Consider the following 89,725-nt stretch of genomic DNA (forward strand, 5'->3'; position numbering starts at 1 on the left):
CTGCAGACCCTGATGCAGGGCAGCGCTACCCAGAACGGCTACCGGCTGGCCTCGATGACGATCAGCGACGTCGGCAGCCGCGCCAACGCGTTGGTCGAGCTGTCCGATCCTGACGGCAACCGCGTTGCCGAGACGGCGCAGGGCGATGGTCCGGTCGATGCGCTGTTCGGCGCATTGTCGGCCGCCACCGGCGTGCAGTTGATGCTGGACAGCTACCACGTGCACAGTGTGGGCATCGGCGCCGATGCGCGCGGCGAAGCCAACCTGAGCGTGCGCCATGAGGGCGTGGAGTACGAAGGCACCGGCACCAGCCGCGACATCATCGAAGCCTCCGCACTGGCGTGGCTGGAGGTCGCCAACCGTCTGCTGCGCCAGCGCAACGCGACGGCCGAGCAGCCCGCGGCCACCGCCGCGGCCTGAGCACCCCCACTACGTACCCCGAACCGCAGCAAGGCCAGTCCATGACCCCAGCTCCCCGCACCCTGTACGACAAACTGTGGGATGCCCACGTCGTCGTTCCCGAGACCGACAGCGCGCCCGCCGTGCTGTACATCGACCTGCACCTGATCCACGAAGTGACCTCGCCGCAGGCCTTCACCGAACTGCGCGAGCGCGGCCTCTCCCCGCGCCGGCCGGACCGGACCAAGGCGACGATGGACCACTCCACCCCCACCCTGCCGGCCGCTGCCGACGGCAAGCTGCCGTATGCAAGCGCCGCCTCCGAAGCCCAGGTGGCGATGCTGGCCGACAACTGCGCCACGCACGGCATCGAGCTGTTCGACCTGCAATCGGCCAGCCGCGGCATCGTGCACGTGATCGCCCCCGAACAGGGCTTTACCCAGCCGGGGATGACCATCGTCTGCGGTGACAGCCACACCTCCACCCACGGCGCGTTCGGCGCGCTGGCCTTCGGCATCGGCACCAGCGAGGTCGGCCACGTGCTGGCCACCCAGTGCCTGCTGCAGCGCAAGGCGAAAACGATGGCGATCACCGTGGATGGCACGCTGGCGCAGGGCGTCGGCGCCAAGGACGTGGTGCTGCATATCATCGGCGTGATCGGCGTCAACGGTGGCACCGGCCATGTGCTGGAGTTCCGCGGCAGCGCGATCGAAGCGATGGACATGGAGCAGCGCATGACCTTGTGCAACATGTCCATCGAAGCCGGGGCACGTGCCGGCATGGTCGCCCCCGACCAGGTCACCTTCGACTGGGTGGCCGCCACCCCGCGTGGCCCCAAGGGCGCCGACTTCGATACCGCGGTCAGCGCGTGGTCGCAGCTGCGCAGCGATCCCGGTGCGCGCTTCGACGTGGAGGTCCACATCGACGCCGCCGACATCCGGCCCACCCTGACCTGGGGCACCCACCCCGGCACCGCCATCGCCGTGGACCAGCCGATTCCGGCGGCCAACGATGCGGCCGACCAGAAGGGCCTGGATTACATGCACTTCCACGCCGGGCAGACGCTGGCCGGCACCCCGGTGGATGTGGTCTTCGTCGGCTCCTGCACCAACGGCCGGCTGAGCGACATGCGCGAAGTGGCGCAGGTACTCCAGGGCCGCCGCGTCGCCCCGAGCGTGCGCATGCTGGTGGTGCCGGGCTCGGAAATCGTCAAGCGCCAGGCCGAAGCCGAAGGCATCGATGTGGTGGTGCGCGCTGCCGGTGCCGAATGGCGCGAGCCCGGCTGTTCGATGTGCATCGCCATGAACGGCGACCTGGTCGCCCCGGGGCAGCTGGCCGTCAGCACCAGCAACCGCAATTTTGAAGGCCGCCAGGGCCCCGGCTCGCGCACCCTGCTGGCCTCGCCGATGACGGCCGCCTGGGCCGCAGTGAACGGCCGCGTCGCCGACCCACGTGAACTGTATGCCACGCTGGAGGTGGCCTGATGAGCGGCTTCCGTACCCTGACCTCGACCAGCGTGGTGCTGCGCGAGACCAACATCGATACCGACCAGATCATCCCCGCGCGCTTCCTGTCCACCACCGAGCGCGTCGGCCTGGGCAAGCATGCGTTCAATGATTGGCGCTGGCAGAGCGAAGGCGTGCCGAACCCGGCGTTCGCCTTCAACCAGCCGCACAACGCCGGCCGCAGCATCCTGCTGGCCGGCCGCAACTTCGGCTGCGGCTCCTCACGTGAGCATGCGCCGTGGGCCCTGACCGACCTGGGCCTCCGCGCCATCGTCAGCAGCGAGATCGCCGATATCTTCCGCGGCAATTCGCTGAAGAACGGCCTGCTGCCGATCGTGCTGGACGAAGCCGACGTGCAGACGCTGATGCAGCGCCCGGATGACGCACTGACCATCGACGTGGCCGCGCGCGAACTGCGCACCCCCGATGGACGCGTGTATGCCTTCCCGCTGGACGGCTTCTCGCAGACCTGCCTGCTGGAAGGCGTGGACCAATTGGGGTATCTGTTGGGCCGTACCCCTGACATTGAACGTTACGAGAGTGAACATGCACGCTGAGATTGTCGTATTGCCGGGTGACGGCATCGGTCCGGAAGTCGCCGCCGCCGCCGTGGCGGTGCTGGAGGCCGTCGCCACCCGTTTCGGTCACACCTTCGGGTTCCAGGAACACGATATCGGGGGCATCGCCATCGATCGCCACGGCGAGCCGCTGCCGGCCACCACGCTGGAGGCGTGCCGCAAGGCAGACGCCATCCTGCTCGGCGCGGTCGGCGGCCCGAAGTGGTCCGATCCGAATGCCAAGGTCCGCCCGGAGCAGGGTCTGTTGGCAATCCGCAAGGCGCTGGGTCTGTACGCCAACCTGCGCCCGGTGCGCACGCACGCGGCCGCGCTTGGCGCCTCGCCGATCAAGGCCGAACTGCTGGAGGGTGTGGACTTCGTGGTCGTGCGTGAGCTGACCGGCGGCATCTACTTCGGTGAGAAGACCCGCACCGCCGACACCGCCAGCGACCTGTGCAGCTACAGCGTGGGCGAGATCGAGCGCGTGCTGCGCACCGCGTTCCGCCTGGCCCAGACCCGCCGCGGCAAGGTCACCTCGGTGGACAAGGCCAACGTGCTGGAAACCTCGCGCCTGTGGCGCGATGTCGCCGCGCGGATCGGCCGCGAGGAATTCCCGGAGATCGCGTTGGAGCACCAGCTGGTCGATTCGATGGCCATGCATCTGCTGGCCAAGCCGCGCGAGTACGACGTGATCGTGACCGAGAACATGTTCGGCGACATCCTCACCGACGAAGCCTCGATGTTGGCCGGCTCGCTCGGCCTGCTGCCCTCGGCATCGCTGGGCGAGCCCGGCGCAGTGGGCATCTACGAGCCGATCCACGGCTCGGCGCCGGACATCGCCGGCAAGGGCATTGCAAATCCGTACGCGACGATCTTCAGTGCCGCGATGCTGCTGCGGCATTCACTGGGGCTGGACGACGAGGCTGCTACGGTCGAGGCCGCGGTGTATGCCGTGCTGGATGACGGCGTGTTCACCGCCGATCTCGCCGCCAAGGGTTTTGCGGTGAGTACCGCCGCAGCAACCGACGCGGTCCTTGCCAAGCTGCAATGATCGTCACGAACGCGGCCTGAGGGCCGCGTTCGTGTGTCCACATCCCGCACGGCCTCCCTGTCCCGTCGGCCACGTCGCAGCCAGCGGCCGGCCCCCAACAAGGAAAGCCTTTGAACCCTCGTTCCTCTGCCGACTTTCTCAACCACGTGGCCCAGCGCGATCCGCATCAGCCGGAATTCCTGCAGGCCGTCAAAGAAGTGATCCAGAGCCTGTGGCCGTTCCTGGAGCGAAACCCCCGCTACCTGGAACAAGGCCTGCTGGAGCGGCTGGTGGAGCCGGAGCGGGTGATCCAGTTCCGCGTGGCCTGGGCCGATGACGCCGGCAAGACCCATGTGAATCGCGGCTGGCGCGTGCAGCACAGTTCGGCGATCGGCCCGTTCAAGGGCGGCATGCGCTTCCATCCGTCGGTCAACCAGTCAATCCTGAAGTTCCTTGCCTTCGAGCAGACGCTGAAGAACGCGCTGACGACCCTGCCGATGGGCGGTGGCAAGGGCGGCTCGGACTTCAATCCCAAGGGCCGCAGCGACACCGAAGTGATGCGCTTCTGCCAGGCCTTGATGCTGGAACTGCACCGTCACCTCGGTGCCGATACTGACGTGCCGGCCGGCGACATCGGCGTCGGCGCGCGCGAGGTCGGCTACATGACCGGCATGATGAAGAAGCTCACCAACAATGCCGCCTGCGTGTTCACCGGCAAGGGCCTCTCCTACGGTGGCAGCCTGATGCGTCCGGAAGCGACCGGCTTCGGCACCGTCTACTTCGTCGAGCAGATGCTGCACCATGCCCGTCGCGATACCGATGGCGCGAAGGTGTTGATTTCCGGCGCCGGCAACGTCGCCCAGCATGCCGCGATCAAGGCCATCGAGCTTGGCGCGACAGTGCTCACGCTCTCCGATTCCGGCGGCACGCTGTACGCCCGCGATGGCTTCGATGACGCGGCGCTGCAGGAGGTGGTGGAACTGCGCAACGAGCGCCGTGGTTGCTTGTCCGAGCTGGCCGACGACAAACGCTTCGAGTACCTGGAGGGCAAGCGTCCCTGGCACATCCCGGCCGAGATCGCCCTGCCCTGCGCCACCCAGAATGAACTGGACGAAGATGATGCCCGCGCCCTGGTCGACAACGGTGTGCTGTGCGTGGCCGAAGGCGCCAACATGCCCGCCACGCTGGAGGCGGTGGACGTCTTCCTCGCGTCCGGCACCCTGTACGCACCGGGCAAAGCCAGCAATGCCGGCGGCGTGGCCACCTCGGGGCTGGAAATGAGCCAGAACGCGCAGCGCCTGACCTGGCATCACGCCGATGTCGACGAGCGCCTGCACGGGATCATGAAGGACATCCACGCCAACTGCGTGCGCCACGGCAGGCGCGCCGACGGCAGCGTGAACTACGTGGACGGCGCCAATATCGCCGGTTTCGTGAAGGTGGCCGACGCGATGCTGGCGCAGGGTGTTTACTGAGGGCAGACCGATGAACGGGCGCAGCGATCAGTCCGCCGAGCGGACCTCGCTCGTCATGCAGCCGGCCAGCACGGCACCGCTGTCGGTGGGTATCACGCTGAATGCCCGCACGCGCGTGTATCCGGAGGACGCCTCCCGCGTTGCTTCGCGCATCCAGTACCCCTCTACCTGTCGATCCGCCACCCCCAGGCGCGTGGCATCGAGCACCGCCTTCAGCGGCGCATCGCCCATGTCCGCTGCGAAATAGCCCCCTTGGGCGATGCCGAGCGACTGTACGGGCAGCCCCTGCAGCATCACAGGGTGGTCCAGCGTGACGGCGAGGAGGGACATCGTCTGTCCGCCGACACCGTACTCACGCTCGGCCACCGCGCTGACATTGTCCGGCCACGCCAGCGGCGACAGTTCCGAAACACGCTCCCACGTGTTCGCGATGCGCTGCATGGCAGCATCGTCCGCCCGACACTCGAGCGCCGCGCCAATATCACTGGCCGTGGCCGTCTCGAGCAATCGCGATGGAACACGCGCCTCGCGCATCGGACCGGGGTAGTCACATCCCACCCGATAGCCCTCCCCATCGCTGCGCACCACGAGTGCGGCAGGCAATGACGCATCGCCCGATGCCTCTGATGCCGACCAGACCTGGAACGGCTCACGCAGGTTGCTCGACCGCAGCCGCAGCCCGTTCCCGCTGACGATGCGCGCACGCTGCCCGGCGTCGACGGGAATCGAGAAGCCCGTGTCATCGGCCACCACGCGGTGCGTTGTGATGCCGTGCACCGTCAACGCGTCCGGCATGTCGATGAAAGTCGTCGTGTCGTCCCCGTCACCGCTGCGCGTGAAGTCCCAGCCCTGCAGATGGGCCGGACGCTCCCGCGGCGTTCCGTACAGTGCGCCACGCAGCGCCGTCGTCACCGCCTGCATTGCCGCCGGTGAGGCGCGGCATTCGAGCAGCTCGATGAGATCGCGCTGGAAGCTGGCAGCGGTGTTCGCCTGCGCTGGCGGCGCACCGGCCATCGACACGGCGACGGCCACGGCCACGGCAGCAGTGATTGGGTAGGAAAAACGTAGAGACATCATTCGCGACCGAAAAATACCACGCAGACATTGTGCACCGACTGATACCGCGAGGCGACGCCCCCTCGCGTCGAGTCCGATCCGTGGCGGCTGCGCTGACCCGCACCATCTCCGCGCACTGCAACGCGGTTGGCCGGAGTATCGGCGACCAAGACATTGCCGCCTCAGTCGCCAGAGCTTCAGCTGCATTGCTATTTTCGGATTTCTTTCATTCAAATCATGACTGCACTCATCTAGGATCTATGAATGCCACAGGAGCCGGACAAGCGCATTCCAAGCCTTCGCTGCCAGAACCAGGTGTTCCCGCCATGCCCTACGAGCTCTTTATGACATCCGATGATTGCAAGTCATCCACTACCTACGGCCTTGCTTCACTCCCTCGCAGCGGGATGGCCCATTTCTTTGCCTGGTGCTGTGCCGCCCCATTGCTTCTGCTCTTCGTCCAACTGTCGTACCTCTTCACAAAGACAGGCATGGATGACAAGCTCGCAGCGGTTCTCGTATTTGCTGTCGGCTGCATTGCGCTAGTCTTGACAGCCCTCATTATGGGCGCCGCACGAAAGAGGCTCGGCGCATCGCTAGCGGGCGTGCTGATTGGGATCTTCTTCGCCGTACTTGGATACCTTGTAGCACTGGACGTGTACGACTACCTGGTCCGCTGGACGTGATGGTGGGCTGCGGCACCAAATCTCCGGCTGGAGCCATGCGACCGCCGCTGTTTGTCAACGAATGGCCAGCATTCGTTCCCGCGGAGCACACAATGCTGGCGAAGCAGGCGAATTCCCTACCTGCACCACCCTTCCTGCATGCGCGCAGCACCGTCGTGGCCCTTGAAGCCGCATGGGTGCCGACGTTACGTCGGCACCGAGGCCCTCAGCCTTCGCTGGTCTTCGCCTCGTCCGGCTTCACCCGGAACCACGCGGCATACAGCGCCGGCAGGAACACCAGGGTCAGCACGGTGCCGACGATCAGACCGCCCATGATCGAGATCGCCATCGAGCCGTAGAACGCGCTGCGCGACAGCGGGATCATCGCCAGCACCGCGGCGAGCGCGGTCAGTACGATCGGGCGGAAGCGGCGCACGGTGGCATCGATGATTGCGTGCCAGCGGTCATGCCCGGCATCGATGTCCTGCTGGATCTGATCGATCAGGATCACCGAGTTGCGCATGATCATGCCGGCCAGCGCGATCGTCCCCAGCAGCGCCACAAAGCCGAACGGCGCGCGGAACAGCAGCAGGAACAGGGTCGCGCCGATGATGCCCAGCGGCGCGGTGACCAGCACCATCGCCGCACGCGAGAAGCTGCGCAGCTGCAGCATCAGCAACGTCGCCACCACGATCAGGAACAGCGGCATGCCGGCCTTGATCGAATCCTGGCCACGGGTGGAATCCTCCACCGTGCCGCCGGTTTCAAGCAGGTAGCCGGACGGCAGCTCGGCACGGATGCCCTCCAGTGTCGGCAGGATCTGCTGCACCACGTCCAGCGGCTGCTTCGCGTCGGCAATGTCGGCGCGCACGGTCACCGTCGGCAGGCGGTTGCGGTGCCAGATGATGCCGTCCTCGAACACGTACTCCAGGCGCGCCACCTGCGACAGCGTCACCGAGGTGCCGCTGGCGGTCGGAATGGCCAGGCTGCCCAGCATGTCCAGCCGCACACGCTCGTTGTCCGGGCCACGCAGCAGCATCTCGATCAGGCGGTTGCCCTCCCGGTAGGTGCTCACGCTCATGCCCGACAACGAGGTGCCCAGCAACTGGCTCACCTGCGCGCTGCTCACACCCAGTGCGCGTGCACGGTCCTGGTCGATAACCAGCCGTACCACTTTGCTCGGCTCGCTCCAGTCCAGGTTGACGTTCATCACGTGCGGGTTTGCGCGCACCTTGGCTTCCACCTGCCGGGCAATGGCCTGCACCTGCGCGATATGCTCGCCGGAGATGCGCATCTGCACCGGGTAGCCGACCGGAGGGCCGTTCTCCAGGCGGGTCACGCGCATCTGCACGTCCGGGAACTGCGGAATCACGTCCTTGAGCAGCCAGTCGCGGGTCGCTTCGCGGGCTTTGGCATCTTCAGTCAGCACCACGAACTGCGAGAAGTTGGTGGCCGGCAGCTGCTGGTCCAACGGCAGGTAGAAGCGCGGCGAGCCGGTGCCGACGTAGGCCACATAGTTGCTGATGCCCTCGCGGTCCTTGAGCAGCTTTTCCAGCTTGGCCGCCTGGGCCTGGGTCGCCTGCAACGAGGCACCCTCGGCCAGTTCGATGTCCACCATCAGTTCCGGGCGGGTCGAATCCGGGAAGAACTGCTGGGGCACGAAGCGGAAGATCAGCAACGAGAACACGAACAGGGCGGCCGTGGCAGCGATCACCCACCAGCGATGGCGCAGGCAGACATCGAGGAAACGGCGGAAGCGCACGTAGAACGGACGCTGGTACGGATCGTGGTCGTGCGCATGCACCTTCGGCGCGATCCAGCGCGCGAACGCGGGATGGCGGTCGGCCCACCGCAGGCGACGGGCGTGCCAGCGCCCCGCCAGGCTGTCCGGCTTGGGCGGCTGCGGGTTGAACAGGTCAGGCAACATCTTGTCGCCCAGATACGGGATGAACAGCACCGCGGCGATCCACGACACCACCAGCGCGATGGTCACCACCTGGAACAGCGAGCGGGTGTATTCGCCCGTGCTGGAGGCGGCCGTGGCGATCGGCAGGAAGCCGGCCGCGGTGATCAGCGTGCCGGTCAGCATCGGGAAGGCGGTTGACTCCCACGCGAAGCTGGCCGCGCGCAGGCGGTCGTAGCCCTGCTCCATCTTGGTGGCCATCATCTCCACCGCGATGATCGCATCGTCCACCAGCAGGCCCAGCGCCAGCACCAGCGCGCCCAGGGAAATCTTGTGCAGGCCGATGCCGAAGTAATGCATGACGAAGAAGGTCATCGCCAGCACCAGCGGAATCGTCACGCCCACCACCAGGCCGGTGCGCAGGCCGAGCGAGAAGAAGCTCACCAGCAGCACGATCACCACCGCTTCGGTCAGCACCTGCACGAACTCGCCGACGGACTCTTCCACCGCATGCGGCTGGTCGGAGACCTTGCGCAGCTGCATGCCGGCCGGCAGCGTCTTCTGCAGTCGCTCGAACTCGGCATCCAGCGTACTGCCCAGCTTGAGGATGTCGCCGCCGTCTTTCATTGCCACCGCGATGCCGATGGCGTCTTCGCCCATGAAGCGCATCTTCGGCGACGCCGGATCGGCAAAACCACGTTTGATCTCGGCGATATCGCCCAGGTGCACGGTACGGTCGCCAGCCTGGATCGGGAAGCTGCGGATGTCCTCCACGCGCTTGAACTGGCCGGTGACGCGAAGCTGCACCCGGTCGGTCGGGGTTTCAAAGAAGCTGGTCGCGGCAATGGCATTCTGGTCGGCCAATGCCTGCTGCACCTGCTGCAGCGACACGCCCAGCGTGGCCAGCTTGGTGTTGGACAGCTCGATCCAGACCTTCTCGTCCTGCAGGCCTTCCAGCTCGATCTTGCCCACATCCGGCACGCGCTGCAGTTCCAGCTGGATGCGGTCGGCGTAGTCGCGCATCACCGCGTAGTCGAAGCCCTGCCCGGTCAACGCGTAGATGTTGCCGAAGGTGTCGCCGAATTCGTCGTTGAAGAACGGGCCGACGATTTCGCGCGGCAGCGTCGGCTTGATGTCGCCCACGCGCTTGCGCACCTGGTACCACAGGTCGGGAATCGCCTTGGAGCGCAGGCTGTCGCGCGCCACGAAGATCACCTGCGATTCGCCCGGGCGTGAGTAGGAGCGGATGAACTCGTACTGCCCGGTGTTCAGCAGTGCCTTCTCGATCGGCTCGGTGACCTGGCGTGAGACCTGTTCGGCGGTCGCGCCGGGCCAGTTCGTGCGCACCACCATCACCTTGAAGGTGAACGGTGGATCTTCGGACTGGCCCAGGTGCTTGTACGACCACGCGCCGATGATCGCGAAGGCGAGCATCGCAAACAGCACCAGTGGCCGGTTGCCCAGCGCCCATTCGGAGAGGTTGAAGCGGCGCACGGGATCAGTTCCCCTTGCCAACAGCAGGCGCGGCAGGCTTGGCGGCCGGTGCCTGCACCGGGCGGTTCTGACGATCCACCGCGGTCACCGGCTGGCCCTCGCGCAGCAGATGGCCGCCGGCAGCCACCACCCAGTCGTTCGCGCTCACCCCGCTCAGCACCGGAACGGAGTCGACGCCATACGCCCCGACCGTCACCGGCGTGGCTTTCAACGTGCGCTTGGCCGGATCGACCACCCACACGCTGCTGCGCCCATCGGCACCGCGCTGCACCGCCGCCAGCGGCAACTGCAGCGTGCCCTGGCGACCGGCCGCGGCGAACACGCGCGCGCTCTGGCCCAGCTCGACCTCGGTCAAGGCTTCCGGTGCGAGGCTGACGCGGGTGGCATAGGTACGCCCTTGGGCATCGGCGGCCGGGGCGATCTCACGGATCGTGCCGGCCAGCAGCTGGCCCGGGCGGTTCCACAGTTCCACCTGCACCGGCTGGCCCACCTGGTAATCACGGATGTTGCTTTCCGGCAGGGCGATCACGACTTCGCGGCCGCCATCGGCGGCCAGGGTGAACACGGTCTGCCCGGCGCTGACCACCTGCCCGGCTTCGGCCTGGCGGCTGGCGATCACGCCATCGGCGGGCGCACGCAACTGGGCGTACTCGGCCTGGTTGCGGGCCACGGCCAGATTGGCGCGGGCGGCATTGGCCTGGCCCTGCGCCGCCTTGAAGGCAGCGGTCTGGCTGTCGAGTGCGGACTGGCTGACCAGTTGCTGCTCGGCCAGCGTGGCGTAGCGCTTCTGGTCATCGCGGGCGCGGATCAGATCGGCTTCGGCGGCCGCGAGCTGCGCCTGCGAGGCACTGGCCTGGGAGGCGTAGTCGGCGGCGTCCAGCTCGGCCAGCAGCTGGCCCTTGCGCACGCGCTGGCCGGCATCGACATGGCGCTTGATCAGGTTGCCCCCGACGCGGAACGACAGCGGGCTTTCCTCGCGGGCGCGGATCTCACCGGGATAGGCAGCCACTTCCTGGCCGGTCACGGTGCCCGGGTGGACCACCAGCACCGGCATCGGCGCGACCGGCTCGGCGTCCTGCTTGCCACATGCTGCCAGCGCGATCGCCAGCAACCCACCACCCATCCATCGCATGTTTTTCATGAGGTCCTGGACCTGAAAAGTAACCCGGGAAAAGCCGCTGGAGACACACTGTTCCAGCCACTTCAATATTGAACCAGTCGGTATAGTATAAATATCGAACCGATTGGTCTAGTATTGATTGGATGACTGATCCGACCTCCTCCACATCGCCCTCCAAGCCGGCCGCCAAGGCCGCCGGGCCGGGGCGCCCGAAGGATCTGGGCAAGCGCGCGGCCATTCTGGAAGCCGCCAAATCGCTGTTTGTCGACCAGGGCTACAACGGGGTGAGCATGGACAGCATCGCCGCCCAGGCTGGCGTATCGAAGCTGACCGTTTACAGCCATTTCGGCGATAAAGAGACCCTTTTCACCGAAGCTGTGCAGTCCAAGTGCGTCGAGATGCTGCCTGACGAACTGTTCGTCACCGACATCGAAGGCCCGCTGCGCGACCAGCTGATGGGCATCGGCCACGCCTTCTTCAGCCTGATCACCTCCGATGCGGCCGTCGCGGTGCAGCGGGTGATGATGTCCCCGGATACCGATGACCGGATCCGCGAGATGTTCTGGCTGGCCGGCCCGCAGCGGACCACCGACGCGCTCGCTGACTTCCTGCGCGCCCGCACCGCCCGCGGCGAACTGGAGATCACCGACTGCCAGACCGCCGCCCTCCAGTTCCTGACCTTGATCAAGGGCGAGCTGCATACGCATATGATGTGCGGGTTGCGGCCGGCCCCGGCCGAGTGCGATGCCGACGCCCACGTGTGCGCCAGCGTCGACTTTTTCCTGCGGGCGTATGCCCGGCGGCACTAAACTGAATGGACCGGAGGTCGCGGTGACTTCCGGCACTGCGACCCCGGCGCGACGGCAGCGATGCTTTCAGCGCGCCGCCGGCTCCCGGCACCGGTAAAATGGCCGGCCCACTGCGCTGGATATAGAACCTCATGACGATCGATTACTCCCACGCCCGCGAACTGATGGTTGAACAGCAGATCCGCCCCTGGGATGTGCTGGAAATCCGCGTGCTCGATGTACTGGCACGCTTGCCGCGGGAGGCGTTCGTCGCTGAATCGCACCGGGCCCTGGCTTACGCCGATATCGAGCTGCCGCTGGGCAACGGCCAGAAGATGATGAAGCCGGTCATCGAAGGCCGCACGCTGCAGGCGCTGGATCTGCAGCCGGGCGATGAAGTCCTGGAAATCGGCACCGGCAGCGGCTACCTGAGCGCCTGCATGGGCGAACTGGCCCGCGAAGTCCTGAGCCTGGAAATCGATGCCGACCTGGCCACCACCGCGCGCGCGCGTCTGGACGCTGCCGGCCTGGGCAACAACGTCCGCATCGAAACCGCCGACGCCCTGACCTGGGACACCGAGCGCCGCTTCGATGCGATCTGCGTCACCGGCGCGGTGGATGTCATCCCGTCACGTTTCGCCCAGTGGCTCCGTCCCGGCGGTCGACTGTTCGTGATCCGTGGCCGGTCGCCGGTCATGGAAGCGGTGCTGGTCAAGGCGGACGGCACCACTGAATCGCTGTTCGAAACCGATATCGACTACCTGCGCGGTGCCGCCCCGGCACCCCAGTTCCAACTCTGAGTCCAAGGAAGCCGCAATGATCCGCCGATCCCTCGCCTTTGCGCTGGCCGCCGCCCTGCTGCCGATGACCGCCTCTGCCGCCGACCTGCTGCAGGTCTACGAAATGGCGCGCAACGGCGATCCGCAGCTGTCGGCTGCCGAGTCGACCCGTCTGTACGACAAGGAAGGCGCTGTGCAGGCGCGTGCCGCCCTGCTGCCGCAGCTCAACGGCGAGGCCTCGCTCAACCGCAGCCGCACCAACCCGAACCATGATCTGACCTCCAGCTCGTTCACCACCAAGAGCCGGAACTACACGATCAACGGCAGCCAGACCGTCTTCAACTTCACCCAGTTCGCCAACCTGCGTTCGCAGCGCGAACTGAGCCGCGCAGCGGATTTCACCCTGGATTCGGCCAACGACGACCTGATCGTGCGCACCTCGGCGGCGTACTTCAACGTGCTGGTGGGCATTGAATCGCTGTCGGCCGCGCAGACCAACGAAGCCGCTGCCAAGAAGCAGTTCGACTTCGCCGACAAGCGCCTGGAAGTGGGCCTGGCGCCGATCACCGACGTGCACGAAGCCCGCGCCCAGTACGACCAGGCGCGCGCCAACACGATCATCGCGCAGAACACCTTGGCCGACGCATACCAGGCGCTGACCGAACTGACCGGCCAGCCGGTCACCGACCTGCGCGCCCTGCCGGCCGATTTCCGTCCGGAGCTGCCGGCCAAGTACGCCACCATCGATACGCTGGTGAACGAGGCCGTTGCGCAGAACCCGGCGCTGAAGGCGCAGGAACTGAAGGTCAACGCTGCCGAATCCGGCGTCTCGGCCGCCCGCGGCGCGCACTACCCGACTCTGTCGCTGGGTGCCACCGCGGGCAAGTCGGCCAGCTGGGGTGATGTGGTCGGCGACGGCGGCAGCAGCTTCAGCCCGGACCGCCGCACCAACAGCGTCGGCCTGACCTTGAACGTGCCGATCTTCTCCGGCGGCGCCACCCAGTCCGGCGTGCGCCAGGCCCTGGCCCAGCGTGATATCGCCCAGGACGGCTACGAGCAGCAGAAGCGCGCGCTGGATCGCAACACGCGCAATGCCTACCAGACCCTGGTGGCCGGCATCAGCGAAGTGGAAGCGCGTCGCCTGGCCGTCGTGTCGGCACAGAGCGCCTATGACGCCTCGCAGGTCGGCCTGGAAGTCGGTACGCGTACCGTGCTGGATGTGATCCAGAACCAGCGCATCCTGTTCTCCGCGCAGCTGGACTACGCCAACGCCCGCTACACCTTCCTGCAGAACCGTCTGCAGCTGGGCCAGGCGGTCGGCACGCTGGACATCGCCGAACTGCAGGACATCAACCGCCTGCTGACCCAGAAAGCGGCCACGCCGAGCACCACCGTCAACTGATCGACGGCGCAGCGCGTGACAAAAAACCACCCGCATGCGGGTGGTTTTTTTATGCGTGCACGGGGTTGATTCCGACACCTCGCGCGCGTCACACACGCGATCACTGCCGTGGCGATTTCATCGCGTAATGCCTACCCGCGCACAGTCTCCACCGTGAACCGGTCCACAGTCCGGTACGTGTCGTTGAAAATGGCTTGACCCCTCGGCATGGGCCGACTATGGTCCGCCCCGCACCACCTTCCCTTTCCCTCCAGAGGCCCCCTCCTTGGACAGTCATAGTCGATCTCGTTGCTGCTCCTGAGCCGACGGACCCACTGACCCCAAGGTCGGTTCCGTCCGCACAGGACGGGGCCCACCGGCGCAGCTGACACGCTCGCCCGCCTCGCATCATCCGTATCGCCGTTCCACCGACCCCAAGAAGGGTGCCGCTGGCGTTTCCGTTTGCCTGGAGATTGCCCATGCACGTTTCCCGTGTGTTCGCCCTGCCGCTCGTGGCCGTGGCGATGCTTCCGTTCGACACCCGCGCCGCCGCCAGCCTGATGGTGGATGACGCCTCAATCACCGATGCCGGTCGCTGCCAGCTGGAAAGCTGGGGCCGCCATACCGATGCCGGGGCGGAGTGGACCGCCGTGCCGGCCTGCACCTTCGCCGATACCGAGTGGTCGCTCGGCGTGAGCCATCAACATGCTGCTTCGTCCACGCAATGGGCGCTGGGTGCCAAGCGCGTGCTGCGCGACATCGACCAGCGCCGTTGGGGCCTGGCGCTCAGTGCGGGCGTCGGCAGCGACTGGCGTCACCTGCGTGGCGATGACTGGGGCATCAACGCGCCCCTGACCCTCGCCCTTGGCGCAAGCGATCGCACGCTGCTGCACCTCAACCTGGGCTGGGCCCGCACGGCCGGCGCACGCGGCCGCACCGAGGGCATCGGCCTGGAAATCGTCACCGCCCCACACTGGTCGCTGCTGGCCGAAACCGCGCGTGACACCACACGCCAGCGCAGCAGTCAATTCGGCGTCCGCCACGAACTCTGGCGCGGCGCCAGCGTGGATCTGCTGGCCGGTCGTGTGCATCACCAGCGCGATGGCCACTGGATCACGCTCGGCTTCAATCTGGCCTCTGCACCGTAACGCCCTGCGTGCCGACTGACGGCACCGACCGACCGGACCGCGTGCACCTCCGCACACGGCCCATGCACCCACCGATACCTGCCCCGCTCGAGCCCTGCCCGCGCGTCGGCCTTGTGTACCTCAGCGCACTGCGCTGCTTTTTGCTGGAGAACCACCATGAACCGCGAAGACCTCCTGTTCTCGATCCGCACCCTCTCGCTTTCCCTCGACACGGCCGGCTTTGTCAGCATCGCCGCGACCACGCATCCCTCCGACCTGGTCGATGCGCTCGATGCGCTGAGCGTGGACAAGACACTCCCCTTGCTGATGATGCTCGACCCGCAGGCACGCGCCGAGCTGTTCGCGCACTTCACCGAGATACGCCAGGATCAGCTGCTGGCCGCGATGCCGCGCGAGGCGGTGGTGCAGCTGTTCGAACACATGCCCTCGGATGACCGCGCCGATCTGTACAACCGGCTCGGCGATGATGCCAAGCAGAAACTGCTGCCGGCACTGACCAAAGTCGAGCGCGACGACATCCTCAAGATGGCGTCCTATCCCGAAGGCACGGTCGGCTCGGCGACGACGTCCGATTATGTGTGGGTGTCACCGGAGATGACCGTTGCGCAGGCGCTGGCCCATATCCGCGCCACTGCGCTGCACAGCGAGACGGTGAACATCCTGTTCGTGCTCGACCACACGCTGCGGCTGCGCGGCACGGTGGCCCTGCGTGATCTGGTGTTGGCCAACGAGAACCGCACGGTCGCCTCGATCATGCGTGAGCAGCCGGTCGCCGCAAAAGCGCACTGGCCCAGGCTGCAGGCCGCCGAACTGATCCGTCGCTACGATCTGCTCGCGCTGCCGGTGACCAATGGAGGGGACCGCATGATCGGCATCGTCACCGTGGACGATGCGATGGACATCGAGAAGGAACAGGATGCCTCGCAGCTGGCCCGCTTTGGCGGCACGGCCAGCGGAAACGGGAACGATCTTGATGTGCGCAGCACGCCGCTGAAGCAGATGTTCCGGGTGCGTGTGTTCTGGCTGGCGATCCTGACCTGCTTCGGCATCGTCACCAGCACGTTTGTCGCCGCGCAGGAGGAGCTGCTGTCGCAGGTGATCGTGCTGGCCGCCTTCATCGCCCCGATCGTGGACATGGGCGGCAACACCGGCAGCCAGTCAGCCACGCTGGTGATCCGCAGCATGGCGCTGGGGGAACTGAAACTGAGCTGGCGCGATGTGTGGTTCGTGATCCAGCGCGAACTGCCGGTCGCGGCGGGGCTGGGCATCACCATCGCCGTACTCGAAGCGATCCTGGCCTACTTCAGCAAAGGCGTGGGCATGGACGTGCTGATGGTGGTGGGCTCGAGCATGCTGGTGTGCACCGCGTTGGGCGGCATCATCGGCGCACTGCTGCCCTTCGCCGCACGCCGCATCGGGGCGGATCCGGCCACGCTGTCGGCCCCGTTGATCACCTCGGTCATGGACCTGATCGGCGTGTTCATCTACTTCGGGTTCGCGTATGCCTTCCTGGGTGACCTGCTGGTCTCCGCGGGCTGATGGGATCGGCAGGCCTGGTCGCCGCGCATCGCGGCCAGGCCGGTCTCGATCACGCCACCGGCGGCGGCAACTGCGGGGCGATCAGGGCCACGGTGCGCTTGAGCGCACCGCGGCCGTTGCTCACCAGCGCACACCCCGCGCGCGCCATGTCTTCGCGTGCCTGCGGATCGCGCAGCAGGGTCAGCAGTGCATCGCCGACACCGTTGGCATCCTCGGCGATCACCACCGCACCGGCTTCGCGCATGCGCCGGGAAATCTCGGCGAAGTTGTGCAGGTGCGGGCCGGTGACGGCGGCCGTGCCCATCGCCGCCGGCTCCAGCAGGTTGTGCCCGCCGATGGCCTGCAGGCTGCCGCCGACGAAGGCCACCTGCGCACAGCCGTAGAACGACATCAGCTCGCCGAGCGTGTCGATGACGAAGACATCCGTATCGGCCTGCGGCCACTGCTGCTGGCGGCGTGTCGCGACCTTCCAGCCCTGCTCGCGGGCCAGCGCTTCCACCCGCGGGAACCGCTCGGGATGCCGCGGCGCCCACAACAGCAGCAGCCCCGGCATCGCCTCGCGCAGGCGGCGGTGCAGATCGAGGGTGGCCTGCTCTTCGCCCTCGTGCGTGCTGGCGGCGATCCAGACCGGGCGCGTGGCGGGCACCAGATCATGGAAGCGCGCGATGAAGTCCTGCACGTTCGGCGTGGCGATGTCGAATTTCAGATTGCCCAGCGGCTGCACCTGGTCCGGGCGCGCCCCGAGCTGGATGAAGCGCTCGGCATCATCGGCCGACTGTGCGGCCACGCAGGTGACGGTGCGCAGTGCACGGCCGATCAGCGGCCGCAGCAGCCGATAGCCACGCAGCGAGCGCGCCGACAGTCGGGCATTGAGAATGTAGACCGGAATCCGGCGGTCGCGGCAGCCGAACAGCAGGTTCGGCCACAGCTCGGTTTCCAGGATCAGCGCCAGGCTGGGCTTGAAGTGACCCAGGAAGCGGCCGACGCTGCCCGGCACGTCGTAGGGCAGGTACACGTGGTCGACCGCATCCCCCCATAGCGCGCGGACCCGTTCGGAGCCGGTCGGGGTGATGGTGGTGATCACCCAGCGGATGTCCGGGCGCAGCGTGCGCAGGGCATTCACCAGCGGCGCGGCGGCATTCACCTCGCCCACCGAGACCGCGTGCAGCCAGACCCGCGGCTGGCCGCTGGAGTGCGGATAGGAGGCATAGCGCTCATCCCAGCGCTGGAAGTACTCGCGCACCCGGAAGCCCCGCCAGACCAGGTGGTACACGGTGATCGGCAACAGCAGGTACAGCACGGCCGAGTACAGGCCGCGCAGGATCCATTCGACAGGGCTTTTACGCATGCGCAAAGGATACGGGAGCGGCGCGGGGAAGACACGCCGCGCCGCCGTGATGGCCGCGCCGGGACGCATCCGGGCGCATCCATTAGAATCGAGGCATGTCCGATAACGCTTCCACCGCCACCCGGCCGTCCCTGCGCAATCCGCGCCACTGGCCGACCTTCGCTTTCATGCTGGTCGCCTTCGCGATCGCCCGCCTGCCCTGGATGCTGCAGCGCGCGCTCGGCCGCGGCGTCGGCACGGTCGCCTACCGGCTGGCCAGCAGCCGTCGGCGTGCCGCCGAGGTCAACCTGAAGCTGTGCTTCCCCGAGAAGGACGACGCCTGGCGCCAGCGCCTGCTGCGCGACAGCTTCGACGCGCTGGGCGTGGGCATCTTTGAATTCGCCCGGGCCTGGTGGGGCAGCATCGACAGCATCCGCCCGCAGGTGCAGATCGAAGGGCTGGAGCACCTGCACCGCATGCAGGCGCAGGGCCGTGGCGTGCTGCTGGTCTCCGGCCACTTCATGACCCTGGAGATGTGCGGCCGCCTGTTGTGCGACCACGTGGAGCTGTCCGGCATGTACCGCAAGCACCGCAACCCGGTCTACGAATGGGCAGTGAAGTTCGGCCGCCTGCGCTACGCCAAGGCGATGTACGCCAACGAGGATATCCGCGCCACCGTGCGGCACCTGAAGAAGGGCGGCTTCCTCTGGTATGCCCCGGACCAGGACATGCGCGGCAAGGACACGGTGTTCGTGCCGTTCTTCGGCCACACCGCCTCGACCATCACCGCCACCCATCAGCTGGCCCGGATGACCGGCTGTGCGGTGATCCCGTATTTCCACCGTCGCGAAGGCGGGAAGTATTTCCTGAAGATCGGCGCACCGCTGGAGAATTTCCCCAGCGAGGATGTCGAGGCCGATACCGCCCGCGTCAACCAGGCCATCGAAGCGATGGTGCGCGAGGCGCCGGACCAGTACCTGTGGATCCACCGCCGCTTCAAGCGCCAGCCCGGTGGGCGGAGCGATTACTACCGGTAGAGCCACCCCATGGGTGGCTGCATGGTGCCAGACCGCGGGCAGCCACCCATGAGGCGGCTCTACGCTTCCATGGGCCACCGCGACCACGCGTGCGGGTACTCCCCCAGCGCACTGGCCAATCCCGCACGTATCGGGTTGGCGAGGATGTACAGCGCCTGACGGCGCAAGGATTCCTCATTTCTCACGGCGTGGTCGAAGTACCCGTGCTGCCAGAGCTTTCCCGTTCGCTGCAGACGCTCATTCAACAATCGGCTGCTGCGTGATTTGAACAGCAGCATGCAGCGAGCCAAGGTGGCTTGCCGCAGTTGGATCAACCAATGCACGTGGTCCGGCATTACCACCCAAGCTAACGTGCAACTGACCCCGCAACGATCCATGTAACGCAGCGTGTCGATGATTACTTCTGCATTGAGGGGATCCTCGAACCACTTGCGCCTGTCGTGCGTGGTGGTGGTGAGCGCGTAGCAATACCCTGGATGCGAGTATCGGCCGCGTTGGAGGCGTGGGCTGGCCATCGCACGAGGGTGCGTTGACCGGGGCGTGGAGCCCATCGGTGGATGGCGCGCGTGTGCGTCGGTATGTCCCCATGCCCGGGCCACAAGCAGCCACGCATGGCGTGGCTCTACCCGTCGTCGCGTGCCAACAGACTGCCCGCATACAGCGCGGCCAGCAGCAGCGTGAGGCCGCCCCAGAAGGTCGAGTAGAACGCCAGATGGGTATTGAGCGGGAACACCGTCACCGCCAGCGCGAGCATCGCCGGGCGCGCGCGCTCGCGGGCCTCGGGGGGTGCAAAACGCCACGCGCGCCACGCCTGGGCCACGGCCGCCAACCACAGCAGCAGGCCGAGGAGGCCGGTTTCGGCGAGGATCTCGAGCACGATCTGGTGCGCGTGCAGTGCTGGGCCGGCGCCCCACACTTCCTGGGCGGCCGGGTCCGGATTGCACGCGGGGTAAGCGTCGCGGAAACCACGCGCACCGACGCCGTTGATCGGATGCGCCTCGATCATGCAGGTTGCTGCGGCCCATATCTGGGCGCGGCCGGACAATGCCTGATTGACGCCGTCGTTCTCACCTTCCCACGCCATGGCGGTGCGCGCGACCCGGTCACCGACCTGGGGCACGCTCACGGTGAGGACGATCGCCGCCACCGCGCCGACCGCAACGCAGGCCAGCAGCCCGCGCACGCCGATCAGCCGCCAGCCGGAGAGCACCAGCACCAGGGCATAGGTCAGCCACGCCGCGCGCGAACCGGCCAAGACCAGCACGACTCCCACTGCGGCGGCCACCAGTGACCAGCCGAGAATGCCGGCACGCCGTGAGGCGGCGAACAACAGGAACGGCGAGAGGCTGGCCAGCACCTGGCCGAATTTGAGGTTGCACGGGCCGAGCACGCCGCTGAGGCGATCCACCGCCGCCATCTCCTGCGGTGAACATAACCCATGGCCGCTGACCGCCCACTTGAGCTGATCCATTGACCAGAACAGCGGGCTGCTGCCGACGATCGCCTGTGCCAGCGCATCCACCGTCCACAGCCCGGTGATCACCGCCAGCCCGCCCAGCGTCAGCGCGCGCCGCTGCGGAGTCGCCACGGCGATCGCCACCAGCCACATGAACGGCAGATAGCGCAGGCCGGCGGCCGCCTTGCGCCACGCAGTGCCGGGGTCGATCGCATCGAAGGCGGAGAATGCCTGCGGCAGCCAGTAACCCAGGAACAGGATGCTGGTCAGTGCCCACGCAGGACTGCTCAGCAGACGTTGCTTGCCCTGCAGGCGCAGCTGCACCATGCGCACCGCCGCGTACAGCGCGCCCAGCACCAGCACGCCCTCGGCGATGCCGGGCAGCGGCCACAACGCGACAAACGCAATCACCCACCACGGCGCCCAGCGGCCCGCACGGGAGCCCGGCGAACCGGGAAGGACGGTGGGCTCAGCCGATGAGGGAGGTATAGAGCTGGAGCGTGTCACGCTGCATGGCCTGCAAGGTAAACGGGATCCGCGTCGGCAGTGAGGGCGGCTGCAGCAGCAACTGCTGCGCGCGCGCCAGCAGTGCATCGGCGTCGCCCAAGGGTACCGCGCCGGAGGGTTGCAGCTGAGTCAACAACTCGCCGACGCCGCCATGGTTCCAGCCCAGCACGGGGCGGCCCACCGACAGCGCTTCGACCACGGTGCGGCCAAACGCTTCGGCCTTGTCCGAGAGCTGCAGCACCAGATCACTGGCCGCATAGGCCTGCGCGATGCGCGAGGTCGGCGCGGTCATCAGCACGGCATCGAACACACCCAGGCTGCGCGCCTGGGCGTCCAGTTCGGCGACATAGGATTCGCGGCCCGGCTCGCGCGTGCCCGGCATCCACAGCTTGGCCGGCACGCCGGCGGCATGTAGTCCTGCCAGCAGGCTCAGCGCGTGGCGATGCCCTTTCAGGCGGGTGCCACGGCCAGGCAGCAACAGCAACGGTGCCTCGCCGGCCAGCGCGGGGTGCTGCTCGGCCACGGCCAGGCGCGCACGCCGATCCTGCCGGCCCACGCGCGGGAACTGCGCGACATCGACACCACGGGGTATCACCTGCAGGCGCTCGGCCGGCACGCTGGGGTAGTGCGCGCGCACGAACTCACGCACGCTGTTGGACACGCAGATCACGCGCTCGCCGCTGGTCATCACCGCGCTGTAGCGACCAGGCGAGTTGAGCCCGTGCACGGTGGTGACCCAATGTGGGCGTGTCGCCGCCGGCAGATTGCGCACGGCGTACAGGCCCAGCCAGGCCGGCAGCCGCGAGCGCGCATGCACGATGTCCGCGCCCACCTCGTTGAACAGGTTGCGCAGGGTCAGCACATGGCGCAGCGTCAGCAGCGATTTGCGGCCGATATCCAGGGTCAGGTGTTCGGCGCCACTGGCGAGCAACGGCTCGACCAGGCGCCCACCGGCGGACACGACGATGGCCCGGTGGCCGGCGGCAACCAGGGCGGAGGCGATCTCAAGGGTGGAGCGTTCGACCCCGCCGGAGTGCAGCGCCGGCAGCAGCTGCACCACGGTCAGTCGGCGCACAGTGTGGTCCGCGGATCAGTCGGCGAGCACGAACACGGCGCCGCAGTACGGGCACGCGGCCTCGCAGTTGGGCTCGTCTTCGATCGGCAGGTACACGCGCGGGTGCGAGTTCCACAGCGCCATTTCCGGCGTCGGGCAGCTCAGCGGCAGGTCGCTGCGGTGCACGGTGTAACGCTTCTCGGCATTGGCGGGCGCGGTGGCGGTATGGCTCATGGCGTGGACACACAAAGGGGGTTGCGAGACCGCCGATTCTAGCATCTGGCGGCCGCCGAAGGCCGCTGCACCCCGCCGGGCACGGCGCGGCGCCGATCACGGCATCCTAGCGGCCACCGGTGTTTTTAAATCGATCCAAATTCATTGTCAATAATGGGCGTTGAAACGAATTTGCCGGATTTAGATCGAACTAATTTCACTTGTCAGGGCCAGTTGTCGTGATGCAGGATCGTCCGGGTACCGATCATCGACCCGATCGCCTGCCCGCCCCCACCGGACATGCATCGCCTCTTTCCTGCCGTCTGCCGACGGCTGGGGCGACGCCGTCCGCCGTGGCCATCGATGCGGGTCCTGCCTGCCGCCTGCCCTTCCCGGGAGACCCTTGCATGACCCTGTCCGACCTGCGCCCCGCCCGCCGCGCCCTTCCCCTCGCCCTGGCCCTGGCCTGCGCCTCGATCGCCCTGCCGGCTGCCGCGCAGGGCCTGCAGACCTCGTTCGAGCCGGGTCAGCCCGCCCCGGCCGCCGGCGACGGCGCGCTGCAGGTGCGGATCGGCACCGGGCCGGTGGCGCCCTATGCCGCCAAACCCGGCGTCGGCTACAGCGGCCTGCATGCGCTGCAGTACGCCAGCGCCGGCGGCCACGCGCGCCGCCAGCTGTTCACGACCGACCTGGCCATCGACGCCGATACCACCCTGTCCTGGCTGGTGCTGCCCGAGATCGTCGGCAAGGACACCGTCGCCTCGACCTACGTCTCGCTCGATCTGGTGCTCGACGACGGTAGCCGCGTCTCGGCCAGCACCGCACGTGATCACCACGGCGTGGCGCTGGGTGCGCGTGCGCAGGGCGAATCGAAGACGCTGTACCCGCAGCAGTGGGCGCGCAAAGCCGTTCACCTGGGCGACACCCCGGCCCTGCGCGGGCGTCGCGTGGTCGCGCTCGAGTTGGAGGTGGCCAGCGCCGACGGCGCACCGGTGGCCGGCTGGATCGACGATGTCCGCCTGGACGCGCAACCGCGCAGCACGCCGCAGCGTCCCTCCGACTGGGTGCTGACCACCCGCGGCACGCAGGCCAATGGCACCTTCTCGCGCGGCAACAATTTCCCGGCCACCGCCGTGCCGCACGGCTTCAATTTCTGGACGCCGGTGACCGACGCCGGCTCACTGACCTGGCTGTATCGCTGGAACGAGCAGAACGATGCGGCCAACCGGCCCCGCCTGCAGGCGCTGGCGCTGAGCCACCAGCCCAGCCCGTGGATGGGCGACCGCCAGACCTTCCAGGTGATGCCGTCGGCGACCCGTGGCGTGCCCGAGGCCGACCGCAGCAAGCGTGCGCTGAGCTTCTCGCGCGACAATGAGCAGGCCCGCCCGTACCGCTATGACGTGCGCTTCGACAACGGCATCGCCGCCTCGATCGCACCGACCGACCACGCCGCGGTGTTCCGCTTCGCGTTCCCCGAAGGCGGTGATGCCAACCTGCTGTTCGACAACGTCGACGCGCGCGGCGGGCTGACGCTGGATGCCGCCACGCAGACACTCTCCGGCTATACCGACACGCGCAGCGGCCTGTCCACCGGCGCCACCCGCATGTACGTGGTGGCCAGCTTCGACCGCCCGTGGCGCAGCAGCGGCACGGTGAAGACCGGACGCCCGACCGGCTACATCAAGTTCGATGCGGGTCCCGACCGTCGCGTCTCCATGCGCATCGCCACCTCGTTGATCTCTGTCGAGCAGGCCCGTCATAACCTCGCCCTGGAAGTGGCTGCTGCCGACGATGTGGATCGCGTGGCCGCGCGTGCGCAGGAGGCGTGGGACCAGCGCCTGGCCCGCTTCGATGTGGGCGATGCCAGTGACGACCAGAAGACCACCTTGTACTCCAACCTGTACCGCCTCTACCTCTACCCCAATTCCGGCCATGAAAACGCCGGCACCGCGGCGGCACCGGACTGGCGTTATGCCAGCCAGGCCAGCGCCTCGGATGAGAACACCGATGGCAGCGCCACGCGCAGCTTCGCGCCGGTGCGCGACGGCAAGGTGTACGTCAACAACGGCTTCTGGGATACCTTCCGCACCACCTGGCCGGCCTATGCGCTGTTCACCAAGGACGATGCCGGCGCGCTGGTGCAGGGTTTCCTGGAGCAGTACCGCGCCGGTGGGTGGGTCGCGCGCTGGTCCTCGCCCGGCTACGCCGACCTGATGGTGGGCACCAGTTCGGACGTGGCCTTCGCCGATGCGTGGCTGAAGGGCATCGGTGGCTTCGACCCGCAGGAGGCCTACGCTGCCGCACTGAAGAACGCGACCGTGGTGCCACCGGACCGACACGTCGGGCGCAAGGGCATGGACCGTTCCACGTTCCGTGGCTATGCCACCGCCGATGTGCACGAGGGCATGTCGTGGACGATGGAAGGCGCACTCAACGATTTCGGCGTGGCCAACATGGCCGAGGTCCTGGCCAAGCAGGCCGATACGCCGGCCGCGCGCGAACGCTATGCCACCGAGGCCGACTACTTCCGCCACCGTGCCGGCACCTACGCCACGTTGTTCGATCCCGCCGCAGGCTTCTTCCAGGGTCGCAAACCAGATGGTAGCTGGCGCCTGGACGCCAAGGACTATGACCCGCGCGTGTGGGGCCATGACTACACCGAATCCAACGGCTGGACGTTCGCTTTCACCGCCGCGCACGACGGCGAAGGCCTGGCGGCGCTGTACGGCGGGCGCGCGCAGCTGGCGGCCAAGCTGGACACGTTCTTCGCCACGCCGGAGACCGCCGACGCAGCGTTCTCCGGCTCCTACGGCGGCACCATCCATGAAATGACCGAAGCGCGCGATGTGCGCATGGGCATGTACGCGCACAGCAACCAGCCGGCGCACCACATTCCGTGGATGTACCTGTATGCCGGGCAGCCGTGGAAGACCCAGCAGCATGTGCGCGAAATCCTGTCGCGCCTGTACCTGGGCAGCGAGATCGGCCAGGGCTACCCGGGCGATGAGGACAACGGCGAGACCTCGGCGTGGTATCTGTTCGCCTCGCTGGGCATCTACCCGCTGCGCATGGGTGCACCGGAGTACGTGATCGGCTCGCCGCTGTTCCGCCATGCCCGCGTCGAGCTGCAGGGCGGCGCGGTACTGACCGTCAACGCACCGGAAAACTCGGAACGCAACATCTACGTGCAGTCGCTGAAGGTCAACGGCACGCCGTGGACCAAGACCTGGCTGCCGCACGAGTTGCTGGCCAAGGGCGCCACGCTGGACTTCGTCATGGGCCCGGAACCCTCGCGCTGGGGCACCGGCCCGGATGATGCACCGCGCTCGCTCACCGCGCGCGGCCAGCAGCCGGCCCTGCTGCATGATCTGCTGGGCGGTGGGGCCACCGCCCAGCTCGGCGATGGCCGCGCGGCGGAGGCCCTGATCGATGACGATGCGGCCACGGCACTGCCGTTGGGCGGCTCGAGCATGATCACCTTCAGCAACGTCGCCGCGGGCACGCCGTCGATGTACACGCTGACCAGCGGCAATGGCCCCATCCGCGGCGGTGAATGGACCCTGGAAGCGCGCACCACCGGTGGTCGCTGGGTGCAGGTCGACCAGCGCCGCGGCGAAGCCTTCGCCTGGGCGATGCAGACCCGACCGTTCCGCATCGCCCAGCCGGGCCGCTACGCCGAGTACCGGCTGCGCATCGGTGCACCGGGTCGCCTGCAACTGGCGGAAGTCGAACTGCTCGCACCGGCGGCGGCGCGATGAGCACTGCCCTGCCGATCACCCGCTGCCTGCTGACCGCCCTGCTCGTCAGCGCCGGGCTCGCCGATGCGCACGCATTCGAGACCACGCAGACCCGCGAGGACGTGACCCTGCACTACCGCGACGCCAGCGATGCGCTGGCCGCGCCGGTCCGGGAGCGCATCATCGAGACCTTCTTCGGCGCGTATCTGCGCGAGCGCGCCGATTTCCATCCGGCCGCACCGACGCAGGTCGGCATCGTGATCGACCCGGCTTACGACGGCATCGCCTTTGTCGGCGAGAAGGCGCAGGCGGCGACGATCACGATCAATCCGGCCTGGCTGGCCAAGCACCCGGGTGACATCGATCTGGTCACGCATGAGGCGATGCACATCGTGCAGGACTACCCGGAGTACGCCAATGCGCGTGTGCCGGGCTGGCTGGTGGAAGGCATCGCCGATTACGCGCGCAACCGCTACGGCAAGGACAACGCCGGGGCGGGCTGGGCATTGCCGACGCAGGTCAAACCGGAGCAGAACTTCGATACCGGCTACCGGGTCACCGGTGCGTTCCTGGCGTGGAGCGAGGCGCAGCACCCCGGGCTGGTGAAGGCGCTGGATGGCGCCCTGCGTGAGGGCCGTTATACGCCGGCGCTGTGGGAAACGCTCAGCGGTACATCGCTGCCGCGGTTGTGGGCGCAGTACGTGCGGACACGCTGATTGCTCCGCGGGCTGATTGCTCCGCGGGCCTGATCGGCGTCTGCGAGGAGCCGGCCAGCGGCCGGCACTACCGGTGCCATCGGTGCCCACGGTGCCATCGGTCCCATCGGTCCCATCGGTCCCATCGGTCCCATCGGTCCCATCGGTCCCATCGGTGCCCATCGGTGCCCACGGTGCCCACAGGGCCATCGGTGCCCACGGGGCGATGGCAGGTAACGACGGTGGGTCGGTAGGCTTTCGTGGGTCAGCGCGCGCCGACCAAGCCGGCGTACAACGCGAACAACTGCTGGAAATACCGCTTCGTGCGTGGATCGCGCATGACACTGTTCCCGTGGCTGATCGTGGAGGAGCTGGTCGGGCCCAGGGTGGCGACGCCCCCACCGGAGCGCCACCACGGCCGGGCCGCGTGGGGGTATTGGGCGCTTGGGAGGTTGCAGAGCCATGACGTCTGTGCGGCGCGTGTGTGGCAGATGCACGTGCCACAGCGACCGCACGGCGAAGGCAAAAAGGGACCGTCGCGTCGGTTCCTTTCACTGAGGCCTGCCGACCCACGGTCGGCAGCTACCCGTTTCGCAGCGCGAAACCAAAACGCGCCCCGAAGGGCGCGTTTTGGCAACTTGAGGTGGAAAGAACGCCTTAGGCGTTCTTCTCCGCCTCAAGCTGCTTGCGGATCTGCGCATCCACGGCCGCGATGGCGGTCATGTTGAGCACGCGGCGCGAGGTCGCGCTGGTGGTGAGGATGTGCACCGGCTTGGCCACGCCCATCAGGATCGGGCCGATCGCCACGCCGTCGGTGAACACGCGCACCAGGTTGTAGGCGATGTTGGCCGCTTCCAGGTTGGGCAGCACGAACAGGTTGGCACGGCCCTTGAGCGTGCTGTTGGGCAGCAGCTTCTGGCGCAGGGCTTCATCCCATGCGGTATCGCCCTGCATTTCGCCATCCACGTTCAAGCGCGGGTTGCGCTTGAGCAGCATCTCGCGGACCGCCCGCATCTTCAGCGCGTCCTTGGAGTCGTGGCTGCCGAAGTTGGAGTGCGACAGCAGCGCCACCTTCGGTTCGATGCCGAACAGCTTCATGCGATACGCCGCCTGCAGCGTCGCTTCGGTGATCTGCTCGGCGGTCGGGTCTTCCTGCACGTGGGTATCCACGAAGAAGAACACGCCCTGCTGGTTGATCACGCCGGTCATCGCCGAGGTGGAGGTCACCTTGGCTTCCAGCGGCAGCACGCTGCGCACGTAGCCAAGCTTCTTGTGGAAGCGGCCGACCACGCCGGTCAGCATCGCATCGGCTTCGCCACGCGCCACCATCACCGCCGCGATCAGGGTCGGGCGCGAGCGCATCAGGTTCTTGGCGGCGGCCACGGTCACACCGCGACGGCCGGTGAGGTTGTGGTAGTACTGCCAGTACTCGTTGAAGCGCGGATCGTCGTTGATGTTGGTGATGTCGAAATCGACACCGGCCTTCATGCGCAGGCCGAGGCGCTCGACCCGGGCCTCGATCACGTCCGGGCGGCCGATCAGGATCGGCTGCGCCAGGCCTTCATCGACCACGTTCTGCACCGCGCGCAGCACCACTTCTTCCTCGCCTTCGGCGTACACCACGCGCTGCTTGTCCGAGCGGGCGCGGTCGTAGACCGGCTTCATCATCAGGCTGGTGCGGTAGACGAACTGGGCCAGCTTCTCGCGGTAGGCGCCCATGTCGGCGACCGGACGGGTGGCTACGCCGGAATCCATCGCGGCCTGCGCCACGGCAGCCGACAGCTCCACCAGCAGGCGGCGATCGAACGGACGCGGAATCAGGTAGTCACGGCCGAAGCTCGGGGTCTCGTCGCCATAGGCCGAGCCCAGGTCGCTGGCCTCGCGGCGTGCCATCGCGGCGATCGCGTGCACGCAGGCGATCTTCATTTCTTCGTTGATCGCGGTCGCACCGACGTCCAGCGCACCGCGGAACAGGTACGGGAAGCACAGCACATTGTTGATCTGGTTCGGGTAGTCCGAACGACCGGTACCGATCAGTGCGTCCGGGCGGACCGAACGGGCCACTTCCGGCATGATTTCCGGGGTCGGGTTGGCCAGGGCGAAGATCACCGGATCCTTGGCCATGGTCTTGACCATGTCCGCGGTCAGGATGCCCGGGGCCGACAGGCCCAGGAAGATGTCCGCACCATCGACGATCTCGGCCAGCGTGCGCTTGTCGGTATCACGCGCGTAACGCGCCTTCTCCGGGTCCAGATCGGTGCGGCCGGTGTGGATCACGCCGTCGCGGTCGAAGGCCAGGATGTTCTCTTTCTTCAGGCCCAGCGAGACCAGCATGTTGACGCAGGAGATACCCGCTGCGCCCATGCCGGTGGTGGCCAGCTTCACGTCTTCGATCTTCTTGCCGGTGACGAGCATGGCGTTGAGCACGGCCGCGCCGACGATGATCGCGGTGCCGTGCTGGTCGTCATGGAACACCGGGATGTTCATGCGCTCGCGCAGCTTGCGCTCCACGATGAAGCACTCCGGCGCCTTGATGTCTTCCAGGTTGATGCCGCCGAAGGTCGGTTCCAGCGAGGCGATGATGTCGACCAGCTTGTCCGGGTCGTTCTCATCGATCTCGATGTCGAACACATCGATGCCGGCGAACTTCTGGAACAGCACGCCCTTGCCTTCCATCACCGGCTTGCCGGCCAGCGGGCCGATGTTGCCCAGGCCCAGCACGGCGGTGCCATTGGAGATCACGGCGACAAGATTGCCGCGGGCGGTCAGTTCACTGGCCTGCTGCGGGTCGGCCATGATCGCCTCGCAGGCGTGTGCCACGCCCGGGGAGTACGCCAACGACAGATCGCGCTGGGTCAACATCGGCTTGGTCGCGGTGACCTTGATCTTGCCGGGCGGCGAGAGCCGGTGATAGTCGAGGGCTGCCTGTTTGAAATCTTCGTTGGACATCGCTTTCTGCAGATGAATGGGCGAGAGGAACAGGGGATCATACCCCCGTTGGCGTGGACGGACCTGTCGCTACGCTGTCGCGGTCATGCTGCAACCGCACATATTCCAGCGCCGCGCACCGGGCCTTCAAAATAAAACATGGCCGCGACGCCCCGGCAGGAACGGCACGACCATGCACCACACAATCAGGTCATCGGGCTCAGTGCGCCGGGGCCGGCAGCGTGTCCGGCAGGTCGGCGACGACCAGCGGCGGCAGCTCGGCTTCGCGGCCGTCCAGCACCATCGCCAGGCGGTCGCGATCCAGCGCGTTCTCCCAGCGCGAGACCACCACAGTGGCCACCGCATTGCCGATGAAGTTGGTCAGCGAGCGGCATTCGCTCATGAAGCGGTCCACCCCCAGGATCAGCGCCATGCCGGCCACCGGCACTTCCGGCACCACGGCCAGGGTGGCGGCCAGGGTGATGAAGCCGGCCCCGGTGACGCCGGCGGCGCCCTTGGAGCTGAGCATCGCCACCAGCAGCAGGGCGATCTGGTGGCCCAGGGTCAGCTCGGTATTGGTCGCCTGGGCGATGAACAGCGCCGCCAGGGTCATGTAGATGTTGGTGCCGTCCAGGTTGAACGAGTAGCCGGTCGGGACCACCAGGCCCACCACGGACTTGCTGCAGCCGGCCTTTTCCATCTTCTCCATCAGCGAGGGCAGCGCCGATTCCGAGGAGGAGGTGCCCAGCACCAGCAGCAGCTCGGCCTTGAGGTAGCGGGCCAGCTTGAACACCGAGAACCCGCACAGGCGGCAGACCACGCCCAGGATCACCGCCACGAACAGGAAGGCGGTCAGGTAGAACGAGCCGACCAGCCAGGCCAGGTTGACCAGCGAGCCGACCCCGTATTTGCCGATGGTGAAGGCGATCGCGCCGAACGCACCGATCGGAGCCGCCTTCATCAGGATGTGGACCAGGCGGAACACCGGGGCGGTCAGCGCTTCCAGGAAGGTCAGCACCGGGCGGCCCTTGGCGCCGGTCAGGGCCAGCGCGATGCCGAACAGCACCGCCACGAACAGCACCTGCAGGATGTTGCCTTCGACGAAGGCGCTGACCAGGGTGGCCGGGATGATGTCCAGCGCGAAGCCGACCAGGGTCAGCTCATGCGACTTCTGCACATAGCCGTTGACGGCGGTCTGGTCCAGATCGGCCGGGTTGATGTTCATCCCCGCGCCCGGCTGCACCACGTGTGCCACCACCATGCCCACGATCAGGGCCAGCGTGGAGAAGAACAGGAAGTAGGCCATCGATTTGGCGAAGACCCGGCCCACGGTGCGCAGGTGGGTCATGCCGGCGATGCCGGTGACGATGGTCAGGAAGATCACCGGGGCGATGATCATCTTCACCAGCTTGATGAAGGCGTCGCCCAGCGGCTTGAGCGATTCGGCGAAGGCCGGCTCGTAATGGCCGAGGATGGCACCGAGAACGATCGCCACCACGACCTGGAAATACAGTTGGCGGTAGAACGGCAGCGGCTTGGCCGCCAGCGGGGCGGTGGTGGGAACGTGCATGGAAAGCTCCGGCAGTGTCACGAAGGATGCCGGCCGCGCTGGGCGGCATCTGGCGTGGCCTTTTTACGCCCGCATCTCGCCAACGCAGATAACCTATTGGTACTAGCCCCCCGGTTCAGCTGGCCGGACTGCCTACACTGCCCCGGCACCGCGCCCCCACGGCGGCGGGTGGCCCGGCAGCGGATCAAGGGGGACAGACCCACAGATTTGCCGTCCGCGGCCGTTGTTGTTCTGCCCCACCCTTATTCAAGCAGCTACCGCCCATGCGCCCTACGCCCCTGTTCATCGCCCTGGCCCTGACCACCGCCCCGCTCGCCGCCACCGCGGCCGACTGGGACAACTGGCCGACCAAGACCACTTTCAGTGACGGTACCGAGCTGGCAGCGACTGCCAACATCGCCTATGACCTCAACGACTTCTCCGGCGGCAGCGGCATCGAAGACGCCGACGCCGTGCGCCGCAAGGAATTCGGCGCGACCCTGAAGAAGAAGGGCGTGTACGACGCCATGGTCTATTACGACTTCCAGGCCGACACCTGGCTGGACGTGTTCGTCCGCTTCGAGAGCAAGGCCTTCTTCGGCAGCGACATCGGCCGCTTCCGCTTCGGCTACATGAAGACCCCGGTCGGCCTGGACGCCGGCACCTCCTCGCGCGCCGGCAGCTTCCTGGAAACCGCCCTGCCCGTGCAGGCGTTCTACGAAGGCCGCCGCACCGGTGCCGAATGGGTGCTGGAGCGCCCGCAGTACCTGCTGCAGGCTGGCGCCTACGGCGGCAAGGACCTGCAGGGCGACAACCCCGGCACCACCCAGGCGGTGCGCGGCGTGTGGACCCCGGTCAAGGCCGCAGGCGACGTGGTCCACCTGGGCCTGGCCTATTCGCAGGAAAACCCGCGCGGTTACCGCGATGGCCGTGACGTCTCGCACGCCGCCAGCGCGCGCCTGCGTGCGCGTCCGGAAGCCGGCCTGACCGACATCCGCCTGGTCGACTCCGGTGCCCTGACCACCGCCGACAAGATCGTGCGCACCGGGCTGGAAGGCATCTGGATCCGCGGCCCGTTCTCGCTGCAGGGCGAAGCGCTGCAGACCACGGTCAGCCGTGACGGCAAGCCGGATTACACCGGCAGCGGCCAGTACGCGATGGCGAGCTGGATCCTGACCGGCGAATCGCGCCCGTACAGCGCCGGCGCGGTGGCCAACGTCAAGCCGGCCCACGGCTACGGCGCGGTCGAGCTGGTCACCCGCTACAGCCGCATCGATCTGGACGATGCCGACGTGTTCGGCGGCCGCCAGCACGATTGGACCCTTGGCGCCAACTGGTACCTGACCTCGCACTTCAAGTTCCAGGCGAACTACGTCAAGGTCGACGCCAGCCGTCGCGGCGTGCGCAGCCAGCCGGAGATCTTCGAACTGCGCGCGCAGATGCATTTCTGAGCCCGTCCGGCGGACGCGTTGACGCGCGTCCGCCCTGCCCTGCCTAGACTGGCGCCATGTACCGCGTCTCCCGCTATCGCCCCTGGTGGCTGCTCATCGTCCTGATGCTCGGCGGCACGGCGCTGTGTGCGCTGCTGGCCGGGCGCTATGCGCAACAGCGGGCGCTGGATGACGAAAACCTGCAGGTGCGGCGTCAGCTCGGCCTGTATGCGCAGACCCTGCAGCAGCGCATCGATCGCTTCGGCACGCTGCCGCAGGTGCTGGCGCTGGACCCGGACCTGCACCAGGCGGTGTCCCATCCGCTCACCGCCGCCGAGCGGCAGCGGCTGAACCTCAAGCTGGCCCAGGCCAACAGCGTCACCCGTGCCTCGACCCTGACCCTGATCGACCGGCACGGCATCGCCGTGGCCGCCAGCAACTGGGACCAACCGACCAGCAATGTCGGCGAGGACTACAGCTACCGCCCCTACTACCAGCAGGCGATGGCGCGCGGCAGCGGGCATTTCTACGGCATCGGCATGACCACGGCCGTGCCGGGCTACTTCCTCTCGCAGGCGATCTACGACGATCGCGGCACCGTGCTGGGCGTGGTGGCGATCAAGATCGAGCTGCGCGCACTCGAACAGGAATGGCTGCAGAGCCCGGACATCGTGCTGGCCACCGACGCGCATGACGTGGTGTTCCTGGCCAACGGCGATGCCTGGCGTTACCGCCTGCTGCGCCCGCTCGGCCCGCAGGAGCGCAGCGAGATGCTGGCAACCCGCCAGTACGCCGACCGCTCGCTGCAGCCGCTGCAGGCCCGCACCGCGGAGGTGCTCGCCGATGGCGGGCGCATGGTGCGCGTGGAGCAGCCCGCCCTGCCACGGCCGGTGCTGTGGCAGACCCTGGCGCTGAACGAACCGCAGTGGAAACTGCACCTGCTGCATGACGCCAGCGCCAGCACGGCCGTCGGCCGCAGCGCCGCGCTGGCCGCTGGCGGGATCTGGTTGGCGCTATGCTTCCTGGGCCTGTTCGTGCAGCAGCGCCGACGCCTGGCCGCGCACCGCCAGCGCAGCCGGCGCGAGCTGGAAAGCGTGCTCAAGCAGCATGCACAGGAGCTGCGCACCGCCCAGGACGGCGTGCTGCAGGCCGCGCAGCAGGCCGACAGCGGTCTCAGCCGCAGCCTGGCCCACCTGCCACAGGGCGTGGTGGTGATCGACAACGAGCAGAAGCTGGTGGCGTGGAACGCACGCTACCTGGAGCTGTTCCGCTTTCCGACCGGGCTGATCCGGGTCGGACGCCCGATCGAGGAGATCTTCCGCTACAACGCGCGCCGTGGCCTGCTTGGCCCAGGCCCGATCGATGAAGCCATCGAACGCCGGTTGAACCATCTGCGCAGCGGGCGCCCGCACATGCGCGAAAGCGAGAAAGACGACGGCACGGTGCTGGAGATCCGCGGCAACCCGCTGCCCGACGGTGGCTTCGTCACCAGCTACGCCGACATCACCGCCTACAAGAACACCGCGCGCGAACTGCGCTCGCTCGCCGATGCGCTGGAGCACCGCGTCGCCGAGCGCACCCGGGATCTGGATGAAGCGCGCCGCGAAGCCGAACGGGCCAACCGCTACAAGTCCCGGTTCGTGGCCTCGGCCGTACACGATCTGCTGCAGCCGTTGAACGCCGCGCGGATGTTCGTTTCGGTGCTGCGCGGCAAGCTGCAGGGCGACGCGCGCGAACTCAGCGAGCACGTGGATGCCGCGCTCGCGGCGCAGGACGCCATCCTCAACAGCCTGCTCGACATCTCGCGGCTGGAATCGGGTGCGCTGCAGACCCATGTGCGCGCCTTCGCGCTGTCGCCGCTGCTGGAAACGCTGGCGCGCGAGTTCGGCCTGGCTGCCGAAAGCCGCGGCCTGCAATTGCGCTGGGTGGATACGCGGGCGGTGGTGGTCAGCGACGAGGCGTTGCTGCGCCGGATCCTGCAGAATTTCCTGTCCAATGCGCTGCGCTACACCCCGCGGGGCCGGGTACTGATCGGCTGCCGCCGCGACGGTGCCCAGCTGCGCATCGAAGTGCATGACCAGGGGCCGGGCATTCCCGACAGCCTGCAGGGCGAGATCTTCGAAGAGTTCCGGCGGCTGGACGATGGCGTGGACCAGGAACGCGGGGCCGGGCTGGGCCTGGCGATCGTGGAGCGCATCGGCCGCCTGCTCGGCCACCCGATCCGCCTGCGCTCGACGCTGGGGCGTGGCAGTGTGTTTTCGGTAAGCCTGCCCATGGGCGAGGCGGCAGACGTGGTGCCGGCATCGGCGCCCGCGGCTGCCCCGGTGGTGGACACCGGCGATGACAGCCCGCTACGCCATTGCCGGGTCTGGAGCATCGATGATGATCCGCGGGTCTGCGCCGCCACCCGCGCGCTGTTGGAACGCTGGGGCTGTGCGGTGGAACTGGCCGATGGCCCGCAGGCCGCGCTGGACCTGGCCGCGCCCGCCACGGTGCCGCAGCTGCTGCTGCTCGATGTGCGCATGGGCGAGTTCCATGGCCCCGATCTTTACGAGGCGCTGTGCGTGCAATGGCAGGCGCGGCCCCCGGTGATCCTGGTCACGGCCGAACGCGACGATGCACTGCGCGCACAGGCGGCCGAAAACGGGTGGGGATTTCTGTCCAAACCGGTGCGTCCGCCGGCCTTGCGCGCGCTGATGACGCAGGTGCTGCTGCGCCATCGCGGTGATGCCACGCGCTAGATGCCGGCGCCTGCGTCCCCTTCCGGCTCCAGCGCCTTCACCAGCACCGCCGCCTGCGTACGGCTGTGGCACTCGAGCTTCTTCAGGATCGCGGTCACGTGCACCTTGACCGTATTTTCGGCCAAGCCCAGTTCATAGGCGATCTGCTTGTTGAGCAGGCCGTCGGCCAGGCACAACAGCACCCGGAACTGCTGCGGAGTCAGTTGCGCCAGCCGCGTGGCCAGCAGCGCATCGGATTCGGACCGCTCTGCCGCCATCGCCGGGAACCACACGCCGCCATCGAGCACCGCCGCCACCGCCTGGCCGAGCGTTTCGGCCGGCGCTGATTTGGGGATGAACCCCGCCGCGCCGAACTGCTGCGCCCGCCGGATCACGCGCGGGTGGTCGTTGGAGGACACGATCACCACCGGTATGTCCGGATGCGCACCGCGTACGTGCAGCAGCGAGGAGAATCCGCGCGCACCGGGCATGGTCAGGTCGAGCAGGACCAGTTCGATTTCGGCGTGCTGATCGAGCGCGCTTTCCAGTGTCGCGGCACTGGCCACTTCGATCACGTGGACCTGGGGCAGCGCCTGACGCAGGGAATGCACGACCGCAGCGCGGAGCAGCGGGTGGTCATCGGCGACCAGGACGGTGATGTCACTCATGCATGAAGTGTGGCATGCCACCCGGCGCGCTGTCGCATTCGGCCGCTGACAGCTGGATGACAGCTCACCGGTGACAGGGTCGGATCGACATTTCCTTGTACTGGAGGCTGCATGCTGACACTCATCGGGCTATTGACCATTGCTGCACTGGTGGCTCTGCTGATCACCGGGCGAACGACGGCCATCATCGCCCTCGTGTTGGTCCCGCTGGTGGCTGCGCTGATTGTCGGAACCGGCACGGATGCGCTTGCTGGCTACTTCAATGACGGCCTGAGGCGGGTCGCCCCGATCGCTGCGATGTTCATGTTCGCGATCACCTTCTTCGGGGTGCTGCAGGATGCGGGGCTGTTCCGCCCCCTGGTTGACGGGCTGGTGCGGATGACCGCGGGCAATGTCGTCGCGGTCGCCATGATGACCGCACTGCTCGGGATGGTGGCGCATCTGGACGGTGCCGGTGCCACGACCTTCCTGCTCACCGTGCCGGCGCTGCTGCCGCTGTACCGGCGCCTGCACATGAGTCCGTACCTGATGCTGCTCCTGCTAGCGACCGGTGCAGGCATCTTCAACATGCTTCCGTGGGCGGGGCCGCTCGGGCGCGCTGCCGCCGTGACCGGCATCGACGTCGGCGTGCTGTGGCAGCCGCTGCTGCCGGTGCAGGTGGTCGGTGCGGTGTTGCTGCTGGCGATGGCGGCCGTGCTGGGACTGCGCGAACGCGGGCGTGCTGCCCGCCTTGCCGCCAGCGGTGGCGACCTGGCGCCTGCCGGGACCGCTGCGCCGCTGCCCCGCGCAGCGGCGCCGGTGCCCGTGCGCCATGCGGGGCTGAACGCGCTGCTGTTCGTCGCGGTCCTGGGTGCGCTGGTCGGGAGTCTTTTGCCCTCGGCCTACATCTTCATGATCGGCTTGGCGCTGGCCCTGCTGATCAACTACCGGCGCCCCGCGCAGCAGATGGAGGCGATCGCCGCGCATGCGCCGGCGGCGCTGAAGATGGGTGCGATCATCCTGGCCGCGGGCTGCTTCCTGGGGGTGATGGACGGCAGCGGGATGCTGCGCTCCATCGCGGCGGACCTGGCCCATGTGCTTCCCGACCCCATGCTGCCATGGCTGCATGTGCTGCTCGGCGTGGTCGGCTTGCCGATGGAACTGCTGCTCAGTACCGATGCCTACTATTTCGGACTGCTGCCGGTGGTACTGGAGATCACTACGCCGCTCGGCGTGGACCCCGCGCACAGCGTGTATGCACTGACCATCGGGAACATCGTGGGGACCTTCATCAGCCCGTTCTCACCGGCGCTATGGCTGGCGCTGGGGCTGGCCGGAGCGGACATCGGGCGCCACATCCGCTACTCGCTGGGGTGGATGTGGGGCTTCTCTCTGCTTCTGCTGGGGGCTGCCTGGTTGCTGGGCGTGTTCTGATCTTCGCGCGGCGTGCTGTCACTGCCTGCGGGCAGCACGCTGGCGCGCCAGGCTTCCAGGAACTGGCGACGCTTGAGTGCGTCCAGATACACCAGCAGGCCGGGGCCGAGCTGGATCGGGCGAAGGTTGCTGGATGGCCCGCCGCCAGTAGTGGCTGCGGGCAGGATCGAGGTCAGGCGTGCCTCCCGTGAGAGGACCTGCTGCCCGCGCGGAGACAGCAGGTAATCCAGGAATCGGCCCGCTTCCTCGGGGTGCCGGCTGCTGCGCGGTATGACCGCCGTACGCAGCACCACCAGGGTGTAGTCCTCCGGTTCGACGATGGCCAACGGCGCGCCGGCCTCGATCCGTGCGCGTGCATAGGACCCCAGCACGTTGTAGACAAGCGCCAGTTCGCCCCGGCTGACCCGGTCCAGCAGCACGCCGGTCCGTTCCTCCAACTGCACCGCGTTGTCGCCCAGTGCACCCAGCAGCGCGCCGGCAATGCTGCCGCGCTGGCTGTCCTGGGTGGCCATGAGGTAGCCCACGTTGCTGCGCTCGATATCGTAGGTGCCCACCCGCCCTTTCAACGGTGCATCGGCAGCGTGCAGCAGATCGAGCAGTTGCCGGCGCGTGCGCGGCACCCGGTTCGCCGCCAGGCGGCGGGTGTTGTAGACCATGACCACCGGCTCGTAGCTGATCCCGAACGCCTCGTGCCGCCACTGCGCCCAGGAGGGCAAGGCATCGGTCTGCGCCGAGCGGTGCGGCAGCGCGTGTCCATCGTTGACGAGCTTGGTCTGCAGGTCCATGCCGCTGCTGATGAGCAGATCCGGTGCCGCGCCAGGCCCCGGCACGTGCAGGTAACGGCTGTAGATATCCTGGGTGATGATGTCTTCGTAGATCACCTCCGTCCCCGGATGCAGCCGCTGGTAGTCGGCGATCACCGTGGCGAACACCTCGATGTCGGTCGAGCCATGGATGCGCAGCTGCGCGGTGGGCGTGCCCTGCGCGGGAAAGCGCTGCACGTCGCCGGGGTCGGCCGCTGCAGTGAAAGCCACCAGCATCAACCACAGACCAGACAGAACCTTCATGCGTGCCTCCTCGGCATCCGGATCGTGGCGATCAGGCCGCCGCCCACCCGGTTGGACAGATCGATATGGCCGCCATGGCTGTCAACCACGCGCTTGACGATCGCCAGTCCGAGCCCGGCGCCACCGGCGGCCGCACCTTCGCCACGCGCGAAACGCTCGAAGACCCGCTCCGCATCGGCCGGCGCGATGCCCGGGCCGTGATCGGCGATGGTCAGTACGCAGTGGGTGTCATCGGTGGTCAACGCGAGCTGCAACGCGCCGTCCCCACCGTACTTGAGCGCGTTGTCGATCAGGTTCTTGATCGCTTCGCGCAGCAGCAGTGCATCGCCGTTGACCCAGGCCGGCTCGCGGGTCACCGCCAACTGCACGCGGGGTGCGGGCAATGCCTGCGGGAGCGCCTCATGCAGGGCCTGGTGCACGGTCTCGGCCAGGTCCACCGGCGCGAACCGCTGCAGGTTCGCGCGATGGATCACGCTGGCATCGCTGAGCAGCTGGTTGAGCAGGCGGCTCATGTGGGTGGCGTTGCGCTCGATCGCCTGCAGGCTGCGGCGCATGTCCTCCGGATCATCGTCATCCAGTGCCAGCTGCGCCTGCGCGCGCAGCGCGGCCAGCGGCGTACGCATCTGGTGCGCGGCCTCGGCCATGAACGCGCGCAGGGTTTCATTGCTGGTCGACAGCCGCCCCATGAAGTGGTTCAGCGCACCGACCATCTGGTCCATCTCCTGCGGCGTGGCCGCATCCAGTGGCCGCAGATCGGAGGGCTCGCGCCGGGACAGCTCGCGTTCGACCCGCACCAGCGGCCGCAGCGCGCGGTGCACGCCGAGCGCGACCAGGGCCAGCGACAACAGCGAGAGCACCACGATCGCGACCAGGGCGCGGGTCACCATGTCCTGGGCAAGCGCCTCACGTGCGCGCCGGGTCTGCCCGACCTGCACACGGACTTCCGCCTGCGCGGACGGGGAGGAGACCCGCCGCGACACCACGACGAAGCGCACGGTCTCGCCGCTGTACGGCGCATCGAACAGCTGCGGACGATCGGTCGGCGTGCGGGGCGGTGCCGGCAGATCGTCGTAGCCGGTCACGGTCTGGTTGCGTGCATCGGAGACGCGATAGAACACGCGGTCTTCCGGCGCCATCGCCAGCAGGTCGAGCGCGGCGTAGGGCAGATCGACCTGCCACTGCGCCTCCACCAGCGCCACCGAATCGATGATCGACAGTGCCGAGGACACCAGCAGGTGATCGTAGGAACGATTGGCGGCGCGCTGGCCATAGTCGCGTGCACCGAAGAACAGCGCCACGGCGAACAGCGCCATCAAGCCGCCGAGATAGAGCCACAGCGTGCGCCGGATCGAGCTCGGCGCGCGGGCATCACCCGCCATCGGGACGGCTGCCATCAGGCGTGGCGTCGTGTGCTTCGAGCAGATAGCCGCTGCCGCGTACGGTGACGATGCGCAGCGGTGCATCGGCCAGCTTGCGCCGCAGGCGACCGACGTAGAGTTCGATCGCGTTCGGGCCGGCCTCGTCATCGAAGCCGAACAGGCCGTTGCCGATCTCGTCCTTGCCCACCACCTGCCCCAGCCGACCCATCAGGATCTCAAGCAGGCGGTACTCGCGGTTGGGCAGCTCGATCGGCTGGCCGTCCAGGCTGACCCGGTGCGCGGCGTTGTCGAACTGGAAGCCACCAATCTGCACCACCTCGCTGGCCTGGCCACGGGTGCGCCGCAAGAGCACGCGGCAGCGCGCTTCGAACTCGCGGAAATCGAACGGCTTGCCGAGGTAATCGTCCGCGCCGACATCCAGCGCCTGCACCCGGTCTTCGATGCCATCGCGCGCGGTCAGCATCAGCACCGGGGTGCTGTCACCGCGCTCACGCATGCCGGCCAGTACGCGCAGCCCATCCAGTTTGGGTAGGCCGATATCGAGTACGACCAGATCGAACGACTGGTAGCGCAGCACGCTCGCTGCGGCCAGGCCGTCGCTCTGCCAATCCACGGCATGCCCACTGCGCCGCATGCGGCGGACGATCGCGTCGGCCAGGTCCGGGTTGTCTTCCACCAGCAGGATGCGCATCGGTCGGGATCGGGAAAGGTGCACGAATGCTAGCGCGTGCGGCCGCATCCGTGCGCTTCGCTGCGGTGCAGCAATGGCTGACAGGTGGATGACAGCATCCCGGCACTAGGCTGCGCCAACGCGACACCACCGAACACACGGTACCTGGGAGGGGCCATGGAACTGAACACACTGCGCTGGTGCCTGCCGGCCGCCTGCACGCTGTTGTTGGCCGCACCCGCCTGGGCCGCCGACGACAACACTGACGACCGCCCGGTCACGGCCAGCCTTGGCGGCCGCCTGCACCTGGATTTCGCCGATTTCCACAACGACCGCCGCGGTACGCCGAACAAGGACGACACCGAGATCCGTCGCGCATGGCTTGACGTATCCGGCAAGTTCTTCGTGGTCGACTACAAGCTGGAAGCGGATTTCTCCGGCGACCGGGTCGAGGCCAAGGATGTGTTCGTCAGCCGCAGCTTCGGCGATGCCGGCAAGCTCACCGTGGGCCAGTTCAAGCAGTTCTTCTCGCTGGATGACCGCACCAGTTCGAACTACGGCAGCTTCCTGGAGCGCGGCAATGCCGGCACCACGCTGGCGCCGCTGTATCGCCTCGGCGCCTCCTGGCAGGCCGCGCGCGGCGACATGACGTGGGCCGCCAGCGCCTACAGCCTGGAGAGCATCGACGCGTGGCAGGTCAAGGGCCGTGCCGCCGGTGGCCGTGCGACCTGGGCCCCCGGCGCCACCGCCGGTGATGTCCTGCACCTGGGCGTGTCGTTGGCGCATGAGCGCTACGACACCCCTGGCGCCGACGGCGTCCCCGCCCTGCGCATCCGCCCGCGCCCGGCCGGCCATCTCTCGGACAACAGCCGCCTGACCCTGGTCGATTTCTCGGCCGGGCGCGACACCGACGTCAACAAGTGGTCGCTGGAGTACGCACAGGTGAACGGGCCGCTGTCCTGGCAGGGCGAATTCAGCGGCGCTACCTTCGACGACGGCAGCCAGCGCGGCAAGGTGCTGGCCGGCTACGGCCTGGTCAGCTGGTTCGTCACCGGCGAATCGCGCGTGTACGACCGCAAGACGGGGCGCTTCGGCCGGGTCAAGGATTTCCAGCACACCGCCGGCGCGTTCGAACTGGCACTGCGCTATGACCAGATGCGCGGCGACCAGCACCTGATCGGCCAGCCCGACCTGCGCGACGGCCAGACCGAGGCGTGGACGCTGGGTGGCAACTGGTACATCCGCCCGAACCTGCGCTTCATGCTCAACCTGATCGAAAGCCGCAACCGCGACCGCCTGGCCGACGCCACCGTGGATCGCACGCGCGCGGTCACCGGCCGCCTGCAGTACGACTTCTGATGCCTACTTTCCGCACCGTTTCTTCTGGAGAATGCAGATGATGCTGAGCATCCTCGGCTTTGGCATGGTCATTACATTCATGTATTTGATCATGAGCAAGCGGCTCTCGCCGCTGGTCGCCCTCATCACCATTCCGATCCTGTTCGCGCTGATCGGCGGCTTCGCGGCCGGCATCGACGACATGATGCTGGAAGGCATCAAGAAGATCGCGCCGACCGGCGTGATGTTGATGTTCGCCATCCTGTACTTCGGGGTGATGATCGATGCGGGCCTGTTCGATCCGCTGGTGCGGATCATCCTGCGCTTCGTCAAGGGCGACCCGATGAAGATCGTGCTCGGCACCGCCATCCTGGCGATGCTGATCTCGCTCGACGGCGATGGCTCGACCACCTACATGATCACCGTGTCGGCGATGCTGCCGTTGTATCAGCGCCTGGGCATGAACGCGTTGAACATGACCTGCGTGACCATCCTCGCCGGTGGCGTGATGAACCTCACCCCGTGGGGCGGGCCGACCGCCCGTGCCGCCACCGCGCTGCACGTGGACCCGGCCGACGTCTTTGTGCCGCTGATTCCCTCCATGGTGATCGCCTGCGCCGGCGTGCTGGTGCTGGCCTGGTACCTGGGCATGAAGGAACGCCGTCGCCTGGGCGTGGTGACCCTGCCGCAGGGCGGGAGCTGGATGGACAACAGCGTCTCCGATGATGGCAACACGCTGCCGACGGTGGAAGACGCCGAGGACACCAAACGCCCGAAGCTGCTGTGGGTCAATCTGGGCCTGACCATCGCCCTGATGACCGCGCTGATCCTGGGCGTGCTGCCGATGCCGGTCCTGTTCATGGTCGGCTTCGCGATCGCCCTGGTGATCAACTACCCGAACCTGGCCGAGCAGCGCCGCCGCGTGGTCAACCATGCCGGCAACGTGCTGTCGGTGGTCTCTCTGATCTTCGCGGCGGGCATCTTCACCGGCATCCTCAACAACACCGGCATGGTCGAGGCGATGTCGCACAGTTTCCTGGCGATCATTCCCGACAGCTGGGGCCCCTACCTGGCGGTGATCACCGCGCTGGCCTCGATGCCGTTCACCTTCTTCATGTCCAACGACGCCTTCTACTTCGGCGTGCTGCCGATCCTGTCCGAAGCGGCCGGCAACTACGGCATCACGCCGGTGGAGATGGCGCGTGCCTCGCTGGCCGGCCAGCCGGTGCATCTGCTCAGCCCGCTGGTGCCCTCGACCTACCTGCTGGTCGGCCTGGCCAAGGTGGAGTTCGCCGATCACCAGAAGTTCACCCTGAAGTGGGCCATCGCCATTTCGATGCTGCTGATGTTCGGTGGGCTGCTGTTCGGCCTGTATCCGCTTGCGTCCTGATCCGCCTACCAAGGAGCCTTCCGCCATGACTCTTCGCATCGCTTACGTCACCAGCGCCATGGGCAGTGTCGGCACTGCCATCTGCCAGAAGCTGGCCCGCAACGGCCACACCGTGGTCGCCGGCTGCGCCCCGAATTCACAGCGCAAAGCCGCCTGGCTGCGCGAGCAGCGCGAACTGGGCTTCGATTTCATCGCCTCGGAAGGCAATGCCGCGGACTGGGCGTCGACGGTGGCCGCGTTCGCCAAGGTGAAGGCCGAAGTCGGCGAGATCGATGTGCTGGTCAACAATGCCGGCGGCAGCCGCGATGTGCTGTTCCGCCAGATGAGCCCGGATGATTGGAATGCGGTGATGGGGTCGAACCTGCATGCGCTGTTCAACATCACCAAGCAGGTGATCGATGGCATGAGCACGCGCGGCTGGGGCCGGATCGTGAACATCGGCTCGGTGAGTGCGCACAAGGGCCAGATCGGCCAGGTGAACTTCGCGACGGCGAAGGCGGCGATGCATGGTTTCAGCCGGGCGTTGGCCAATGAGGTGGCGACGCGGGGCGTGACGGTGAATACGATTTCGCCGGGGTATATCGCGAGTCAGTCGATCAGCAGTTTTCCGCCGGATGTGCTGGATCGTCTGGCGGGCTCGGTGCCGATCCGGCGGTTGGGCAAGCCGGAGGAGGTGGCGAGTCTGTGTGCGTGGTTGGCGTCGGACGATGCGGCGTATGTGACGGGTGCGGATTATGCGGTGAACGGTGGTCTGCACATGTTCTGACGGTTTTGCGCATCCCACGTGATGCGTGGCCTCCCCCACGAGGTCAGCCGCGATGCTGGTTGGCATCGCGGCTTTTTTTTGGCTGATTTGCGTTGTGTGGACGTCGTCTTGGTAGTGCCGGCCGCTGGCCGGCGCCTCGCGATGACGGGTCCATGGGGTTGCCGGCCAGCGGCCGGCACTACCGGCACCACCGACCAACGGTCGGTGGCTACCGCGACGGACGGTTGGCGGTGCCCGCGTTGGTCAGAACTCCGCAGCGACCGTCATGAACAGCTGACGCGGCGCACTGGCGTGGATCGCATAGCGGGTACCCGTCGGATCGGTGGGGGCGAACGAACTGAGCTGGCCGGCGTAGCGCTTGTTGGTCAGGTTGGTCGCGTTGAGCGACACCTTGATATCGCGCAGGCCCATGCCCGGCCCGAACGAATAGCCCATGCCCGCATCGAACGTCGTCACCCCGGGCACCGACTGGTCGTTGGTGTAGGTGTAGTAACGCTTGCCCGTGTACTTCGCGCGCAGGCTGGCGAAGAAACCATCGCGGTTCCAGCTGATCTCACTGGAGGCCATGCGCTCGGGCGTGTCCACCGTGATCTTGCCGGCCACCGGCACGGTCGCACCGCCCGAGGTGTAATTGTCCTCGTAGGTGGTCTTGTTCCACGAGAGCGCGTTGTACCACTGCAGGCCGTCCGTCGGCTTGAGGATGAAGGTCAGTTCCGCACCGCGGCTCTTCACCGAACCCACGTTGATGAAGCGCGTGATGCACTCCGGGCGCGTGCCGACTTCGATGCTGGTGCAGGGGTTGAGCGAGAGCAGGCGGTTGTCGAAGGTCACGTGATAGGCCGCGAGGGAGGCCTGGTACGTCTCACCGAACGTACGGAAGCCGGCTTCCAGCGTCTTGGACTTTTCCGGCTCCAGCCCGGCGCTGGCCGCGAAGGATTCCGGCGAGACCTGCAGCGGGCCACCGCTGCCGCCACCGACGAAGGCGGCGATGTTCTCCGAGTACGAGGCGAACACTTCCTGGTTCGGGCTCAGCTTGAAGCCGATGCCGGCCTGCGGCAGTACCGATTCCTTGGCGGTCAGCGTGCCGGAGGCGTAGCTGGCTTCCGTGCCCGGCTTCGCGTTGGCGGTCATGCGGGTGTTCGGGCTCTTGATGCCCACATCCACGGTCAGGCGGTCGTCCAGGAAGCGCATGCGGTCCTGCACGTAGAACTGGCGCGTGCGGATGTCGAAGTCCTGATCGAACAGGCGGCGGTCCGGGTGGTTGAGGTAGCCGTCATCCAGGAACGGACCGGTGATGTAGTAGAAATTGCGCTCGACGTTGTGGTCGTTGCGCTCATACCACAGCCCTGCTTCCAGCGAATGGATGCCCCACTGCCAGCTCAGCGCGGCGGTGATGCCCTGGCGGTTGATGGTGTAGTTGGTGCTGCGGATGGAGATCGGCAACATCTCCGGGGTGCCGGGGTTGGACGGCTGGCCCGGTGCCCACCAGTGGCCCTGGCCACGGTTCTCATGGTGGTAGCCAAGCAGCTTCAGGCGGGCGCTGTCGCCCAGCGCGAGGTCGGCATCCAGCGAGTACAGGTTGTCGTCGCGCAGCGCGCGGCTCTGGTAGTACGCGTCATCGATGCTGTTGACGCCACCGGTGAACGCACACTTCTGCGCGTTGTAGGTGCCCGGTGCGCAGTAGGCAGCGGCAACGGCGCGATCCCAGTCCGGTGCGTAGATGTTCCAGTCCCAGCCGAGGCCACGTGCGAGCATGCTCTTGGACAGGTAGGCGTAGTTGGCCTGGCTCACGCGCGAGGTGGCAGCGAAGGCACCGAAGCGGTTGTCACCCACGTTCCAGATCGCCTTGGCGTTGAACTGGCGGGTGGTCTGGTTCTGGTTCGGTTCGGCCCACATGTCCGAATCCTGATGCACGCCGGACACATAAGCCGAGAAGCCATTGATGTCGCCGGTGTCCACGCGCAGGTAGCCGCGGCGCTGGTTGTCATCGCCGACGGTGACGCTGGCCTTGCCGCCGAACTCGGTGGACGGGTCCTGCGAGAAGTACTGGATGGTGCCGCCGAGGTTGCTGGTCGAGGCGACGCCCAGCGAGCCGATGCCCTGCGACAATTCTGCGCCGGCGAGATTCTCGGCGATCAGCGCACGGGCGATGCTCAGGCCGTTGTAGTTGCCGTAGCTGTTGTCGCCCAGCGGAATGCCATCCAGCGTGTAGCCCAGGCGGCTCTTGTCGAAGCCGCGCAGGCTGATCGTCTGCGATTCTTCGTTGGCGCCGAAGGCATCGTTGGACTGTACCGAGACGCCCGGCAGGCGATCGAGGATCTTCTGGCCGCTGGTGCCCGGCGGCAGTACTTCCTTGTCCACGGCCGTGATGCGCTGCACCTGGCGGGTCTCGCCCTGGCCGATCACCGAAACGGTGTCCAGGGTCTGCGCACTGAGCGCGACGTTGGCAGCGGCGGTGGCGTCTACATCGGCAGCGTTGGCGTTGGCATGGGCGGCGCACAGCGCGAGCGCCACCGCGATCGTCAGGGGTCGGGTAAGCATGGTCGTCCGTTACATGGGGGAAGATGACCTGCGCAATGCAGGTGCATGACCAGCATGCGAGCGGAAGATGAAAGGATGTTTACGGTTCAGCGCATCGCAGATGAATTGCGATGCAGTGCTCATTGACGCACTGGGTGCCTGTGGAAGGCGCGCGAGCTTGCCGGCCAGCGGCCGGCACTACTCGGGGGCGAGCTGATCCATGCGGATGCGATTGGCGAACAAGGAGAACGCAAGCATGCCGGCCAATCCGTTCGCGCGACTGACCCAATGCGGCAACCAGCGCGGCGGGCGCAGGATGCCCTCTTCGAACAGCGGTGCGAAGGCGATCGCATCGGTCAGCGACATCTTGCCGGCAAACAGCCAGCGGCAGACCTGCAGGCGGTCTTCGGCCAGCATGTGGCGGAAGAAGGTGTGCACCGAGACCAGCCCGCGCAGGTACACCGTGTCCTTGGTGAAGGCCGCGCCACCGCTCGGGGGCACGCCGCGGAACACGCGCTGGGCGGAGGCGAAGCTCTCTTCGTTGTTCTGGCCGGCCTCGCAGAAGTAGCGGAACACCTGGATGAAATCGGCTCCTTCGCGCGCCATGGCAATGGCTTCGGTGCGCAGGCTGATGCGCTTGAGGCGCTCGATGTCGATGCTGCCGGTGATCTGCTCGGCAAAGGTCGCCAGTCCTTCCTGGGTCGCGGTGACCCGCGGCGAGGACAGCGCCAGGCTGGGCAGGTGCGGCTGCTCGCGGCCGTTGAGCGCGGTCAAGGAATGCACCAGCGCCTCGTGATGGAACAACTGCGCACGGTCGTAGGCGCTGAAACGCGCACTGGTGCGCAGGCGGATCCGGTTCGGGCCGGCGGCCGCCTTGGAGATCAGGTCCGGATCGAGCTGGACGCTGATGATCCGCGATTCGAAGAAAGCATCCAGATCACTCTGCAACTGCAGTTGCAGCGCGGTGGCCGAGACCGGCACCTGTTCTTCGGGCGCAAGCAGCTCGTGGTCCAGTTCCTGCGCGATCTGGATGAAGTGGCGGGCGGCGTCGCGGGTGCTGGGGCCGTTGCCGGGCAGCGGTTGCTCGGGCGCGCCGAACAGTTCCACCGAGTAACGATCCACCTCGGCGGTGCCCAGCGATTCCAGCAGGCCGGCAGCCTGGTCCCAGCTGTGCGCCGAGCGCTGCACGTACAGGCCGATGGGATGGTCGGGATCGCATTGCGCGCTGATCGCGGCCAGCCGGTGGCGGGTATCGGTGAAATCGAGCTTGGGGTAGTCGACCTGCGGGAGCACCGGCTGCCCGCGGGCGACGCTGGCCAGGAACGGCGCCTGCAGCGCGGCCGGCCAGCTGGTCAGCCCCAGCAGTTTGATCCCGCCCACCGCCTCGACCAGTTGGGCATCGAGCGCGGTGTGGTGGGCGACGTCACGATCCACGGTCATTGGCGTGTCCATGGACGGACAGTAGCAAAAGCTATCGTCGGCCGCCCTTTCCGCCCGGCCGCCACTGCGCGCCCTTGCCCACGTGCTTGCGCTCGATGGCCTGCTGCGCCTGGCGCACGGCCAGCTTGGCCGCGGCGGCAGCCACTTCTTCTTTCAGCTTGAAGTAGTTGAGCAGGCGCTCTTCATCCAGCGTGCCGTCATCGATGGCCGCGCGGATCGCACAGCCCGGCTCACGCTGGTGGGCGCAGTCGCGGAAACGGCATTGCGCCGACAGGGCTTCCACGTCGGAGAAGCCGCCTTCGCTCAGGGCCTCTTCACCGGTCGGCTTCAGCTCGCGCATGCCAGGGGTGTCGATCAGGCAAGCGCCGGCCGGCAGCGGAATCAGTGCGCGGTGGGTGGTGGTGTGGCGGCCGCGCGAGTCGTTGACGCGCACATCGGCGGTCTTCATGCGCTCGTGGCCGAGCAGCGTATTGGTCAGGGTCGACTTGCCAGCACCGGAGGAGCCGACCAGTACCACGGTCTGGCCAGCGGCGAGCCACGGCAACAGGGCCGAGGCGCTGGCCGGGTCTTTGCCGTTGATCGCCAGCAGCGGAATATTCTGCGCTGCCAGTTCTTCCAGCACGTCCAGGGCGTCCTGGCTGTACTCGGTCTGGTCGGCCTTGGTCAGCACCACCACCGGCTGTGCACCGCCCCCGCCGACCAGCAGCAGGTAGCGCTCGATCCGGCGCGGATTGAAGTCCGCATCCAGCCCGCAGACGATGAACACCGTATCGATGTTGGCCGCGATCACCTGCTGGTGGTAATGCTCGCCGGCCGCGCCGCGCTTGATCGCGGTGCGCCGCGGCAGCAGGGCCACGATCTTGATGCCCTCCAGCAGCACCCAGTCGCCTACCGCCGCGCGCTCGTGGCTGGGGAAGCGTGGGCGCTGCCATTCCGGCGGGGATTCGGTCTTGATCGCCGCTTCGGGCGCATCGGAGACGATGTAGCCGGTGCGATGCTGCTCGATCACCCGGCCCGGGCGCGCCTGCGGGAACTGCTCGAACAGGGCCTGCCAGTCCGGCAGCTCCGGGCCGCCCGGCCAGGGCCAGCCAATGGTCTGCAGGGCAAGGTAATCAGTGGGTTCGCTCATCGTGCCCATTCTAATGGGTGTGGCGACCAGGCGTTGCCGCGGCGGAGCGGCGCAGGCGTGGACGGGTGGAAATCCTTTCATCTGCAACTGCCTTGCAGGGCTGGGCGTTGGGCCGGAAACGCTTGCCCTGCAACGCAACAATTCCGCTACCATGCGGTTTCCATGCCTGAATGACGGCCCGTTCATGTCCACGCCCCCGCTGAAGCCGCTCGCCACCCGCGAGCGCCTGTCCGAAGTCCGCTACGAGATCCGGGGCGAACTGGCGCGACGAGCGCGGGAGCTGGAGGCCCAGGGCCGCAAGCTGATCAAGCTCAACATCGGCAACCCGGGCAACTTCGGGTTCCGCGCGCCTGAGCACCTGCAGCGCGCGATCGCCGATGACATGGGCCGCACCGACCCGTACACCCACCAGCAGGGCCTGCCGGAGGCGCGCGAAGCCATCGCCGCCGCCTACGCCCGTCGCGGCGCACCCGATGCGCATCCGGATCGGGTGTTCATCGGCAATGGCGTCAGCGAGCTGATCGACCTGTCGCTGCGCGCCCTGCTCAACCCGGGCGACGAAGTGCTGGTGCCCTCGCCGGATTACCCGCTGTGGTCGGCCGCGACCATCCTCAACGATGGCCGCCCGGTGTATTACCGCTGCGCACCGGAGAACGGCTTCCAGCCCGACCCGGTCGAGATCGAGGCGCTGGTGTCCTCGCGCACCCGCGCGATCGTGCTGATCAACCCGAACAATCCCAGCGGCGCCAGCTACTCGCGCGATCTGCTGGAGCGCATCGTGGCCATCGCCGCCAAGCACAACCTGCTGTTGATGGTCGATGAGATCTACGACCAGATCCTGTATGACGACGCGCAGTTCCATGCCGTCGCGCCGCTGGCCGGCGAGCACCCTTGCATCACCTTCAGCGGCTTGAGCAAGGTGCATCGCGCCTGCGGCTGGCGCGTGGGCTGGGCGATGCTGTCCGGCGCGGCCGAGCGGCTGGGCGAGTTCCGTGCGGCGATGGACCTGCTCAGCGCGCTGCGCCTGTGCGCCAACGTGCCGGGCCAGTACGCCATCGATGCCGCGGTCAACGGGCCGGACACCATCTCGCCGCTGTGCGCGCCGGGTGGCCGTCTGTATGAAACCCGCCGCGCGGTGATCGAAGCCTGCAACGCCAGCGAGCATCTGTCGCTGGTGGCCCCGGCCGGCGCGCTGTACGCGTTCCCGGCGGTGGTCGGTGCGGCGGCACGCAGCTTCGACGACCATGATTTCGCGCTGGAACTGATGAACGAAGAAGGCGTACTGGTGGTCCCGGGCTCGAGCTTCAACGTGCCTTACCGCCACCACTTCCGCGTGACCCTGCTGCCCGAGCCGGAGGTGATGCGCGATGTGTTCGCGCGCATCGACCGCGCCCTGGCACGCCGTGCCGAGGCCAACACCAAGGTGGTCCCGCTCAAGCCGCGCAGCGCGGTGGCCTGATGGGCCGGCCGTACCTGGCGCTGGGCGATTCCTACACGATCGGCGAAGGCGTCGAGCCGTCCGGGCGCTGGCCGACGCAGTTGGCCGCCGCCCTGCGCGATATCGGCGTGGACGTGGACGATCCAACGATCATTGCCACCACCGGCTGGACCACCGACGAGCTTGAGGCCGGCATCGATGCCGACGCACCGCAGGCTCCGTTCGCGCTGGTAAGCCTGCTGATCGGGGTCAATGATCAATACCGTGGCCGCAGCGTGGACGAGTACCGCCCGCGCTTCACCGCGCTGTTGCAGCGCGCGCTCGCCTTCGCCGGCGAGCGTGCACCGCGCGTGCTGGTGCTCTCGATCCCGGACTGGGGCGTGACCCCCTATGCCGTGGCATCCGGCCGCGACCGCGTGCAGGTCGGGCAGGAACTGGATGCCTACAACGCTGCCGCTGCGGCCATCTGCGCCGAACATGACGTGGCCTTTGTCGACATCACCGACCTGAGCCGCCAGCTGGGCGGCGAGCGCGTCATGCTGGCCGAGGATGGTCTGCATCCGTCCGCCGCGATGTACACGCTGTGGCACCAGCGCGCCTTCGAAGTCACGCGCGTGCTGTGGGCGGAGCCGACCCGCTGAGCGAGGCCACGCTGCCGCTGGCCAGGGAGCAGGCCCGCCGGATCGCCACGGCGTTCCTGCCGCCGCAGCGGTTCGGCAATCGCCGCGATTATTACTACAGCCGCGGCAAGCTCGGCAGTGATCCGCTGTATCCCGGCGTGCTCGCGGCGTTGAACGATGCGCCTGTGGCGCCGTTGCTGGATATCGGCTGCGGCCTGGGGCTGCTGGCCCACGTGCTGCGCCAGCAGGGCAGTGCACTTGCGTATCACGGTGTGGACATCGACGCTGGCAAGGTCGCCCGCGCCGAGCAGGCCGGTGCCCGGGCCGCGCTGCCGGATGCACGGTTCACCTGCATGGACGCCAGCGCGGCCCTGCCCGCCCACCTCGGCAACGTCGCGTTGCTCGACGTGCTGCAGTACCTGCCCGCGCCCGCGCAGACTCAACTGCTGCACGATGCCGCCGCGCGCGTGGCACCCGGGGCGCGGCTGGTGATCCGCACCACGTTGGCTGACCACAGTGGCCGCGACCGGACCACGCGGATCACCGACATGCTCGCGCACCTGGTGGGCTGGATGGGCACGCGTCCACGCCACTATCCCGATGCCGGGAGCCTGCGCACTCCGTTGGAAACCGCCGGGCTGCAGCTGCGGATGACACCGCTGTACGGCAATACCCCGTTCAACAACTGGCTGATCGTCGGCGATCGTCCGCTCGCTGCGTAGTCGCCGTGGCTCGCGCCGCGGGCCGCACACGCGCATACTCCCGCCCCCCTTCCGGCAAGGAGCCGCCCATGCCCCGACAGACCCGACATTCCGCGCTTGGCATCGCCGCGCTGATCGTCAGCGCCTGTGGCCTGGTGATGCTGCTGCTGAGCATGCATTACGCGCATGCGCCCGAACACGCGGCCATGCGCGAGCTGCCGTGGTCGCTGGCGGCGCTGCTCGGCAGCAGTGTCGGCCTGGCCATCCTGGCCCTGCTGCTCGGCCTGGGCAGCGTGCTGCAGCCGCGCCGGCGCCGCCTGTTCGGCATCATCGCGCTGCTGGTGACGCTGGGTCTGCTGATCGCACAGCTGTCGCTTGGCGGTTGGATCCGCGACCAGTGGCACGCCTCGCATCCGCCAACAGACGCCGCGGCCGCGCAGCCCCTCGCCCCCTGATTCCTCCGTTTCACCGCATCGACAAGGAGCCCTGATGCACACCCCTCATTCCGGCATGGGTATTGCCGCGTTCATTACCGCCCTGTGCGGTGCCGTGTTGATGCTGGGCCTGATCGTCATCGCCGGCATCATCGAGACCACCACGCCCGGCGGCATGGAGGAGACCTCGATGTCGGCGATCCTGGTCGGCCTCGGCTTGATGTGCACGGCCCTGATGCAGCTGGTGGCCTTTGGCCTGGGCGTTGCCGGTGCAGTGCAGGCAGACCGCCGCCGCGTGTTCGCGATCCTCGGCCTGGTGATCTCGATCGGCAGCATCCTCGGTGTGGTGCTGCTGATGATCATCGGCTCCCTGAGCTGATCCCCGCACTCCCGCCGGCGTAGCCCTCGGCCTCAGTCCGGCAGCCCGGCGTGCAGGCCACGTGCCTGCACCGCCTGCAGCACCGCCTCGATGATGGCCAGGTTGTGGCCATGTGCGGCGCCCTCGTGCAGCAGCACGATGCTGCCCGGCGCCAGATCACGGGTGATCCGTTCGACCACCTGATCGGGCGTGCACTCCACCCCGTCGAAACCGCGCGCGCTCCAGCCCACCCGGGTCAGCTGCCACTGCTTCAACGCGGGGGCCACGAATGGATTGGTCATCCCGACCACCGAGCGGTACCAGCGCGGTGGCGTGCCGGCGATCGCGGTGAGGGCCTGCTGGCATTGCGCGATCTCCGCGGCCATGGCCTGTCGCCCCAGCCGCCAGAAACGCGTCTGCGGGTGGCGGTGGCTGTGGTTGCCCAGGCTGTGCCCCCGGGCCAGCATCGCGCGGACCAGGTCCGGCTGCGCCTGCGCGCGTTCACCAACCAGGAAAAAGGTCGCCCTGGCCTCGTAGCGGTCCAGCAGATCGAGCACCGCCGGGGTTTCCGCCGACGGGCCATCATCGATGGTCAGCCAGACCTTGCGGGCATCCCCGGGCAGGCGGCTGAGCACGGGGGCGTAGAAGCGGCTGTTGGGGAGGAAGACCGGCACCATGAACAGGGCATGCGTGGCCACCATCAGCGGCAGGCCGTAGCGCCAGCCCCAGGCGGCCCAGACCAGCACCACCAGCAGCTGCGACAGCACCAGCCACGGCAGCCAGCGCCAGGGGCGGCGGGGAATGCGATACAACGTTTCCGGTACGGTCATGCCCCATGATGCCATGCCGCGTAGAATAGGCGGTTCGCATATCCGGACCCTGACCGTCATGTCCCTTGATCCCGCCCTGCGCTCGCGCATCGAATCCATTCTCAACGCCAACCGCGTCGTGCTGTTCATGAAGGGTCAGCCGAGCATGCCGCAGTGCGGTTTCTCGGCCAAAGCCGTCGGCGCCCTGCAGGACCTCGGGGTGGAGTTCGACCACGTCAACGTGCTCGCCGACGCCGACATCCGCGAAGGCATCAAAGCCTATGGCGAGTGGCCGACCATTCCGCAGCTGTACATCGACGGCGAGCTGATCGGTGGCAGCGACATCATCCTGCAGATGGCCGGCAACGGTGAGCTGAGCAGTGTGCTCGGCCTTGCCGCCCCCGACCGCACCCCGCCGCGCATCACCGTGACCCCGGCCGCCGTGGAAATGCTGCGTGGCGCGCTGGCCGATTCCCCGGGTGCCTCGCTGCAGCTGGGCATCGACGCGCGCTTCCAGCCGAACTTCCAGCTCGCCCCGCACGACGACAACGCGATCGCCGCCGAGTCCAACGGCCTGCGCGTGCAGTTCGATCTGGCCAGCGCCCGCCGCGCCGAAGGCATCACCATCGACTGGGTGGACGACATCCGCGGCAAGGGCCTGGCGATCGACAACCCGAACGCGCCCAAGGCCGTTCAGGAACTGAGCGTGCGCGACGCTGATGATCAGCTCCGCGCCGGCAGCATCACCGTGGTCGACGTGCGTCCGGCCGACGAGCGTGCGATCGCGGCGATCAACGCCCCGTTCGAAACCTTCGACGGTGACAACCGCGCCCGCCTGGAAGCCCTGCCCAAGGACACCGCGCTGGCCTTCCTGTGCCACCACGGTGGCCGCAGCGCGCAGGCCGCCGAGCAGTTCCGTGCCCTGGGCTTCACCAAGGTGTCCAACATCACCGGCGGTATCGACGCCTGGTCGAACGAGGTGGACAACGGCGTGCCGAAGTACTGATCTTCAGCACGTTGCGGGTAAGAAAAACGCCGGCATTGCCGGCGTTTTTTTGTTCGTGGCGCCGGTGGCGTCCTTCCACCGGTCAACCCGCAAACCCACCCTCGGCCAGATAATCCAGCTCTTCCGGCGTCGGCATCCTCCCCAGCACCGCATTGCGGTGCGGGAAGCGCCCGAAGCGGCGGATGATGTCGCGGTGCAGTTCGGCGAACTGCAGGTATTCCTTGTCGCCCAGCGCATCGAACATCGCCACCGAACGCTCCTGGTCCTGCGGATCCTCGGAGTGCTCGAACGGGAGGTAGATGAAGGCCCGCAGTTTGGGCACCAGTTGCAGATCCAGGCCCTCCTCCACCGCACGCATGGCGTAATGCCGCGCCAGGCCATCGGTGGCGTAGGCGTGCGCCGTATCGCGGAAGCAATTGCGCGGGAACTGGTCGAGCAGGATCATCAGCGCCAGCGCGCCTTCTGCGCTGCTCAACCAATGCTCGCGCGCGCGGCGGGCGGCGGCAAAATGTTCTTCCTGGAATTGCTGGCGAAACCGCGCATCGAACGCGTCATCGCGCGCGAACCACTGCTGCGGTCCGGCGTCGCGCCAGAACTCCACTACTTGTGCCGCCACGTCCATTCACTACCCCTGTGGATGGCACGCCCCAAGACGTCCATCCGTTCCATTGCCGTTACTCGTCAAAACGCAGGTGGCGGACCGACTTGCCGTTGCGCCGTATCAGCTTAAGCGCCTCGATACCGATCTGGATATGGTTCTCGACGAACTGTGAGCTGACCTTGGCGTCGGAGACCTCGGTCTTCACGCCGTCGGGAATCATCGGCTGGTCGGACACCAACAGCAAGGCCCCGATCGGGATGTGGTTCGCAAAACCGGCCGCGAACAGGGTCGCCGTCTCCATGTCGATGGCCATGCAGCGCATCACCCGCAGCTTTTCCTTGAAGGCCTCGTCGTGCTCCCAGACCCGGCGGTTGGTGGTGTAGACGGTGCCGGTCCAGTAGTCGTGGCCGAGGTCGCGGACCATGGTCGAGACCGCGCGCTGCAGGGCAAAAGCCGGCAGGGCCGGGACTTCCGGCGGCAGGTAGTCGCTGGAGGTGCCCTCGCCGCGGATCGCGGCGATCGGCAGGATCAGATCCCCCAGCTGGTTCTTGCGCTTGAGCCCACCGCACTTGCCCAGGAACAGCACCGCCTTGGGCATCACCGCCGACAGCAGGTCCATGATGATGGCCGCGTTCGGGCTGCCCATGCCGAAGTTGATCAGGGTGATGTCGTCGCTGGTGACGCTGGCCATCGGCCGGTCCGCGCCTTGGATGGGGGCACCGGTCAGCTGGGAAAAGGTGTGCAGGTAGCCACCGAAGTTGGTCAGCAGGATGTGCTGGCCAAACTGCTCCAACGGCACGCCGGTGTAACGCGGCAGCCAGTTTTCGACGATGTCCTGTTTGGTTTTCATGGGGCTGTTCCGACAAACGACAGGCGACAATTCTGCGAGACCGGCCGCGCGGCGTCGAGCGTGGCCGCTTACTCCCGGTGGTCGATCCCATCGGCCCTGCCCTTGAGGACAAGGGAGACCAGCGAAAGGAGGGCAGCCGGTATGGCCAGCAGCAGGACGAGGGCCGTTGGCGCACCGAACGCCCAGAGCGAGGCGGCAAAGGCGATGGACGATATGCCGACAAACGGAAAGGCGTACTGGATCTGTTTGATCACCAGGTAGCTGGCGGTGGCCGTCAGCAGGGAGAGTGCTGCGAGGAGGATGCGCGCTTCTTTGGGCAGCGCGCTGGGCGACTGCTCGAAGAATCCAGCCACCAGCATGAGGCCGGACGCGAACGCCAGCAGGACAAGCAACCGGTGGTAATGCGTGGCGTGCTTGCGATCGAAGCCTTCGGTAACGTTCATCGACACTTCCTTGTGAATGCAGAGTGGCACGGACGGCCCCCGCCTGTCTGACCCTCCCACGCTGGATGATCACGGCGCAAGTGGCGATCGCGACCTCACGGCCGCAGGCAAGAAAAAGGCGGCCAATGGCCGCCTTTTCCCGTTTACCAGTACCGCTGGATCAGAACTGCACGGACCAGCGCGCGGTGACGCTGCGGTCGCGGGCGTCGTCACCGAAGGTGCCGTTGTAGCCCAGCTCCAGCTGGTTGCGCGGGCTCAACCAGGCCGACAGGCCCAGCTCGGCGACCACGGCGTTGTCGGCAATCGCCGCACCGCTGACCGCGAAGCTGCTGCCGCCGGTCCAGGCCAGATCGGCGACCTGGCTGCGGTCGCCGGAGGCACGGCGGTAACCGACGCCACCGCGCACGTGCAGCCAGCTTTCCTGCTGCCACGAGGTCTTCAGGCCCTTGTCGAACCGAACACCGGCGGTCGCCACGTTGGTGCGGGTGTCGGCGACCTGGCCGTGCAGTGCCGCAGCACCGCCCTGCTCGGTGATGCCGTCCACGTCCACCTCAACGCGCGCGAACTGCAGGTACGGCTCCAGGCCACCTTCGCGACCACCGAAGCGGTATGCGCCCTCGATGAAGCCCTGGCGGGTGGTGGCGTCGTACGTGGCCGACAGCGCGTCCTGGTAGCCGGCAAACGTCAGCTGACGCTTGCTGTCCACGTCATGGCGGGAATAACCCAGACCGGCGCGCAGACCGAACGCCCCCCACTGATTGCCCACGTAGGCACCGAAGTGGGTGTTGTCGATCTCCGACCGGGCGCCGCGAGCCGCGGCCTGCTTGATGTCGGTCCGGCCGGTACCAACCAGCCCACCGACCTGCCAACCGCCGCCGAACACATGATCGGCACCGACCAGCAGACCATTGCTGTTGGAATCGGTGCGCGCGGCATTGGCATCGCCGTCGAGCTTGCCGCTGCCACCGATCGCCTGCACCCACGCGCCGCCACCGGCCGCCTCATCCGCGGCCCCCGGCGAACGCACACCCACGGCACGGCTCAGCGCCGCATCACGCAGGTAACGGCTGCTTTCCACCAGCGCCATCGGCGTGGCGGCGTGGAGTTCACCACTCAGCGCGTCCAGTGCCGCACCGACCTGGGCCGGGAACAGCTGGGTCAGCGGCTTGGGCAGGCCCTGGTTGATGGCCAGGCCATCGGCGCTGGTGGCCACGGCGATCTGGTTCGGCGTGACCGCAGCGCTGGCCAGCGCGTTGCCGCGGGCGACGTCGATGCGCAGCCCATTGGCGCTGTAGCCCAGGCTGAACTTCAGGAACGGCGAGAAGGCCGAGAAGTCGGTCGTGGCGAACTGACCGTTGATGCCACCGGCGGCCTGCAGGAAGTTGAACTGCTCACCAAGGTAGTACACGCCGGCTTCCGGCAGTGCCTTCAGGGTGCCATCCAGCGTGGCCGTACCGGTGACGCGCAGCAGATCGCTGCGGCTGCCCGGGGCCAGCTCGGCCTGGTAGATGCCGGTGGCGGTCTGCACGTAGTCGCCGTTGATGGTCAGCGTGCCGATCGAGTTGCCCGGGGCGATGATGCCTTCCACGCGGGTGCTGCCCAGCGTGCCGACGCCCTTCAAGGTGCCCTTGGCACCGACCACCGTCGCGCCATCCTGCTGCACGCCGTTGAAGGACACGGTGCCGGCGGTGACGAACAGGTCCGAGCCGTCCAGCAGGGCACCGGCATTGACGCGGGTGGCACCCGACGAGGTCAGCGAGCTGTCGAGCAGCCGGCCATTGAGCACGAAGCTGCCGCCGCTGCCGACGCTGGTGTCGCCCGCCTGCTGCAGACCGTTGAACGTGACCGAACCGCCGGTCACGTTGAGCGCCGAACCCTCGAGCACGCCCGTGGTGGAGATCACGCTGCTTCCCCCCAGGCTGTTGAGCGTGGTGGACACCAGGCTGCCGTTGAGCAGGAACTGGCCGCCCTGTACATCGACCGAAGCGGTCAGTGCATTCGCACCGTCCAGTTCCAGCACGCCGTCGCGCACGATGGCGCCGTTGAAGCTGTTGTCGCCGCTCAGACGCAGCCAGCCGATACCGGACTTGGTCAGCTTGCCCGGGCCGCCGATGTCATTGGTCCAGTCGTCCCACGCATCGCCTTCCCACACCTTCAGGCCACCGGCTTTCTGGTTCATGACCACGTCGGTGTCCACGCGCAGCAGGCCGTAGCCTTCGATGGCGGTCTTCAGATCGACCATGCCCCAGCCGTAGATCGCATCGACGCCGGGCGCGCCCAGGTCGCGTGCCGTGGTCAACAACACATCGCGCACCTGTGCGTTGTCGAGGTACGGGAAGCGCTCCATCAGCAGACCGAGCGCACCGGTGATGTGCGGTGCCGCCATCGATGTGCCGGTCTTGTAGCCGTAGGTGTACTCAGGGCTTTCGCTTTCGATGAGAAAACGCAGGTAATCCTCGGTCAGCTCCATGCGACCGTTGATCTCGCCGGCCACGATCGTGCTGGCGATGTTGGTGCCCGGTGCGGACAGGCACCAGTTGGCCGAAGCACCACAGATGCTGGAACTGGCATCAATGACGTAGTCCGTCTCACCTGCGGTGGGGAGACGGACATTCGCGACGGCCAGCCAGTACGGCTCGATCTCCGGGTTCCAGCGCGGCAATGCCGCCGTGATGCCAGCCATGCCGCCAGCAGAGTTGCCTGCCGACCACACCTGGATCAGCTTGGAACCCGGTGCACCCTCCGTTTCACCATAGATGCTGCCGTAGACGCCGTAGTCCGCGCCGATCGCAGCGTACTGCGCATCCAGGCTCTCCACCGTGGCATGGCGGGTCGAGATGCCCCAGCTGTGATTGAGCGCGCGCACGCCCTGCGCGTCTGCCTGGGCATACATGTCCAGTGTGGCGGCATCGTCCGGATCCGTGCGATACAACGCGCGCGGCCGGTAGAAGTTGTCAGGATCCAGGCGCCACTCGTAATACGTGTCGCCAAAGACGCGGGCAGCGGTCAGGTTGGCGCCAAAGGCCACGCCATGCATCCCGTTGCCATCGCGGTTGGCGCCGACGGTGCCCAACACGTGCGTGCCATGGTCGGCGTAGCTGAAGCCGTACGGCTGGCCTGCCGCGATCAGGCGATCAGCAAGCGCAGGCGGCACACCCGGCCCCAGACCGTAGTAGTTATACCCGGGCTGGTCGCCCCGGGTGCTGCCGCAGGCACCTTCGCCCGCCACGATGCTCGGGTCGGCGCAGCCGCCGTTGCCGATGGAGATGCTGGACGTGTTGCGTCCGGCGAATTCGTCGTGGGCAAGGGCAGAGCCCGAATCGAACACGCCCAGGCGCACACCCTGACCGGTAAGGCCGCGCGCATACGCGTAATCAGCCCCCATCGCGGCCAGACCCCAGTCGGCATTGAACTCATCGCTGTGCCAGCTTTCCACATCACCCGGCTTGCCGAGGATGGGGTTGGCCGCCTCGGCGCTGACGCGCGGGCTGGTGAGGTAACCGGCCTGGCCAATGGAGGCGGTGGGCGCGGCAAACGCCGCCGCCAGCCGGACGCTCTGCAGATCACGGCCGAATGCGGCGGACTGCTCGGCGCGCTGCTGCTGATAACGCTGCAGGGCATCGCTGGTAGGAGTGGCCAGCGCCGGAACGGCGCTGGCGGCAAGCAGGGTGCCGATGATGGCCGAGGCCAGCAGGGACGGCGAAGGGCGACGGAACGTCGCGCGGGACAGTGAATTCACGGTCATGTACTGAGAACTTCCTTGATCTGGTTCGAGTGTTGGAATCTGGAACTGGATGCACTGCGACTCTCTTGCGACGGGCGCGCATCGGTCCTCGCCGCCGCTTTGAGCCTACCCGAAAAATTCATGAAAAGTTCACAATTGTTTCTCATATCAGTGCTAGGTCTCATTTGCTAAAACTATGCAGAAGGTCACTTGGCAAACGACCCGCGTCCCGGATAGCGTCGAAGAATTGTGTCCATGCGGCTTGGGGAGAACCATGCAGAAGTTGTTGAGCGTCGGCGTTGGCCTGGCGTTGATGTCGATCGTGTCCGCGCCGGCGCCCGCCGCGTCGCGCTTCCTCCAGGATCCCTACCCCAGTACCTATGCGCCGATCGCCTCGGCCCCGGTGTTGATCAGCAATGCCACCGTGCTCACCGGCACCGGCGTGCGCCTGGACAACGCCGATGTGCTGCTGCGCGACGGCCGCATCGCGGCGGTGGGTACCGGCCTCACAGCCCCCGCCGATGCGGTGCGTGTCGATGGCCAGGGCAAGTGGGTGACCCCTGGCATCATCGATGTGCACTCACACCTGGGCGTGTATCCCAGCCCGGGCGTGAGTGCGCACAGCGACGGCAACGAGATGACCGCACCGGTCACCGCCAATGTCTGGGCCGAGCACTCGGTGTGGCCGCAGGATCCCGGCTTTGCTGCGGCACTGGCCGGCGGCGTGACCTCGATGCAGGTGCTGCCCGGCTCGGCCAACCTGGTCGGCGGCCGCGGGGTGACCCTGAAGAACGTACCCGCGACGACCTATCAGTCGATGAAGTTCCCCGGCGCACCGTGGGGCCTGAAGATGGCCTGTGGCGAGAACCCCAAGCGCGTCTACGGCGGCAAGGGCACGGCGCCGGGCACGCGCATGGGCAATGTCGCCGGTTACCGCGCGGCCTTCATCGATGCCAGCGAATACATCGCCAAGAACACCCCGAAACAGCCGAAAAAGAAGCGCTGGTTCAGCGGTGACGACAAGGGCGACAGTGCCGGCGACAGTGGCGGCAAGCGCGATCTCAAGCTGGATACGCTGGCCGGCGCCATCCAGGGCGACATCCGCGTGCACATCCACTGCTACCGCGCCGATGAGATGGCCACGATGCTGGATCTCTCCAAGGAGTTCGGCTTCAAGATCGCCGCCTTCCATCATGCGGTGGAGGCCTACAAGCTGGCCGACCGGCTCGCCGAGGAAGGCGTGTGCGGTGCGCTGTGGGCCGACTGGTGGGGCTTCAAGATGGAAGCCTTCGATGGCATCCAGGAGAACATCGCCCTGGTCGACCGCCCCGCCAACAGCTGCGCGATCGTGCACTCCGATTCGCCCGAGGGCATCCAGCGCTTGAACCAGGAGGCGGCCAAGGTGATCGCCAACGCACGTCGTGCCGGCATCGAGATCGCCCCGGAGCGGGCCATGATGTGGCTGACCTCCAACGCAGCGCGCTCGCTCGGCGTGGAGACGCAGACCGGCAGCCTGGAGGCCGGCAAGATGGGCGATGTGGTGGTGTGGAACGGCAGTCCTTTCAGCTCCTATGCGCTGGCCGAGAAAGTCTACGTGGATGGCCACCAGGTCTATGACCGCCAGGACGTGAGGCGGCAGCCGCTGTCGGACTTCATGCTCGGCCAGGAGGCACGCCCATGAGCCGCCGCGTCCCGATGCGCCTGCTGCCACGCGCACTGCTGTTGCTTGCGGGTACCTGCATGGCGACATCCGTGTTCGCGCAGGATCTGCTGATCCGCAATGCCACCGTGCATACCGCCGCCGCGCGCGGCAGCCTGGAGCACAGCGACGTGCTGGTCCAGGGCGGCGTGATCCGCGCCGTCGGTCCGGGCCTGTCGGCGCCGGCCGGCGTGGCCGTGGTCGAGGCGGCGGGCAAGCCACTGACCCCGGCGCTGTTCGGCGGCATCACCGATATCGGCATCGAAGAAGTCTCCGGCGAGTCAGCCACGGTGGACAGCACGCTGAAACTGGACGACCAGCCGCTGCGTCCGGAATTCGATGTCACCCTGGCCTTCAATCCGGATTCGGTGCTGATCCCGGTCGCGCGGCTGGATGGCATCGGCTTCACGCTGCTCGGGGCGAACACCGGCGGCGGCTTCATCGCCGGCCAGGGCGGCGTGATGCGGCTGGACGGCAGCGCTGACGCGGTCGGCCCGCAGGCGCTGTTCATCCGCCTCGGCGCGTCCGGTGCGGAGCTGACCGGCACCTCGCGTGCCGCCCAGTGGATGCTGCTGGAACAGATGGTCAGCGAGGCACGTGGGCGCGTGCCGGCGGACTCTCCGCATGCGCTGCTGACACCGGCCGGGCGCGCCACGCTGGGGCGCTACCTCGCCGGCCAGGGCCGGATCGTGGTGCAGGTCGACCGCGCGGCCGATATCCGCCAGCTGCTGCGCTGGGCCGCCCGTGAGAAGGTCAAGATCGCCATCGCCGGCGGTGCCGAGGCGTGGCGCCTGGCCCCGCAGCTGGCCCAGGCCGGCGTGCCGGTGTTCGTGGATGGGCTGGGCAACCTGCCGAGCAGCTTCGATCAGCTCGGCGCGACCCTGCAGAACGCCGCGCGCCTGAAGGCGGCCGGCGTGCCGGTCAGCTTCGCCCAGCGCGACGATGCCTCGCACAACGCGCGCAAGATGCGCCAGCTGGCCGGCAATGCCGTCGCCAACGGGTTGCCCTGGGATGATGGCCTGGCGGGCCTGACCCGGGTGCCGGCCCAGGCGCTGGGCGTCGGCGACCGGCTTGGCACCATCGAGCCGGGCAAGCTGGCCGATCTGGTGCTGTGGGAAGGCGATCCGCTGGATGTCGGGCATTACGCCGAGCAGGTCTGGCTGGGCGGTCGCGCGATGCCGATGCGGTCGCGCCAGACCGAGCTGCGCGACCGCTACCAGGCGCCGGCGTCGAGCGAACCGCGCGCATACTCGCGCTGAGTCCCTGCACAGGGCCGCTGCCTGCGGCGGCCCTGCGTTCGGCGGCACTGCCGTCCCGCAACGTGAGCATCCGATCATGGCCCTGCGCTGGTATTTCGATTTCGTCTCACCGTTCGCCTACCTGCACTGGCAGCAGCTCAAGGCCCTGCCGCAGTTCAAGAGCATTGTGCCGGTGCCGATCGCCTTCGGCGCGGTGCTGCACCACCTGGGCAACCTCGGCCCGGCCGAGATTCCGGCCAAGCGGCTTTTCACCTATCGGCAGGCACTGTGGCAGGCGCGCAGTGCCGGGGTGACGCTGCGCTTTCCGCCGGGCCATCCGTTCAACCCGCTGGCGGCGATGCGTCTGTGCCTGGCCGCCGGTGCCAGCCACGAGGCGGTCGAGATCCTGTTCAACTGGATCTGGCGCGATGGCCACGCCGGCGACAGTGCCGCCGCGCTCGCCCTGCCCGGCGCGATGCTGGGCGTTGCCGATGTCGCTGCGGCGATCAGTGAGCCGTCGGTCAAGGAAGCGCTACGCTGCAACACGGATGCGGCTTTGGCGGCCGGCGTGTTCGGCGTCCCGACGCTGGCGATCGGCAACGCGCTGTTCTGGGGCAACGACGCCCACCCGCTGATGCAGGCGGTGCTGGCCGACCCGCGCCTGCTTGAGCAGGGAGAGTGGGCCCGGATCAAGGATCTGCCGGTGGCGGTGGAACGCAGCCGCTGAGCCCGGGCCGGCTCCCCGGTCAGGCAAGGCGAGCCGTTTTGAGATAGCGTTCACGTTTCCGAACCTACAACCTGCCGGAGGGGCACAGGATGCGCATCGGAATCGTGGTCGACTCTGCGTGCGATCTGCCGCAGGATTTCATTGAACAACACAACATCGTGCTGCTGCCGATCACCGTCCGCATTGGCGAGGCCGTGCTGGCCGACCATCGCGACGAACAGGCAACACTGAGCTTTCTGCATGCCCATGTGGCCGAGCACGGCGCCGAGGCGGAAACCATTCCGTTCAGCGTCAACCAGATCCGGGACCTGTTCCTGGGCAAGCTGGTGATCGATTACGACCATGTGTTCTGCATGACGATCACCAAGACCCGCAGCCCGATCCACGACAACGCGATGCAGGCCAGTTTCGCGATCCTCAATGATTACAAGCCGGTGCGGCAGGCAGCGGGCTTCAACTCGCCGTTCGCGCTGCGCGTGCTCGATACCCAGAACCTGTTCGCCGCACAGGGCGTGACCGCGGTGGAAGCGGTGCGCCTGCGCGACAGTGGCGCGAGCGTGCAGCAGATCCGCGAGCGGCTGGAGCTGCTGGCCAACAACGTGCACGGCTACATGATCACCCGCGATCTGTACTACATGCGCGCCCGTGCACGCCATAAGGGCGACCGCAGCGTGGGCCTGATCAGCGCCGCGCTGGGCAGCGCGCTGGACATCAAGCCGGTGCTGCATGGCTACCGCGGCGAGACCGGGCCGGTGGCCAAGATCAAGGGCTTCGACAATGCGGTGAAGAAGCTGTTCGATTTCGTCGGCCAGCGGGTCAAGGGCGGCCTGATGACGCCAACCGTGTGCATCAGCTACGGCGGCGAGCTGGCCGACCTGCAGGCCCTGCCCGGCTACGCCATGTTGCGTGAGACCTGCCAGGCGCATGGCGTGGATGTGTTCGAGGCGGTGATGAGCCTGACCGGCATGGTCAACGTGGGCAAGGGCGCGGTAACGATCGGGTTTGCCGACGGCCCCCACACCTTCAACGGCTGACCGCACTGGTCAGCATCGCCGCGGCCATGCCACGATCCGGGCACGGCCGCGGGTTCTGCACGCGGATTGCACCGCGTCTCTGCCAGCCTTGCCGCATTCAATGGAGGTAACCATGCCAGTAAGTTATGACATCAGCCTGCCGGACCCGGCCAAGGCGCGCGGCAACGATCCGGACCTGTCCTTCCACGCCCAGGGCGCGGCAGGGTTGGCCGAAGAGCTTCAGAATGCCCTGCGCACCCCGGTGCTGTTCGACCGCTGGCGCGCCAAACAGGACGATCCCGACGCGGTCGACCCGCAGTGGGGCGCGACCGATCCGGCCGCCACCGTGACCGGCGCGCAGGATGATCTGCGCATCAACCTCTGCGCCACCACCAGCATCGACAGCGACGTGTTCAAGCAGCGCCTGCGCATGCTGGCCGGCAGTCACTGGGAACTGCGCAACGTGCGTTGAGCCATGTTGCCCGGCCCGCTGGCAGCCGACGCGCTGCCAGCGAGGGTCACGCCTACCCCCACATCGCGCCAGCCGCCACCCAGCGCGCGATACAGATCCACCCGTGCGATCGCAGCCGCCGCCTGGCTGTCAGCCAGCGCTGCCTGGTTGTCCAGCGCGATGCGCTGGGTGGTCAGCACGTCGAGCATATCGATCACCCCGGCCTGGTACTGACGACGCGCAGCCATCAAGGCACGATCACTTTCCTCCACCGCCACCTGCAGCGCCTGCCCGCGTCGCTGCTCCGCGCTGTACCCGTCTATCGCATCGTCCACGTCGTGCCACGCCTGCAGCACCGTCTTCTGGAACTGCAGCGCAGCTTGGCGTTCCTGCAGCCGGCTGAGAGCGAGGTTCGCTTTCAACCTGCCGCCCTGGAAGATCGGCAGACTGATCGCCGGACCGATGCTGAAACGATGGGCGTTCCAGCCGTCCAGGTCGTCGAGCTGTTTGGCCTGGAAGCCGGCATCGCCATTGAGGGTGATGCGCGGCAGGAAGTTGGCCTTGGCCACACCGATGCCAGCCGTCGCCGCATGCAGGGCCGCTTCGGCGCGGCGGATGTCCGGGCGGCGCTCGACCAGGTCGCTGGGTAGCCCGGCCGCCATGCCGGGCAACGCCGGCCAATCGCGCCGCGCGTTTTCCAGCTGTGCGTCCAGCGCCTGCGGGGAGCGCGCCAGCAACAGGGCCAGCGCATTGCGCAGGTGCGATTGCCGATGCTGCAGCGGTGCCACCCGCGCCTCCAGCGCTGCCACCTGCGCGGCCGCACTGGCCACCTGCAAGGTGGTCGCTACGCCCTGCTGCTGGCGGGAAAGGGTCAGCCGCTGCACGTCGCGCGCGATGTGCAGGTTGTCCTCGGTGATCGCCAGCAACTGACGCGTCGCGCGCAGCTGCAGATAGGTACCGGCGGCTTCGGCCATCACCGCGGTCTGCACCGCGTGCCAGTCTTCGTTGGCGATCTGCACGCGGGCATCGGCGATCTCCACCTGGCGGCGCACACGGCCCCAGAGATCCAGCTCCCAGCTCAGGCCGATACCGGTCTGGAACAGCCCATAGTCCTCCCGCCCGGCATTGCCGGACGGATCGTTCAAACCCACTTCGCTGTTGCGCGCACGGGTGGCGCCGACCGTCGCGCCGACGGCCGGGACGCGGTCGGCGGCGCTGCTCCGGCGCAGCGCGCGGCTCTGCGCGACGCGGTTGGCCGCCAGCTGCACATCCAGATTGGCGCGCATGGCCTGGCTCGCCAGCGCCACCAGCAGCGGATCCTCGAAGCCGTTCCACCACGCCGCGTCATCAGCGAAGGCCGCCGAGGTGATCACGCCCCCCTCCCACTGCGCGGGCAGGCTTGCCTGGGGCCGCACGAAGTCCGGGCCGAGGGTGCAGGCCGCCAGTGCGGTGCACAGCGCGCTGCCTGCCATCAGGCGCACCGTCTGCCGGCGCATCATGCGCCCTCCCCCGGCAGCCCACGCCCGCCGCTGTCCAGATCCACGCGCGCCTCCACCGACATGCCGGCGCGCAGCTTGCCGGCCAGCGGTTGGCCTTCGTCGAGCACGATCTTCACGGGTATCCGCTGCACCACCTTGGTGAAGTTGCCGGTGGCGTTCTCCGGCGCGATCGCGGCGAAGGTCACCCCGGTCGCCGGGGCGATGCTGTCGATCCGGCCGTGCAGCGACTGGCCGGGGAACACATCCACCTGCACGTCTACGCGCTGTCCGGCGTGCATGCGCGTCATCTGCGTTTCCTGGAAGTTGGCGACGACGAATGCCTGCTGCAGCGGCACCACCGCGAGCACCGGCGTGCCCGGGGTAAGGTAAGCCCCCACGCGCACTGCGCGGCGGCCAACCATGCCATCGATGGGCGCGCGCAGCTCGGTATGCGACAGATCCAGTTCGGCACGGGCCTGTGCGGCGTCGGCCCGCTCCACGGCGGCCTGCGCGGACTGCACGCTGGCGGTCAGCAGCGCAGTGCGCTGGCGTGCATTGACCACGGCCGCGGTGCCCTGTTGCAGATGCGCACTGGCCACCGCCTGGCGCGACTGCGCCTGCTGTGCGTTCTGCACGGTGCCGGCACCGTCGCTGGCCAGCGCTTGATAGCGGCGTTGATCGGCCTGGGCGAGGCTGAGCTCGGCGCGACTGACATCCACACTGGCCTGGGCCTGATCGATTACCGAACCCTGCTGCGCCAACGCGGCCTGCGCATTGGCCAGTTGCGCCCGTGCATTGGCGAGATCGGCACGCGCGGCCGCCAGCGCGACCTGATAGTCGCGATCATCGATGCGCGCGAGCACATCGCCGGCCTTGACCGTCTGGTTGTCCCGCACGCGGACCTCGCTGACGAAGCCAGCGATCTTCGGCGCGACCACGGTGAAGTCCGCGGTGACATAGGCGTTGTTGGTGGATTGATGGCGGCCATCGTGCAGCAGCCACCCGGCGCCGCCGGCGAGCAGCAGCAGGCCGGCAGCGATGACGAAGGGAACGGAGTTGCGATGCAGGGACACAGGGGAGTTCCTTGAATTCAAGCCACGGCACGTGGCGGATACATGCGTGTGGGCAGCCACGGAATCAGCGCGATCAGCGCCACCGCCACCCACACGACGAGGAGATAGAGATCGGCCGAGGTCAGCGCCACGACCTGCGCATGCAGACGCGCGCCCAGCCCGGGTGCGGCGCCCGCGTCAAACCAGGGTGCGTTGCCGATCCGGTCGACCAGCGCGGTCGAGTGCAGATGGCTGCGCGCGGTGGTGACCGCCTCGAGCAGGCCACCGGCGAGGACCGCGGCGAAGCCTTTGACGGTGTTGAACCATGCTGAAGCGAAGGGGCCATCGGTCGGCGCCAGGCTGCCGGTGGCGAGCATCAGCAGCGGCAGCACCGCCATCGGCTGGGCGATGACCTGGATCACCTGCAGCCACACGAAGTTGTCGCGGTGCCAATCGGTGGTCAGCTGCGCGCCCAGGCCACAGGCCAACGCCAGCAGGCCCAGGCCGATCGCCTGCACCCAGCGGCTGTCCACCCGGCGCTGGTTGAGCAGGGTCGCCACCAGCGGCAGCGCGATCAGCTGCGGCAACGCGACCCACAGCAGTATCGGCGCGGTCTGCAGCGGCCGGTAGCCCTGCACCTTGGCCAGGAAGCTGGAGGGAATCATGATCACCGCCAGCAGCACGAACAGCACGCCACCGAGGGTGATCAGCGCGTAGCTCAGATTGCGGTTGGCCAGCAGCTGCAGCTTGAAGAACGGCAGCGGGTGCGACCATTCGTTGTAGAAGAACAGCGCCAACAGGCCAGTGCCACCGCCGAGCAGCAGGCAGATCAGCGGCGAGGCGAACCAGTCCAGGCGCGGCCCCTGCACCAGGCCGATGACCAGCATCACCAGCGCCGGGAACCCGAGCGCCAGGCCGACCCCGTTGAACTGCGCGAAACGCTCCAGCCGCAGCGGGTCCTGCGGCAGGCCCCATGCCACCATGCCCAGCGCGGCCACACACCACGGCACGATCTGCCAGAACGCCCAGTGCCACCCCACGTAGTCCACCCACAGCGCGGCCATCGGTGTGCCCAGGCTCGGCCCGAACGTGGCCGTCAGCGCATAGCCGGCCAGGCCGTACAACTTGATGCCCGGCGGCAGGAAGCGCAGCGCCACGCTCATCAGCAGCGGTGGCAGCGCGCCGCCCGCCAGCCCCTGCAGCGCGCGCAGGATCAGGAACGAGGGCAGATCCGGTGCGAACGGACACAGCACGCCCAGCACCATGAAGGCGCCGATCATCACCAGTGCGAAGCGACGCAGTGAGAAGGTGACCGCGCACCACGGCGCAAACGCCATCGCGCTGACCGACATCGCCGTGTACAGCGCGATGATCCAGCTGCCGTCATCGGCACTGAACCCCATCGCGCCCCGGATGTCGGCCAGCGCGACCTTGGTGACGTTTTCGTTGATACCCGAGATCAGCACAGCCAGCAGCACGCCGCACAGGCCCACGGCCAGACGCAGGCCGAACACCGCCTGCGCGGGCGGTGCAGCCGGCACGGCAGTTGCTGCCGGCAACGGGGCGGCAACAGCAGTCATCGAACACCCCCCGGGTACGGGGGATGCAGCGGGAACAACACGGACATGGGTCCACTCCACGACGGGGAGCGGCAGTCTAGGCAGCGCCAATGCTGCGAAAAATGCTGCGCCGGCCATCGCTGGCGTGCATCAGACGCACGCCTCACCGGTGACCGTGCAGGCGGCCGGGGTCGCAGTGCGTCAGGCCTGCGTGGACTCCGCGTCGCACATCGCCTTGATGCTGCGGCGCAGCCAGCGATGCGCCAGATCGCTGTCCAGGCGGGGATGCCATGCCTGCACGACAATCGCGCTGCGGACCGGAATCGGCAGTTCAAACAGGCGCAGCGGTACCCCGAGGCGTTCCAGCCGGCCCAGCATCACGCTGGGCATCTGCGGCAGGATCAGGTCCGAATCGGCCGCGGCGAAGATCGCCGAGTGGAAGGTCGGCATGATCTGCGCGACCCGTCGGGTCAGCCCCAGCGCTTCCAGGTCCTCATCGATCGGGCCATACCACCGGCCACGGCGCGATACGGCGATGTGGTCGAAGGCCACGAAGCGCTCGGCAGTGATCTCGCCGGCGAAGATCGGGTGGCCCTCGTGGGCGGCACCGAAGAACGAGGTACTGAACAGGTTCTGCACCTTGGTATCGGCGCTCAGCTTGCTGACAGCGCTGATGTGCAGATCGATCCGGCCCTGCGCCATCGCATCGTCGTCCCCATCGCCCTCGGGCACGAACCGCAGCACCGAGCACGGCGCCTGCGCCTTGAACAACTCGCGCATGCGGCCACCGTACGTGCCGACAAACACATCGTTGGCGCGGATGCTGAAGGTGCGCTCCAGCGTCAGCATGTCGACCTCGCGGCCGGCATTGAAAACCAGGTGGGCCTGCTCGATCACCCCGCGCACCTGCTCACGCAGTTGCAGCGCGCGCGGGGTCGGGGCCAGGCCACGGCCGGCGCGGACCAGCACCGGATCGCCGATCGCCTCGCGGATGCGGCCCAGGGTACGGCTCATCGCCGGGGCACTGAGGTTCATCCGCCGCGCCGCGCCCACGACGCTGCCCTCCTCGATCAGGGCATCCAGGGCAATGAGCAGGTTCAGATCGGGCATGGTCACGGCAGTATCACCTTCAACGTGTGGCGGTGACTTTACTGCAATCCAAAACCGGTATTGATGCGCCCAACGCACGGCTCCGCTGCGGCGCACGGCATGGGTCCAGCGCCAACGGTGCGCGACCCTAGCGCCCCCTCTGCCGAGATTGCCGATGTTCACCAAGATCCTCGTCGCCTTGGATGGCGGCCCACAGCACGCCCAGGTACTGGACCTCGCCGGGTCGCTGGCCGGGCCTTCCACCCGGTTGCACCTGCTGTGCGTGCTGGACCCCGCCTTCGCGCTGGCCGACGACGCACCCCGTGCCGAGCACGCCGAGTATCCGGCCGCCGACGCCCAGGTCCACCAGGCCGAACAGCTGCTTGCCACCGCCCTGAACAGCCTGCGCGAGCGCGGTATCGACGGCATCGGCCACCACCCGGCCGGCGAGCCGGCGCAGGTGATCTGCGATCATGCCCGCCAGCACGGCTGTGACCTGATCGTCATTGGCCATCGCCACCTGTCGCGGCTGGAACGCCTGCTGGACCGCTCGGTCGGGCAATGGACAGTGGACCATGCGCCCTGCCCGGTGCTGGTGGAAGTGAGCGGTGGCGATGCCTGAGCGAACGCCGGCGTGCCGTCATCCATCGGCCGCGGCCGTGCCTTGGCCCGGCGGCGAACGGTGATCGCGCTCAGCCCGGTGCGCCGCCCGCTTCCACCCGATTGCGCCCGCCCCGCTTGGCGGCGTACAGCGCGGCATCCGCCGCCGCCAGCAGCTCGGCAGGATCGGCGTCCAACACCCTCGGCACGGTCCCGACGCCGATGCTGATCGTCACCGGTCGTCCCGACTCAGCGGAAGGCAACTGCAGCTGCTCCACTGCACGGCGCATGCGCTCGGCGAGTGCAGGGGCGCCTGCCAGCGGCGTGGATGCCACCACCACGGCGAATTCCTCACCGCCATAACGGGCAACCAGATCCGTGCTGCGCACCGCGCACCCCGCCAACGTTGCAGCGACCAGGCGCAGGCATTGATCGCCGGCCGGGTGCACGAAGCGGTCGTTGAACGCCTTGAAGCAGTCGATATCGACCATCAGCAACGCGATCCCCTGCCCGCTTCGCCGCGCCTGCTCCCACGCATCACGCAGGCTCTGGTCGAACTGGCGTCGGTTGGCCAGGCCGGTGAGGCTGTCGATCCGCGACAATGCATCGAGCTGGTCCTGCCGCGCGAACGAACGCATCTGCATCAACACACTGCGCAGGCCCGACCCCACGGTAGCCAATGCAAACCCGGCTACGGCCAGATAGGGATGCTCGCGCACCATCAATGCCGACACCACCATCAGCGACAGGGCCAGGATCAAGGGGCTCCCGGCGCGCACGGCCATCACCAGCGCGCGCGGCACACGCACTTCACTGCGTCGGGAAGGCCGCAGCGCCATGATCGCCAGCAACAGGAACGGGACATCGATCAGCAGATCGACCAGGCCGCCGTAGCTGCCCTCCGTCTCGACGTGGTTGATGTACGCGGCAACACCCAGGTACACCCAGGCGAACACGCACAACGTCCGGAAGAACACGCGCCGAGAGGGATCTTCGCTCGCCCGCCAGCGCAGCAGCGCAAAGCCGGCGATGAAAATGTTCTCCACATCGAACATCAGCCGCAGGTGTGCGATCCCGTCCTCGCCCGCATCGTTGAGCGTGGCGAAGGAGAACGTGTAGACGAAGAACAGGTAGCCGAGCAGCAGCGCGAGCAGCGCATCAATCAGGCTGAGGTACCACGGCTCATGCCGCGGATGGGCCATCGCGAAGGTGAGCGGCACGCCGTACAGCACGTACAGCAGCATGCTCAGCCCCGGCGTCGCATCGGCGTTGCCTCGGCCGACCTCCTGGTACATGTTCAACGCCATGCCTGCCGCCCACAGCCCCATGCCCAGCGCCATCGCGACCCAGCCGACGATCGAGGCGCTGCGGCGCCCCCGCCACACACAGGCCAGCCCCGCCAGCAGGGGCGCTCCGATCAGGAACGCATAGGACACCGGCAGCGCATGCGCGGGCATCAGCACCAGCGCGATGCCATGGCACAGCAGGTACAGTACCGACAGCCAGACCACCATGCGGCTTTCCATTCCGATGCGGCGTTGCGACCAACATACAAGGTTGCCCGGCACCTGGGGATCAATTCATCCCGCGTTGACGGCGTGGGCGCGGCAGGGCGCCGGGCAGCGTCGGCTACTCTTCCTCGAGCTGCTGGAAACGTTCCGCCAGGAAATCGATCAGCGCGCGTACGGAGGGCAGCAGTCCGCGCCGTGAGGGGAATACCGCGTGGATGATCTCCCGCCGTGGCGCCCACGCGGGCAGCACGTGCACCAGCGTGCCAGCGGCAATCTGGTCGCACACCATCATCCGCGGCAGCTGCACCACGCCCACGCCGGCCACCGCGGCCGCGCGCAGGGTCAGCATGCCGCGGGTGACCAGGCGCGGCCGATGATGGATGTCCGCGCGCGTGCCGTCCGGGCCGAACAGATTCCAGACGTGCTCGTTCTGCGGTAGGCCCAGCTCCATGCTCGGCAACGCAGCGAGATCGGCCGGCACCTGCGGCAGGCCCAGCCGCGCGATCAACGCCGGGCTGGCGACCAGGCACTGGCTGCGCTCGGCCAGCACCCGCATCACCAGCTCGGTGTCCTGCAATGGCGGTGGCCGCACCCGGATCGCGATATCGATGCCCTCGGCAATCAGATCGACCCGGCGGTTGGTGGCATCCAGCTGTATCGCCACCCCCGGGCACTGCGCCAGGAAGGCCGCGATCATCTCGCCGACACGCGTGTCCAGCAGCGCGACCGGGCAGGCCACCCGGACGATGCCGCGCGGCTCGCTGCGGGTGAGTTCGATCGCTTCCTGGGCGGCTTCGGCTTCCACCAGCATCGCCTTGCAGTGCGCGTAGAACGTCTGGCCGACCTCGGTAACCGAGAAGTGCCGCGTCGAACGCTGGATCAAGCGCACCCCCAGCCGCTCCTCAAGCAGCGCCACCCGGCGGCTGAGTTTCGACTTGGGCACCCCCAGCGCCCGCCCCGCCGGCGCGAAACCACCGTGATCGACCACCTGGGCGAAATAGTAGAGGTCATTGAGATCCTGCACGCCGCCTCCAGCGTTCACCAAATAGGACTATGAGGATAAATTCTGCTGACTACCGGCGCCAGCGTCCTGAATTCATCATCTCTTCCATCAGACACGGGCCTGCCCCCGGAGGAGTACGACATGAAGAAGATTCTCGGCATCTACAGCGCCCCCAAGGCGCACTGGGTGGGCGACGGCTTCCCGGCCCGGACCCTGTTCTCCTATTCCAGCCACGGCCAGCAGGTCAGCCCCTTCCTGCTGCTGGACTATGCCGGCCCGATGAAGTTCACCCCCGCTGCGCAGCCACGCGGCGTTGGCCAGCATCCTCACCGCGGCTTCGAGACGGTGACCATCGTCTATGAGGGCGAAGTGGAGCATCGCGATTCCACCGGCGCGGGCGGCACCATCGGCCCGGGCGACGTGCAGTGGATGACCGCCGCCTCCGGCATCCTGCATGAAGAGTTCCACTCCCACGCCTTCACCCGCACCGGCGGCACGCTGGAGATGGTGCAGCTCTGGGTGAATCTTCCGGCCAAGGACAAGATGGCCGCGCCCGGCTACCAGACCCTGCTGAACGCGCAGATTCCGTCGGTGCCGTTGCCGGACCAGGCGGGCCGCGTGCGCGTGATCGCCGGTGAGTTCGACGGCCAGCGTGGCCCCGCGCGCACCTTCACGCCGATGGATGTGTGGGACCTGCGGCTGCTCCAGGGCCATAGCGCCCACCTGCCGGTGCCCGAGGGGCGCCATGTCGCCCTGGTCGTGCTGCGCGGCAGCGTGCAGGTCAATGGCAGCCAGGCCGTGCACGAGGCGCAGCTGGTGATGCTCGATCGCGATGGCAGCGCCCTGCAGATCGAGGCCAACAGCGATGCCACGGTGCTGGTGCTCAGTGGCGAACCGATCGATGAGCCGATCGTGGGCTACGGGCCCTTCGTGATGAACAGCCAGGACGACATCAGCCAGGCCTTCGCCGATTTCAAGAGCGGCCGCTTCGGCCAGATCGCTCACGCGTAATTCCGGCGACGTGCTGGATTCGCAGCGCGATTGACGCATCCCCTGTCCTCCGTGGCGATGGTCGTTGCCATCGCCATACCCCGGCCGCCCAGCGGCCTCCCCATTCCCAGGAGTATTTCCCATGGCAAGCGAACCCATCCGTGATCCTGTCACCGATCACCTGCTGACCCCGCAGAACGCCGCCTTCATCATCATCGACTACCAGCCGGTACAGGTGAACTCGATCGCCTCGATGGACCGGCAGTTGCTGGTCAACAACATCGTCGGCACCGCCAAGGCCGCCGTCGCCTACGGGCTGCCGATCGTGCATTCCACGGTCAATGTGCGCAGCGGCCTCAACAAACCGCCGATTCCGCAGCTGCGCAAGGTGCTGGCCGACCATCCCACCTACGACCGCACCACCATCAATGCATGGGAAGACACCGCATTCCGCGACGCGGTGCAGGCCACCGGGCGCCGCAAGCTGATCATGACCGCCCTGTGGACCGAAGCCTGTCTGACCTTCCCCGCCCTGGATGCTTTGAAGGAGGGCTACGAGGTGTACGTCGTGGTCGATGCCGTTGGCGGCACCTCCCTGGCCGCGCATGACGCGGGCCTGCGCCGCATCGAACAGGCCGGCGGCAGGATGATCAGCGTGCCTCAGCTGTTCTGTGAGCTGCAGCGCGATTGGCAGCGCCAGGACACGGTGCCGGCGTTCATGGAACTTTTCATCCAGACGGGCGGCACTGCCGGCATCCAGTTCTCCTACGATCGCCAATGAGCGACGCAACGGCCACGCTCCCGCGTGGCCGTTGGGCGGGCATCACCCGTGCAACACCTTGGCGTGATGCGCGATGTGCTCGCCGATGAAGCTGCTGATGAAGTAATAGCTGTGGTCGTAACCGGGCTGCAGGCGCAGCGTCAGCGGATGACCGGCCGCCGTGCAGGCCGCCTGCAACCACTGCGGCTGCAGCTGGGTGTCGAGGAACTCATCACCACCGCCCTGGTCCACCAGCAACGGCAGGCGCTCGGTCGCGGCGGCGACCAGCTCGCTGGCATCCCACGCCGCCCAACTGGCGCGGTCCTCACCCAGGTAGGCAGTGAAGGCCTTCTGCCCCCACGGCACGCGGGTCGGCGCGACGATCGGCGAAAACGCCGAGACGCTTTTGTAGCGCCCCGGATTCTTCAACGCGATCACCAGCGCACCATGCCCCCCCATCGAGTGGCCACTGATGCTGCGTGCACCCGTCGTCTGGAAATGCGCCTCGATCAACGCCGGCAGCTCCTCCACCACATAGTCGTACATGCGGTAGTGCGCCGCCCACGGCTGCTCGGTGGCGTTCAAATAGAAACCCGCCCCCTTGCCCAGGTCGTAGCCTTCGGCGTCGGCGACGTCATCGCCGCGCGGGCTGGTGTCCGGCGCGACCAGGATCACGCCATGTTCGGCGGCATAACGCTGCGCGCCGGCCTTGGTGATGAAGTTCTGTTCGTTGCAGGTCAGCCCGCTGAGCCAGTACAGCACCGGCAGCTTCTGCGTGGCGGCCTGCGGCGGCAGGTAGACAGCGACATTCATGTCACAGCCCAGCACCTGCGAGGTGTGGCGGTACACGTCCTGCCAGCCGCCGGAGGCGGCGCGATGTTCGATGCGTTCCATGATGGTTCTCCGTAGGGGCGGCGCAGACCACGCGCCGCCCGCAGTGACTCAGAAATGCACGACCGAGCGGATCGACTTGCCTTCATGCATCAGATCGAACGCGTCGTTGATCTCGTCCAGGCCCATCGTGTGGGTCACGAACGGCGCCAGTTCGATGTCGCCCTTCATGGCGTCTTCGACCATGCCCGGCAGCTGGCTGCGGCCCTTGACGCCACCGAAGGCGGTGCCCTTCCAGGAGCGCCCGGTGACCAGCTGGAACGGACGGGTCGAGATTTCCTGACCCGAGCCGGCCACACCGATCACCACCGACTGGCCCCAGCCACGGTGCGCGCATTCCAGCGCCGCCCGCATCACGTTGACGTTGCCGATGCACTCGAAGGTATGGTCCACGCCCCAGGTGGTCATCTCCACGATGACCTGCTGGATCGGCTTGTCGTGGTCCTTCGGGTTGACGCAGTCGGTGGCACCGAACTGCTTGGCCAGTTCGAACTTGGACGGGTTGGTGTCGATCGCGAAGATACGGCCGGCCTTGGCCTGGCGCGCGCCCTGGATCACCGCCAGGCCGATGCCGCCCAGCCCGAACACCGCCACCGAATCGCCTTCCTGCACCTTGGCGGTGTTGTGCACCGCGCCGATGCCGGTGGTCACGCCACAGCCGAGCAGGCACACGTGTTCCGGATTGGCATCCGGATTGATCTTGGCCAGCGAGACTTCGGCCACCACGGTGTACTCGCTGAAGGTCGAGCAGCCCATGTAGTGGTAGATCGGCTCGCCGTTGTAACTGAAGCGGGTGGTGCCATCGGGCATCACGCCCTTGCCCTGGGTGGCACGCACGGCGACGCACAGGTTGGTCTTTCCGCTCTTGCAGAACAGGCACTCGCCGCACTCGGCGGTGTACAGCGGGATCACGTGGTCGCCCGGCTTGACGCTGGTGACGCCCTCGCCCACTTCCACCACGATGCCGGCGCCTTCATGGCCCAGCACGGCAGGGAACAGGCCTTCCGGATCATCGCCGGACAGGGTGAACGCATCGGTGTGGCAGACGCCGGTGTGGGTGATCTTGACCAGCACTTCGCCCTTCTGCGGCGGAGCGACGTCGATCTCGACGATCTTCAACGGTTCGCCAGCGGCGAAGGCAACGGCAGCACGGGATTTCATGGGGAGCACTCCAAGGCAGGGAACAAGACAGGTGCGCGCGCGGGTAGCCGCACGCTTATTTCAGGTAGGAACGGATCAGCGCGCTCATGTCGCGCACACGCTCGGCGCGCTGCGCATCGGACTGCGCCGGCTGGCCGAATTCTTCACGCAGGTGGGCTTCCATCACTTCGGACATCAACCCGTTGACCGCACCGCGGATCGCCGCGATCTGCTGCAGCACCGGCCCGCACTCGGCCCCGGCATCCAGCGCCCGATCCAGCGCATCGCACTGGCCGCGGATGCGACGCACGCGGGCCAGGACCTTCTTCTTTTCTTCCGGGGAGTGCGGCACGGGCGAATGACCAGAGAACTATACTGGGGGATAGTATACACAACCAGTCGCGGGGGTCACCTCGCGGTTGCCTTGGCGCGGTCCATCGCCTGCAACGGTGCTCCCTCCCGTGAACCGCCCGCCCGGCTCAGTCGAACGCACCGGCATCGGCCAGTGTCGCCAGCGCATCCACCACGTAGCGCACCTTCGGCCGCAGGTGCCGGGTCTGCGGCCATAGCGCGTGGATCTCCACATGGTGCTGAATGCAGTGGCCCAGCACCTGCTGCAACGCGCCCGACTGCAGGTGCCGCTTCACCAGGAAGTGCGGCATCTGGCAGATGCCCAGGCCGGCGATGGCCGCTTCGATCACGGCATCGCCATCGTTGAGCTGGTGGGTGCCGCTGGGAATGAAGCGCGCTTGCCCGGCGTCTTCTCCGATCCGCCACGCCACCGGCTGTCCATACCGATAGCCGACGATGCTGCGATGCGCATGCAGGTCGTCCACGGTGGCGGGCGTGCCGTGCCTGTCCAGGTAGGCCGGCGAGGCGCAGGTGATCAACTGCTGGGTGCCCAGCCGTCGTGCAACCAGGTGCTGGGCCTGGTCCAGCCCACCGAAGCGGATCAACAGGTCGATGCCTTCTTCGACCGGGTCCACGAAGTGGTCGGTGAAGGTCATGGTGAGCTGCAGTTCGGGGTGTTCGGCACAGATGCGCAGCAGCACCGGCAGGATCATCAGCCGCCCGAACGAGGACGGCATGTCGATGCGCAGGCGGCCTGCCGGCAGGTGCGAGGCCGAGCCCAGGCACGCCTCGGCCGAGGCGATCTCTTCCAGCGCGGTGGCGCAGGAGGCGAAGTAGGCCTGGCCATCGGCGGTGAGCGAAATGCGCCGCGTGGTGCGATGGAACAGCCGCACACCCAGACGCTCTTCCAGCCGCGCGATCGCCTTGCCGACCGCCGAGCGCGAGATTCCCAGGGTCTCGGCCGCTTCGGTGAACGTGGCCGAGCGCGCCGTGGTGACGAAGGTGACCAGCCCATTCAACGATTCCACTGGCAGCATCACCGCGCTCCATTGGGGACACAATGTCCCACTTGCTGGGAAATTGAAGTCCTTTATGTGCCTCCAGGTCAACCCTATCTTGAAGGGGTCGCGCCGCTGGCGCCCCCTTCCCCACGAGTTCGCCTTATGACCGCCCTGCTCTTCCAGCCCTACGACCTCGCCGGTACCCCCCTGCGCAACCGCATCGCGATGGCGCCGATGACCCGCGCACGCAACCCCGGCACCGTGGCCAACGCCCTCACCGCGCAGTACTACCGGCAGCGCGCCAGTGCCGGGCTGATCATCAGCGAAGGCACCCCGGTGTCGCCGCAGGGCCAGGGCTACATCGACGTGCCGGGCATGTGGTCGGCCGAACAGGTGGAGGGCTGGAAGCCGGTCACCGCTGCCGTGCATGCCGAAGGGGGCGTCATCTTCGCCCAGCTCTGGCACGTGGGCCGCATGTCGCACGCCTCACTGCAGCCCGACGGCGGCCAGCCGGTCAGCGCGGGCACCCGCCCGGTGGCCAGCGACCCGAAGAGCAGCGCCTTCGTGTACCGCGAGGACGGCAGCCGTGGTCAGGCCGATCCGACCCCGCCGCGTGCCCTGCGCACCGACGAGCTGCCCGGCATCGTCGACGATTTCGCGCGCGCGTCCGACAACGCGATCGCCGCCGGTTTCGACGGTATCGAACTGCACGCGGCCAACGGCTACCTGTTCGAACAGTTCCTCAACCCGGTCACCAATGACCGCACCGACGGCTACGGCGGCACGCTGCAGAACCGCGCGCGCCTGATCCTGGAGACCGTCGATGCGATGGCCGCGCGGATCGGGGCGCACCGCGTCGGCGTGCGGCTGGCACCGAACAACCTGCAGTTCGACATGCCCGAGTACGTCGGCAACGAAGCGGCGTATCTGTACCTGGCGCAGGAACTGGGCAAGCGCGGCCTGGCCTACGTGCACCTCAACGACAACCATGCACGGGGCGTGTCGGTCCTGAGCGAGGCGTTCCTGCGCACGTTCAAGCAGAGCTACGGTGGCACCCTGATCCTGGCGGGCAGCCTCACCCGCGAGCGCGCGCTGCGACTGGTGGACGAGGGCATCATCGATCTGGCGGCGTTCGGCCAGCCGTTCATCGCCAACCCGGACCTGGTGGCGCGGCTGGAGCGCGATGTGGCGCTGGCGGTGCCGGATCGGGCCACGTATTACGGCGGTGGTGCGGAGGGGTATACCGACTATCCGGTTGCCGGCTGATCATGGGGCCGGCGCGGGCGTGGTGATTCCGTGGGTGCGTGCAGCCACCCATGGGGTGGCTCTACCCGTGCCCCGCCGGCGGTAGAGCCACGCCATGCGTGGCTGGATTTTCGACGTCTGCGCTGCGTGCAGCCACCCATGGGGTGGCTCTACCCGTGCCCCGCCGGCGGTAGAGCCACGCCATGCGTGGCTGGATTTTCGACGTCTGCGCTGCGTGCAGCCACCCATGGGGTGGCTCTACCCGTGCCCCGCCGGCGGTAGAGCCACGCCATGCGTGGCTGGATTTTCGACGTCTGCGCTGCGGGCAGCCACCCATGGGGTGGCTCTACCGTCCGACCCGCGGGGTCATCGCAACATCAGGCCCCGCCAGGGGTTGGGTACGTCGCCCATGAGGGCCACCACCGCCGCGTCGAGTTGCCCGGTGGCGGCCAGGGTGGCCACCGGGTGCGCGCGCAGGTGCGGCGGCAACGGCGCCGGCAACCGTCCGGCATCCAACGCCAGCAGATGGTCGGCCAGCTGGCGGACGTCCGCGTCGCTGAGTGCAGCAGACGCCGGCATGGCAGCCGTCATGCCGGTACGTAGCTGAAGTGGGTATCGATGCCCTCGAAACCGATCACGCGACGGATCAACGCGGTGGCGACATCCTCGCCCACGCCACCGGCCTGGATCGCAGGATCGGCATACAGCTCTTCCAACGCCTGCACCTGCGCTGCGCGCAGATAGGGGCGATGCGACTTCAGCCAACGCTGCAGGTTGTCGGCGATATCGCCTTCTTCCAGCAAGCCGTCGTCAAGGTCGGCCACCGCATCGACCATCATCCGGAAGATGAAGTCCTGCAGGTTGGTCGCGAGCAGGTCCACGCGGTCATCGTCGTGCCAGAGCAGCACCACGCGCGGCTCGCCCGGTGCACTCGGATCTTGCCAGAAGCAGTAGTAGTCGCCCGCCCCGGTACTACCGAATGGCAACAGCTGCAGGCGCTCGCGCAGGCGCACGTGACAGTCTTCATCGGTGAACTGTTCGGCGTGGCCCACGATATCGGCCGGCGCGATCAGCTCGAACTCACGCGCGTACAACAGCAGCGGCGGGCGCGCACGCAGCGTCGGGTACACGCTGGTGACCCAGCCGTGGCAGAACGTACCCCAGTCCAGCATGCGATCACCCTGCAGTTGGTGGTACAGCGCGGGAAACGCCTGGCCGAGCTGCTGTTCGATGTCGTGGGGCGTTGCGATGGGCATGCCAGGGTGCATCCGATGCGGCGGGCAAGCGTGCCACTGGCGGTGCAGCCGCGGCAACCACTTCGCACTTCAAACCGTCGCCCGCACCATATCCACGAACGCGCGCAGCGCCGACGACATCTGCCGTTGCCGCGGGTAATACAGGACGAAGCCGGGGAACGGCTCACTCCAGTCTTCCAGCACCGCCACCAGGCGGCCATCGTCCAGGTACGGGCGCGCGGAGTCTTCCAGCACGTAGGCCAGGCCAAGGCCGTCGACCACGGCCTGCAGGATGGTGTGCTGATCGCCCAAGGTGAGCCGGCCGGGCACGTCCACGTCCAGTTCCTGGCCGTCCCGTTCGAACTGCCACTTGTACAGATGGCCGCTGGCGAAACGGAAGCGCACGCACTCATGCTGCACCAGTTCGTGCGGATGCGCTGGAATGCCGCGGCGCTGCAGGTAGGACGGCGCGCCGACGATCAGGCCGCGCAACGGCGGGCCCAATGGCACCGCCACCATGTCTTCGGGCACTGATTCGTGCAGGCGCACGCCTGCATCGAATCCCTTGGCGACGATATCCACCAGGCCATCGTCCTGCGCCAGTTCAATGCGCACGTCGGGGTGGGCTCGCAGGAACCGCGCCAGGCGCGGGCCGAGCTGGGTCTGCACGGCGGCGCGGGTGGCGTTGATGCGCAGCAGGCCGGCCGGGGCGGCGCGGAAGTGATTCATTTCCTCCAGCGCGTCATGCACCTGATCCAGGGCCGGCTGCAGCCGTTCGAGCAGGCGCTGGCCGGCTTCGGTGAGGGCCACGCTGCGGGTGGTGCGGTGGAACAGGCCCACGCCCAGGCGCTCTTCCAGCGCGCGGATCGCGTAACTGACCGCCGAGGTGGACAGCGCCAGCTCGGCCCCCGCCTTGCGGAAGCTGCGGTGGCGCGCCACGGCGGCGAAGGCGGCCAGATGGGTCAGGTTGTCAGTGGCCATGATTATCCCGTTTCACTTGATGAATCATGCCGATATCCTGACTTTTTGTGCACGGGATCGGGGCGTATTGTAAAGCGCCTTTCTACAAACCTGCCAAGGATTCCCCATGTCCCTCGCCCATGGTTATGCCGTGCACGACCAGACCGCGCCGCTGGTGCCGTTCTCCTTTGAACGCCGCCCGGCCGGTCCCGATGACGTGCGCATCGAGATTCTCTTCAGTGGCATCTGCCACTCCGATCTGCATCAGGCCCGTGACGACTGGGGTGGTTCCAAGTTCCCGATGGTGCCCGGCCACGAGATCATCGGCCGCGTGACCGAGGTCGGCGCCAACGTCACCGGCTTCAAGGTCGGCGATTTCGCCGGCGTCGGCTGCATGGTCGATTCCTGCCGCCACTGCGCGGCCTGCGATGAAGATCTGGAGCAGTACTGCGAGAAGGGCGCGACCTTCACCTACAACAGCACCGAGCGCGAGAGCGGCCAGCCGACCTTCGGCGGCTACTCCGACCACATCGTGGTCGAGCAGCGCTTCGTGGTGAAGGTGTCCGAAACGCTCGACCTCAAGGCCGCCGCGCCGCTGCTGTGCGCTGGCATCACCACCTATTCGCCGCTGCGCCACTGGAAGGTCGGCCCCGGCCAGAAGGTCGGCGTGATCGGCCTCGGTGGCCTGGGCCACATGGGCGTGAAGTTCGCCAAGGCGATGGGCGCCACCGTGGTGATGATCACCACCACCCCGGAAAAGGGTGCCGACGCCAAGCGCCTGGGCGCCGATGAAGTGCTGGTCTCGCGTGATCCGGCGCAGATGAAGGCCCATGCGGGCAGCTTCGACTTCCTGCTCAACACCATCCCGGTCAGCCACGACACCAACCCGTACATGTCCCTGCTCAAGCGCGATGCCACCATGTGCCTGGTCGGCGTGCTGACCGAGCTGGATCCGCCGCTGATGGGCGCTTCGGTGATGTTCGGCCGCAAGCACATCACCGGCTCGGCGATCGGCGGCATGGCTGAGACGCAGGAAATGATGGACTTCTGTGCCGAGCACAACATCGTCAGCGACGTGGAAGTGATCGACATCAAGACCGTCAACGAGGCCTGGGAGCGCATGGCGAAGAACGATGTGCGGTACCGCTTCGTCATCGACATGGGCACGCTGGAAAAGGCGGCCTGATCCTTCCACAGGTTCAAGTGAAACATCCCGGAGACACCGCAATACTGTTCGTCTGAGAGGAGCAGTCTTGACACCGAACGGATGATGGGATTTGGAGATCTTCACCGTCCTCGGCGTAGTTGGCCGAGGACGGTGCCCCAGGAGCGCCCCCTCTCCGATCGGAGCTGTGACACCTAGCTGCCGGTTGCCAAGATGCGATCTTCCCATTGTCATCTTCCGCTGACGCGTCGCCACTGGCCTCGCCACTGCTCCCTGGCCCGACTCCCTTGGCGCTTGGCGCTTCTCGCACGATCCGACCCGCCATGGCACCTTTGGCCTTGCTGAAGCAGTTCAGCCACAGGCCTCTCATTGCTGTGCTATCAATGGCACGCCTTGCTTCAAGGCTCTTTCAGGGATTGGAAGGATGCGCAGATTCGGTGGAAGTGCTGGCGGCACGTTTGCTCTCCGCAGAGAAGTGGAGAATTTCTTTCGGAAGCTGAGTGTCGTGGGCGCATGGCTCTTCTGTGTGCTACTGGTCAGCATGACCCTTGTGCCATCTGCACGCGCTCAGACCGTCACCTATATCCATACCGATGCACTCGGTTCGGTCGTTGCCGAATCTGATGCCAATGGCAACGTGATCAAACGCTACGACTATGAGCCCTATGGCGCTGTTGTGGGCGGACAGGTCACGGATGGACCGGGATATACGGGGCATGTGAGCGATGCGGCCACGGGGCTCAGCTACATGCAGCAGCGGTACATGGATCCGCAGTTGGGCAGGTTCCTGTCGGTGGACCCTGTGACGGCGTATGACCAGCCGGTGGGGCAATTCAATCGATACCGATATGCGAACGGCAACCCATATCGCTTTACTGACCCAGATGGGCGTCAAGCGTTGGGAGCACCAAGGGATTTCTACAATCCTGTAACAGCTGAGCAAGCCCAGCAGATTCTCCCAGTGGTTGCCGACTTCACGCCGGTCCTGGGGGACGTCAAAGGTATCGTTGAGGCAATCCAAGCTCCAACACCTGCGAACATTGCCGGGGCGGCAATTGGTCTGATTCCATTGGCCGGTGACGCCGGAAAGGCAGTGTTGAAGCACGGTGACGAAGCCGCGCAACTAGGACGAAAGGTCGCCAGCCAGCACAAGGCTTCTGGAACCATCTATGTCGATTCCAAGGGAAACGCGATCCCGACACCTCCAGGCGGAAGAATTGAAGGATCTCCAGATGGCCGCTTCGTTCAAGCGAAAGGCCCCGACGGCCAGCCTACTGGAGTGCGTATTGATGGAGGACATAAACCATCAACCCATCCCGATCCCCGAGCGCAGCAGCCGCATGGCCATGTGCCAGGTGTAACCAATGCCGATGGAACCCCTTGGCTTCCCGTAAAGCAATGAGTAAGGAGTGCGTGGAACATGGATAGCGAGGCAGAACTCATCCAGATGACGAGGCTTGTCAGAGAATTTGCACTCGGCGCTGTCAACGCCCAGAGCTTCATCGACACGTACTCTAATTTTTACTACTACGAGGCGTTGGACGGCCACGAGGTTTCAAGTGCAATACATGCGGAAGATAGGGTTCGGCTAGGTCCGGCTATCGAATTGCATCGCCGAATCCAAGAGGAAGTCGTGAACAGGATTTCGGTTGATCCGGAGTTTTCATTCGAAGCATTGAAGACGGCAGGGCGACTGACGGCCTCTGAAGCGCGGGAGCTCGCGCTCGAGATCTGTACAGACGTCGGAATTGAAGCTGTCTTGTCGGCGGTAAGGCCTGCCTGACTGGATGGCTGGGCCTGACGGCAGCAACATGATCTGGAACTGACACGTCTGCCTGTCGTGGGGCCACGCAAAGAGCGTGCGGTTCTCCCGTAAGGCCTCGGGCGGACTCTGCCCTCCCCTGAGTTCGTAACGTCCAGGTGGCGTCGAAAATTCCCGACCTTGGTCGTAAGGTGTCACGTGGAAAAACGGCGCTCACCCGGACCGGGCGAGCGCCGTTCTTCCACGGTGGTTTTGCGATCAGTACGCAAATTCCTTGAACACTGGATCGATGTTGCCGCCCCACTCGCCGTGGAAGAGCGCCAGCTTGCGGTCGGCCGGGGTCAACCCGGAATCGACGATCTCCTGCAGCACCTCCAGGAACTTGCTTTCGTCCTGACCGTCGGCATTGCGCGCGGCGCGACGCTTGAGCCCGGCTACCGCGATCTTCAACGCTTCGCGTGACAGATCCAGCACGGTGCCGTTGCGGAACGGCAGCCTCAAGCCATGCTTCGGCACGCCATCGCGCAGAACGTTGCGCTCAACCAGGCTGAAATCGCGGACCAGATCCCACGCGGCATCGAGTGCGGCATCGTCATACAGCAGGCCTACCCAGAACGCGGGCAGCGCGCACAGGCGGCTCCACGGGCCGGCATCGGCGCCGCGCATTTCCAGGTACTTCTTCAGGCGCACTTCCGGGAAGGCGGTGGTCATGTGGTCGGACCAGTCGCGCAGCGTGGGCAGCTGGCCCGGCAGCACCGGCAGCTTACCGACCATGAAATCGCGGAAGCTCTGGCCGCTGGCATCGTGGTACTTGCCATCGCGGTAAGAGAAGTACATCGGCACATCGAGCAGGTAATCCACGTAACGCTCGTAACCGAAACCGTCTTCGAACACGAAGTCGAGCATGCCGGTGCGATCGTTGTCGGTGTCGGTCCAGATGTGCGAGCGGTAGCTCTGGTAGCCGTTCGGCGCGCCCTCGGTGAACGGTGAATCGGCGAACAGCGCGGTGGCGATCGGCTGCAGCGCCAGCGACACGCGGAACTTCTTCACCATGTCCGCTTCAGTGGCGTAATCCAGGTTGACCTGCACCGTGCAGGTGCGCGTCATCATGTCCAGGCCAAGCGTGCCGACCTTGGGCATGTACTCGCGCATGATCTTGTAGCGGCCCTTGGGCATCCACGGCATTTCATCGCGGGCCCACTTCGGCTGGAAGCCCATGCCGAGGAAGCCCAGCTGCAGTTCGCCGGCGACCTGCGCCACTTCATTGAGATGGGTGCCGGTTTCCACGCAGGTCTGGTGGATGGTCTCCACCGCCGCGCCGGACAGTTCCAGCTGGCCGGCCGGCTCCAGCGTCACCGAGGCGTTGTCGCGCAGCAGCGCTATCGTGCGGCCCTCTTCCTGCACCGGATCCCAGCCGAAGCGGGTCAGGCCGTTGAGCAGCGCTTCGATGCCGCGGTCACCGTCGAAGGTGGGCGGGCGCAGGTCATCCAGGCGGAAGCCGAACTTCTCGTGCTCGGTGCCGATGCGCCACTGCGCCTGGGGCTTTTCGCCGGAGGCCAACGTGGCGACCAGTTCATTACGGTCGGTGATCGGCGTCTCGGCGACGTGGCTGGGGCTCGACAAGGGGAGGCTCGCAGAATTCTGGTCAGGGCGGGGATGTGGGGTTCACGCCCCCGCATCGCAAGGGCGCACTATATCGTGGCGTCCCCTGCCGTCGTGTCACCGTGACGGTTTTCAGCATCCTACTGGCATGGGCTTGACGCTGCGCCGGCCCCGCCGCGGCTGCGAGTCATTCCGCTGTTGGCCGCCGCCAGCCCCTACACTGATTCGATGAGCCGATCCCGACATCCGGAAGTACATCGCTCCGACCGTGTCGGCTGGCTGCGTGCCGCGGTGCTCGGCGCCAATGACGGCATTGTCTCGGTAGCCGGCCTGGTGGTCGGCATCGCGGCGAGCGGCGCCTCGGCCGCCACGATCCTGGCCACCGGCATCGCCGGGACCGTGGCCGGTGCGATGTCGATGGCGGCTGGCGAGTATGTTTCGGTGCAGTCGCAGGCCGATACCGAACGGGCCGACCTGGCCGTGGAGAGGCGCGAACTGCACGAAGACCCGCACAGCGAGCTGGAAGAGCTGGCCGCGATCTACCGCCATCGCGGGCTGAGTCCCGGCCTGGCGCGTGAGGTGGCCACCCAGCTCACCGCGCACGACGCGCTGGGGGCACATGCCCGCGATGAGCTGGGCATCACCGAGGAGCTGCGGGCGCGCCCGATGCAGGCGGCCATGGCCTCCGCCGGCGCCTTCGTCAGTGGCGCCGCGTTGCCGGTGCTGACCGCCCTGCTCGCGCCGCATGCTGTCGTCGGCCAGGCCACCACCGTGGTGACGCTGCTGGGGCTGTGCCTGACCGGCACCCTGGCCGCCCATGCCGGCGGTGCCCCACGTCTGCGCGGTGCGGTGCGCGTCACCTTCTGGGGTGCGATCGCGATGGCCGCGGCCGCGCTGGTCGGCCGACTGTTCAACGTGGCGGGCTGAGCGGTGTCCGCGTCGATCGATACGACCTCCTCGCTGCTGGCGACAATGGCCAGCCTGGCTGACTGCCAGCGCGCCGATGGCTACGCCTGCATCACCGCGCGCCGCGAGCATGGCGCCTCCTCCGTGGAGATTCCGCAGCCGCAGTTCGCGATCCTGCTGCAGGGGCGCAAGCAGGTGCGTACCGCGCAGCAATCGCTGGAATTCGCACCGGGCGATCTGTTCCTCATCACCCGGCGCTGCCGCATCGATGTGGTCAACATTCCCGATCCGCATAGCGGCCTCTATCTCAGTGCGATCGTGCCGATGTGTGCCGAGGCGCTCACTGCCGCCCGGGCGCTGTGGAACGAGCCGCTGCCGCAGGCCGGTGATGCACTGGCCAGGCTGCCATTGGTCGAGCATGGGGCGACCCTGCTGCAGTGGCGGCAGGCACTGGAACAAGGCCAATACACCGAAGCACGCTTGGCCCTGGCATCGCTTGCCGTGGCGTTCTGCCGGCGCGGGCACGGCAGCCTGCTGGTTCCCCCCGAACCCAGCCTGGGGGAACGCATCCGCGATCTGATCGCTGCCCAGCCCGAGCGCGATTGGCAGTCACGCGATTTCGAAGCGCAGCTCGGCCTCAGCGGTGCCACGCTGCGGCGGCGCCTGGCCAGCGAGCACTCCAGCGTGCGCGAACTGATCACCGATGCGCGGCTCGCGCATGCCATGAGCCTGCTCTACACCACCCGGCTGCCGTTGAAGACCGTGGCCGCGCGCGTGGGCTACCGTTCGCTGGGCAGCTTCAACAAGCGCTTCGCCGAACGTTACGGGTTGGAACCGGCGGCGATAGGCAACAGCTGAGCGCGAGCGGATCGCGCGGCATTCTGAGCGGAACGCAGCCGACCAGGCGCGCAGCATGGAGGCACCGCGGCGCCGCCGCCCTGTCCGGAACCTGCCATGCCTTTCCCCCGCGTTCGCACGCTCGCCACCGCCGTGTTGCTGGCCGTTGTCGCCAGCCCCGCATGGGCCACCACCACGCACACCCCGCGCGAGCAGGTCCCCGGCGTCTATCACCAGACCATCGGCACGCTGCAGGTCACGGCGCTGTTCGACGGCACGGTCGCACTGGGCCGGCAGGAACTGGTCGGGATCGCCCCCGGGGCAGTCACCCGCCTGCTCGATCACCGCTACGTCCCCGAAGATGGCAAGGGCCTGCAGACGGCGGTCAATGCGTACCTGGTGCAGCAGGGCGATCACCTGACCCTGGTCGACACCGGCACCGCGCAGTGCTTCGGCCCCGGCCTGGGCCAGGTGCTGGGCAACCTGCGCAAGGCCGGCTACGACCCGGCCGAGGTGGATGAGGTGGTGCTGACCCACGCGCACCCGGATCACCTGTGCGGCCTGCTCGATGCGCAGGACAGGATTGCCTACCCGAATGCCACGGTGTGGCTGTCGGCGGCCGATGCCGCGTTCTGGCTGGATCCGGCCAGCGAGGCAACCGCGCCGCAGGGTGTGCGCTTTGCCTTCGCCTTGGCGCGCAAGGCGGTGGCGCCGTATGAAGCGGGCGGGAAACTGAAGCGCTTTGCACCTGGCGACACACTGCCGGCGGGCATCACCGCCTTGGACAGCCACGGTCATACGGTCGGCCACGTGTCTTACCGGATCGATGGCGGCGCCGGCCAGCAGCTGCTGGTATGGGGCGACATCGTGCACTTCCACGCGGTGCAGTTCGCGCAGCCTCAGGCGTCGTTTGAAGCGGACAGCGACCGCGTGGCCGCGATCGCCAGCCGGCGCCGGATGATGGCGCAGGCAGCCGATCAGGGCTGGTGGGTGGCCGGCGCGCACCTGCCGTTCCCAGGGCTGGGGCATGTGCGCCGCGAAGGAGAGGCGTTCGCGTGGGTGCCGGGCGAATTCTCGCCGTTACCGGCGAAATGAGGGGACACGACCGCGCCGTACACCGGGCGTCAGGCGCCTTCGGGTAGTGGGGGCCCCGGGGCGGGGGCCCCGACAGCGAGTGGGACGAGGACCCGCGCCCCGCCCCGCC

77 protein-coding genes (1 of these 77 running past the window's edge) are annotated in these 89,725 nt (G+C 67.3%); 41 read left to right on the plus strand and 36 right to left on the minus strand.

Going from position 1 to position 89,725, the window contains the following annotated elements; translation table 11 throughout:
• The 5 genes from ABE472_RS09245 to gdhA form a co-directional block, all read left to right on the plus strand.
• On the plus strand, positions 1-420 hold the final stretch of the coding sequence (locus ABE472_RS09245) for a 2-isopropylmalate synthase (protein ID WP_313219644.1). Its footprint begins 1,128 nt before the window's first position; 420 of the gene's 1,548 nt are visible here — the last part of the coding sequence; the start codon falls outside the window, past its left edge; the stop codon is at positions 418-420.
• 41 nt (positions 421-461) lie between these two features.
• Positions 462-1,883: a 3-isopropylmalate dehydratase large subunit gene (gene leuC, locus ABE472_RS09250; RefSeq protein WP_346466048.1), complete on the plus strand. Its 1,422-nt coding sequence runs from the start codon at positions 462-464 to the stop codon at positions 1,881-1,883.
• Positions 1,883-2,461, plus strand: coding sequence for a 3-isopropylmalate dehydratase small subunit (gene leuD / locus ABE472_RS09255; RefSeq protein ID WP_088432620.1), 579 nt, complete (start codon positions 1,883-1,885; stop codon positions 2,459-2,461). The genes leuC and leuD overlap by 1 nt, the downstream gene beginning before the upstream one ends.
• Complete coding sequence (gene leuB / locus ABE472_RS09260; protein WP_346466049.1) at positions 2,451-3,512, plus strand: 3-isopropylmalate dehydrogenase; 1,062 nt, start codon at positions 2,451-2,453, stop codon at positions 3,510-3,512. Before leuD ends, leuB begins: the two co-directional genes overlap by 11 nt.
• A gap of 110 nt (positions 3,513-3,622) precedes the next feature.
• Positions 3,623-4,966 (plus strand): NADP-specific glutamate dehydrogenase, encoded by a 1,344-nt coding sequence (gene gdhA, locus ABE472_RS09265; protein WP_346466050.1) that lies wholly within the window; start codon positions 3,623-3,625, stop codon positions 4,964-4,966.
• 27 nt (positions 4,967-4,993) lie between these two features.
• Here gdhA and ABE472_RS09270 read toward each other — a convergent pair whose 3' ends face one another.
• Positions 4,994-6,004, minus strand: a complete 1,011-nt coding sequence (locus ABE472_RS09270; RefSeq protein ID WP_346466051.1) for a hypothetical protein — start codon at positions 6,002-6,004, stop codon at positions 4,994-4,996.
• Between the two features lie 344 nt (positions 6,005-6,348).
• On the opposite strand from ABE472_RS09270, the gene ABE472_RS09275 reads away from it, so the two are divergent.
• Positions 6,349-6,708: a hypothetical protein gene (locus ABE472_RS09275; RefSeq protein ID WP_346466052.1), complete on the plus strand. Its 360-nt coding sequence runs from the start codon at positions 6,349-6,351 to the stop codon at positions 6,706-6,708.
• A 205-nt stretch (positions 6,709-6,913) separates the two neighbouring features.
• Here the strand turns inward: ABE472_RS09275 and ABE472_RS09280 are convergent, their stop codons facing one another.
• On the minus strand, positions 6,914-10,084 hold the full coding sequence (locus tag ABE472_RS09280) for an efflux RND transporter permease subunit (protein ID WP_346466053.1): 3,171 nt from the start codon (positions 10,082-10,084) through the stop codon (positions 6,914-6,916).
• Between the two features lie 4 nt (positions 10,085-10,088).
• Entirely contained in the window at positions 10,089-11,225 is a 1,137-nt protein-coding gene (locus ABE472_RS09285) for an efflux RND transporter periplasmic adaptor subunit (RefSeq protein WP_346466054.1), read from the minus strand.
• Between the two features lie 122 nt (positions 11,226-11,347).
• Here ABE472_RS09285 and ABE472_RS09290 point away from each other — a divergent pair, with 122 nt between their 5' ends.
• From ABE472_RS09290 to mgtE, 5 genes are all read left to right on the plus strand, one after another.
• Entirely contained in the window at positions 11,348-12,013 is a 666-nt protein-coding gene (locus ABE472_RS09290; protein ID WP_346466055.1) for a TetR/AcrR family transcriptional regulator, read from the plus strand.
• A 131-nt stretch (positions 12,014-12,144) separates the two neighbouring features.
• A complete protein-coding gene (locus tag ABE472_RS09295) occupies positions 12,145-12,792 on the plus strand; it encodes a protein-L-isoaspartate O-methyltransferase (protein WP_313209149.1) in 648 nt (215 codons plus the stop codon).
• A gap of 16 nt (positions 12,793-12,808) precedes the next feature.
• Entirely contained in the window at positions 12,809-14,173 is a 1,365-nt protein-coding gene (locus tag ABE472_RS09300) for a TolC family outer membrane protein (RefSeq protein WP_121039628.1), read from the plus strand.
• A 458-nt stretch (positions 14,174-14,631) separates the two neighbouring features.
• Positions 14,632-15,300, plus strand: a complete 669-nt coding sequence (locus ABE472_RS09305; protein WP_346466056.1) for a hypothetical protein — start codon at positions 14,632-14,634, stop codon at positions 15,298-15,300.
• Positions 15,301-15,456: 156 nt separating this feature from the next.
• Positions 15,457-16,839 (plus strand): magnesium transporter, encoded by a 1,383-nt coding sequence (gene mgtE / locus ABE472_RS09310; RefSeq protein WP_346466057.1) that lies wholly within the window; start codon positions 15,457-15,459, stop codon positions 16,837-16,839.
• A 49-nt stretch (positions 16,840-16,888) separates the two neighbouring features.
• On the opposite strand, the gene waaA is transcribed toward mgtE, so the two are convergent.
• Complete coding sequence (gene waaA / locus ABE472_RS09315; protein ID WP_346466058.1) at positions 16,889-18,187, minus strand: lipid IV(A) 3-deoxy-D-manno-octulosonic acid transferase; 1,299 nt, start codon at positions 18,185-18,187, stop codon at positions 16,889-16,891.
• A 95-nt stretch (positions 18,188-18,282) separates the two neighbouring features.
• On the opposite strand from waaA, the gene ABE472_RS09320 reads away from it, so the two are divergent.
• On the plus strand, positions 18,283-19,203 hold the full coding sequence (locus ABE472_RS09320) for an LpxL/LpxP family Kdo(2)-lipid IV(A) lauroyl/palmitoleoyl acyltransferase (protein ID WP_313209145.1): 921 nt from the start codon (positions 18,283-18,285) through the stop codon (positions 19,201-19,203).
• A 59-nt stretch (positions 19,204-19,262) separates the two neighbouring features.
• Here ABE472_RS09320 and ABE472_RS09325 read toward each other — a convergent pair whose 3' ends face one another.
• From ABE472_RS09325 to ABE472_RS09340, 4 genes are all read right to left on the minus strand, one after another.
• A complete protein-coding gene (locus tag ABE472_RS09325) occupies positions 19,263-19,754 on the minus strand; it encodes a transposase (RefSeq protein ID WP_346466059.1) in 492 nt (163 codons plus the stop codon).
• A 71-nt stretch (positions 19,755-19,825) separates the two neighbouring features.
• Positions 19,826-21,070, minus strand: coding sequence for an O-antigen ligase family protein (locus ABE472_RS09330; protein ID WP_313219633.1), 1,245 nt, complete (start codon positions 21,068-21,070; stop codon positions 19,826-19,828).
• Positions 21,071-21,128: 58 nt separating this feature from the next.
• Positions 21,129-22,241 (minus strand): glycosyltransferase, encoded by a 1,113-nt coding sequence (locus ABE472_RS09335; protein ID WP_313209142.1) that lies wholly within the window; start codon positions 22,239-22,241, stop codon positions 21,129-21,131.
• Between the two features lie 15 nt (positions 22,242-22,256).
• Positions 22,257-22,454, minus strand: a complete 198-nt coding sequence (locus ABE472_RS09340; RefSeq protein ID WP_019183790.1) for a zinc-finger domain-containing protein — start codon at positions 22,452-22,454, stop codon at positions 22,257-22,259.
• Between the two features lie 386 nt (positions 22,455-22,840).
• Between ABE472_RS09340 and ABE472_RS09345 the strand changes: the two genes are divergently transcribed.
• Both ABE472_RS09345 and ABE472_RS09350 read left to right on the plus strand, forming a co-directional pair.
• On the plus strand, positions 22,841-26,191 hold the full coding sequence (locus ABE472_RS09345) for a GH92 family glycosyl hydrolase (RefSeq protein ID WP_346466060.1): 3,351 nt from the start codon (positions 22,841-22,843) through the stop codon (positions 26,189-26,191).
• On the plus strand, positions 26,188-26,886 hold the full coding sequence (locus ABE472_RS09350; protein ID WP_346466061.1) for a basic secretory protein-like protein: 699 nt from the start codon (positions 26,188-26,190) through the stop codon (positions 26,884-26,886). The genes ABE472_RS09345 and ABE472_RS09350 overlap by 4 nt, the downstream gene beginning before the upstream one ends.
• 636 nt (positions 26,887-27,522) lie before the next feature.
• Here ABE472_RS09350 and ABE472_RS09355 read toward each other — a convergent pair.
• Positions 27,523-29,814: an NADP-dependent malic enzyme gene (locus ABE472_RS09355; protein ID WP_121039652.1), complete on the minus strand. Its 2,292-nt coding sequence runs from the start codon at positions 29,812-29,814 to the stop codon at positions 27,523-27,525.
• A gap of 199 nt (positions 29,815-30,013) precedes the next feature.
• Positions 30,014-31,363 carry a dicarboxylate/amino acid:cation symporter gene (locus ABE472_RS09360; RefSeq protein WP_121039654.1) on the minus strand — a complete coding sequence of 450 codons (1,350 nt, stop codon included), beginning with the start codon at positions 31,361-31,363 and terminating at the stop codon, positions 30,014-30,016.
• 263 nt (positions 31,364-31,626) lie between these two features.
• Here ABE472_RS09360 and ABE472_RS09365 point away from each other — a divergent pair, with 263 nt between their 5' ends.
• Together ABE472_RS09365 and ABE472_RS09370 are read left to right on the plus strand one after the other, a co-directional pair.
• The gene (locus tag ABE472_RS09365; RefSeq protein ID WP_019183785.1) at positions 31,627-32,793 is read left to right on the plus strand and encodes a porin; all 1,167 of its coding nucleotides are present in this window, start codon (positions 31,627-31,629) and stop codon (positions 32,791-32,793) included.
• A 56-nt stretch (positions 32,794-32,849) separates the two neighbouring features.
• Entirely contained in the window at positions 32,850-35,513 is a 2,664-nt protein-coding gene (locus tag ABE472_RS09370; RefSeq protein ID WP_346466062.1) for a PAS-domain containing protein, read from the plus strand.
• Here ABE472_RS09370 and ABE472_RS09375 read toward each other — a convergent pair.
• The gene (locus ABE472_RS09375; RefSeq protein WP_070425885.1) at positions 35,510-36,160 is read right to left on the minus strand and encodes a response regulator transcription factor; all 651 of its coding nucleotides are present in this window, start codon (positions 36,158-36,160) and stop codon (positions 35,510-35,512) included. The two genes, ABE472_RS09370 and ABE472_RS09375, sit on opposite strands and share 4 nt — an antisense overlap.
• A gap of 111 nt (positions 36,161-36,271) precedes the next feature.
• Between ABE472_RS09375 and ABE472_RS09380 the strand changes: the two genes are divergently transcribed.
• Positions 36,272-37,573 (plus strand): citrate:proton symporter, encoded by a 1,302-nt coding sequence (locus ABE472_RS09380; protein WP_346466063.1) that lies wholly within the window; start codon positions 36,272-36,274, stop codon positions 37,571-37,573.
• On the opposite strand, the gene ABE472_RS09385 is transcribed toward ABE472_RS09380, so the two are convergent.
• From ABE472_RS09385 to ABE472_RS09395, 3 genes are read right to left on the minus strand one after another with little or no spacing between them, the layout of a single operon-like run.
• Positions 37,501-38,640: an ABC transporter substrate-binding protein gene (locus ABE472_RS09385; RefSeq protein WP_070425887.1), complete on the minus strand. Its 1,140-nt coding sequence runs from the start codon at positions 38,638-38,640 to the stop codon at positions 37,501-37,503. The genes ABE472_RS09380 and ABE472_RS09385 overlap by 73 nt on opposite strands.
• The gene (locus ABE472_RS09390) at positions 38,637-40,019 is read right to left on the minus strand and encodes a sensor histidine kinase (protein ID WP_346466081.1); all 1,383 of its coding nucleotides are present in this window, start codon (positions 40,017-40,019) and stop codon (positions 38,637-38,639) included. The genes ABE472_RS09385 and ABE472_RS09390 overlap by 4 nt, the downstream gene beginning before the upstream one ends.
• On the minus strand, positions 40,009-40,710 hold the full coding sequence (locus ABE472_RS09395) for a response regulator transcription factor (protein WP_019183779.1): 702 nt from the start codon (positions 40,708-40,710) through the stop codon (positions 40,009-40,011). Before ABE472_RS09395 ends, ABE472_RS09390 begins: the two co-directional genes overlap by 11 nt.
• Positions 40,711-40,866: 156 nt before the next feature.
• On the opposite strand from ABE472_RS09395, the gene ABE472_RS09400 reads away from it, so the two are divergent.
• The 3 genes from ABE472_RS09400 to phbB are packed head-to-tail and all read left to right on the plus strand — an operon-like array spanning position 40,867 to position 44,183.
• On the plus strand, positions 40,867-42,048 hold the full coding sequence (locus tag ABE472_RS09400; RefSeq protein WP_346466064.1) for a porin: 1,182 nt from the start codon (positions 40,867-40,869) through the stop codon (positions 42,046-42,048).
• Positions 42,049-42,088: 40 nt separating this feature from the next.
• Positions 42,089-43,417: a CitMHS family transporter gene (locus ABE472_RS09405; RefSeq protein WP_070473693.1), complete on the plus strand. Its 1,329-nt coding sequence runs from the start codon at positions 42,089-42,091 to the stop codon at positions 43,415-43,417.
• Between the two features lie 25 nt (positions 43,418-43,442).
• The gene (gene phbB / locus ABE472_RS09410) at positions 43,443-44,183 is read left to right on the plus strand and encodes an acetoacetyl-CoA reductase (RefSeq protein ID WP_346466065.1); all 741 of its coding nucleotides are present in this window, start codon (positions 43,443-43,445) and stop codon (positions 44,181-44,183) included.
• A gap of 243 nt (positions 44,184-44,426) precedes the next feature.
• On the opposite strand, the gene ABE472_RS09415 is transcribed toward phbB, so the two are convergent.
• The 3 genes from ABE472_RS09415 to rsgA form a co-directional block, all read right to left on the minus strand.
• Entirely contained in the window at positions 44,427-46,724 is a 2,298-nt protein-coding gene (locus ABE472_RS09415) for a TonB-dependent receptor (protein WP_346466066.1), read from the minus strand.
• A 177-nt stretch (positions 46,725-46,901) separates the two neighbouring features.
• On the minus strand, positions 46,902-48,155 hold the full coding sequence (locus ABE472_RS09420; RefSeq protein WP_259259171.1) for a flavohemoglobin expression-modulating QEGLA motif protein: 1,254 nt from the start codon (positions 48,153-48,155) through the stop codon (positions 46,902-46,904).
• Between the two features lie 19 nt (positions 48,156-48,174).
• Complete coding sequence (gene rsgA / locus ABE472_RS09425; RefSeq protein WP_265308967.1) at positions 48,175-49,281, minus strand: ribosome small subunit-dependent GTPase A; 1,107 nt, start codon at positions 49,279-49,281, stop codon at positions 48,175-48,177.
• 175 nt (positions 49,282-49,456) lie between these two features.
• On the opposite strand from rsgA, the gene ABE472_RS09430 reads away from it, so the two are divergent.
• The 5 genes from ABE472_RS09430 (at position 49,457) to ABE472_RS09450 (ending at position 52,844) form a co-directional block, all read left to right on the plus strand.
• A complete protein-coding gene (locus ABE472_RS09430; protein ID WP_313209132.1) occupies positions 49,457-50,731 on the plus strand; it encodes a pyridoxal phosphate-dependent aminotransferase in 1,275 nt (424 codons plus the stop codon).
• Entirely contained in the window at positions 50,731-51,351 is a 621-nt protein-coding gene (locus ABE472_RS09435) for a GDSL-type esterase/lipase family protein (protein ID WP_346466067.1), read from the plus strand. The genes ABE472_RS09430 and ABE472_RS09435 overlap by 1 nt, the downstream gene beginning before the upstream one ends.
• A gap of 17 nt (positions 51,352-51,368) precedes the next feature.
• Entirely contained in the window at positions 51,369-52,052 is a 684-nt protein-coding gene (locus tag ABE472_RS09440) for a class I SAM-dependent methyltransferase (RefSeq protein WP_346466082.1), read from the plus strand.
• A 68-nt stretch (positions 52,053-52,120) separates the two neighbouring features.
• Positions 52,121-52,486, plus strand: a complete 366-nt coding sequence (locus tag ABE472_RS09445; RefSeq protein ID WP_313219624.1) for a hypothetical protein — start codon at positions 52,121-52,123, stop codon at positions 52,484-52,486.
• 34 nt (positions 52,487-52,520) lie between these two features.
• A complete protein-coding gene (locus ABE472_RS09450) occupies positions 52,521-52,844 on the plus strand; it encodes a hypothetical protein (protein ID WP_313209129.1) in 324 nt (107 codons plus the stop codon).
• A gap of 32 nt (positions 52,845-52,876) precedes the next feature.
• Here ABE472_RS09450 and ABE472_RS09455 read toward each other — a convergent pair whose 3' ends face one another.
• Positions 52,877-53,653 (minus strand): polysaccharide deacetylase family protein, encoded by a 777-nt coding sequence (locus ABE472_RS09455; protein ID WP_313219622.1) that lies wholly within the window; start codon positions 53,651-53,653, stop codon positions 52,877-52,879.
• Between the two features lie 58 nt (positions 53,654-53,711).
• Between ABE472_RS09455 and grxD the strand changes: the two genes are divergently transcribed.
• A complete protein-coding gene (gene grxD / locus ABE472_RS09460) occupies positions 53,712-54,638 on the plus strand; it encodes a Grx4 family monothiol glutaredoxin (RefSeq protein WP_121039705.1) in 927 nt (308 codons plus the stop codon).
• A gap of 82 nt (positions 54,639-54,720) precedes the next feature.
• Here grxD and ABE472_RS09465 read toward each other — a convergent pair whose 3' ends face one another.
• From ABE472_RS09465 to ABE472_RS09480, 4 genes are all read right to left on the minus strand, one after another.
• Entirely contained in the window at positions 54,721-55,260 is a 540-nt protein-coding gene (locus ABE472_RS09465) for a DUF924 family protein (RefSeq protein ID WP_346466068.1), read from the minus strand.
• 52 nt (positions 55,261-55,312) lie between these two features.
• Positions 55,313-56,089 (minus strand): AMP nucleosidase, encoded by a 777-nt coding sequence (locus ABE472_RS09470; protein WP_088432404.1) that lies wholly within the window; start codon positions 56,087-56,089, stop codon positions 55,313-55,315.
• 68 nt (positions 56,090-56,157) lie between these two features.
• Positions 56,158-56,532: a hypothetical protein gene (locus tag ABE472_RS09475; RefSeq protein WP_313219621.1), complete on the minus strand. Its 375-nt coding sequence runs from the start codon at positions 56,530-56,532 to the stop codon at positions 56,158-56,160.
• Positions 56,533-56,692: 160 nt separating this feature from the next.
• Positions 56,693-60,277, minus strand: a complete 3,585-nt coding sequence (locus ABE472_RS09480) for an autotransporter domain-containing protein (protein WP_346466069.1) — start codon at positions 60,275-60,277, stop codon at positions 56,693-56,695.
• 253 nt (positions 60,278-60,530) lie between these two features.
• On the opposite strand from ABE472_RS09480, the gene ABE472_RS09485 reads away from it, so the two are divergent.
• The 5 genes from ABE472_RS09485 (at position 60,531) to ABE472_RS09505 (ending at position 65,405) form a co-directional block, all read left to right on the plus strand.
• Positions 60,531-61,937: an amidohydrolase gene (locus tag ABE472_RS09485; RefSeq protein ID WP_070425916.1), complete on the plus strand. Its 1,407-nt coding sequence runs from the start codon at positions 60,531-60,533 to the stop codon at positions 61,935-61,937.
• 14 nt (positions 61,938-61,951) lie between these two features.
• Positions 61,952-63,214 carry an amidohydrolase family protein gene (locus tag ABE472_RS09490; RefSeq protein WP_346466083.1) on the plus strand — a complete coding sequence of 421 codons (1,263 nt, stop codon included), beginning with the start codon at positions 61,952-61,954 and terminating at the stop codon, positions 63,212-63,214.
• 73 nt (positions 63,215-63,287) lie between these two features.
• Positions 63,288-63,920, plus strand: a complete 633-nt coding sequence (locus ABE472_RS09495) for a DsbA family protein (protein WP_346466084.1) — start codon at positions 63,288-63,290, stop codon at positions 63,918-63,920.
• 89 nt (positions 63,921-64,009) lie between these two features.
• The gene (locus tag ABE472_RS09500) at positions 64,010-64,954 is read left to right on the plus strand and encodes a DegV family protein (RefSeq protein ID WP_313219619.1); all 945 of its coding nucleotides are present in this window, start codon (positions 64,010-64,012) and stop codon (positions 64,952-64,954) included.
• Between the two features lie 112 nt (positions 64,955-65,066).
• Positions 65,067-65,405: a hypothetical protein gene (locus ABE472_RS09505; protein WP_313209123.1), complete on the plus strand. Its 339-nt coding sequence runs from the start codon at positions 65,067-65,069 to the stop codon at positions 65,403-65,405.
• Here the strand turns inward: ABE472_RS09505 and ABE472_RS09510 are convergent.
• The 4 genes from ABE472_RS09510 to ABE472_RS09525 all read right to left on the minus strand — a co-directional run bounded on the left by ABE472_RS09510 (position 65,378) and on the right by ABE472_RS09525 (position 70,589).
• Complete coding sequence (locus tag ABE472_RS09510) at positions 65,378-66,880, minus strand: efflux transporter outer membrane subunit (RefSeq protein ID WP_346466070.1); 1,503 nt, start codon at positions 66,878-66,880, stop codon at positions 65,378-65,380. The two genes, ABE472_RS09505 and ABE472_RS09510, sit on opposite strands and share 28 nt — an antisense overlap.
• Positions 66,880-67,935 carry an HlyD family secretion protein gene (locus ABE472_RS09515; RefSeq protein ID WP_313219616.1) on the minus strand — a complete coding sequence of 352 codons (1,056 nt, stop codon included), beginning with the start codon at positions 67,933-67,935 and terminating at the stop codon, positions 66,880-66,882. Before ABE472_RS09515 ends, ABE472_RS09510 begins: the two co-directional genes overlap by 1 nt.
• A 17-nt stretch (positions 67,936-67,952) precedes the next feature.
• Positions 67,953-69,494: an MFS transporter gene (locus tag ABE472_RS09520; protein ID WP_346464303.1), complete on the minus strand. Its 1,542-nt coding sequence runs from the start codon at positions 69,492-69,494 to the stop codon at positions 67,953-67,955.
• 180 nt (positions 69,495-69,674) lie between these two features.
• On the minus strand, positions 69,675-70,589 hold the full coding sequence (locus tag ABE472_RS09525) for a LysR family transcriptional regulator (protein WP_121039741.1): 915 nt from the start codon (positions 70,587-70,589) through the stop codon (positions 69,675-69,677).
• A gap of 148 nt (positions 70,590-70,737) precedes the next feature.
• Here ABE472_RS09525 and ABE472_RS09530 point away from each other — a divergent pair, with 148 nt between their 5' ends.
• Positions 70,738-71,184: a universal stress protein gene (locus ABE472_RS09530; RefSeq protein ID WP_346466071.1), complete on the plus strand. Its 447-nt coding sequence runs from the start codon at positions 70,738-70,740 to the stop codon at positions 71,182-71,184.
• Positions 71,185-71,254: 70 nt separating this feature from the next.
• On the opposite strand, the gene ABE472_RS09535 is transcribed toward ABE472_RS09530, so the two are convergent.
• On the minus strand, positions 71,255-72,676 hold the full coding sequence (locus tag ABE472_RS09535; RefSeq protein ID WP_346466072.1) for a diguanylate cyclase: 1,422 nt from the start codon (positions 72,674-72,676) through the stop codon (positions 71,255-71,257).
• Positions 72,677-72,791: 115 nt separating this feature from the next.
• On the minus strand, positions 72,792-73,697 hold the full coding sequence (locus tag ABE472_RS09540; RefSeq protein ID WP_319623437.1) for a LysR family transcriptional regulator: 906 nt from the start codon (positions 73,695-73,697) through the stop codon (positions 72,792-72,794).
• 120 nt (positions 73,698-73,817) lie between these two features.
• Here ABE472_RS09540 and ABE472_RS09545 point away from each other — a divergent pair, with 120 nt between their 5' ends.
• Both ABE472_RS09545 and ABE472_RS09550 read left to right on the plus strand, forming a co-directional pair.
• Positions 73,818-74,687 (plus strand): pirin family protein, encoded by an 870-nt coding sequence (locus tag ABE472_RS09545; RefSeq protein ID WP_319623436.1) that lies wholly within the window; start codon positions 73,818-73,820, stop codon positions 74,685-74,687.
• A gap of 121 nt (positions 74,688-74,808) precedes the next feature.
• Positions 74,809-75,447, plus strand: coding sequence for a hydrolase (locus tag ABE472_RS09550; protein ID WP_346464300.1), 639 nt, complete (start codon positions 74,809-74,811; stop codon positions 75,445-75,447).
• 42 nt (positions 75,448-75,489) lie between these two features.
• On the opposite strand, the gene fghA is transcribed toward ABE472_RS09550, so the two are convergent.
• The 4 genes from fghA to ABE472_RS09570 form a co-directional block, all read right to left on the minus strand.
• A complete protein-coding gene (gene fghA, locus ABE472_RS09555) occupies positions 75,490-76,320 on the minus strand; it encodes an S-formylglutathione hydrolase (protein WP_346466073.1) in 831 nt (276 codons plus the stop codon).
• Positions 76,321-76,368: 48 nt separating this feature from the next.
• Positions 76,369-77,478, minus strand: coding sequence for an S-(hydroxymethyl)glutathione dehydrogenase/class III alcohol dehydrogenase (locus ABE472_RS09560; RefSeq protein ID WP_346464298.1), 1,110 nt, complete (start codon positions 77,476-77,478; stop codon positions 76,369-76,371).
• 55 nt (positions 77,479-77,533) lie between these two features.
• Positions 77,534-77,809 carry a metal/formaldehyde-sensitive transcriptional repressor gene (locus ABE472_RS09565; RefSeq protein ID WP_038691827.1) on the minus strand — a complete coding sequence of 92 codons (276 nt, stop codon included), beginning with the start codon at positions 77,807-77,809 and terminating at the stop codon, positions 77,534-77,536.
• Between the two features lie 127 nt (positions 77,810-77,936).
• Positions 77,937-78,845, minus strand: coding sequence for a LysR substrate-binding domain-containing protein (locus ABE472_RS09570; RefSeq protein ID WP_346466074.1), 909 nt, complete (start codon positions 78,843-78,845; stop codon positions 77,937-77,939).
• 126 nt (positions 78,846-78,971) lie between these two features.
• On the opposite strand from ABE472_RS09570, the gene ABE472_RS09575 reads away from it, so the two are divergent.
• Entirely contained in the window at positions 78,972-80,075 is a 1,104-nt protein-coding gene (locus ABE472_RS09575; protein WP_346466075.1) for an alkene reductase, read from the plus strand.
• Positions 80,076-80,420: 345 nt separating this feature from the next.
• Here ABE472_RS09575 and ABE472_RS09580 read toward each other — a convergent pair whose 3' ends face one another.
• From ABE472_RS09580 to ABE472_RS09590, 3 genes are all read right to left on the minus strand, one after another.
• Positions 80,421-80,633 (minus strand): hypothetical protein, encoded by a 213-nt coding sequence (locus ABE472_RS09580; RefSeq protein ID WP_346466076.1) that lies wholly within the window; start codon positions 80,631-80,633, stop codon positions 80,421-80,423.
• An 8-nt stretch (positions 80,634-80,641) separates the two neighbouring features.
• Positions 80,642-81,310 carry an SMI1/KNR4 family protein gene (locus ABE472_RS09585; protein ID WP_346466077.1) on the minus strand — a complete coding sequence of 223 codons (669 nt, stop codon included), beginning with the start codon at positions 81,308-81,310 and terminating at the stop codon, positions 80,642-80,644.
• A gap of 69 nt (positions 81,311-81,379) precedes the next feature.
• Positions 81,380-82,270 (minus strand): LysR family transcriptional regulator, encoded by an 891-nt coding sequence (locus tag ABE472_RS09590; protein WP_346466078.1) that lies wholly within the window; start codon positions 82,268-82,270, stop codon positions 81,380-81,382.
• 106 nt (positions 82,271-82,376) lie between these two features.
• On the opposite strand from ABE472_RS09590, the gene ABE472_RS09595 reads away from it, so the two are divergent.
• The 3 genes from ABE472_RS09595 (at position 82,377) to ABE472_RS09605 (ending at position 85,197) form a co-directional block, all read left to right on the plus strand.
• Positions 82,377-83,435, plus strand: a complete 1,059-nt coding sequence (locus ABE472_RS09595) for an NAD(P)-dependent alcohol dehydrogenase (RefSeq protein WP_313209118.1) — start codon at positions 82,377-82,379, stop codon at positions 83,433-83,435.
• Between the two features lie 403 nt (positions 83,436-83,838).
• The gene (locus ABE472_RS09600) at positions 83,839-84,816 is read left to right on the plus strand and encodes an RHS repeat-associated core domain-containing protein (protein ID WP_346464291.1); all 978 of its coding nucleotides are present in this window, start codon (positions 83,839-83,841) and stop codon (positions 84,814-84,816) included.
• Between the two features lie 18 nt (positions 84,817-84,834).
• Positions 84,835-85,197 (plus strand): hypothetical protein, encoded by a 363-nt coding sequence (locus ABE472_RS09605; RefSeq protein ID WP_313209116.1) that lies wholly within the window; start codon positions 84,835-84,837, stop codon positions 85,195-85,197.
• 237 nt (positions 85,198-85,434) lie between these two features.
• Here the strand turns inward: ABE472_RS09605 and ABE472_RS09610 are convergent, their stop codons facing one another.
• The gene (locus ABE472_RS09610) at positions 85,435-86,799 is read right to left on the minus strand and encodes a glutamate--cysteine ligase (RefSeq protein WP_313209115.1); all 1,365 of its coding nucleotides are present in this window, start codon (positions 86,797-86,799) and stop codon (positions 85,435-85,437) included.
• A 207-nt stretch (positions 86,800-87,006) separates the two neighbouring features.
• Here ABE472_RS09610 and ABE472_RS09615 point away from each other — a divergent pair, with 207 nt between their 5' ends.
• The 3 genes from ABE472_RS09615 to ABE472_RS09625 all read left to right on the plus strand — a co-directional run bounded on the left by ABE472_RS09615 (position 87,007) and on the right by ABE472_RS09625 (position 89,616).
• Positions 87,007-87,705 carry a VIT family protein gene (locus ABE472_RS09615; protein ID WP_346464289.1) on the plus strand — a complete coding sequence of 233 codons (699 nt, stop codon included), beginning with the start codon at positions 87,007-87,009 and terminating at the stop codon, positions 87,703-87,705.
• A 45-nt stretch (positions 87,706-87,750) separates the two neighbouring features.
• The gene (locus tag ABE472_RS09620) at positions 87,751-88,542 is read left to right on the plus strand and encodes a helix-turn-helix transcriptional regulator (RefSeq protein ID WP_346464313.1); all 792 of its coding nucleotides are present in this window, start codon (positions 87,751-87,753) and stop codon (positions 88,540-88,542) included.
• Positions 88,543-88,638: 96 nt separating this feature from the next.
• Positions 88,639-89,616, plus strand: coding sequence for an MBL fold metallo-hydrolase (locus ABE472_RS09625; RefSeq protein WP_346464287.1), 978 nt, complete (start codon positions 88,639-88,641; stop codon positions 89,614-89,616).
• Positions 89,617-89,725: the final 109 nt, after the last annotated feature.

Source organism: Stenotrophomonas sp. TWI809 (assembly GCF_039673205.1).
Classification (GTDB): Bacteria; Pseudomonadota; Gammaproteobacteria; order Xanthomonadales; family Xanthomonadaceae; genus Stenotrophomonas.

What these genes read in the sequence shown, in the direction of transcription:
- leuC (WP_346466048.1), top strand. Translation starts at nt 462, where the DNA reads ATGACCCCAGCTCCCCGCACCCTGTACGACAAACTGTGGGATGCCCAC.
- leuD (WP_088432620.1), top strand. Translation starts at nt 1,883, where the DNA reads ATGAGCGGCTTCCGTACCCTGACCTCGACCAGCGTGGTGCTGCGCGAG.
- leuB (WP_346466049.1), top strand. Translation starts at nt 2,451, where the DNA reads ATGCACGCTGAGATTGTCGTATTGCCGGGTGACGGCATCGGTCCGGAA.
- ABE472_RS09275 (WP_346466052.1), top strand. Translation starts at nt 6,349, where the DNA reads ATGCCCTACGAGCTCTTTATGACATCCGATGATTGCAAGTCATCCACT.
- ABE472_RS09285 (WP_346466054.1), bottom strand. Translation starts at nt 11,225, where the DNA reads ATGAAAAACATGCGATGGATGGGTGGTGGGTTGCTGGCGATCGCGCTG.
- ABE472_RS09290 (WP_346466055.1), top strand. Translation starts at nt 11,348, where the DNA reads ATGACTGATCCGACCTCCTCCACATCGCCCTCCAAGCCGGCCGCCAAG.
- ABE472_RS09295 (WP_313209149.1), top strand. Translation starts at nt 12,145, where the DNA reads ATGACGATCGATTACTCCCACGCCCGCGAACTGATGGTTGAACAGCAG.
- ABE472_RS09300 (WP_121039628.1), top strand. Translation starts at nt 12,809, where the DNA reads ATGATCCGCCGATCCCTCGCCTTTGCGCTGGCCGCCGCCCTGCTGCCG.
- ABE472_RS09305 (WP_346466056.1), top strand. Translation starts at nt 14,632, where the DNA reads ATGCACGTTTCCCGTGTGTTCGCCCTGCCGCTCGTGGCCGTGGCGATG.
- mgtE (WP_346466057.1), top strand. Translation starts at nt 15,457, where the DNA reads ATGAACCGCGAAGACCTCCTGTTCTCGATCCGCACCCTCTCGCTTTCC.
- waaA (WP_346466058.1), bottom strand. Translation starts at nt 18,187, where the DNA reads ATGCGTAAAAGCCCTGTCGAATGGATCCTGCGCGGCCTGTACTCGGCC.
- ABE472_RS09320 (WP_313209145.1), top strand. Translation starts at nt 18,283, where the DNA reads ATGTCCGATAACGCTTCCACCGCCACCCGGCCGTCCCTGCGCAATCCG.
- ABE472_RS09325 (WP_346466059.1), bottom strand. Translation starts at nt 19,754, where the DNA reads ATGGGCTCCACGCCCCGGTCAACGCACCCTCGTGCGATGGCCAGCCCA.
- ABE472_RS09340 (WP_019183790.1), bottom strand. Translation starts at nt 22,454, where the DNA reads ATGAGCCATACCGCCACCGCGCCCGCCAATGCCGAGAAGCGTTACACC.
- ABE472_RS09345 (WP_346466060.1), top strand. Translation starts at nt 22,841, where the DNA reads ATGACCCTGTCCGACCTGCGCCCCGCCCGCCGCGCCCTTCCCCTCGCC.
- ABE472_RS09350 (WP_346466061.1), top strand. Translation starts at nt 26,188, where the DNA reads ATGAGCACTGCCCTGCCGATCACCCGCTGCCTGCTGACCGCCCTGCTC.
- ABE472_RS09355 (WP_121039652.1), bottom strand. Translation starts at nt 29,814, where the DNA reads ATGTCCAACGAAGATTTCAAACAGGCAGCCCTCGACTATCACCGGCTC.
- ABE472_RS09360 (WP_121039654.1), bottom strand. Translation starts at nt 31,363, where the DNA reads ATGCACGTTCCCACCACCGCCCCGCTGGCGGCCAAGCCGCTGCCGTTC.
- ABE472_RS09365 (WP_019183785.1), top strand. Translation starts at nt 31,627, where the DNA reads ATGCGCCCTACGCCCCTGTTCATCGCCCTGGCCCTGACCACCGCCCCG.
- ABE472_RS09370 (WP_346466062.1), top strand. Translation starts at nt 32,850, where the DNA reads ATGTACCGCGTCTCCCGCTATCGCCCCTGGTGGCTGCTCATCGTCCTG.
- ABE472_RS09375 (WP_070425885.1), bottom strand. Translation starts at nt 36,160, where the DNA reads ATGAGTGACATCACCGTCCTGGTCGCCGATGACCACCCGCTGCTCCGC.
- ABE472_RS09380 (WP_346466063.1), top strand. Translation starts at nt 36,272, where the DNA reads ATGCTGACACTCATCGGGCTATTGACCATTGCTGCACTGGTGGCTCTG.
- ABE472_RS09385 (WP_070425887.1), bottom strand. Translation starts at nt 38,640, where the DNA reads ATGAAGGTTCTGTCTGGTCTGTGGTTGATGCTGGTGGCTTTCACTGCA.
- ABE472_RS09390 (WP_346466081.1), bottom strand. Translation starts at nt 40,019, where the DNA reads ATGGCGGGTGATGCCCGCGCGCCGAGCTCGATCCGGCGCACGCTGTGG.
- ABE472_RS09395 (WP_019183779.1), bottom strand. Translation starts at nt 40,710, where the DNA reads ATGCGCATCCTGCTGGTGGAAGACAACCCGGACCTGGCCGACGCGATC.
- ABE472_RS09400 (WP_346466064.1), top strand. Translation starts at nt 40,867, where the DNA reads ATGGAACTGAACACACTGCGCTGGTGCCTGCCGGCCGCCTGCACGCTG.
- ABE472_RS09405 (WP_070473693.1), top strand. Translation starts at nt 42,089, where the DNA reads ATGCTGAGCATCCTCGGCTTTGGCATGGTCATTACATTCATGTATTTG.
- phbB (WP_346466065.1), top strand. Translation starts at nt 43,443, where the DNA reads ATGACTCTTCGCATCGCTTACGTCACCAGCGCCATGGGCAGTGTCGGC.
- ABE472_RS09415 (WP_346466066.1), bottom strand. Translation starts at nt 46,724, where the DNA reads ATGCTTACCCGACCCCTGACGATCGCGGTGGCGCTCGCGCTGTGCGCC.
- ABE472_RS09420 (WP_259259171.1), bottom strand. Translation starts at nt 48,155, where the DNA reads ATGGACACGCCAATGACCGTGGATCGTGACGTCGCCCACCACACCGCG.
- rsgA (WP_265308967.1), bottom strand. Translation starts at nt 49,281, where the DNA reads ATGGGCACGATGAGCGAACCCACTGATTACCTTGCCCTGCAGACCATT.
- ABE472_RS09430 (WP_313209132.1), top strand. Translation starts at nt 49,457, where the DNA reads ATGTCCACGCCCCCGCTGAAGCCGCTCGCCACCCGCGAGCGCCTGTCC.
- ABE472_RS09435 (WP_346466067.1), top strand. Translation starts at nt 50,731, where the DNA reads ATGGGCCGGCCGTACCTGGCGCTGGGCGATTCCTACACGATCGGCGAA.
- ABE472_RS09445 (WP_313219624.1), top strand. Translation starts at nt 52,121, where the DNA reads ATGCCCCGACAGACCCGACATTCCGCGCTTGGCATCGCCGCGCTGATC.
- ABE472_RS09450 (WP_313209129.1), top strand. Translation starts at nt 52,521, where the DNA reads ATGCACACCCCTCATTCCGGCATGGGTATTGCCGCGTTCATTACCGCC.
- ABE472_RS09455 (WP_313219622.1), bottom strand. Translation starts at nt 53,653, where the DNA reads ATGACCGTACCGGAAACGTTGTATCGCATTCCCCGCCGCCCCTGGCGC.
- grxD (WP_121039705.1), top strand. Translation starts at nt 53,712, where the DNA reads ATGTCCCTTGATCCCGCCCTGCGCTCGCGCATCGAATCCATTCTCAAC.
- ABE472_RS09465 (WP_346466068.1), bottom strand. Translation starts at nt 55,260, where the DNA reads ATGGACGTGGCGGCACAAGTAGTGGAGTTCTGGCGCGACGCCGGACCG.
- ABE472_RS09470 (WP_088432404.1), bottom strand. Translation starts at nt 56,089, where the DNA reads ATGAAAACCAAACAGGACATCGTCGAAAACTGGCTGCCGCGTTACACC.
- ABE472_RS09475 (WP_313219621.1), bottom strand. Translation starts at nt 56,532, where the DNA reads ATGAACGTTACCGAAGGCTTCGATCGCAAGCACGCCACGCATTACCAC.
- ABE472_RS09480 (WP_346466069.1), bottom strand. Translation starts at nt 60,277, where the DNA reads ATGACCGTGAATTCACTGTCCCGCGCGACGTTCCGTCGCCCTTCGCCG.
- ABE472_RS09485 (WP_070425916.1), top strand. Translation starts at nt 60,531, where the DNA reads ATGCAGAAGTTGTTGAGCGTCGGCGTTGGCCTGGCGTTGATGTCGATC.
- ABE472_RS09490 (WP_346466083.1), top strand. Translation starts at nt 61,952, where the DNA reads ATGCGCCTGCTGCCACGCGCACTGCTGTTGCTTGCGGGTACCTGCATG.
- ABE472_RS09500 (WP_313219619.1), top strand. Translation starts at nt 64,010, where the DNA reads ATGCGCATCGGAATCGTGGTCGACTCTGCGTGCGATCTGCCGCAGGAT.
- ABE472_RS09505 (WP_313209123.1), top strand. Translation starts at nt 65,067, where the DNA reads ATGCCAGTAAGTTATGACATCAGCCTGCCGGACCCGGCCAAGGCGCGC.
- ABE472_RS09510 (WP_346466070.1), bottom strand. Translation starts at nt 66,880, where the DNA reads ATGCGCCGGCAGACGGTGCGCCTGATGGCAGGCAGCGCGCTGTGCACC.
- ABE472_RS09520 (WP_346464303.1), bottom strand. Translation starts at nt 69,494, where the DNA reads ATGACTGCTGTTGCCGCCCCGTTGCCGGCAGCAACTGCCGTGCCGGCT.
- ABE472_RS09530 (WP_346466071.1), top strand. Translation starts at nt 70,738, where the DNA reads ATGTTCACCAAGATCCTCGTCGCCTTGGATGGCGGCCCACAGCACGCC.
- ABE472_RS09535 (WP_346466072.1), bottom strand. Translation starts at nt 72,676, where the DNA reads ATGGTGGTCTGGCTGTCGGTACTGTACCTGCTGTGCCATGGCATCGCG.
- ABE472_RS09545 (WP_319623436.1), top strand. Translation starts at nt 73,818, where the DNA reads ATGAAGAAGATTCTCGGCATCTACAGCGCCCCCAAGGCGCACTGGGTG.
- ABE472_RS09550 (WP_346464300.1), top strand. Translation starts at nt 74,809, where the DNA reads ATGGCAAGCGAACCCATCCGTGATCCTGTCACCGATCACCTGCTGACC.
- fghA (WP_346466073.1), bottom strand. Translation starts at nt 76,320, where the DNA reads ATGGAACGCATCGAACATCGCGCCGCCTCCGGCGGCTGGCAGGACGTG.
- ABE472_RS09560 (WP_346464298.1), bottom strand. Translation starts at nt 77,478, where the DNA reads ATGAAATCCCGTGCTGCCGTTGCCTTCGCCGCTGGCGAACCGTTGAAG.
- ABE472_RS09570 (WP_346466074.1), bottom strand. Translation starts at nt 78,845, where the DNA reads ATGCTGCCAGTGGAATCGTTGAATGGGCTGGTCACCTTCGTCACCACG.
- ABE472_RS09575 (WP_346466075.1), top strand. Translation starts at nt 78,972, where the DNA reads ATGACCGCCCTGCTCTTCCAGCCCTACGACCTCGCCGGTACCCCCCTG.
- ABE472_RS09580 (WP_346466076.1), bottom strand. Translation starts at nt 80,633, where the DNA reads ATGCCGGCGTCTGCTGCACTCAGCGACGCGGACGTCCGCCAGCTGGCC.
- ABE472_RS09585 (WP_346466077.1), bottom strand. Translation starts at nt 81,310, where the DNA reads ATGCCCATCGCAACGCCCCACGACATCGAACAGCAGCTCGGCCAGGCG.
- ABE472_RS09590 (WP_346466078.1), bottom strand. Translation starts at nt 82,270, where the DNA reads ATGGCCACTGACAACCTGACCCATCTGGCCGCCTTCGCCGCCGTGGCG.
- ABE472_RS09595 (WP_313209118.1), top strand. Translation starts at nt 82,377, where the DNA reads ATGTCCCTCGCCCATGGTTATGCCGTGCACGACCAGACCGCGCCGCTG.
- ABE472_RS09600 (WP_346464291.1), top strand. Translation starts at nt 83,839, where the DNA reads ATGCGCAGATTCGGTGGAAGTGCTGGCGGCACGTTTGCTCTCCGCAGA.
- ABE472_RS09605 (WP_313209116.1), top strand. Translation starts at nt 84,835, where the DNA reads ATGGATAGCGAGGCAGAACTCATCCAGATGACGAGGCTTGTCAGAGAA.
- ABE472_RS09615 (WP_346464289.1), top strand. Translation starts at nt 87,007, where the DNA reads ATGAGCCGATCCCGACATCCGGAAGTACATCGCTCCGACCGTGTCGGC.
- ABE472_RS09620 (WP_346464313.1), top strand. Translation starts at nt 87,751, where the DNA reads ATGGCCAGCCTGGCTGACTGCCAGCGCGCCGATGGCTACGCCTGCATC.
- ABE472_RS09625 (WP_346464287.1), top strand. Translation starts at nt 88,639, where the DNA reads ATGCCTTTCCCCCGCGTTCGCACGCTCGCCACCGCCGTGTTGCTGGCC.